103 protein-coding genes, 2 tRNA genes and 1 pseudogene (2 of these 106 only partly in view) are annotated in these 113,161 nt (G+C 57.3%); 52 read left to right on the forward strand and 54 right to left on the reverse strand.

Annotation, left to right across the window (positions count from 1 at the left end):
• Nucleotides 1–253 carry the 3' portion of an NUDIX hydrolase gene (locus ACWKWE_RS27090; protein WP_166595231.1) on the forward strand. The gene continues 149 nt to the left of window position 1, outside the view, so 253 of the gene's 402 nt are visible here — the last part of the coding sequence; the start codon falls outside the window, past its left edge; it ends in the stop codon at nucleotides 251–253.
• 28 nt (nucleotides 254–281) lie between these two features.
• On the opposite strand, the gene ACWKWE_RS27095 is transcribed toward ACWKWE_RS27090, so the two are convergent.
• The 3 genes from ACWKWE_RS27095 to ACWKWE_RS27105 form a co-directional block, all read right to left on the reverse strand.
• The gene (locus ACWKWE_RS27095) at nucleotides 282–602 is read right to left on the reverse strand and encodes a hypothetical protein (RefSeq protein ID WP_483852225.1); all 321 of its coding nucleotides are present in this window, start codon (nucleotides 600–602) and stop codon (nucleotides 282–284) included.
• Nucleotides 603–861: 259 nt separating this feature from the next.
• Nucleotides 862–1,191 carry an antibiotic biosynthesis monooxygenase gene (locus tag ACWKWE_RS27100; protein ID WP_483852226.1) on the reverse strand — a complete coding sequence of 110 codons (330 nt, stop codon included), beginning with the start codon at nucleotides 1,189–1,191 and terminating at the stop codon, nucleotides 862–864.
• A gap of 24 nt (nucleotides 1,192–1,215) precedes the next feature.
• Entirely contained in the window at nucleotides 1,216–1,956 is a 741-nt protein-coding gene (locus ACWKWE_RS27105) for an SDR family oxidoreductase (RefSeq protein ID WP_483852227.1), read from the reverse strand.
• A 122-nt stretch (nucleotides 1,957–2,078) separates the two neighbouring features.
• Here ACWKWE_RS27105 and ACWKWE_RS27110 point away from each other — a divergent pair, with 122 nt between their 5' ends.
• Nucleotides 2,079–3,008 (forward strand): LysR family transcriptional regulator, encoded by a 930-nt coding sequence (locus tag ACWKWE_RS27110; protein WP_483852228.1) that lies wholly within the window; start codon nucleotides 2,079–2,081, stop codon nucleotides 3,006–3,008.
• A gap of 84 nt (nucleotides 3,009–3,092) precedes the next feature.
• Here the strand turns inward: ACWKWE_RS27110 and ACWKWE_RS27115 are convergent, their stop codons facing one another.
• Nucleotides 3,093–3,977 carry a LysR family transcriptional regulator gene (locus tag ACWKWE_RS27115; protein WP_483852229.1) on the reverse strand — a complete coding sequence of 295 codons (885 nt, stop codon included), beginning with the start codon at nucleotides 3,975–3,977 and terminating at the stop codon, nucleotides 3,093–3,095.
• A gap of 80 nt (nucleotides 3,978–4,057) precedes the next feature.
• Here ACWKWE_RS27115 and ACWKWE_RS27120 point away from each other — a divergent pair, with 80 nt between their 5' ends.
• Both ACWKWE_RS27120 and ACWKWE_RS27125 read left to right on the forward strand, forming a co-directional pair.
• Nucleotides 4,058–4,768 carry an SDR family NAD(P)-dependent oxidoreductase gene (locus tag ACWKWE_RS27120; RefSeq protein ID WP_483852230.1) on the forward strand — a complete coding sequence of 237 codons (711 nt, stop codon included), beginning with the start codon at nucleotides 4,058–4,060 and terminating at the stop codon, nucleotides 4,766–4,768.
• 104 nt (nucleotides 4,769–4,872) lie between these two features.
• Nucleotides 4,873–5,724 carry a LysR family transcriptional regulator gene (locus ACWKWE_RS27125; RefSeq protein WP_483852231.1) on the forward strand — a complete coding sequence of 284 codons (852 nt, stop codon included), beginning with the start codon at nucleotides 4,873–4,875 and terminating at the stop codon, nucleotides 5,722–5,724.
• A 14-nt stretch (nucleotides 5,725–5,738) separates the two neighbouring features.
• On the opposite strand, the gene ACWKWE_RS27130 is transcribed toward ACWKWE_RS27125, so the two are convergent.
• Nucleotides 5,739–7,193 (reverse strand): MFS transporter, encoded by a 1,455-nt coding sequence (locus tag ACWKWE_RS27130; protein WP_483852232.1) that lies wholly within the window; start codon nucleotides 7,191–7,193, stop codon nucleotides 5,739–5,741.
• Between the two features lie 281 nt (nucleotides 7,194–7,474).
• Here ACWKWE_RS27130 and ACWKWE_RS27135 point away from each other — a divergent pair, with 281 nt between their 5' ends.
• Nucleotides 7,475–7,969, forward strand: coding sequence for a nuclear transport factor 2 family protein (locus tag ACWKWE_RS27135; protein WP_483852233.1), 495 nt, complete (start codon nucleotides 7,475–7,477; stop codon nucleotides 7,967–7,969).
• Between the two features lie 41 nt (nucleotides 7,970–8,010).
• Here the strand turns inward: ACWKWE_RS27135 and ACWKWE_RS27140 are convergent, their stop codons facing one another.
• From ACWKWE_RS27140 to ACWKWE_RS27160, 5 genes are all read right to left on the reverse strand, one after another.
• Complete coding sequence (locus ACWKWE_RS27140) at nucleotides 8,011–8,274, reverse strand: hypothetical protein (protein ID WP_166595241.1); 264 nt, start codon at nucleotides 8,272–8,274, stop codon at nucleotides 8,011–8,013.
• Nucleotides 8,275–8,422: 148 nt separating this feature from the next.
• Complete coding sequence (locus ACWKWE_RS27145) at nucleotides 8,423–8,833, reverse strand: cupin domain-containing protein (protein WP_483852234.1); 411 nt, start codon at nucleotides 8,831–8,833, stop codon at nucleotides 8,423–8,425.
• A 107-nt stretch (nucleotides 8,834–8,940) separates the two neighbouring features.
• On the reverse strand, nucleotides 8,941–10,275 hold the full coding sequence (locus ACWKWE_RS27150) for an OprD family porin (RefSeq protein WP_483852235.1): 1,335 nt from the start codon (nucleotides 10,273–10,275) through the stop codon (nucleotides 8,941–8,943).
• Nucleotides 10,276–10,501: 226 nt separating this feature from the next.
• Nucleotides 10,502–10,816, reverse strand: a complete 315-nt coding sequence (locus tag ACWKWE_RS27155; RefSeq protein WP_483852236.1) for a putative quinol monooxygenase — start codon at nucleotides 10,814–10,816, stop codon at nucleotides 10,502–10,504.
• Between the two features lie 268 nt (nucleotides 10,817–11,084).
• On the reverse strand, nucleotides 11,085–11,405 hold the full coding sequence (locus tag ACWKWE_RS27160) for a hypothetical protein (protein WP_306167752.1): 321 nt from the start codon (nucleotides 11,403–11,405) through the stop codon (nucleotides 11,085–11,087).
• Between the two features lie 463 nt (nucleotides 11,406–11,868).
• Between ACWKWE_RS27160 and pstS the strand changes: the two genes are divergently transcribed.
• From pstS to pstB, 4 genes are all read left to right on the forward strand, one after another.
• The gene (pstS, locus tag ACWKWE_RS27165; protein WP_166595247.1) at nucleotides 11,869–12,885 is read left to right on the forward strand and encodes a phosphate ABC transporter substrate-binding protein PstS; all 1,017 of its coding nucleotides are present in this window, start codon (nucleotides 11,869–11,871) and stop codon (nucleotides 12,883–12,885) included.
• A gap of 73 nt (nucleotides 12,886–12,958) precedes the next feature.
• Nucleotides 12,959–13,954, forward strand: a complete 996-nt coding sequence (gene pstC / locus ACWKWE_RS27170; RefSeq protein ID WP_166595248.1) for a phosphate ABC transporter permease subunit PstC — start codon at nucleotides 12,959–12,961, stop codon at nucleotides 13,952–13,954.
• Nucleotides 13,951–14,829, forward strand: coding sequence for a phosphate ABC transporter permease PstA (gene pstA, locus ACWKWE_RS27175; protein WP_166595249.1), 879 nt, complete (start codon nucleotides 13,951–13,953; stop codon nucleotides 14,827–14,829). Before pstC ends, pstA begins: the two co-directional genes overlap by 4 nt.
• Nucleotides 14,829–15,608 (forward strand): phosphate ABC transporter ATP-binding protein PstB, encoded by a 780-nt coding sequence (gene pstB / locus ACWKWE_RS27180; protein ID WP_166595250.1) that lies wholly within the window; start codon nucleotides 14,829–14,831, stop codon nucleotides 15,606–15,608. Before pstA ends, pstB begins: the two co-directional genes overlap by 1 nt.
• A 202-nt stretch (nucleotides 15,609–15,810) precedes the next feature.
• Here pstB and ACWKWE_RS27185 read toward each other — a convergent pair whose 3' ends face one another.
• The gene (locus tag ACWKWE_RS27185) at nucleotides 15,811–16,743 is read right to left on the reverse strand and encodes a LysR family transcriptional regulator (protein WP_341964027.1); all 933 of its coding nucleotides are present in this window, start codon (nucleotides 16,741–16,743) and stop codon (nucleotides 15,811–15,813) included.
• Between the two features lie 544 nt (nucleotides 16,744–17,287).
• Between ACWKWE_RS27185 and ACWKWE_RS27190 the strand changes: the two genes are divergently transcribed.
• The 6 genes from ACWKWE_RS27190 to ACWKWE_RS27215 all read left to right on the forward strand — a co-directional run bounded on the left by ACWKWE_RS27190 (nucleotide 17,288) and on the right by ACWKWE_RS27215 (nucleotide 22,776).
• Complete coding sequence (locus tag ACWKWE_RS27190) at nucleotides 17,288–18,088, forward strand: SDR family oxidoreductase (protein WP_483852237.1); 801 nt, start codon at nucleotides 17,288–17,290, stop codon at nucleotides 18,086–18,088.
• Nucleotides 18,081–19,928 carry a glycoside hydrolase family 15 protein gene (locus ACWKWE_RS27195; RefSeq protein WP_483852238.1) on the forward strand — a complete coding sequence of 616 codons (1,848 nt, stop codon included), beginning with the start codon at nucleotides 18,081–18,083 and terminating at the stop codon, nucleotides 19,926–19,928. Before ACWKWE_RS27190 ends, ACWKWE_RS27195 begins: the two co-directional genes overlap by 8 nt.
• A 21-nt stretch (nucleotides 19,929–19,949) precedes the next feature.
• Nucleotides 19,950–20,159, forward strand: a complete 210-nt coding sequence (locus tag ACWKWE_RS27200) for a hypervirulence associated TUDOR domain-containing protein (RefSeq protein WP_483852239.1) — start codon at nucleotides 19,950–19,952, stop codon at nucleotides 20,157–20,159.
• 243 nt (nucleotides 20,160–20,402) lie between these two features.
• The gene (locus tag ACWKWE_RS27205) at nucleotides 20,403–21,002 is read left to right on the forward strand and encodes a squalene/phytoene synthase family protein (RefSeq protein ID WP_483852361.1); all 600 of its coding nucleotides are present in this window, start codon (nucleotides 20,403–20,405) and stop codon (nucleotides 21,000–21,002) included.
• A 45-nt stretch (nucleotides 21,003–21,047) separates the two neighbouring features.
• Nucleotides 21,048–21,287, forward strand: coding sequence for a hypothetical protein (locus tag ACWKWE_RS27210; protein ID WP_483852240.1), 240 nt, complete (start codon nucleotides 21,048–21,050; stop codon nucleotides 21,285–21,287).
• A 790-nt stretch (nucleotides 21,288–22,077) separates the two neighbouring features.
• A complete protein-coding gene (locus ACWKWE_RS27215) occupies nucleotides 22,078–22,776 on the forward strand; it encodes a hypothetical protein (RefSeq protein ID WP_483852241.1) in 699 nt (232 codons plus the stop codon).
• Nucleotides 22,777–22,986: 210 nt separating this feature from the next.
• Here ACWKWE_RS27215 and ACWKWE_RS27220 read toward each other — a convergent pair whose 3' ends face one another.
• The 5 genes from ACWKWE_RS27220 to ACWKWE_RS27240 form a co-directional block, all read right to left on the reverse strand.
• A complete protein-coding gene (locus ACWKWE_RS27220) occupies nucleotides 22,987–24,411 on the reverse strand; it encodes a DUF2723 domain-containing protein (protein WP_483852242.1) in 1,425 nt (474 codons plus the stop codon).
• A gap of 61 nt (nucleotides 24,412–24,472) precedes the next feature.
• Nucleotides 24,473–25,399: a lysylphosphatidylglycerol synthase transmembrane domain-containing protein gene (locus tag ACWKWE_RS27225; RefSeq protein WP_483852362.1), complete on the reverse strand. Its 927-nt coding sequence runs from the start codon at nucleotides 25,397–25,399 to the stop codon at nucleotides 24,473–24,475.
• Between the two features lie 56 nt (nucleotides 25,400–25,455).
• Nucleotides 25,456–26,196, reverse strand: coding sequence for an SDR family oxidoreductase (locus ACWKWE_RS27230; RefSeq protein ID WP_483852363.1), 741 nt, complete (start codon nucleotides 26,194–26,196; stop codon nucleotides 25,456–25,458).
• 11 nt (nucleotides 26,197–26,207) lie between these two features.
• Nucleotides 26,208–27,524: an FAD-binding oxidoreductase gene (locus ACWKWE_RS27235; RefSeq protein WP_483852243.1), complete on the reverse strand. Its 1,317-nt coding sequence runs from the start codon at nucleotides 27,522–27,524 to the stop codon at nucleotides 26,208–26,210.
• Nucleotides 27,521–28,972, reverse strand: a complete 1,452-nt coding sequence (locus tag ACWKWE_RS27240) for a UbiA family prenyltransferase (protein ID WP_166595256.1) — start codon at nucleotides 28,970–28,972, stop codon at nucleotides 27,521–27,523. Before ACWKWE_RS27240 ends, ACWKWE_RS27235 begins: the two co-directional genes overlap by 4 nt.
• Before the next feature lie 310 nt (nucleotides 28,973–29,282).
• On the opposite strand from ACWKWE_RS27240, the gene norR reads away from it, so the two are divergent.
• Nucleotides 29,283–30,842, forward strand: a complete 1,560-nt coding sequence (gene norR, locus ACWKWE_RS27245; RefSeq protein ID WP_483852244.1) for a nitric oxide reductase transcriptional regulator NorR — start codon at nucleotides 29,283–29,285, stop codon at nucleotides 30,840–30,842.
• A 77-nt stretch (nucleotides 30,843–30,919) separates the two neighbouring features.
• Here norR and ACWKWE_RS27250 read toward each other — a convergent pair whose 3' ends face one another.
• Nucleotides 30,920–32,356 (reverse strand): MFS transporter, encoded by a 1,437-nt coding sequence (locus tag ACWKWE_RS27250; protein ID WP_483852245.1) that lies wholly within the window; start codon nucleotides 32,354–32,356, stop codon nucleotides 30,920–30,922.
• A gap of 115 nt (nucleotides 32,357–32,471) precedes the next feature.
• On the opposite strand from ACWKWE_RS27250, the gene ACWKWE_RS27255 reads away from it, so the two are divergent.
• Nucleotides 32,472–33,791 carry an Nramp family divalent metal transporter gene (locus ACWKWE_RS27255; RefSeq protein ID WP_483852246.1) on the forward strand — a complete coding sequence of 440 codons (1,320 nt, stop codon included), beginning with the start codon at nucleotides 32,472–32,474 and terminating at the stop codon, nucleotides 33,789–33,791.
• A 258-nt stretch (nucleotides 33,792–34,049) separates the two neighbouring features.
• Here the strand turns inward: ACWKWE_RS27255 and ACWKWE_RS27260 are convergent, their stop codons facing one another.
• Nucleotides 34,050–34,508: a DUF2214 family protein gene (locus ACWKWE_RS27260; RefSeq protein WP_166595260.1), complete on the reverse strand. Its 459-nt coding sequence runs from the start codon at nucleotides 34,506–34,508 to the stop codon at nucleotides 34,050–34,052.
• Between the two features lie 188 nt (nucleotides 34,509–34,696).
• Entirely contained in the window at nucleotides 34,697–35,632 is a 936-nt protein-coding gene (gene pbpG / locus ACWKWE_RS27265) for a D-alanyl-D-alanine endopeptidase (RefSeq protein ID WP_166595261.1), read from the reverse strand.
• 284 nt (nucleotides 35,633–35,916) lie between these two features.
• Between pbpG and ACWKWE_RS27270 the strand changes: the two genes are divergently transcribed.
• Nucleotides 35,917–36,477: a hypothetical protein gene (locus tag ACWKWE_RS27270; protein ID WP_166595262.1), complete on the forward strand. Its 561-nt coding sequence runs from the start codon at nucleotides 35,917–35,919 to the stop codon at nucleotides 36,475–36,477.
• A gap of 117 nt (nucleotides 36,478–36,594) precedes the next feature.
• Here ACWKWE_RS27270 and ACWKWE_RS27275 read toward each other — a convergent pair whose 3' ends face one another.
• Nucleotides 36,595–36,777 carry a hypothetical protein gene (locus tag ACWKWE_RS27275; protein WP_483852247.1) on the reverse strand — a complete coding sequence of 61 codons (183 nt, stop codon included), beginning with the start codon at nucleotides 36,775–36,777 and terminating at the stop codon, nucleotides 36,595–36,597.
• 277 nt (nucleotides 36,778–37,054) lie between these two features.
• A complete protein-coding gene (locus tag ACWKWE_RS27280) occupies nucleotides 37,055–37,399 on the reverse strand; it encodes a hypothetical protein (protein WP_166595264.1) in 345 nt (114 codons plus the stop codon).
• A 226-nt stretch (nucleotides 37,400–37,625) separates the two neighbouring features.
• Between ACWKWE_RS27280 and ACWKWE_RS27285 the strand changes: the two genes are divergently transcribed.
• Nucleotides 37,626–38,438, forward strand: coding sequence for a shikimate 5-dehydrogenase (locus ACWKWE_RS27285; RefSeq protein ID WP_483852248.1), 813 nt, complete (start codon nucleotides 37,626–37,628; stop codon nucleotides 38,436–38,438).
• A gap of 327 nt (nucleotides 38,439–38,765) precedes the next feature.
• Here ACWKWE_RS27285 and ACWKWE_RS27290 read toward each other — a convergent pair whose 3' ends face one another.
• Entirely contained in the window at nucleotides 38,766–39,434 is a 669-nt protein-coding gene (locus ACWKWE_RS27290) for a YceH family protein (protein ID WP_166595266.1), read from the reverse strand.
• 119 nt (nucleotides 39,435–39,553) lie between these two features.
• On the opposite strand from ACWKWE_RS27290, the gene ACWKWE_RS27295 reads away from it, so the two are divergent.
• A complete protein-coding gene (locus ACWKWE_RS27295) occupies nucleotides 39,554–40,063 on the forward strand; it encodes a DUF1993 domain-containing protein (protein ID WP_341964043.1) in 510 nt (169 codons plus the stop codon).
• A 189-nt stretch (nucleotides 40,064–40,252) separates the two neighbouring features.
• A complete protein-coding gene (locus ACWKWE_RS27300; RefSeq protein ID WP_166595268.1) occupies nucleotides 40,253–41,410 on the forward strand; it encodes an MFS transporter in 1,158 nt (385 codons plus the stop codon).
• Here the strand turns inward: ACWKWE_RS27300 and nhaR are convergent.
• A complete protein-coding gene (nhaR, locus tag ACWKWE_RS27305; RefSeq protein WP_166595269.1) occupies nucleotides 41,407–42,303 on the reverse strand; it encodes a transcriptional activator NhaR in 897 nt (298 codons plus the stop codon). The genes ACWKWE_RS27300 and nhaR overlap by 4 nt on opposite strands.
• Before the next feature lie 129 nt (nucleotides 42,304–42,432).
• On the opposite strand from nhaR, the gene ACWKWE_RS27310 reads away from it, so the two are divergent.
• Complete coding sequence (locus tag ACWKWE_RS27310) at nucleotides 42,433–43,197, forward strand: TerC family protein (RefSeq protein WP_483852249.1); 765 nt, start codon at nucleotides 42,433–42,435, stop codon at nucleotides 43,195–43,197.
• Between the two features lie 95 nt (nucleotides 43,198–43,292).
• Here ACWKWE_RS27310 and ACWKWE_RS27315 read toward each other — a convergent pair whose 3' ends face one another.
• Nucleotides 43,293–43,472, reverse strand: coding sequence for a hypothetical protein (locus ACWKWE_RS27315; protein ID WP_483852250.1), 180 nt, complete (start codon nucleotides 43,470–43,472; stop codon nucleotides 43,293–43,295).
• A 219-nt stretch (nucleotides 43,473–43,691) separates the two neighbouring features.
• Here ACWKWE_RS27315 and ACWKWE_RS27320 point away from each other — a divergent pair, with 219 nt between their 5' ends.
• Entirely contained in the window at nucleotides 43,692–44,387 is a 696-nt protein-coding gene (locus ACWKWE_RS27320) for a peptidase C39 family protein (RefSeq protein ID WP_371928533.1), read from the forward strand.
• A 256-nt stretch (nucleotides 44,388–44,643) separates the two neighbouring features.
• On the opposite strand, the gene ACWKWE_RS27325 is transcribed toward ACWKWE_RS27320, so the two are convergent.
• Entirely contained in the window at nucleotides 44,644–45,927 is a 1,284-nt protein-coding gene (locus ACWKWE_RS27325; RefSeq protein ID WP_483852251.1) for an NAD(P)/FAD-dependent oxidoreductase, read from the reverse strand.
• A 205-nt stretch (nucleotides 45,928–46,132) separates the two neighbouring features.
• Between ACWKWE_RS27325 and ACWKWE_RS27330 the strand changes: the two genes are divergently transcribed.
• Nucleotides 46,133–46,209, forward strand: a tRNA-Val gene (locus ACWKWE_RS27330).
• Nucleotides 46,210–46,296: 87 nt separating this feature from the next.
• Here the strand turns inward: ACWKWE_RS27330 and ACWKWE_RS27335 are convergent.
• Both ACWKWE_RS27335 and ACWKWE_RS27340 read right to left on the reverse strand, forming a co-directional pair.
• Nucleotides 46,297–46,521 carry a hypothetical protein gene (locus tag ACWKWE_RS27335; RefSeq protein WP_256665182.1) on the reverse strand — a complete coding sequence of 75 codons (225 nt, stop codon included), beginning with the start codon at nucleotides 46,519–46,521 and terminating at the stop codon, nucleotides 46,297–46,299.
• A 161-nt stretch (nucleotides 46,522–46,682) separates the two neighbouring features.
• Nucleotides 46,683–47,030: a hypothetical protein gene (locus tag ACWKWE_RS27340; RefSeq protein ID WP_341964053.1), complete on the reverse strand. Its 348-nt coding sequence runs from the start codon at nucleotides 47,028–47,030 to the stop codon at nucleotides 46,683–46,685.
• A gap of 212 nt (nucleotides 47,031–47,242) precedes the next feature.
• On the opposite strand from ACWKWE_RS27340, the gene ACWKWE_RS27345 reads away from it, so the two are divergent.
• From ACWKWE_RS27345 to ACWKWE_RS27355, 3 genes are all read left to right on the forward strand, one after another.
• Nucleotides 47,243–47,319: transfer RNA gene (locus ACWKWE_RS27345), tRNA-Val, on the forward strand.
• Between the two features lie 241 nt (nucleotides 47,320–47,560).
• Nucleotides 47,561–48,118, forward strand: a complete 558-nt coding sequence (locus ACWKWE_RS27350) for a DUF4174 domain-containing protein (protein WP_166595279.1) — start codon at nucleotides 47,561–47,563, stop codon at nucleotides 48,116–48,118.
• A gap of 94 nt (nucleotides 48,119–48,212) precedes the next feature.
• Nucleotides 48,213–48,557: a 2-oxoacid ferredoxin oxidoreductase gene (locus ACWKWE_RS27355; RefSeq protein WP_166595280.1), complete on the forward strand. Its 345-nt coding sequence runs from the start codon at nucleotides 48,213–48,215 to the stop codon at nucleotides 48,555–48,557.
• Between the two features lie 82 nt (nucleotides 48,558–48,639).
• On the opposite strand, the gene ACWKWE_RS27360 is transcribed toward ACWKWE_RS27355, so the two are convergent.
• From ACWKWE_RS27360 to ACWKWE_RS27410, 11 genes and pseudogenes are all read right to left on the reverse strand, one after another.
• A complete protein-coding gene (locus ACWKWE_RS27360; RefSeq protein WP_483852252.1) occupies nucleotides 48,640–49,272 on the reverse strand; it encodes a DUF5666 domain-containing protein in 633 nt (210 codons plus the stop codon).
• Between the two features lie 222 nt (nucleotides 49,273–49,494).
• Nucleotides 49,495–50,961 (reverse strand): D-alanyl-D-alanine carboxypeptidase/D-alanyl-D-alanine endopeptidase, encoded by a 1,467-nt coding sequence (gene dacB, locus ACWKWE_RS27365; protein WP_483852253.1) that lies wholly within the window; start codon nucleotides 50,959–50,961, stop codon nucleotides 49,495–49,497.
• Nucleotides 50,962–51,293: 332 nt separating this feature from the next.
• On the reverse strand, nucleotides 51,294–51,638 hold the full coding sequence (locus ACWKWE_RS27370) for a YggL family protein (RefSeq protein ID WP_166595283.1): 345 nt from the start codon (nucleotides 51,636–51,638) through the stop codon (nucleotides 51,294–51,296).
• Between the two features lie 103 nt (nucleotides 51,639–51,741).
• Nucleotides 51,742–52,764: a carbon-nitrogen hydrolase family protein gene (locus ACWKWE_RS27375; RefSeq protein ID WP_483852254.1), complete on the reverse strand. Its 1,023-nt coding sequence runs from the start codon at nucleotides 52,762–52,764 to the stop codon at nucleotides 51,742–51,744.
• 23 nt (nucleotides 52,765–52,787) lie between these two features.
• Nucleotides 52,788–54,620 (reverse strand): solute symporter family protein, encoded by a 1,833-nt coding sequence (locus ACWKWE_RS27380; RefSeq protein ID WP_483852255.1) that lies wholly within the window; start codon nucleotides 54,618–54,620, stop codon nucleotides 52,788–52,790.
• A gap of 82 nt (nucleotides 54,621–54,702) precedes the next feature.
• Nucleotides 54,703–55,035: a DUF485 domain-containing protein gene (locus ACWKWE_RS27385; RefSeq protein WP_483852256.1), complete on the reverse strand. Its 333-nt coding sequence runs from the start codon at nucleotides 55,033–55,035 to the stop codon at nucleotides 54,703–54,705.
• 286 nt (nucleotides 55,036–55,321) lie between these two features.
• Nucleotides 55,322–56,221, reverse strand: coding sequence for a LysR family transcriptional regulator (locus tag ACWKWE_RS27390; protein WP_166595286.1), 900 nt, complete (start codon nucleotides 56,219–56,221; stop codon nucleotides 55,322–55,324).
• Between the two features lie 91 nt (nucleotides 56,222–56,312).
• Entirely contained in the window at nucleotides 56,313–57,197 is an 885-nt protein-coding gene (locus ACWKWE_RS27395; protein ID WP_371928538.1) for a methyl-accepting chemotaxis protein, read from the reverse strand.
• Nucleotides 57,171–58,307 (reverse strand): annotated as a pseudogene (locus tag ACWKWE_RS27400) (methyl-accepting chemotaxis protein); the annotation flags it as partial. The pseudogene ACWKWE_RS27400 and the gene ACWKWE_RS27395, both read right to left, overlap by 27 nt.
• Nucleotides 58,250–58,825, reverse strand: coding sequence for a chlorite dismutase family protein (locus ACWKWE_RS27405; protein ID WP_166595288.1), 576 nt, complete (start codon nucleotides 58,823–58,825; stop codon nucleotides 58,250–58,252). The pseudogene ACWKWE_RS27400 and the gene ACWKWE_RS27405, both read right to left, overlap by 58 nt.
• Nucleotides 58,826–58,877: 52 nt before the next feature.
• Nucleotides 58,878–59,780 carry an HD-GYP domain-containing protein gene (locus ACWKWE_RS27410; RefSeq protein ID WP_483852257.1) on the reverse strand — a complete coding sequence of 301 codons (903 nt, stop codon included), beginning with the start codon at nucleotides 59,778–59,780 and terminating at the stop codon, nucleotides 58,878–58,880.
• 309 nt (nucleotides 59,781–60,089) lie between these two features.
• Between ACWKWE_RS27410 and ACWKWE_RS27415 the strand changes: the two genes are divergently transcribed.
• Nucleotides 60,090–60,803: an SDR family NAD(P)-dependent oxidoreductase gene (locus tag ACWKWE_RS27415; RefSeq protein WP_483852258.1), complete on the forward strand. Its 714-nt coding sequence runs from the start codon at nucleotides 60,090–60,092 to the stop codon at nucleotides 60,801–60,803.
• Nucleotides 60,804–61,052: 249 nt separating this feature from the next.
• On the forward strand, nucleotides 61,053–62,075 hold the full coding sequence (locus ACWKWE_RS27420; protein WP_483852259.1) for an alpha/beta fold hydrolase: 1,023 nt from the start codon (nucleotides 61,053–61,055) through the stop codon (nucleotides 62,073–62,075).
• A 75-nt stretch (nucleotides 62,076–62,150) separates the two neighbouring features.
• Here ACWKWE_RS27420 and ACWKWE_RS27425 read toward each other — a convergent pair whose 3' ends face one another.
• From ACWKWE_RS27425 to ACWKWE_RS27455, 7 genes are all read right to left on the reverse strand, one after another.
• Nucleotides 62,151–65,783, reverse strand: a complete 3,633-nt coding sequence (locus tag ACWKWE_RS27425) for a transporter substrate-binding domain-containing protein (RefSeq protein WP_483852260.1) — start codon at nucleotides 65,781–65,783, stop codon at nucleotides 62,151–62,153.
• 8 nt (nucleotides 65,784–65,791) lie between these two features.
• Nucleotides 65,792–66,415 carry a response regulator transcription factor gene (locus ACWKWE_RS27430; RefSeq protein WP_166595290.1) on the reverse strand — a complete coding sequence of 208 codons (624 nt, stop codon included), beginning with the start codon at nucleotides 66,413–66,415 and terminating at the stop codon, nucleotides 65,792–65,794.
• A gap of 383 nt (nucleotides 66,416–66,798) precedes the next feature.
• On the reverse strand, nucleotides 66,799–67,119 hold the full coding sequence (locus ACWKWE_RS27435) for a response regulator (protein ID WP_483852261.1): 321 nt from the start codon (nucleotides 67,117–67,119) through the stop codon (nucleotides 66,799–66,801).
• A gap of 350 nt (nucleotides 67,120–67,469) precedes the next feature.
• Nucleotides 67,470–68,228, reverse strand: a complete 759-nt coding sequence (locus ACWKWE_RS27440) for a hypothetical protein (protein WP_483852262.1) — start codon at nucleotides 68,226–68,228, stop codon at nucleotides 67,470–67,472.
• Between the two features lie 1,154 nt (nucleotides 68,229–69,382).
• Complete coding sequence (locus ACWKWE_RS27445; protein WP_483852263.1) at nucleotides 69,383–70,318, reverse strand: TniB family NTP-binding protein; 936 nt, start codon at nucleotides 70,316–70,318, stop codon at nucleotides 69,383–69,385.
• Nucleotides 70,315–72,240: a hypothetical protein gene (locus ACWKWE_RS27450; protein WP_483852264.1), complete on the reverse strand. Its 1,926-nt coding sequence runs from the start codon at nucleotides 72,238–72,240 to the stop codon at nucleotides 70,315–70,317. Before ACWKWE_RS27450 ends, ACWKWE_RS27445 begins: the two co-directional genes overlap by 4 nt.
• The gene (locus ACWKWE_RS27455; RefSeq protein ID WP_483852265.1) at nucleotides 72,237–72,893 is read right to left on the reverse strand and encodes a hypothetical protein; all 657 of its coding nucleotides are present in this window, start codon (nucleotides 72,891–72,893) and stop codon (nucleotides 72,237–72,239) included. Before ACWKWE_RS27455 ends, ACWKWE_RS27450 begins: the two co-directional genes overlap by 4 nt.
• Before the next feature lie 250 nt (nucleotides 72,894–73,143).
• Here ACWKWE_RS27455 and ACWKWE_RS27460 point away from each other — a divergent pair, with 250 nt between their 5' ends.
• On the forward strand, nucleotides 73,144–74,043 hold the full coding sequence (locus tag ACWKWE_RS27460; RefSeq protein WP_483852266.1) for a hypothetical protein: 900 nt from the start codon (nucleotides 73,144–73,146) through the stop codon (nucleotides 74,041–74,043).
• A 224-nt stretch (nucleotides 74,044–74,267) separates the two neighbouring features.
• Here the strand turns inward: ACWKWE_RS27460 and ACWKWE_RS27465 are convergent, their stop codons facing one another.
• Together ACWKWE_RS27465 and ACWKWE_RS27470 are read right to left on the reverse strand one after the other, a co-directional pair.
• Nucleotides 74,268–74,825, reverse strand: a complete 558-nt coding sequence (locus ACWKWE_RS27465) for a DNA-binding protein (RefSeq protein WP_483852267.1) — start codon at nucleotides 74,823–74,825, stop codon at nucleotides 74,268–74,270.
• Between the two features lie 326 nt (nucleotides 74,826–75,151).
• Entirely contained in the window at nucleotides 75,152–75,643 is a 492-nt protein-coding gene (locus ACWKWE_RS27470; RefSeq protein ID WP_483852268.1) for a hypothetical protein, read from the reverse strand.
• 862 nt (nucleotides 75,644–76,505) lie between these two features.
• Here ACWKWE_RS27470 and ACWKWE_RS27475 point away from each other — a divergent pair.
• Entirely contained in the window at nucleotides 76,506–77,510 is a 1,005-nt protein-coding gene (locus ACWKWE_RS27475) for a helix-turn-helix transcriptional regulator (protein WP_483852269.1), read from the forward strand.
• Nucleotides 77,511–77,971: 461 nt separating this feature from the next.
• Here ACWKWE_RS27475 and ACWKWE_RS27480 read toward each other — a convergent pair whose 3' ends face one another.
• On the reverse strand, nucleotides 77,972–78,943 hold the full coding sequence (locus ACWKWE_RS27480) for a DNA-binding protein (protein WP_483852270.1): 972 nt from the start codon (nucleotides 78,941–78,943) through the stop codon (nucleotides 77,972–77,974).
• A 177-nt stretch (nucleotides 78,944–79,120) separates the two neighbouring features.
• Here ACWKWE_RS27480 and ACWKWE_RS27485 point away from each other — a divergent pair, with 177 nt between their 5' ends.
• The 4 genes from ACWKWE_RS27485 (at nucleotide 79,121) to ACWKWE_RS27500 (ending at nucleotide 83,761) form a co-directional block, all read left to right on the forward strand.
• Nucleotides 79,121–80,029, forward strand: coding sequence for a tyrosine-type recombinase/integrase (locus ACWKWE_RS27485; RefSeq protein WP_483852271.1), 909 nt, complete (start codon nucleotides 79,121–79,123; stop codon nucleotides 80,027–80,029).
• Between the two features lie 378 nt (nucleotides 80,030–80,407).
• A complete protein-coding gene (locus ACWKWE_RS27490) occupies nucleotides 80,408–81,721 on the forward strand; it encodes an AAA family ATPase (RefSeq protein ID WP_483852272.1) in 1,314 nt (437 codons plus the stop codon).
• Between the two features lie 1,054 nt (nucleotides 81,722–82,775).
• The gene (locus tag ACWKWE_RS27495) at nucleotides 82,776–83,012 is read left to right on the forward strand and encodes a hypothetical protein (protein WP_483852273.1); all 237 of its coding nucleotides are present in this window, start codon (nucleotides 82,776–82,778) and stop codon (nucleotides 83,010–83,012) included.
• A complete protein-coding gene (locus tag ACWKWE_RS27500; protein ID WP_483852274.1) occupies nucleotides 83,012–83,761 on the forward strand; it encodes a hypothetical protein in 750 nt (249 codons plus the stop codon). The genes ACWKWE_RS27495 and ACWKWE_RS27500 overlap by 1 nt, the downstream gene beginning before the upstream one ends.
• A gap of 229 nt (nucleotides 83,762–83,990) precedes the next feature.
• Here the strand turns inward: ACWKWE_RS27500 and ACWKWE_RS27505 are convergent, their stop codons facing one another.
• On the reverse strand, nucleotides 83,991–84,971 hold the full coding sequence (locus ACWKWE_RS27505) for an aldo/keto reductase (RefSeq protein WP_483852275.1): 981 nt from the start codon (nucleotides 84,969–84,971) through the stop codon (nucleotides 83,991–83,993).
• 157 nt (nucleotides 84,972–85,128) lie between these two features.
• Between ACWKWE_RS27505 and ACWKWE_RS27510 the strand changes: the two genes are divergently transcribed.
• Nucleotides 85,129–86,058, forward strand: coding sequence for a LysR family transcriptional regulator (locus ACWKWE_RS27510; protein WP_483852276.1), 930 nt, complete (start codon nucleotides 85,129–85,131; stop codon nucleotides 86,056–86,058).
• A 266-nt stretch (nucleotides 86,059–86,324) separates the two neighbouring features.
• A complete protein-coding gene (locus ACWKWE_RS27515) occupies nucleotides 86,325–87,425 on the forward strand; it encodes an alkene reductase (protein WP_483852277.1) in 1,101 nt (366 codons plus the stop codon).
• A gap of 38 nt (nucleotides 87,426–87,463) precedes the next feature.
• On the opposite strand, the gene ACWKWE_RS27520 is transcribed toward ACWKWE_RS27515, so the two are convergent.
• Nucleotides 87,464–88,228, reverse strand: a complete 765-nt coding sequence (locus ACWKWE_RS27520) for an SDR family NAD(P)-dependent oxidoreductase (RefSeq protein WP_483852278.1) — start codon at nucleotides 88,226–88,228, stop codon at nucleotides 87,464–87,466.
• 130 nt (nucleotides 88,229–88,358) lie between these two features.
• On the opposite strand from ACWKWE_RS27520, the gene ACWKWE_RS27525 reads away from it, so the two are divergent.
• The 10 genes from ACWKWE_RS27525 (at nucleotide 88,359) to ACWKWE_RS27570 (ending at nucleotide 103,751) form a co-directional block, all read left to right on the forward strand.
• Nucleotides 88,359–88,724, forward strand: coding sequence for a DUF427 domain-containing protein (locus tag ACWKWE_RS27525; RefSeq protein ID WP_483852279.1), 366 nt, complete (start codon nucleotides 88,359–88,361; stop codon nucleotides 88,722–88,724).
• Nucleotides 88,725–88,792: 68 nt separating this feature from the next.
• Nucleotides 88,793–89,785 carry a zinc-dependent alcohol dehydrogenase family protein gene (locus ACWKWE_RS27530; RefSeq protein WP_483852280.1) on the forward strand — a complete coding sequence of 331 codons (993 nt, stop codon included), beginning with the start codon at nucleotides 88,793–88,795 and terminating at the stop codon, nucleotides 89,783–89,785.
• Nucleotides 89,786–90,209: 424 nt separating this feature from the next.
• Nucleotides 90,210–91,103, forward strand: coding sequence for a LysR family transcriptional regulator (locus ACWKWE_RS27535; RefSeq protein WP_483852281.1), 894 nt, complete (start codon nucleotides 90,210–90,212; stop codon nucleotides 91,101–91,103).
• A gap of 217 nt (nucleotides 91,104–91,320) precedes the next feature.
• Nucleotides 91,321–92,403: an SDR family oxidoreductase gene (locus ACWKWE_RS27540; RefSeq protein ID WP_483852282.1), complete on the forward strand. Its 1,083-nt coding sequence runs from the start codon at nucleotides 91,321–91,323 to the stop codon at nucleotides 92,401–92,403.
• Nucleotides 92,404–92,644: 241 nt separating this feature from the next.
• Nucleotides 92,645–93,970, forward strand: coding sequence for an efflux RND transporter periplasmic adaptor subunit (locus ACWKWE_RS27545; protein ID WP_483852283.1), 1,326 nt, complete (start codon nucleotides 92,645–92,647; stop codon nucleotides 93,968–93,970).
• Nucleotides 93,971–93,991: 21 nt separating this feature from the next.
• Nucleotides 93,992–97,171, forward strand: a complete 3,180-nt coding sequence (locus tag ACWKWE_RS27550; RefSeq protein ID WP_483852284.1) for an efflux RND transporter permease subunit — start codon at nucleotides 93,992–93,994, stop codon at nucleotides 97,169–97,171.
• Between the two features lie 14 nt (nucleotides 97,172–97,185).
• Nucleotides 97,186–98,250, forward strand: a complete 1,065-nt coding sequence (locus ACWKWE_RS27555; protein WP_483852285.1) for an efflux transporter outer membrane subunit — start codon at nucleotides 97,186–97,188, stop codon at nucleotides 98,248–98,250.
• Nucleotides 98,251–98,258: 8 nt separating this feature from the next.
• On the forward strand, nucleotides 98,259–98,663 hold the full coding sequence (locus ACWKWE_RS27560) for a TolC family protein (RefSeq protein WP_483852286.1): 405 nt from the start codon (nucleotides 98,259–98,261) through the stop codon (nucleotides 98,661–98,663).
• Between the two features lie 212 nt (nucleotides 98,664–98,875).
• A complete protein-coding gene (locus ACWKWE_RS27565) occupies nucleotides 98,876–99,778 on the forward strand; it encodes a LysR substrate-binding domain-containing protein (RefSeq protein WP_483852287.1) in 903 nt (300 codons plus the stop codon).
• Between the two features lie 211 nt (nucleotides 99,779–99,989).
• Nucleotides 99,990–103,751, forward strand: coding sequence for a hypothetical protein (locus tag ACWKWE_RS27570; protein ID WP_483852288.1), 3,762 nt, complete (start codon nucleotides 99,990–99,992; stop codon nucleotides 103,749–103,751).
• 264 nt (nucleotides 103,752–104,015) lie between these two features.
• Here ACWKWE_RS27570 and ACWKWE_RS27575 read toward each other — a convergent pair whose 3' ends face one another.
• Nucleotides 104,016–104,306 (reverse strand): YciI family protein, encoded by a 291-nt coding sequence (locus ACWKWE_RS27575; protein WP_483852289.1) that lies wholly within the window; start codon nucleotides 104,304–104,306, stop codon nucleotides 104,016–104,018.
• A gap of 362 nt (nucleotides 104,307–104,668) precedes the next feature.
• Nucleotides 104,669–105,370, reverse strand: a complete 702-nt coding sequence (locus ACWKWE_RS27580) for a flavodoxin family protein (protein ID WP_483852290.1) — start codon at nucleotides 105,368–105,370, stop codon at nucleotides 104,669–104,671.
• 575 nt (nucleotides 105,371–105,945) lie between these two features.
• Between ACWKWE_RS27580 and ACWKWE_RS27585 the strand changes: the two genes are divergently transcribed.
• Complete coding sequence (locus ACWKWE_RS27585) at nucleotides 105,946–106,836, forward strand: LysR family transcriptional regulator (protein ID WP_483852291.1); 891 nt, start codon at nucleotides 105,946–105,948, stop codon at nucleotides 106,834–106,836.
• 43 nt (nucleotides 106,837–106,879) lie between these two features.
• Here ACWKWE_RS27585 and ACWKWE_RS27590 read toward each other — a convergent pair whose 3' ends face one another.
• Nucleotides 106,880–107,461, reverse strand: a complete 582-nt coding sequence (locus ACWKWE_RS27590; protein ID WP_483852292.1) for a TetR/AcrR family transcriptional regulator — start codon at nucleotides 107,459–107,461, stop codon at nucleotides 106,880–106,882.
• A gap of 232 nt (nucleotides 107,462–107,693) precedes the next feature.
• Nucleotides 107,694–108,821: an alkene reductase gene (locus ACWKWE_RS27595; RefSeq protein ID WP_483852293.1), complete on the reverse strand. Its 1,128-nt coding sequence runs from the start codon at nucleotides 108,819–108,821 to the stop codon at nucleotides 107,694–107,696.
• Between the two features lie 365 nt (nucleotides 108,822–109,186).
• Between ACWKWE_RS27595 and ACWKWE_RS27600 the strand changes: the two genes are divergently transcribed.
• The 4 genes from ACWKWE_RS27600 to ACWKWE_RS27615 form a co-directional block, all read left to right on the forward strand.
• Nucleotides 109,187–110,278: an alkene reductase gene (locus ACWKWE_RS27600; protein WP_483852294.1), complete on the forward strand. Its 1,092-nt coding sequence runs from the start codon at nucleotides 109,187–109,189 to the stop codon at nucleotides 110,276–110,278.
• A 175-nt stretch (nucleotides 110,279–110,453) separates the two neighbouring features.
• A complete protein-coding gene (locus ACWKWE_RS27605) occupies nucleotides 110,454–111,035 on the forward strand; it encodes a TetR family transcriptional regulator C-terminal domain-containing protein (RefSeq protein ID WP_483852295.1) in 582 nt (193 codons plus the stop codon).
• Nucleotides 111,036–111,326: 291 nt separating this feature from the next.
• On the forward strand, nucleotides 111,327–112,316 hold the full coding sequence (locus tag ACWKWE_RS27610) for a zinc-dependent alcohol dehydrogenase family protein (protein WP_483852296.1): 990 nt from the start codon (nucleotides 111,327–111,329) through the stop codon (nucleotides 112,314–112,316).
• Between the two features lie 401 nt (nucleotides 112,317–112,717).
• Nucleotides 112,718–113,161, forward strand: the 5' portion of a protein-coding gene (locus ACWKWE_RS27615; RefSeq protein ID WP_483852297.1) for an SLATT domain-containing protein. Its footprint extends 27 nt past the window's final position; 444 of the gene's 471 nt are visible here — the first part of the coding sequence; the start codon lies at nucleotides 112,718–112,720; its stop codon lies beyond the right edge, outside the window.

Below are 113,161 nucleotides of genomic sequence, written 5' to 3' on the forward strand. Positions count from 1 at the left end.
CCCTCTGCAAGCCGCCAAGCGCGAGATGTCGGAAGAAACCGGCCTCAGCTTCGACCGCCTGACCTATGTGTCCGAATACAAGCAGGATAACGTCGTGCACTTCCTGTTCGAAGCGCGACGGACCTTGTCCAAGAAGCCCCGTCCCTGCAACGAAATAGACGACTGTCGCTGGATCAGCGCCAAGCGGCTGGCCAAACGCAATGTGCGTGAGCCTATCCGCGATTTGCTCAAGCGCTGCGCCACCGACCTGTAGACGCTGAACGCTAGTCTTCCCTCAGTGGTCAGACGCCTTTCATGACCGGGCGGCTCTGAGCCGACGGCAGCAGCCGCAATCCGGCGCTCTGCACGGGGCGCTGCCGATCCAGAATGAGTCGTTGATACTGCTGTTTCATTTCGCAGATCACAGGCCCCATAAGCGGGTGTTTCCTGAAATTCCCCAAACGCTGATCGATGATCTGTTCCACCCGGCGGAGGGCAGGGCCGGTGTCGTTCGCGGTCATGCAACCCGTCGTGACGGCCAGCAGTTCATCGTCGATCGCGGCCAGCAGGCGCTGGGCCACAGCAATGTCGTGGGTAAACGTGGTGACTTCCGGAATGTCCATTAACTCGCTCCAAAACGCGCTGAAAGAAGGCCAAAAGGCCGTGCCATCAGTGAACGAAGACCGCTGAAAGTACCATTCCAGAGCCTTCGAGGCGGTGCATGGTAACGCGACTCGAGTCATCATACGAGTGCGCCGCGATGACGATGTTTTCATTCATCGGGAGCGGCACATCGTGATGTGAGAAGGTCAGCGTAGCTTATGAATGGCATTCCGGGAGTGGATCAAGGGTGCAGCGCCTGGCAGGACGGGAGGTCGGTTTTCAGGTGCCGAGATGTCCATGGTCACAACATCTTGCTGTTGCGGAGGATGGAAACGCACGGGCCGAGACCTTGCTCACCGACTCCGCGCCCAGCAGGTTGATCAGTTCGCCGAGGGCCGGGTGGTGGAAGTGGCGTTCCATCGCCTGCGTGGATTCCCACAGGCCGGTGATGATCCAGAGACCGCTTCGCCCATGGCTGTGCAGGGCCTGATAGGTGATGCACCCCGGCGTGTCGAGCATGAGGGTCGCGAGCGACGAGAGCTGCGACGCGCACGACGAGGCGGCAAGGTGTCGGGTGTGAACCTCGATAATGCTGATCGCTTCTGTCACGGGGGCATTCCTCATGGGGTCGTCTCAGGCGAAGCCGCCGTTGGCGCGCAGCACTTGCGAATTGATCCAGCCGCCGTCGGGGCCTGCCAGAAAGGCCACCGCACTGGCGATGTCGTCCGGGGTGCCAAGGCGTTCCAGCGGGGCCAGCTGCGCGATGTGCTGAATCTGCTCCGGGGTTTTGCCCTCAAGGAACAGATCGGTGCCGACAGGGCCAGGGGCCACGGCGTTGACGGTGATGCGACGGCCGCGCAGCTCATTCGCCAGCACGTGGACCAACCCTTCGACACCGGCCTTGGAGGCAATGTACGGACCGTAGGCCGGGAACGATTTGGCGATCACGCTGGTGGACAACGCAATGATGCGGCCGCCGTCTTCGACATGGGCCGCCGCCTGCGCCAGCACCAGAAATGCGCCGCGCAAGTTGGTCGCAATCACCTTGTCAAAGTCCGCCAGGCTGGCTTCGCTGATGGTCGCCATCGGCATCACGCCAGCGCTGTTGACCACGACATCGATCCTGCCGAACGCGTCTTTGGCGGCGCGGAACAAGGCGGCGACTTCGTCCGGCTGACCGACGTCGGCTTGCACCGCGATGGCTTTTCCGCCTGCCGCTTCGATGGTCGCGACCGTTTCCTGCGCCCTGGCGGCGTTGTGGGTGAAGTTGACCACCACAGCAAACCCGTCAGCGGCCAGGCGGGTGGCGATGGCTTGGCCGATGCCGCGGGAGCCACCGGTGACGATGGCGGTGTGCACGATCTTGTCAGTCATGAAGAGCTCCGGTCATTCGAGTGGGTGGGCATGCGCGCCCTGTGATGCCCATGGTGCTTGTTTGCTGTTGCCGGATAAATACGTATAGATTGGCAACACTATTCAGCCGGGGACAACAATACATGGACCGTTTCGACTCGCTTCAGCTGTTCACCCGCATCGTCGAGCTGAGCAGTTTCAGCCGGGCGGCGGCTGTGCTGAACATCCCCCGTGCGACCGCGACCCATGCGATCAAGGCACTTGAGAACAGGCTGGGCATCCGGCTGCTGGAGCGCACCACACGACACGTGCGCCCGACCGTTGACGGACAGGCGTTCTACGAGCGCTGCGTGTTTGTGCTGAGCGAACTGGACGACGCCGAGTCATCCCTGCGCCACGTCGCTTCGAACCCGCAAGGCATGTTGCGGGTGGACATGCATGGCACCCACGCCACCAAAATCGTGCTGCCGAGAATCGACGAGTTCAGAGCGCGCTACCCCGGCATCGAACTGACCGCCAGCGGGGGAGACCGGCTGGTCGATCTGGTCCAGGAGGGAGTGGATTGCGTCGTGCGCGCTGGCACCCCTCGCGACTCTACGCTGGTCGCTCGACCGCTGGCCGTGATGCCACAAACCATTTGCGCCAGCCCGGACTACCTGAAGCGGTTCGGCACTCCCCGGACGCCGGACGACCTGGCGAGCCATCAAGTCGTCAAATTCTTCTCCAGCACCGGCTCATCGAGTTTTCCGCTGGAATTGATCATCGACGGCCAGATCCGCTCGTTCGACCTCGACGGTTGGATGGCGGTCAACGACGCGGAAAGCTACGTGGTGTGTGCACTGCGCGGATGCGGCCTGATTCAGGTGCCGCGTTACCACATTGAGGAGGCGTTGAATGATGGGCGACTGGTCGAGGTCTTGCGTGATTGCCAAAGCCCGGGCCTGTCAGTGTCCGCGATGTACCCGCACCACCGGCATCTGTCGCCGAGGGTGCGGGTGTTTATCGACTGGTTGAGCGAGGTGTATCGGGACCGGTTTGGGGCGTTGCCGGGAGATTATCGGGAGGCGACATGAGTCGCTCGGCTTTGGCGCTGGCGTCTTCGGGCCATAGCGTCCGCTGATGTTTCGTCCCTCGCACGATGGAACATGGCCGAAGGCTCAGACAAACACCTCACGTTCCTGTTCGAATATGTCCGCCACCACATCTGCCACCATGCGGATGGACGCATTTTTCCGGTCGCGGCTTCGAGTGAGGAGGTACACCTCTCGGCTCGCAGGAAGCGCACCGAGGTCGCAGATCCGCAATGCGGGGTCTTGCCTGCCAATGTAGTGCGGGATCAGCGCGAGTCCGATACCTGAGCGGGCGGCCATGGACTGCAAAAACTGGTCTTTGGCACGAAATGCCACGCGCGCGCGTGGGAAGTGCTTCGTCAGCCATGCCGCTTGCGTCAGGTAGGCATCGGCCTCGTTGAAACCGATGAACACCAAATCGCTTCCTGCCTCAGCGGCGCGGCAGGCGTGTTCAGTGCCGTAGAAACCGTAGCCAATGGTGGTCAGTGGCCGCGCAATGATGTCGCCGTCTTTTGGTGCATCCACGCGAATCGCGATGTCGGCCTCATGCCGTTCCAGGCTCACCGATCGAAGGGCTGGTGCAAGGTCGATGTTCAATCGGGGGTAACGGGCCGCCAATACCGGAAGGCGGGTGATCAGAAAGCCGTTGGAGAGGCCGGGGGAGGAGCTGATCCGGATGAGGCCCGAGGGCGTTCCATCGTGCGTGCCATTGGTGAGCGCCTGCGCTGCGTCCTCCATCTCGCTGGCCGCCTGCAACGCGTGCGTGCCTGCCAGCGTCAGGACATACCCGTCTGGCCGTCGCTCGACGAGTTTTTCTCCCAGGGCGTCCTCAAGAGAGTGAATGCGTCGGGCGATCGTGGCGTGGCTGACAGACAGCATCCGCGCGGCTGCGGAAAGGCTGCCATGCCGAGCGAGGGCCAGGAAGACGCTGACATCTTGCCAATCGAGGGCTGTTCGTTTTTGATCAGTCATTGATCGAAGATAGGGAATTTATGAACAGCTGACAACGCTTTATCGTCTGCTTACTCAACGAGCATTCAAGGAGTCAAGCCATGTCAGATTTCAAGAAAGTCGCCATCGTCACCGGCGCATCACAGGGGATGGGCGAAGCGATCGTGCAGGCGTACCGCGCAAGAGGTTACGGCGTCGTAGCCACATCCCGCACGATCCAGCCCTCCCATGACGCAGGCCTGGTGACCGTCGCAGGGGACATTGGGGATCCGGAAACGAGCAAGCGGCTGGTGGCGGCGGCCCTGGAGACATTTGGCCGCATCGATACGCTGGTGAACAACGCCGGCATCTTTATTGGCAAAGCGTTTACCGACTACACGGAAGAAGACTACCGCCTGAAATTGAAGACCAACCTGGACGGTTTCTTCTTCGCTACCCAGGCAGTCATTCCGGTGATGCTGAAACAAGGCACCGGCCACGTCGTGCAGATCACGGCCTCCACCGCCGAGTTCGCCAGCTCACTGTCTCCTGCCTTCATTGCCATGTTGACCAAAGGCGGCATGAATTCCGCCACCAAAAGCCTGGCCATCGAGTACGCCACAAAGGGCATTCGGGTCAATGCCGTTGCCCCCGGTGTGATCCGAACGCCGATGCACGACCCTGCGATGGTCGAGCAACTGGCAGCGTTCCACCCCATGAAAAAGCTGGGCGAGGTCGAGGACATCGTCCGTGCGGTGCTTTATCTGGAAGATGCCGCCTTCTCGACGGGGGAGATCCTGCACGTTGACGGCGGCCTCATCGCCGGTCGTTGATCGTGAGCGCAGGGCGGTGACAACGCCCCGCGCTTTGGCGCGGGGGATTGCTGCCGGAGTGCCGTTGCTGCAACCTCGTCGTTCATTTATGTACGAGGTGGAGCATGGACTGGAGCGACATGCGGATATTCCTGGCGATTGCCCGCAGCGGCTCGCTGGGTGGCGCTGCCCGGCAGTTGGGGGTGAGTCATCCGACGGTCGGGCGTCGGTTGCAGGTGCTTGAGCAAACCAGTGGGCAGCCATTTTTTCTGCGGACTGCGCAAGGGCTGGTCCTGACCGACAGTGGTGAGCGGATTCTCGGTCTGGCGCAGGACATGGAACACAGCGCCCTGGCCATCGAACGTCGTCTGGCAGGAGACAGCGATCAGCCGGAAGGGCTGTTGCGCATTTCATCGGCCGACTGGTTCGCCTGTCATGTGTTGTCACCGGTACTGAGCGAACTGGTGCGTCGGTATCCATTGATCGTTCCCGAAGTCATTGCCGGGCATCGACTGTTCGACCTTGCCCGGCGGGATGCCGACATCGCATTCCGCATCGTGCCTTTCACCGAACCCGACGTCGTGCACCGCAAGCTGACAACCTTGCCATACGGACTCTATGCCGCTGTGCATGCGCCGGCGCCCCACCCGGAGGGCGAAGGTGTGGGCCTGATCCTCATGAGCGTCGCCCAGGCTCACTACCCCGACGTGCTCTGGCTTCAGCAGCGCTATCCGCAGGCGCGCACCGTGTTCACCAGCAGCAGCCGGACCGTCCAGGCGCAGATGTGCGCGATGGGCCATGGGATTGCCGTATTGCCACGGGTCCTGGGCGATTCGGTGCCGGGACTGCGACTGCTGGATGAGCATGAGCCCCCACCGGGTCGGGACATCTGGATGGGGTATCACCAGGACATGCGCCAGATGGACCGCCTGCGAGCGCTGGCCGACCTTGCGTCGAGCATGATCGGCTCGGGTTAGAGCGTTTATGCCCTTCAGGACGTGCGAGCCGCTGACACCTCCGATGCCAGGGTCGACTCCCGCGCCAGGGTCAGGCTCACCACGGCACCGACCGCCAGGCAAACCGCGATGCACAGCACGGAAATCGTAAACGCGTGAGTGATGCTGGTCGGGGTTGTCTGGTCTCCCAGCAAGGTATAAAAAACGCCGCCGATCAGTGCGACGCTCAGCGATGTGCTGATCTGCAACGTGGCGCTGGTGATGCCCGCAATCATCCCGGAATACGCCGGTGCGACTCGGCCGGTCACCATGCGCATCAACGTCGGCAAGGCCAGCCCTTGTCCAAAGCCGATCAGGAAAAGAATGACGACCAGTGACGTGAGCGGCGGGGCGAGGGCAGGCGGCGTTACTGAGACGAGCCAGCCAAGCCATAGAAACCCCGCCACTTCCAGTGCCATGCCTACGGGATTCACGTAGCCGCCAAGGACGCGTCTGAGTTGAGGGACCGACAGGGGGCCGAGGAGGAACCCTGCGCCAAATGGCAGGAAAATCAGGCCGGCCTGCAGCGCGGTCATTCGCAGCGCACCTTGCATGTACATCGAGAACAGCAGGAAAAATACCCCGATGGCATAGAAACACAGCGCGACCAGTAACGCTCGGCCCAGGCCGGGTGCTTTCAGGGCGGCGGGCGCGAGGATGGGGGTTCCGCCAGCACGGTGCAGCCGGCTTTCGTAACGCCAGAACACGACTGCCAGCACGGCGGCGGCCGCGAGCGACAACCACGCCCACAGGGGCCATCCCGCCTCACGGCCTTCAATCAACGGCACGACCAGGGCGGTCAGGCTCAACATCGATAATGCTGTGCCCACCAGGTCCAGCTTGCTGGCGTGCCGGGCGCGGGTTTCCTTGAGCAGAGGGATACCGAACGCAATGACCAGCAAAGCGATCGGCAGGTTGACCAGAAAAATCGCCCGCCACCCCATGCCCAACACGTCGACCGCAATCAAAACGCCGCCCAGCGCTTGACCGATCACAGACGCCAGTCCAAACACCGCTCCGTACAGGCTCAGTGCCAATGGCCTTTCCGACGCCGGGAAAATGGCCTGTACCGAAGCAAGCGCCTGAGGCGCCATCACGGCAGCAGTGACGCCTTGCAAGGCGCGTCCGAGGATGAGGACCCAGGGCGACGCCGCCAGGCCGCACATCAGGGATGCGGCAGCGAAGCCCAGCAGGCCAAGAAAGAACATCCGACCGCGACCGTACAGATCGCCGAGTCGACCGCCGGTAATCAGCGTCACGGCGTAGAGCGTTGCGTAGGAAGAGATCACGAGTTGCTCGGCGGAGGACCCGGTACCCAGATCCCCCTGTATCGAGGGCAGCGCGACATTCACGATGAAGAAGTCCAGGGGAGGCAGAAATGCGCCGACGAGCAAAATGGCGAACATCACCCAGCGCCGTGGCTCGGACACTTCGGTTTCAATTTGAGACATGACAGGCATCCTGTGTGGCCACTCAGGTTTCACGGCGAACGAGAGACGTCGATTGAAAAACAGGCTCGGTCGAGCAGGTTTTTTCGCCGACTCGGGTCAAGCCGATTGCGGCCGATTTTGAGGGTCACTCGCCGTTTTTGCGCCTTACAAAACTGCACGGCCGTCGTTCATTCGTGGCAGTGCCGCTCCGCTCCAAGGATGTTCACCATGGGCGTGTCGCTCCAAACGACGGTTTATTCATGTGGATCAATCTGGGGCATTCAGCCCCACAGGAGAACACCATGGGCATCGAAACCCTGAGCGCTCGACTCGACGCGCTGGAAAGCCGCGCCGCGATCGATCGACTCATCAGCGCTTACTCGAACGCATTCGACCGCATCGATGCGAGGCTCTTGAAGGACATCTGGCACCTCGACGCCAGCCTCGATCTACCGGGGTTCGGCGCCGCGACGGGCCGTGACGGCATCCTCGCCATGGCTGAAAACAGCTGGCGCCAGATGCCCCATATGCATCACTGGATGGCCAATCCTCTGATCGAGATCGCAGGTGACAGAGCGACAGGAACCGTCGCCGCGGACTGCCTGTTTCATGACATCGACAAAGGCCCGGTACAAGTCAGCGGGCTCTATCACGACCGGTTCGAACGCCGGGCAGGGAAATGGGCGTTCGTGTCCAGGCGGTTCGAGCTTCATTTTTTGACCCCATTGAACGACTGGCAGCCCATTGCAGGCGTCGAGTCATTTACAACGCTGCCGCTAGAGCCGCGGCAGGGCTGAGCGCGGCATGCGGTCCAGTGCCGTGTCATTCAAGCGCGAGCTCAATGCACCGCCCAGGACCGTGGCGCAGGCGTATGGGAAAACTTCGAAATCCCTTTCACCCAGAATCGCCGGTGGGAGGTCTGGTCCGGTGGCAGCAGCGGCTGGCTGGACCATTGATGCTGACGTTTCGATTCTTCGCGGTAGGCCTTCCATTCCATCGCTTCTGCCGTGTCTTTGGCCGCTCGCTCGTCATCGAACCAGCCCAAAACGGAAACTTCGCCCTGATCGCGGCCGTGTTCTACCAGCAGATAAATGTCGTACATGCCTGTGCCTTTCGTTCATCAAGTCCGGCCCGGTGTTCGGGCTCTACTGATGGCTTATCGACAGTTGACCGAAAAAATTGAGTGCTGCGTGATGGGGCGCTGACCGGCGGCGCCGTGTGCCAGAGCGCCGCGAGGGTCGACGTCGAGGTCACTTCGGCAGTGGCGTCAGCACCTCGCCGTTGTCGTCCAGCAGGATGAACACCAGCAATTTCGCCCGTTGTGTGGCACTGGCGTTGCGCGATTCGTAATGTTTCGATCCAGCGGGTTCGTACCAGGTTTGCCCTGCCTTATAGGTGATCGCCTTGCCGTCGTTGACCCGTGAAACGACTTCGCCTTCGAGCACATAGGCCATGGCGCTGCCGGTGTGGCTATGGGGAATGGAAGCCTGGCCGGGCGTGTAATCGACGGTCAGGACCATGGCCTTTTTGCCCGGCGCGTTGAGCATCGGGTGATTTTCCAGGATCGTGATTTTTTCGTGTGTGTCGTCGTGGGCTTGGGCGTTGAAGGACAGCGGCAGGGAAAGCGCGAGGCAGGAGAGGGTGGCGGCCAGCAGTTTCATGAAGGGTGCTCCGAAAAGGGGTGACAGGTGACACGCTAAGCCTCGCGTGCCACCGGTCACACTGCCAATCCGGGGAAAGATCAGGGGGCCAATTGCAGCGCCCCGTTTTAGAGGACAGAAATGGGGTAGTCGACGATCAGGCGAAATTCGTTCTGATCCCCCTCGGCCTGATCGGCATTGCCGCGATGCCATGCCTGGCGGATGCGGAACGACAGATCCTTCGCCGGGCCGTCCTGAATCACGTATTTGGCTTCCAGGTTGGTTTCGTGGTGTTTGCCGTCCTCACCATAGCCATAGGCGCGATAGGGGCTGTCGGCGGCCATTTTGGTGCCGTCGATGTCGCGGCCGTTGATGTAACGCGCCATGAAACTCAAGCCGGGCACGCCATACGTCGCCATCGATAAGTCATACCGGGCTTGCCACGATTTCTCGCCCGGGCCGTTGAAGTCCGAGTACTGCACGGAGTTGGCGAGGAAGATCGAGTCGCCAGTGGTACCCGGGCCGTTGTCGCCGAAAGACACGTAGTCGAACGGCTCGTCGCCATGGACTTTCTGGTAGGCGAGGGTGAAGGTGTGCCCCGCCAGAAAACTGTAGGCGGCCGCCAGCGACCAGGTGGTGTTATTGATTTCACCGGCCTTGGCCTGACCTTCGTCGTTGGTGCGGTAGAGGTTGAAGTCAAAGGTCACCGACTGATCGCTGGGCATCGCCAGCACATAGTTGGCGTTGGCGTAGTACTGACGCCAGACGTCTTCGAATTCGGAACCGTATAACTGAACGGACAGGCTGTCGTTGATCGCGTACTTGCCACCGACGAAATCGACGCTGCTCGTGGTCACCCCGGCATAACTGGCGTACAGCTCGCCACTGGAGCTGGTGTGCTGCGGCCCGTTGCCTGCGGTGAAGTGACCACCTTCAAGGTCAAGCCCTTGTATCTCGCTGCTTTGCAGGCTGAAACCGGTGGCGGTCTGCGGGAACAGCCGGGTGCCGCCTGCGGCGAACACCGGCGCGGTGAGCTGCATCGTGCCCCACTTGAGTTCGGTCTTGGAGATGCGCGCTTTGATTGCACCGCCAGCGGTGGCGAATTCGTCTTCTGGGTTGCCGCTGCTGTCGACCGGAATATTGCCCGTGCCGGAGTGGCCCGCGCCGCCGTCGAGTTTCAGGCCGTACCAGCCGTAGGCATCGACGCCGAAACCGACCGTGCCGGGCGTGAAACCGGAGCTGAAGTTGGCCATGGCCGCCTGGGACCAGTCCCGACGATCCCCGGCACCGCTCTTGCCATCCCGGTTGAAGTAATAGTTGCGCAACAGCACGTTGAGTTTGGCGTCCTCGACGAAGCCTTTTGCATCGGCCTGGTCACTGACAAACGCCTCGGCGGCTTCCACCGATTGGACATATCCCGCTGAAACCGCCAGTGCGATCAAACTCAGACTTAGCATTCTCATAATGGCATGACCTCTGAAGTTCCTGAGGCAACGTGCTATCACGGTGTGCGTGCGATAGCGCCCACTTGCCTGCAAGAGCAGAAGCGTAATCCGGCTTTTTGAGTTCGCCACTTTCCGCGCGCAATCAGCCCCTCCGCAGGCCGTTTTTCTGACGATTGGTTTAGTTAACAGGCAATTAAGCGGGGTCGTTAAAGTGTTTGTTCAAGGGGAATTGCTGCCCGGACGCTCAACGGCTTGTGGGAAAGTTGCAATGTTCAGCGTCGCTCTCAAACGCCACCTGACGCACGAAACAATTGCTCAGCAAGCCGTTCAAGCCTTCATTGCTCGGTTTGGCGAAATGGGCGGCCATGACGTCGCAGGACGGCCAGCGCACGTCAATGATCCACAGATCCTGGTCTGCTTCGTCGCGGTTGAGAGTGCTGCTCAGGCAGCCGGACACGGAAGGGAGGTCTTTGACGACACCGGCCAGGTACTCGCCCAGTTCTTGTGAGCGGCCATGAGCGGCGTGAATCCGAACGGTGTTGCAGGTTTCCAGGGTCATGCGAATGTCTCCGTCACAAACGATATCGTCTTTCAACGGAGCCATATTAGTGGGGGACGGCGCAAATGCCAGTGGCCAATCGGAGGAATGAGCGGGAGGCCAATGCTGTGGGGGGGAGGTAAGGTCCTGAGCGGCCGTCAGAAACGGCGGGGGAGCGAATCATCTCGCTCCCCCTCACTGCGATTCAAGACTGCTCATAGACAGTCGCAACAGCGCGCACAGCTTGGGGCTTACAGCTCGCCACTCAAGGCTGGCAGCTCGCTGCCCATTATTTGCTACCGCTGGACCCGCCAGTGCCGCCCGCGCCACCGCCGCTGCCGCCCATGCCGCTGCCATTGCTCATGCCGCCACCCTGGCCAGCGGCGCCATTACCGTCCGAGCTGCCCATGCCTTTGGTGCCTGGGGTGGAACTGTTTCCGGCTTTCGGCGTGCCGTCTGTGTTCGGGCCAGCGCTGCCATTACGTGGGCCAGTGGTGTTGGAGTTGGTATCAACCGGATTGGTCGGGCCGGTGGACCCTGCAAACGCAGAACCTGTTGCAATAGCCATCAGGCTGGCAAGGGTCAGAGCCGTCAGTTTTTTCATGATCATGATGTGAATCCCTTTCTGTTGTGGATACACATTGGTCTGGTAGCCGATCGTAGACGTGCCGTGGTTCCGACGAACGGTCAGTTCGGACGGTCTGAAAAACCCGGAAACACCTTTATGACCCCATTGCAGGGTTTTGTTGACCCATCACACGCAAGACCGACATCAACACCGGTCATCCTGACACCGTTTTGTCATATTCACGCCGAAAACACGAGCTTTCAGCGCCGTTATCGAGCCGATTGTGGCGCATTGATATTAATTTCTAAAAACGTGGACAACCCGGTTGGGAGCCAATGAATTCGGGGGTTTTGTTTTTACAGGGTGTAGGAAATTACCTACAAAATCGCCTCGATTCCAAGGTGTGTCCCAAGACTGTCATCAAACAGAAATGTTTCGGGTTTTAAATCTGCATCGGGTCTTCAACTGCGACCACACATACACATTCTCTTGCTGAGGTATTGCCGTGAATCTGCTGACAAAAACACGCCTGTCACTCCTGCTGGCTTCGATGGCCTTGTCCGGAATGGCACACGCTACGGACGTCACTGGTGCTGGTTCGAGCTTCGTGTTCCCAGTCATCTCGAAATGGGCGACCGAGTACAGCGCAAAGTCCGGCAACAAAGTTAACTACCAGTCGATCGGTTCCGGCGGCGGTATCGCACAAATCAAGGCAGCCACCGTTGACTTCGGTGCTTCCGATGCCCCTCTGAAAGCCGAAGACCTGCAGGCTGCTGGCCTGGGTCAGTTCCCAAGCGTGATCGGCGGTATCGTTCCAGTCATCAACGTTGAAGGCATCGAAACCGGCAAGCTGGAACTGAGCGGCAAAGTTTTGGCTGATATCTTCCAGGGCAAAATCACCAAGTGGAACGATCCAGCGATCGTTGCGCTGAACAAAGGCGTGAAACTGCCAGAAACCGCGATCACCGTGGTTCACCGTTCGGACGGTTCGGGTACTTCGTTCAACTTCACCAACTACCTGAGCAAAGTCAGCCCGGACTGGAAAGCCGGTCCTGGCGAAGGTTCGGCTGTTCAGTGGCCAGTCGGTGTGGGTGGCAAGGGTAACGAAGGTGTGGCTGCTTACGTGAAGCAGATCAAGGGTTCGATCGGCTACGTGGAATTCGCCTACGCCAAGACCAACAACATTTCCTACGTCAAGCTGGAAAACGCTGCTGGCAAAACGGTCGAGCCTAGCGCCAAAGCGTTCGCCGCTGCCGCTGCTACTGCTGACTGGGCAAGCGCCAAGGACTTCAACCTGATCATGACCAACGCCCCGGGCGCTGAGGCATGGCCAATCACTGCCACCACCTGGATCATCATGTACAAGCAGCCGAAGAAGGCTGAAGAAAGCAAGGCCGCTTTCGACTTCTTCAAGTGGTCGCTGGAAAGCGGTCAGGCTCAAGCCGAGTCGCTGGACTACGTTCCACTGCCTAAAGAGCTGGTCAGCAAGATCGAAACCTACTGGAAAGCCGAGTTCAAGTAAGAACTCGACGTTATCCGGCTAACCCCTGTCACCGAGCGCTCGGTGACAGGGTTTCCTTGCGAGTGGACCCACCATGACTGAGAACACCCAATATATGTCCGCTGTGATTCCGGATGCTGAATCCGAGAGCGAAAAACGCGCGGCCCGCGATCACCGACACGACGCCTGGTTCCGGCGCACGATGCTGGGAGCGGCTCTGTTGGTGCTGCTGTTGCTGGCGAGCATCGCTGGCTCGACGCTCTGGGGCGGTGCCCTGGCGTTCAAAACCTTTGGCTTCGAATTTCTTACCAGTACCGAATGGGACCCTGTCGCCGGTCATTTCGGCGCATTGGTGCCGATCTACGGCACGCTGGTCACCTCTTTCCTTGCGCTGCTGATTGCCGTTCCGGTGAGTTTCGGCATCGCGATTTTTCTGACTGAAGTGGCGCCGCCCTGGCTGCGCACACCGATTGCTTCCGCTGTCGAGTTGCTGGCGGGCATCCCCTCCATCATCTACGGCATGTGGGGCCTGTTCGTCTTCGGCCCCTTCATGGCGGCCTACCTGGCGCCCTGGATCAACGACAACCTCGGCGCATTGCCGCTGATCGGTCCGGTCTTCCAAGGCCCGCCGCTCGGCATCGGCATGCTCACCGCCGGTATCGTGCTGGCGATCATGATCACGCCGTTCATTACCTCCGTCATGACGGAAGTGTTCCGCAGCGTGCCAGTGGCCCTAAAAGAATCGGCCTACGCACTGGGCGGCACGACTTGGGAAGTGGTCTGGGACATCGTCCTGCCCTACACCCGCTCGGCGGTGGTCGGCGGCGTCTTCCTGGGACTGGGTCGCGCACTGGGTGAAACCATGGCCGTGACGTTCGTACTGGGTAACGCTCACCAGTTCTCCGCATCGCTGATGATGCCAAGCAGTTCGATTGCGTCTGTGATCGCCAACGAATTCAGTGAGGCGTACACCGACCTGCATCGCTCGTCGCTGATCGCTCTGGGCTTCTTGCTGTTCGTTGTTACGTTCATTGTGCTGGCCATTGCCCGCCTGATGCTGTCCCGTCTGTCGCGCAAGGAGGGCCTATGAGTAAGGTCGACAACGAAAACCTGTATCGGATGCGGGCTTTCAAAAATAAGCTGGCGATGGTCCTGAGTTGCGGCGCGACCGTTTTCGGTCTGCTGTGGCTGGTGTGGATTCTGATCACCACCCTGGTCAACGGTTTCCAGGCGCTGAACCTGCGCCTGTTCACCGAAATGACTCCGCCGCCAGGCGCTGAGGGCGGTCTGGCCAACGCGTTCTACGGCAGCTTCCTGATGTCCGGCATCGGTCTGTTGATTGGCACCCCTATCGGCCTGATGGCCGGTATCTGGCTGGCGGAATTCGCGCGCCACACCAAGCTGGGCAACGCCGTTCGCTTCATCAACGACATCCTGCTGTCAGCACCGTCGATCGTGCTCGGCCTGTTTGTCTACACCGCCGTGATCCTGCCGATCAGTGCCGTGACCGACCATCGCATAGGCTTTTCGGCCTTCGCCGGTGCGCTCGCCCTGGCGTTGCTGGTGATTCCGGTCGTGGTGCGTACCACCGACGAAATGCTCCAACTGCAACCGGCGACCATGCGTGAAGCGGCGCTGGCTCTGGGCGTGCCACAGTGGAAACTGACCCTGCAGATTGTCCTGCGTGCCGCCCGTGCCGGTGTCATCACCGGTATCTTGCTGGCCTTGGCGCGCATCACCGGCGAAACCGCGCCGTTGCTGTTCACTGCATTTGGTAACCAGTTCTGGAGCGGTAACCTGCTCAAGCCGATCGCCAGCATTCCCGTCGTGATTTTCCAGTACGCCATGAGCCCGTTCGATGACTGGCACTCACTGGCCTGGGCCGGTGCCCTGATCATGACCCTGTTCGTACTGTTGCTGAGCCTCAGCTCCCGTCTCCTTCTTCTGCGCAATAAGGCATCCTGATGAATAACCTTTCGCTTGCCGACGAAAAAACCAAGATCCAGGTTCGCAACCTCGACTTCTACTACAACGGCCACCAGTCGTTGAAGTCCATCAACATGACCATTCCCGAGAAGCGCATCACGGCGATCATCGGCCCGTCGGGTTGCGGCAAGTCGACCATGCTGCGTGTGTTCAACCGCATCTACTCGATGTACCCGAAGCTGGAAGCCAAGGGCGAAGTGCTGCTCAACGGCGAAAACATCCTGGCGCCGGGCTATTCGATGAACCGTTTGCGCAGCCACGTAGGCATGGTGTTCCAGAAGCCGGTGCCGTTCCCGATGTCGATCTACGACAACATTTCGTATGCCGTGAAGCACCACGAAAAGCTGTCGCGTCGTGAGATGGAAGAGCGTGTCGAAGAAGCCCTGCGCGGGGCCGCGCTGTGGGATGAAGTGAAAGACAAGCTCAAGCAAAGCGCTCAGAGCCTGTCCGGTGGTCAGCAGCAGCGTCTGTGCATCGCCCGCACCATCGCACTGCGCCCGCAAGTGCTGTTGCTGGACGAACCGACCTCGGCACTCGACCCGATCTCCACCGGTCGCATCGAGCAACTGATCACGGAGCTGAAGGAACAGTTCACGGTGGTTATCGTGACCCACAACATGCAACAGGCCGCGCGTTGCTCGGACTACACCGCGTTCATGTTCCTGGGCGAACTGATCGAACACGGCGACACCGACACCATCTTCACCAAGCCGACCAAGACTCAGACCGAAGATTACATCACCGGTCGTTTCGGCTGATCCACGCTCCACGCCGTTGCCTGTGGCCGCTCAACCGGGTGGCCACAGGCACGACCCCGAACACCCTGTAGACCTGCAGCACCACGAAACCCCTGTAGGAGCGAATTCATTCGCCAAGAGCCGGTACATCCGACACTTCTCTGTCGGATGTTCGAACGCCTCGCGAATGAATTCGCTCCGACAGTTGGGCTTGCGTCACAGCTCAGCCTTTGGGCAGCGGCGGAATCGGGCTGTAATCCCCCATGAACTGCTCCAGCCGCTTGCGCAGCCAGCGCTCTGCCGGATCAGTGTCCATCACGCTCAGCCAGACCATCGACAGCTCCAGGTTCGGGGTAATGAACGGCAGCGGCTCCCCCCTCAACAGTCCCGAATTGCCCATCGCCAACGTTAGATGATCCGGCAAGTTGCACAACAGGTCGGTCCCGGCCATCAGAGCGGGCAGGGTGCTGTATTGCGGCACCGACAGGACGGCCTTGCGCTTGCGCCCGATGGCCGCCAGCCACTCATCCGCGAAGCTTGAAATATTCGCCACGTGAGAGACCACCACATGCGGCCGTGAGCAGTATTCGTCCAGGGTCAAGGGTTCGGGCGAATCGTCTGCCCGCACCACCATTGGCTGCACGCTGCGCAGCAACTTGCGCTTGGCATTGGCGGGGAGTTCGCGGGTCAGGCACACACCGACCGTGATCTCACCGGACATGAGCAGTTCGGAGACATTCCAGTAGCTGACCTGCTGAATGACGATCACGACCCCCGGTGCTTCCTGGCGAATGGCGCGCAACAGGGGCGGCAACAGGCTGTATTCGACATCGTCGGACAGACCGATGCGGAAGGTCATGTCGCTGCTGGCGGGGTCGAAATCGCGGGTCAGGCTCAGCGCCACGGACATCGCGTCCAGGGCCGGCGACAGGTGGTGGATGATCTCGTTGGCCCGCGCCGTGGGTTCCATGCGGTGGCCTACGCGGATGAACAAGGGGTCGTTGAACAACGCTCGAAGCCGGTTCAGGGCGGCGCTGATGGTGGGCTGGCCAAGGAACAGCTTCTCGGCGGCACGGGTCACGTTGCGCTCTTGCATCAAGGTCTCGAACACCACCATCAGGTTGATGTCGGCCTTGCGCAGCTCGTTGCGATTCATACCTGATCCCCGTTACGCGACATTCGTCACCCTGCTCGTTGAAAGCCTGCGAAATGATGACCGGCAGTTTATGAAGCACCGTCGTCCGCCGTCCAGCGTAACCGTATGTTTCGCGGACCGGTTGGTTAACGGAAGGGCTTTGCGCCCTGTGCCTGTCGACCGACGCACAGACCTGTGGGAGCGAATTCATTCGCGAAAACGGTATTCCAACCGAAGGAGATGCGGCGCCTGCGCCGACGATTCGCGAATGAATTCGCTCCCACAAGGGTTCAACTGCGCTGCGGCGTCTGAGCCAGACACAAACCTTAACGTGTGGGAGCGAATTTATTCGCGAAAACGGTACTCCAGGCGAAGGAGATGCGGCGCCTGGGCCGACGATTCGCGAATGATTCGCTCCCACAGCGGTTCACCTGCGCTGCGGAGTCTGAGCCAGACACAAACCTCCCAAAGGTTTGGATCGTGTCCAGCCTGGCGACATCCGCAATGAACTTCCATCCAAGGCCATCAGTCAGCATTTAAACGCTCATCTGAGGCTCGACATTCCATGCAGATTTCCTTGAAAGGCCAGGTCGCGCTGGTAACCGGTGCCAGCTCTGGCTTGGGCCTGGGCGCGGCCCGAGGGCTGGCGGCTTCCGGCGCCGCGGTCGTGGTCAATTACCACTCCCAACCCGAACCCGCAGAAAAACTGGTGAACGAGATATTGAAAGCGGGCGGCCAGGCCATTGCCGTTCGCGCCGACGTGTCGAAGGAGGAGGAGGTCGAGGCCCTGTTCGCCGAAACCCTCAAGGCGTTCGGTCGGCTGGACATCCTGCTCGCCAACTCGGGCCTGCAAAAAGATGCCCCTATTGCCGAACTCAGCCTCGACGACTGGAACACCGTGATCAGCGTCAACCTCACCGGCCAGTTCCTCTGCGCCCGTGCGGCGTTGCGCCAGTTCGCCAAACAGGAGATCCGCCCCGAGATTTCCCGCGCACTGGGCAAGATCATTCACATGAGTTCCGTGCACCAGGTGATTCCTTGGGCCGGGCATGTCAACTACGCGGCTTCCAAAGGTGGGGTGGACTTGCTGATGCGCAGCATCGCTCAGGAAGTCGGCGAGCAGCGCATCCGCGTCAACAGCATCGCGCCGGGGGCGATTCGCACGGCGATCAACACCAAGGCCACCACCGGCGATGCTGAGAAAGCACTGCTGAAACTGATCCCCTACGGCCGCGTGGGCGAAGCCGAAGACGTCGCCAACGCCGTGGTCTGGCTCGCCTCCGACGCCTCTGATTACGTGCACGGCACCACGCTGTTCATCGACGGCGGCATGAGCCTGTATCCGGAGTTTCGCAACAATGGTTGAGCCTTCCCGCACGCAACACGACCCGCGCGACGAGCCGCAGAATGCCATCGAGAACCACGGCATCATCGGCGACATGCGCAGCGCCGCATTGGTGGCCGATACCGGCAGCATCGACTTCTGCTGCTGGCCGGATTTTGACAGCCCGAGCATCTTCACGGCGCTGCTCGACACCCCGGACGCCGGGATCTTCCAGCTGTCGCCCCTCCTTCCCGACGCACGCCGTCAGCAGTTGTACCTGCCTGAAACCAACGTGCTGATGACCCGCTGGATCGCCAAGGATGCCGTGGTCGAAGTCACCGATCTGATGCCCATCGCCGACGAAGTCGAGGACCTGCCACGGCTGGTGCGGCGCATTCACGTGCGCCATGGCACGACGAAAGTGCGGATGCTGTGCCGCGTCCGCCACGATTACAGCCGCGCCGAAACCACCGCGCAGATGGAGGGCAAGGACGTGCGCTTCGAAGCCCAGGGCCAACCGGCCATACGCCTCTGTGCCACGGTGGACCTGTCGCTGGACGGACACGCCGCCATTGCCGAATTCGAGATGAAGCAGGGCGATATCGTCGAGTTCATGCTCGGCGGCGCCGACGATGAAAACGTCCGCGCCACGCAATGCGATTGCGACCTCAAAAGCACCGTCGATTACTGGCAGCACTGGAGCCGCCACTCCAATTACCGGGGTCGTTGGCGCGAGACCGTCAACCGCTCCGCGCTGGCCCTCAAGCTCCTGACCTCGCGCAAGCATGGCGGCATCGTCGCGGCGGCCACGTTCGGGCTGCCGGAAGAAGAGGGCGGCGAGCGCAACTGGGATTACCGCTACACCTGGATTCGTGATGCGTCGTTTACCGTCTACGCCTTCATGCGCCTGGGCTACACCGACGAAGCCAACGCGTTCATGCACTGGGTCCGCGAGCGCATGGGCGACTGCTGCGACGACTCGACCAAGCTCGGCATCCTGTATTCCCTCGCGGGCCAAGAAGAATTGCCCGAAGAAAACCTGACGCACCTGTCCGGCTACGGCGGCGCAACCCCGGTGCGCATCGGCAACGAAGCCTATAAACAGACGCAACTCGACATTTATGGCGAACTACTGGACGCGGTCTATCTGGCCAACAAATACGGCGAGGCCATCTCCCACGAAGGCTGGAAGCACACGACCCGACTGGTCAACGAACTCTGCGAAAACTGGCGCAGCAAGGACGTTGGCATCTGGGAAATGCGCGGCGACGATCAGCACTTCCTGCACTCGCGACTGATGTGCTGGGTGGCGCTGGATCGCGCGCTGCGTCTGTCGTTCAAGCGTTCGCTGCCCGCGCCGTTCGAGCGCTGGACCAAAGAACGCCAAGCGATCCATGACGACATCTGGGAAAACTTCTGGGACCACGACCTCGGCCATTTCGTCCAGCACAAAGGCAGCAAAAACCTCGACGCCTCAATGCTGCTCATGCCGCTGGTGCGGTTCGTCGGCGCCAGCGATCCGAAATGGCTATCGACCCTTGATGCCATCGAACGCACCCTGGTGCGCGACGGCATGGTCTACCGCTACCGCAACGACGATGACTACGGCGACGGCCTCGACGGCGAAGAAGGCGCGTTCGTCGCCTGCTCCTTCTGGTACGTCGAATGCCTCGCGCGGGCAGGACGCGTGGAACAGGCGCATTTGGAGTTCGAACAGTTGCTGCGCTACGCCAATCCTTTGGGCCTCTACGCCGAAGAGTTCGACACCCATGGCCATCACCTCGGCAACACCCCGCAGGCCCTGAGCCACTTGGCACTGATCAGCGCCGCCACCTTCCTCGACCGCAAACTCGAAGGCAGCCAGACCCTCTGGCAGCCCTGAGCGTTAATAAGGAGCAACCCTATGACCCATAAATTTAAAAAAGGCGATCACGTGCGCTGGAACTCAGACGTGGGGCATGTGGTGGGGGTGGTCACCAAGGTGCACACCAAGGATGTTGAGTTCATGGGCAAACATCGGCCTGCGTCGGAAGATGAGCCGCAATATGAGGTGAAGAGCGACAAGACCGGGCATCTGGCGATGCATAAGGAAGGGGCCCTAGAGAAGATATGAAGATGCGCTTTCGCGTATGAGCAGGGCTGGCCGGAGCGTAAAAAAGAGCCGTCCCAGCTACCCTGAGGTGCTTTCTTGAGGCAATGCAGGTATGTTCCCGTCTGACGCTGGCGCGTGATGCCAGATTGAGTCAGGACCTCGGGCGTGGCGATCAGGATGGCACAATGGATGACGCTTTGATTCTGGCGGATCGCACTGATCTGCACGCCGGAACCACCCCCCATCGAGTACCAGCACCACCTCCTGCCCCAGGTTTCCCGCACCTCCGCCCTGACCATCCCGCAGCTGCCAGCCGAGTTGCAGACCGCAGTGGCCAATGCCTATCTACTGTGCCGAATGGCACACACCATCGAGGACGAGCCGGGCTTTGCACCTAAGCAAAAACAGCTGTACCACAGCGCGTTTCTCGACGTCGTGATGGGCAAGGCGGCCGCCGGGAGATTGAGTGATGAACAGGTTCGTCATTTGACGCAACATACCCTCGCCGCCGAGCGCGATCTGATCCGGCACATGCCGCAGGTGCTGGCTGTCACAGCCACCCTCAATGCGGCACGGCGAAACGCCACGCTGGCCTGCCTGAGTGTCATCACCCGCCGCATGGCCGAGTTCCAGAGCAAGGTTTGCCTGTCGGGGCTGGCTGATTGGCAGGAGCTGGATCGCTACTGCTACTGCGTTGCGGGATGCGTGGGGGAGACCCTGACTGAATTTTTCATCGACTTTGAGCCAGTGCTTGCGCCTCAACGCCTGACTTTGCGGCATCTGGCGCGTTCATTTAGCGCGGGCTTGCAGTTGACTAACATTCTCAAGGATCAGCGCGCCGACGCCGAGCGAGGCGTGTGCTAGCTGCCACGCGATCTGCTGGGTGCGCATCATGTCGAGCCTGGGCAGATGCAGGCAGGCCCTCGTCACCTCGGCCATGCCAGGGTCATTGCGCAGCCGGTCGGTACGGCCAACGCGCACCTCTTGCAGGCATCGGAATTCACCTTGCTGATCCCGGCGCGGCATACCGGGATACGGCGGTTTCTGGCGTGCACTATCGGCTTGGCGTTGCTGACGTTGCGCAATGTACAGGCTTCCCGAGGCACCTGTGAAGGTCAGTTGCCCAAGTCGCCTGGATCATGCGCCTGACGCGTCTCTCGCAGCGTTCCGATAAGAGCTTGCGAATGCTGTACAAACTGGCTTCGCGCACGTTGCCGATGACCCTTATGGATGCTGACTAAAGCGCTTGAGACTCTATGCTCAGCGCTAATCGGCGCCTATGCCGGATCCCAATCTGGGGATCGATTTTATTCGCGAAAAATGGTGCAGCCGATAAATCTTTATCGGCCGTACTGCCTCCTCGTGAATGATTCGGGCCTACATTAGGACGGTGGCAGCCTCAAGGCGGGCAATATCCCACAGCGTTGCGCAGATTGCTTGAATACGACGAAGGTCGGTGATCTGTCATGTGAACAATTCACGCGCATGTAACATGCGCTTAGATTAAATTGAAGTGACGGTAATCGCTAATTCGTTTTAAGATTTGGTAACTCATTGTTAATATGGAAGAATATCGTTTGCGCGCTCAGCTTTTTTTTATCCTAATAACAATTCAGTTGAAGAACCTCCATATTATATTCATTTTCCATTATAGTTTTCCTTAGCAAGGAGGTTACCATGGGAACTTCAGTTGCCCAAGAACGTATGGGATGTTTGGATGACTGGAATGCTCGGTAATGAGCAGTCATTCAAGGGTGTCAGCGTCAAGGAGGATGAGTTTAAAGGTTTGGTTTGATACCAATGGGCAATAAATTATTGAAGTATTACTCCACATTGATCGATTGATCGATCGGTGCCTTTACGTGGCTGCGGATCAAAATGACTTGAACGGCTGCTGCGTCGGCGACACCAACTTTATCTACTGGCGGGAGAGATAACCATGGGTGCATTCACAGCGGATGATGATCGTGTAGAAATTCTGAATATGGGCGCTCATCTGGGGTGGGCCCCGGTGACGGCGCAGAAATTTGTTTATTCCGCAGCGACACTGACTCCGGGAGTCTATCGCCTGACAGCGCGTTATAAGGGGATAGAAAGCAAAGAATGGGTGGTCAATGTGAAAGCAAATCCGGATGTCGATGATTTTGAAGATGCACAGCCCGGTGTTTTTCCAAACTTTGATCGTCCATATTACCAATGCAGGACGCAGTACACAGGCCAGCTAGGAGCTGCGGGGGGCAAACCGTCCGGTGTTGTCGATAATTCCAACGGACCAGGAACCGGCAAGTGGCTGGATATAAACTCTACGTACAGTGGCAATCCGGAGGGCGCCAATTACGACACCGTACTCACAATGAGTTTCAATAAGCTTTATTCGGTGGTGTCTTTCGATAGTGCATCTGTAACGGGTTGGAGCGGTAATGCATCGGCGTCGGTGCAGGCTCTTGATGTTCATGGGGGCGTCATTTCGGGTCCAGCCTATATTCATATATTTCCTAAAGCCGGGTTCGAGCGGATCACACTAGGCGTTGAAAATTCAGTGCAAATCGCCTCTTTGAGATTCAATACCCGATCCAGTGGCGGCGGGCAAATGGTGTGGCATTCGATTCGTGTCGATAATCTGAACATGCAGGTGTGATCGTGATGGTGACCCCCAATGGCTCTGGCCGACTCCTCGCGATTGGGGCGGGTATTTCCCGATATGAATGGCGGCGAACATGGCAGGGCCATGTCATTACCTGATCACTCGCTGAGATTACCAGCATGAGGGGGAATTCGTCGGTCGTGACGAAGTTCACGTGGGCCACCGGATGGAATGAACGTTCCCGTCTGCAGACATGGTTGACCGCTACTTCACCCGCAACTCATACCCCACCGGTAATGTCTCCAATGTAAACCGATCCGCAATCATCCCGCAGTAACTGGTCCGTGCCAGATACGCCCCCGGCCCTTTCAAATACGCGTCGATATTCGCGACTTCCTCACACAACTCAAACGTCCGCCCCTTAAGCAAGCCGCTGGCCTGGGCCGAGCGCAGCGCGCCGTTGGGCGTCCAGTCGGCGATGATGAGGGCGCCTTCGGGGGCGGATTTTTCGTAGCTGCGCACGAACGCTTCGGCAGAGCGGTCGGTCAGGTACGGCACCATGAAGTAGTGAATGTCGTCGCGGAACGGCAGGGTTTCCTTGTGCACGGGCAACTGAATGGCGCCACTGGCGTAAACGGCGAACACCGCGAGGATGACGACAGGCGCGGCGAGGGGCGAGGCGGTGGCAAGGCCCGCAGCGTTGCGCGGCAGCAGGGCGTACAGCTGAATCACGCCGATGATGCTCAGCAGCACGGCCCCTGGCAGGAAGAACGTGAAGCGGTCGGTGACGTTATAAGAGACCGCGAAGATGAAGTTCATCATTGCCGCCGCCCACAACACCCGCAGCGCCGGACGCTTGGGGAACAGCAGCAGGCCGACGAGTTGCGGGCCGATCAGCGACAGCATCAGCAGCACCACCGAGTTTTTCTCGTGCCACATGTCGTCGAAGCGGAACAGCGAGCCTTGCCAGCTTTGCTCCGTGGTGCGGTCGGGGATGCCGATCAGGTAGCGATGACCGATGTCGTAGAGGCTGAGCCCGTTGTGCATTTCGTTGATGACGCCGGGAATCGCCACCCCGAAACCCACCACGAAGCCGGGCAGAGTGACGAGAACACGCGCCTTGTGCTGCCAAAGCATCTGTACGTAGAGCGGGAACAGCACGATGAAGGTCAGTTGGTGAATCGCAGCGGCGAGGCCGGTCAAGACGCCGATCAGGAACAGCGCGGGCATCACGCCCAGACGCGGTTTGTCTCTGAACTGGATCATGTAGGCGAAGATCACCAGCACCGTGTGCAGGATGTAGACCTCGGCCTTGGTCGAGACCCAGAACACGCAGTGACACAGCACGGCGGCGGCCACGGCGACCAGCGCCTGCTGGGTCGTCGCGCCGACGCCTTTGGCGAGACGGTAGATGGCCCAGCCCAGCGGGATCAGCAACAGCGAATTCATGAAGCTCAACACCAGCGGCCCGAAGCCTGCAAACAGCGCGGTGCTTACGAACAGATAAAGCGGGTGGTCCAGCGGGCCGAGGGTCTGACTGAAGAAATGGCCTTGGGACGCGTCGGCGAGGAACATGCCGTTGTCCATCCACTGAATGGGCCCGCTTGACGCGAGAAAGCTGGCGAAAATCGCCCCGATCATCAACAGCGCGGAAATCAGCATTGATCGATTGCGTACGGCTGCCACCATGAGTTGCACTCCTGTCCCTGTTTTTCCATGACGCGCAGCCGAACGGCGGTGCGCGTGAACCTTACTGAACCGCTTCGCGCCGAGGCGCCGCTTCACCCTTGAGCTTGAACAACATGACTGCGCCGATGGCCACGGCGAACCACAAGGTCGCCAGGCGAATCAGCACTGTGGCGGCCACGGCGTCGGCGCTGTTCATGCCTTTCCACACCAGCAGCCCGACCATCACCGCTTCCGCGCCACCCAGGCCGCCCGGCATGAAGCTCACGGCCCCCGCGAGCATCGCCAAGGCGTAGACGAACACCGCGAAGGTCAGCGGAATGTCCGCGCCCATCCAGTGCAGAATCCAGTCGAAAGCCAGCGCTTCCGCACTCCAGGCCACGACGCTCAAGGCGGTGAGGCCCAGCATCAAGCGCAGGCGGTGACATTGCTGGGCATGCACCAGCACTTGCAGCAGATGCCGTAACAGACCGATCACTTTGCCGCCTTCGGTGGGCACCAACAGGGTCAGGCGTTCCAGCAAGCGCCGCTGCGACAGCACCAACAGACCCACCAGCACCAGGCTGACGCCGACCACGATCATCGGCATCGCCTCGGGGTACAGCGACAGGCCGAAGAGGGTCAGCAGCACCACGGCGAACAGATCCGACAGCCGCTCGCTGAAGAACGCCGCAAAACTCTGCGGATAGGGCACGCCCCAGCGTTTCAGCAGCACGCCGCGCAACGCTTCTCCGGCTTTGCCCGGCGTGGTGGTCAGGGCGAACCCGGCCAGGTAAATGTTCAGGCTCGGGCGCCACGGCATGGGGTGGCCGAGCACCTTGAGGTAGGCCTGCCAGCGCGCAAACCGCAGGCCGTAATTGACCGACGACATGAGCAGCGCAATGACGATGCCTACCAGCCCGACCTCGCTCACGGCCGCGCCCACGGCATGCCAGCCGCCCCACAGCGAGAACGCCAGATAGCCCAGCGCCGAACCGACCACCGACAGCATCACCGCGCGGTAACGCCAGCCGGACAGGTGCACGGCCTCGGGGGAGGTCGCGCCGCTCACAGGTTCAGCCTCTTGAACACGGGCTGCGGGATCGAGCGGATGATCAGCATGATGAAGGCCCAGAACCCCGGCGCGTACAGGGTCGGCACCTTGTTGGCGATGCCTTTGACGATCCGTTGCGCAACCTGCGCCGGTTGCGCCAACAACGCGGCAGGCAGCGACAGGCCTTGGGTCATCGGGGTATCGACGAAGCCCGGCTTGATCGTGGTGACGTGCACGCCCAGCTTGAACAGCCGCGCCTGCAGCCCTTCGCAATAGGTCGAAACCGCCGCTTTGGCGCTGCCGTACAGGTAATTCGAAGGCCGCCCGCGATCCGCCGCCACCGACGAAATGATCGCCAGACTGCCGCAGCGCTGGGTCTCGAATTGCGTTGCCAGCACCGTCAACAAGGCAATCACCGACGTGCAATTGTTGGCGAATTCACGCAGGGCTAGATGCACGTCGCGTTCGCAGGCTTTCTGGTCGGGGAGGGTGCCGTGGGCGATCAGCGCGATGTCGATCTGGCCCAGTGCGGTCAGGCAGCGACCCATCATCAGCGGGTGGGCGTCGATGTCGTTGGCGTCCATTTCGTGCAGCGTGACGTTCTTCGCGCCCCGGGCCTTGAGATCCGCGGCGGTCTGTTGAAGTTTGTCGACGTTGCGCGCGACGAGAAAGAAATCACTGCCCTCGGTCGCCCACAAACGGGCGCAGGCAGTGGCGATGGCCGATGTCGCGCCAATGATCAGCACTTTTTTCAGGTGGGGTGTGTTCATAGCAGCACGCGGCTCCAGAAACGGGACATCAGAGAGGGATCGCGCAGCGCTTCCAGTCGCTCCCAGGCGGGGTACGCCCGACGAAAGTCCGCGCCGCTCATATGGGCATCCTTGGCCGGATACAAGCGGCCTCCCGCAGCCCGAACGATGTCGTCCAGGCGCGGGAATACAACGTCCTCCAGGTGTTCGCTCTGGGGGAAGTCCAGTGCCAGCGAGGTCCCCGGCATCGGAAATGACAGCAAGCCTGGCGAGCGCACGTCGCCGCAGCGCTTGAGCACCGCGAGAAACGAGCCTTGCCCCGCATCGGCAATGGCCCGCAACAGCTCGCCCATTGCCGCTTCGGCGTTGGCGGTGGGAATCGCGCATTGATACTGCTGAAACCCCCGGCGACCGTAGATGCGGTTCCAGTGCAGGATGCGATCCAGTGGGTAGAAAAATGGCTCGTAGGCACTGCGGCCCGGCGTGCGCCGACTCGGGTGCACGCGCCAGTACAGGTTGTTGAAGGCGCTCAGGGACAGCTTGTTGATCAGCGACACCGGTGGCGTGACCGGGATGCTCAATTTGGCGCGAGACTCGGTAGCCAGCGAGCCGTACTGCGCGTGATCGCCGACGATGAACACCCCGCGCCCGGTGTCGGCGCCTTTGGCCAGGCAGTCGACCCAGGCGACGCTGTACTCGTGCTTGTCGTCCAGTTCATCCGAGAGCGCGAAGAATTCGGCGAGGTTGGCGAAGCGCACGGTGGTGGTGTCGATCTGACTGGCGCGGATCGGCATCAATTGGATTTGCGCCCAATGAATGATCCCGGTCAGCCCCAAACCGCCAATACTCGCCGCGAACAGCGACGCGTTGACGCTGGGAGAACAGACCATCTCGGGCTGACCGTGGCGCAGCAGACCAAAGCTGCGCACATGACGGCCAAAGGTGCCGCGCACGTGGTGGTTCTTGCCGTGCACGTCATTGGCGATGGCGCCGCCGACGGTGGCGAATTGGGTGCCGGGGGTGACCGGGAGAAACCAGCCATGGGGAATCGCGACGCTCAGGACTTCGGCGAGGGTGATGCCCGTTTCGACCTTGAGCACGCCGGTGTCCCAGTCGGCCTCGATCAGCCGGTCCAGCGAGCGCATGTGCAGCACCTGATCGCTGGTCGCGAGGCAACTGTCGCCGTAGCTTCGTCCATTGCCATAAGGCAGGCTGCTGCGGTGATCATCGATCACCCGGTCGAGGTGCGCGGGCAGGTCGTCGAGCCAGACACAGCTGTGACCCCGTTGCGGACTCTGGGGGAAACGGCCCCAGGAATACAGGGGTGTGCTCATGCGGCGATCCAGAACATCAACAGGAAAATCGCGCCGATCAGCTGGCTGGTGCGGTCGCGGATGGCGAACACCACCGGGTCTTCGTTCATCTGCCCGCGATGGGTCAGCATCCACACGCGGGTGACCCAGAACAGCAGCAGCGGGCACGCCAGCCAGATCACGTGGGGCGTGACGTACAGCGCGGTGGTCTTGGCGTCCTGGATGTACAGCGCCAGGACCATCACCGCCAGATACCCGGACGACGCACCGAGGGAGGCGATCATGTCCAGGTCACCGGGGTAATAGCCGCGCCCTCGGGCGAAGGTGTTCACTTCCCGAGCGCGAGCGTCGCGCAACTCGGCGTAGCGCTTGACCATCGCCAGACTCAAGAAGATGAACATCGAGAACGCGAGAATCCAGAAGGTCAGCGTGAGGTTGAACGCGGCGACCCCGGCAATGATGCGCGCGGTGTAGAGCATCGCCAGCGCGATCACGTCCCAGGCCATCAGCCGTTTCAGCTTGAGCGAGTAGGCCAGCGTGAGGCCGTAATACGCGGCCATGACCGCCGAGAACTGCCAAGGTAACAACAGCAACGCGGCGCCGAAGGCGGTGAGCAGCAGGGTGGGCACCAGTATCAACCCGGCCTTGATCGACAGCCGTCCACTGGCAAACGGGCGGTTGCATTTGCTCTTGTGGTGGCGGTCGTCGCACAGGTCCAGCAGGTCGTTGAGGATGTAGACGCTGGAGGCGCACAGGCCGAAGCAGAAGAAGGCGAATATGCCGTCGCGCATCAGGTCGAATTGCGCCAGGCGGTGGGACGCCAGCAGTGGCACAAAAATCAGGGCGTTTTTCAGCCACTGGTGCATGCGCAGCGCCTTGCGCCAATCCCGCAGGCTGGCGGTGTGGGTGCGGATCGTCGGTTCGACTTGGGTCATGGCCTCTACGCGGGACTCAACCCCTGAATCCGGGTTGACCACGTAGGCCTGGCGGGAGACTTTCCAGATCGGCAAATCATCTTTCGAGTTGCCGATGTAATCGAAGCCGCCTTCACCGTAGTGCGCAACTAATAGGTCACGTTTGTTATTGCCGGACAAGTTGCGATTGGCATTGGACGCTAATACCAGGTCAAACAGTTGAAGGTGTTCGGCAATCTTCTCCGCCAGACTGACATGGCTCGCCGTGGCCAATACGATCATCCGTCCCGTGGCTCTTTCAGCCTGGATCATTTCAATGATCTGGGGATCGTACGGTAATACGGATACATCGATTTCCGTCCCCAGCGCCAAGCCTTCCTTGAGCGCCGCCTTGCCTTTGAGTAGCCACCTGAGAAGGCTGAACGCCTTGAGTGGCGTGCCTCTGACAAAGGCCATGGCTGTTTCCATCAGCAGATCGGAACGTAACAATGTGCCGTCCAGATCAACCACTAGCGGGGGAAACGTTTCCTGAACTCTTCCCTGAATTCTTGCCATGTTCGGGTGCTCCTTTGGGGATCAGTCCGACTATAAACAAAAATGTTTTTTCGAAACTTCATTTAAATTAAAGGGTCTTGCGCGGTGCGACGAGTGTCTGACGTCAGAATTAAATAACGCGTTATACCGGCACTATGAAGTGCAAATGTCTCAAGGGTGAAACAGCGCGAGGCGATTAATTGGCGACCAACTAATGGCGTATGTCTATGCCGTTGCGTGGGTGAAATCGTGCGGATTGGCCCTGGCGGCGCTTCGGGCCGGTGTCATAATGACAACGTTTTTTCGGCGCTTAACCGTGTTCTGGAGTTCTATGACCCACCCCTTGCTGCTGGCCCTCGTGCCCCTTGTGGCCGACTTGTCCCGTGATTTGCCAGACCAGGAACGTTATCGGCGGCTGTTACGCTCGCTGCGGCAGTTGCTGCCCTGTGATGCCGTCGCGTTGCTCCGGCTTGAGGAGGACGTGCTGGTGCCGTTGTCGGTCGAGGGATTGAGCCCTGACACTTTGGGGAGGCGCTTTCGACTGGGCGAGCACCCGCGGCTGGACATCATCGTACAAAACCGCGAGCCCACGCGCTTTTCCACCGACTGTGACTTGCCGGACCCCTACGACGGTCTGGTAGACGGGGTACACGGCGACCTTGAAGTGCACGATTGCCTCGGCTGTCCGCTGTACGTGCAGGACACGTTATGGGGCGTCATCACGCTGGACTCGCTGGACCCGGCGCGTTTCGGCAGCGCCGATCTGCGGGATCTGCAAGCGTTTGCCAGTCTGGCGGCAGCCACGGTCATGGCCAGCGAACGTATGAGCCTGCTGGCCCGCAGCGTCGAAGATCAGCGGCAACTGGCTGAAGTCTACAAGCGCGCTGCGGGAGGGCGCGGGCCCCGAGAGTTGATTGGGCAAAGCGCGGTGCATCGCCGCTTGCAGCAGGAAATCCAGCTGGTGGGCAACAGCCCGCTGACGGTGTTGATCACTGGTGAAACCGGGGTCGGCAAGGAGCTGGTGGCCGAAGCCATTCACCTGCAATCGCCTCGTGCCCAGAAGCCGCTGATCAGCCTCAATTGCGCCGCGCTCCCTGAATTACTGGTGGAAAGCGAACTGTTTGGTCACGTCAAAGGCGCGTTTTCGGGGGCCGTCAGTGGGCGCAGCGGCAAGTTCGAACTGGCCGACGGGGGCTCGATCTTCCTCGACGAAGTAGGGGAGTTGCCGCTGCCGGTGCAATCCAAGTTGCTGCGGGTGTTGCAGAGCGGGCAATTGCAGCGGGTGGGGTCCGATCAGGAGCATCGCGTGGACGTGCGCATCATCGCCGCCACTAATCGTGATCTCGCGGAGGAGGTGCGCGCCGGGCGTTTCCGGGCTGACCTCTATCACCGTCTGAGCGTGTACCCGTTGGTGGTGCCGCCCTTGCGTGAGCGAGGCCGGGATGTGTTGCTGCTCGCCGGGTATTTTCTGGAAGAGAACCGCGCACGGATGGGCTTGCGCAGCCTACGGATGAGTCCCGAGGCGCAAGGGGTGTTGCTGGGTTATTCATGGCCGGGCAACGTGCGCGAACTGGAGCACCTGATCAGCCGCGCTGTGCTGAAAGCCCTGTCGGCCCACAGCGAAAGGCCGCGCATTCTGACCATCGAGGCGCCCGCGCTGGGGCTGGAGGATGAATCGCCCGTCGGCCTCGGTACGCCATCGCTGCTCGCGGACGTGCACCCGGTGGTCAAACCCGGCGAGGGGCTGAAAGAGGCGGTCGACGGGTTTCAGACGCTGCTGATCAACGAGGCGTTGAGTCGGCACAACGGCAAATGGGCCGAGGTGGCACGAGAGCTGAACCTGGACCGCGCCAACCTCAGTCGGTTGGCGAAGCGGTTGGGGATCAGGTGAGCGCCAGGCTCCGCTTTTGATTCTGGCCGGACTCCCACGGCCTCCGGCCAGAATCAAAAGCCCTTGCCCTGCGCCCCTCACCGATGCGCAATATCCTCCAGCGCCAGGTTCCGCGTCTTCGGCCCGAACGCGCCGATGGTGATGATCACGATCAGCATGCTGACGACGATGAAGGTCAACACCCCCGGCGTGCCGAAATGGTCGAGGAACAGGCCGATCAACAGGCTGCTGAACACCGTCGACAACCGACTGAACGAATAGCAAAACCCCACGGCGCGGGCGCGGATGTTGGTGGGGAACAGTTCGCTCTGGTACGAGTGATAGGCGAAGCTCAGCCACGCGTTACAGAACGTGATCATCACCCCGCAGACGATCAGCCCCACCGCCGTACTCTGTTGCGCGAACAGCGTGCCGAAGATCATGGCCCCCAGCGCCGAGCCGACGATCTGCCATTTGTTCTCGAAACGGTTGGCGAACTTCACGAACAGCAGCGGCCCCAGCGGGTAGGCGAGGGTGATGATGAAGGCGTATGCCAGGCTGTGGGTGACGCTGACGCCTTGACCCGAGAGCAAGGCCGGCAGCCAGTTGCCGAAGCCGAAAAAGGCGATGGCCTGGAACACATGAAACACAATGAGCATCAGCGCGCGACGGCGATAGGGCGGCTGCCAGATGTCAGCGAAACGGCCTTTGCCTTCGACGGCCACGTTGTGGGTTTCCGGAGCGTCCAGCGCCTGGCCATGGTCCTTCACGCAGCGTGCTTCGAGGTCGTCCATGATCTTCTCGGCCTCGGCAAACCGTCCGTGCTGCGCCAGCCAGCGTGGCGACTCCGGCAACCGTGAACGCAACCACCAGATGAACAGCGCGAACACCGCACTGGCAATCACCACCCAACGCCAGCCCGCAATGCCCAACGGGTCCTGTGGCACCAGCCACCAAGACATCAACGCCACCGACGGCACCGACAGAAACTGCACAAAGAATGCAAAGGCGAACGCCGAACTGCGCATGCGCTTGGGCACCAGCTCCGAGAGGTAGGCGTCGATGGTCACCAGCTCGATGCCCAGGCCGATGCCCACCAGAAAACGCATGCCGATGATGCCCAGCGCTGAGGTCTGGATGCCCATCAGCACCGTGGCGACGGTGTACCAGATCAGCGCGAAGGTGAAGATCGCACGGCGGCCAAAGCGATCGGCAATCGGGCTCAGCAGGCTGGCGCCGAGAAACAGGCCGAGAAAGGTCGCCGAGGCGAATGCGGCCTGGTCGGAAAAGCCAAACACGCCCTGTGCGCCCGTGGCGAAGAGGCCGTCGCGAATCAGGCCGGGGCTGATGTAGGCGGTCTGGAACAGGTCGTAGAGTTCGAAGAAGCCGCCGATGGACAGCAACGCCACCAGTTTCCAGATCGTTGAAACGGCAGGGAGGCGATCGATGCGCGCAGAAATCCGGGCGGCGCGAACGGGATCGATGCCATCCGTTGGGGTTTGGGCAGGGTCGGAGGAGGGCGAAAGTGAAGACATTATTGTTTTCCAGTTCCGTGGGACGACGCATGTTAGAGCTTTTGCAGAGATTCAAGACAAAATATTTCCCGGCGTTTAAGCTTCATGGCTGATCGCAATCACCCGCCGGACTCCCGTGAAATACAAACTCCCCACCACCGCCACCGCGCCGTTTTGCCCCTCTGCCGTGACCGACACCGTCGCGATTCCGGCCAATGCTTCGTTCCTGCGCAAGTTGATGCTGTTCGTCGGGCCAGGCCTGCTGATCTCCATTGGCTACATGGACCCCGGCAACTGGGCGACGGCCATCGAAGCGGGGTCGCGTTTTGGTTACGCGCTGCTGTTCGTGGTGGTGCTGGCGAGCCTGTCCGGGATGGTGTTGCAGAACTTGTGTTCGCGTCTGGGGATCGCCACCGGCCGAGACCTGGCGCAGTTGTCGGCTGAACGCTACAGCCGTCGTGTGGGCATGGGGCAGTGGATTCTGGCCGAGCTGTCGATCCTCGCGACGGACCTGGCGGAAGTGCTCGGCGCGGCGCTGGCCTTTCACCTGCTGCTGGGTGTGTCGATCACCACCGGCGTGGCGTTGACGGCGTTCGACACCGTGATCGTGCTCGCCCTGCAGGGCGCCAATTTTCGTCGTCTGGAAGCGATCATTCTGGGCCTGATCGCAACCATCGCGACCTGCTTCTTTATTGAATTGGTGCTGATCAAACCGTTCTGGCCGGATGTGGTTGCCGGGTTGAAACCGTCGTGGAACGTGTTGAGTCAGCAAGAACCGCTGTACATCGCCATCGGCATTCTGGGTGCGACCGTGATGCCCCATAACCTCTATTTGCATTCGTCAGTGGTGCAGACCCGGGTCAATGGCAGCTCTGTCGAGAGCAAGGCCAGTGCGATTCGTTATGCGCGTGTCGACACCATCGCCTCCCTGAGCCTGGCGCTGGTGATCAACGCGGCGATCCTGATCCTTGCGGCGGCGGCCTTTCATGGCAACGGCCATTCCGACGTGGTGGAAATTCAGGACGCCTACCACCTGCTCGATCCGCTGGTGGGCGGCGCCTTGGCCAGCGTGCTGTTCGGGATTGCGCTGCTGGCGGCGGGGCAAAGCTCGACGTTCACCGGGACCATCGCCGGTCAGGTGGTGCTGGAAGGTTTCCTCAACGCCAAGATCCCGTGCTGGCAACGCCGCCTGATCACGCGGGCGCTAGCGCTGATTCCGGCACTGGCCGGTGTGATCTGGTTCGGCGACGGGGCGGTGGGCAAGATGCTGGTGCTGAGCCAGGTCGTCCTCAGCCTGCAACTGCCGTTCGCCTTGTGGCCGCTGATCCGCTTCACCAGCGACAAACAGCTCATGGGACCGTTTGCCAATAACACCGTGACCAAGGTGCTGGCGTGGGGGCTGTTCGGCCTGATCTCGCTGGCGAACGTGATGTTGATGGTGTTTTGGGTGAATTGAGTTTGGTGGCGCTTGCGGCGTTCGATCCGGTGCCACGTTTTTTTGATTCTGGCCCGAGATGATGGCTATACCTCGATCCGCTTCTGGCCGCAGGCCGTGGGAGTTGGCTTGCCTACGATCTACTGCGCAGCAGTAGCAAAACCGGGCACCTCGGTTTCGTCAGACAAACCGCGTACGCGGGATATACGGCTGCTGCGCAGCCGATCGTAGGCAAGCCAACTCCCACGGCCTTCGGCCAGAAGCCCGCCCGCGGCGCTTTTAACTTAGAAGAATCCCGCGTGCCATCCCCGTCGCGGCAATCACGATAATCACCATCAACGCCGCTTCCATGTGGCTGATGCGGGCGAAACGTCGTGAGCGGGAGGTGTCGATGGGTTGCTGTTTTTTGAACGCGATGCGCCATTTGATCAGGGCGAACATCGGCACGACTTCCAGCGCCAGAATCGCCACGAAGGCCGTGATCTTCAGGTGAAACAACGGTTGGTGCAGGTAGTAGAACGAGCCTTTCTCCAGCCCGCCGAACGCACGAAAGGCGCCGGTGATCAGTAGAATCCCCGCTGACACCGCCCAGATGTTGTCGACCACGAACACGTCGCGAAAGGAACGGGGATCGTCCGTGCGCAATCTGCGCAGTGCCCGCCCCCTTGCCAGAACCGCCGCCAGCGCGAAACCAAACGCCAACAGATGCAACGCAGCCACTATCCACTTGACGACCATGGTGCTACTCCCCCGAGCGGTATCCGAAACAAGCCGATACACCTCAAGCGTAGCGGGTCGCGGCCATTATGCGCGGCAGGATTGATGAAACTGTTGTCAGTTCCGCGGCTTAGCGCTGTCCGGGGGCGGGGAAGATGGCGCCTTGACGGGCGCCAACGAGGGCAAATCCGATGAAGCGAAGCGTCGAATCAATCCGAGGCTTGCAGGCCTTTCTGCTTCATGACCAGATTCTTTTCCTTCTTGTACTGCAACGCGACTTCCGGCGCCGGACCGCTCTTACCGGTCTCCATCCACAGGCGCATACGGCTGGCGTCCGCGAAGTGAGTGAACTTGCCGAAGGCGTCCAGAATCACCACCGAAACTTGACGGTTGGCCATGCTGGTCAGCAGCACCAGACAATGCCCGGCCTGGTTGGTGAAGCCGGTTTTGGTCAGCTTGATGTCCCAGTTGGACTTGCGCACCAAGTGGTCCGTGTTGCTGAAACCCAAGGTGTAGTTGGGTTTGCGGAAGCTCACGGTTTTCTCTTGGGTGGTGCTCAGCTCACGCAGTAATGGGTAGTTGCGCGCCGCCAGGGCCAGTTTGGTCAGGTCGCGGGCGGTGGACACGTTGAACACCGACAGGCCCGTTGGCTCCATGTACACGGTGTGGCTCATGCCCAGTGCCTTGGCCTTGGCGTTCATGGCTTTGATGAACGCCGGATAGCCGCCCGGGTAGCTGTGCGCGAGGCTCGCCGCTGCGCGGTTTTCCGACGACATCAGGGTAATCAGCAGCATGTCGCGGCGGTTGAGTTCGCTGCCCAGTTTCACGCGGGAAAACACGCCTTTCATTTCGGCGGTCTGGGAGATGTCGACCTTGACCATCTCGTCCATCGGCAACTTGGCGTCGAGGGTGACCATGGCGGTCATCAGTTTGGTCACCGAAGCAATCGGCACGATGACGTCGGGATTGCTGGAGTACAGGACCTGGCCGGTTTGCAGATCGGTGATCATGGCGCTGCCGGAAGCCAGATGAAGATTGGCCGGGTCACGATTGAAAGCAGCGGGTTCGTTCGCAAGGGCACCGGTGGAAAGTGCCGAGCCTGTGAGCGCAAAAAACAGGCCGATGAGGGTTGTGCGAATGTTCAAGAGCGAAGCTCACTTAAAAAGAATGGAGAGGGCGTGGACAGTCGGACTTTTTTCAAGAGCGACAACAAGATGGGCGCATTTTAGGAGCATGTTTCTAACTATGTCGATGGCCGGCATAGGACGTTTTGGTATTAAAAACCGCTTGTATGGCATCCGTTCAGGTTAAGGGCGAAAAAAACCTGTATTTGCGCTGGGCATGTCGATATTCATGGCACTGCGGCCAGTCACGAATTAGCATTCGACGCCATCGGTGTTTATCCCTCAAATGACCTAGGAGTTGTGCAATGCCCAAAGGGTTTATCAGCAAGGATTACGCGTCTCTGGTGTTCGGTGCGGCAATCGTTGCGGTGCTCTTGCTCGTCGCGGGCTTGTTCGTGCGGCCGTCGGACTGGGCGGGCTGGATTCAGGCCATCGGCCTGATCGTCGGTCTGATGATGGCGATTGCGGTGCCTGCGATTCAGAAACGTCAGGACTTGGCGTTGCAGCGCAAGCAATTGCGGGATCGCGAAACCGGCTATGCGCGGCGGATGCAGTACCTGTGTGGCGAGCTCAATGAGCTGCTGGCGAAAATTACGGTGAACCTGGTGCATTTGCGGGCGGCGGATCGGCACCGCTTGCAGCGCACGCTTGAGGATTACCTGCACCGGCTGTTCGAGTCGCACAAGCTGGACCAGAACGACGACCGTGTCGTAATCGCTCATGAACTGCGGTTAGTGGCGAATGAGATGATCGAAGAACTGGAAAGCGGCCGTTCGGACCGGGTTGTCCTCGGGGCGTTGGAAAAACGGTTGCAGAAATTGGCACATCGCTGCCAGGTGAATGCGACGCAGGCTGAGCGGGTTTGATTCTGTCAGGCAGATGCAAGCCTCCGGCGTCTCCGACGCAAAAAAAAGCCCGCATCTGGGATGCGGGCCAAAGGGAAGTGCGGAGCAACGCACGATTCAGGGAATAACGAATTCAGTTCAGCTGTTGAGCTTGGGGGCTTCAAATTGCTGGGACAGGGCTTGGGCCGCAGGCAACGACGGCAGAGGACCGCTGACCGGTTCGCCGTTCTGGACCAGGTACCAGCAGGCCAGCAAGCCACGTTCGCGAAGCGATGCGGGAACTGCGCTGCCAACTACCGACATGATCTGAACCTTGGTCATAAGTGCCTCCATCAATCTATGGCGCTACTTTACGGCGCGATCCCGATCAGCAGAAATCACCGCGCTCGATAGTCGTCATTGATGTGTGACAGGTCAGTTTTTTTGCTGCCGTGGCACAGGAATTGTGCATCCGTTCTCATCCGAAGCCTGTGACCCCTTCAGAGTCGAGCGCCACGGTCGACACTCAGCAGAAACGAAAACCCCGCCGGTTGGGCGGGGTCTGGTATTCGGGAGGCTGCCGATCGATAACCGACAGTCTCAGGTCGGTGCGTCACTGTTACCAGCGACCGCCACCGTGGTAGTAGCCCGGTGGTGGGCCGTAGTAGCGTGGCGGACCGTAGTAGCGTGGGCCGTAGACGACGGGACGCTCAACCACGTAGGCCGGTTGATAGTAAACAGGCGGTGGCGGCGGTGCGTAGTACACCGGCGCTGGCGCTGCATACACCGGAGCCGGTGCCGCGTAGACAGGGCCGGAAGCCACGGCCGCACCCACCACGCCGCCGACGACTGCGCCGATCACTGCCGCTCCACCCCAGCCTGGGCCGCCGCCATGGGCTTCAGCCTGACCTGCGAGGGCGAGGGCACCTAACAACAAGGCAACCTTGGGGATGTGACGAATCATGACTGTTCCTCGGTGTTCAGTCCCGTTGTCGCGAGCCTGCGTTACGCTCAGGCACTGCCACGGGATAACTGATCAGACAGCGACTTTCGGGAAATCTGCGAAGCCGCTGCGTAAATTTTGTGTAAGGTATTCGGTGACTTTGATGACAATTGCTGCGGTTAATGCCGCAAGCAACTGAATTCTACGCCTTTCTCAGGGCGTTAACGCATACCGTTCGGGAGATTTCATGTTAGTGACTGCAAGCAAGGAAACGCTGTTATGTATGTCCCTCGCCGGGCGTCCCGGCAACTTTGGGGTGCGGTTTCATAACTATCTGTATCAACTGTTGGGCCTCAACTTTTATTACAAGGCCTTTTCCCCGACTGACTTGCCAGCCGCCATCGCGGGCATGCGCTCCCTGGGCATTCGCGGGTGTGGTGTGTCGATGCCGTTCAAGGAGGCCAGCATTGCGTTGATCGATGAGATGGACCCGTCGGCGGCGGCGATTCAGTCGATCAACACCATCGTCAATACCGACGGGCATCTGAAGGCGTACAACACCGATTACATTGCCGTCGCTCAGTTGGTGGATACCCATGCCGTGCCACGTACCCGGTTTGCTTTGCGAGGCAGCGGTGGCATGGCGAAAGCCGTAGCCTGCGCGATGCGGGATGCCGGTTTTACCGATGGCCTGATCGTGGCGCGCAATGAACGGGCGGGCAGGGCGCTGGCGAAGACCTGCGGGTTTGAATGGCAAGCGGACCTGGGCAGCGAGCGGCCGCCCTTGTTGGTCAATGTGACGCCCTTGGGGATGGCCGGGGATCAGGCGGATGCCTTGGCCTTCGAGAAAGCGGCCATTGAAGCCGCCGACACGGCGTTCGACGTCGTCGCCACCCCGGCCCGTACGCCTTTTATCGTCGCGGCGGAAAAAGCGGGCAAGCGTTTGATCACAGGGGATGAAGTCGCTGCGATTCAAGCGCTGGAGCAGTTCGTGCTCTACACCGGCGTCCGCCCCACCGATGAGCAATATCAAGCCGCAGCGACGTTTGCTCGCGGCTGACGCGTACGGCCAACACATGGGTGTCGCCTGATAAGCCTTTCGCGAATAAATTCGCTCCCACAGGAATCCGATGCGCAGCGAGATAATGGGCCTGACGCAGCTCAACTGTGGGAGCGAATTCATTCGCGATTGAGGCCAGTAGATTCACCGCATGGGTGTCGCCTGAAAAACCTTTCGCGAATAGATTCACTCCCACAGGAATCCGACGCGTCGAAATCTTGGGCCTGAAACGGCCACAACCGTGGGAGCGAATTCATTCGCGAGGCGGCGGACCAGGCGACAGGGATAGATCGGTCAGACAATCAAGTCGCGGCTGTCTGTAGCCGTTCAACCCTCCAGCTTCGCCAGTCGCTCTTCCAGCTCGTTAATCCGCGCTTCCAGCGCTTCAACCCGTTCCGCCAGCCCCGAGCTGCCGCCACTGGAACGCTCCACCGGAGTCTGCCGCGCCGCAAGAATGGCTTCCATGTCTGCCGGATCCCCCAGCGCGTGCATGTAACGGTCTTCCCGTTGCCCGGCCTGTTTCGGGATCAGCACCGCCAGCCCGCGACCGATCAGGCGCTCCAGTTGATGGACCACCGCGTCGGTGTCTTCAAAATCGTGCATGCGGTTGCTGCGAGTCAGCAGTTCGTTGACGGTTTGCGGGCCGCGCAGCAGCAACAAGCCGGTGAGGATGACCTGCGCCGGGACTAGCTCCAGCGTCTTGTCAGCCCGGTGTTCCCAGCGGTCGGCGCGGCTGCCCATCACCAGACGTGTCAATTGCAGGCTTTCCAGCGCCCGCAGGCTTTGGCCGACCTGACCGGGCGTCAGGTTCATCACCGGCTCGCGGCTGGTCTTCTGGTTGCAGGCCAGGACCAGTGCGTTGAGGGTCAAGGGGTAGGTTTCAGGGTTGGTGGCCTGCTTCTCGATCAGGCAGCCCAAAATACGCACTTCGGTGCTGTTCAACTGCAGCGTGTCTGCGTCGTCGCGACCGTTATCGGAATCCAGCTCGGTGGACATAGCCCGTTCCCTGTGTGTTGAAAAGGCTATGAGGGTAGGGGCTGGATGAGGTAAAAGACAAGCCGCGTTCGCATGTCACTCATGCCTCCCCAATGCGACTCACTCCATCAGGAACTGTCATGACCATTTCTCTGTACGCCGCTTCGATTCCTGTCTTCAAGCAAATGCTCACCGCGCTGAGCGCCGTGCTGGCCAAGGGTGAAGCCCACGCCACCGCGAAAAACATCCAGCCAGACGCACTGCTGCAGGCGCGTCTGTTCCCGGACATGTTCCAGCTGGTCCGCCAGGTGCAGATCGCCGTCGATTTCGCCAAGGGCGCGAGCGCGCGTTTGTCGGGCATCGAGCCGCCGAAGTACGAAGACACCGAAGTCACCTTCGCCGACCTGCAAGCCCTGTTGACCAAAGTGCTGGCCTTCATCGACACCGTCACCCCTGAACAGGTCGACGGTCACGAAGAGCGCGAAATCGTGTTGCGCCCAGGCACCGACAAAGAAAAACGCATGAGCACTCAGAAATACCTGCTGCACTACTCGCTGCCACAGTTCTTCTTCCACGTCACCACCGCCTACGACCTGCTGCGTCACAACGGTGTGGAAGTGGGCAAGCGCGACTACATGGGCACCTACTGATACGGCCCGTCAGCCTGCGCTGAACCTCTGAATCCGGCCGCCGTCCGATCTGTTCGGGCGGCGGTTTTGTTTTTGTGCGCCGGTCGACCGACTCTGGCGCCGATGTCTGGTACTCTCCGCGCTTCGCACTACGTCATTCCGATTGGCCGCTCCGCAAGGACTGGTCTCTTCGTCGTTTTTGGAGATTTCATGTTTTTCCCCATTTACCTGTTGTCGGCCGCTGGCTTTACCGTGCTGACCACAGAGTTCGTCATCGTCGGCCTGTTGCCTGCCATCGCCCGCGACCTGGCCGTGACGATCCCGCAAGCTGGTCTGCTGGTGACCCTGTTCGCCTTCACCGTGGCCTGCTTTGGTCCGTTCCTGACCGCGTACTTTTCGCGCTTCGAGCGCAAGCGTCTGTTCATTTCGGTGCTGATCATGTTCGGCGTCGCCAACGTGGTCGCGGCGTTCGCGCCCAATATCTGGGTGATGGCCGTGGCCCGGCTGATTCCCGCGCTCGGGTTGCCGGTGTTCTGGGCGCTGGCCAGTGAAACGGCGGTCGATATCGTCGGACCCGATCACGCAGGACGAGCGATCGCAAAGATCGGCTTCGGTATCGTCTGCGCCACGGTGTTCGGGATTCCCGTGGGCACGCTGATTTCCGACGGGTTCGGCTGGCGCACCGCGTTCATGGTGCTGGCGGTGATGGCCTTCGCCAAGGCGCTGTTGCTGTTTATCTATCTGCCGAAGAGCATGCACAAGGATCAGGCGTCGTTCAGCAGTCAGTTTCGCATCCTGCGCAGCCCCATCATGCAGGGCCACGTGCTGCTCTCGGTGCTGGTGTTCAGCGGCATGTTCACGGCCTACACGTACCTGGCCGACATGCTCGAACGCCTGGCCGGGTTCAACGGCACCGTGGTGGGCTGGTGCCTGATGGGCTTCGGCGCCGTGGGCCTGCTGGGCAATTCGCTGGGTGGGCGCTTGGTGGACCGGCATCCGCTGATCGCCAGCCTGACGTTCTGCACGTTCATGATTGGCGGCATGGTGATGGTGGCGCCGAGCATGCATTCGCTGCCTGCCCTGGCGTTGGCCCTCGCAGTCTGGGGCGTGACGCAAGCGGCGTTGTTCCTGGTCAGCCATGTCCGCTTGATGAAAGCCGCCCCGGAAGCCCCGGCATTTGCCGCGTCGCTGAACATTGCCGGGGCGAACCTGGGGATCGGTATCGGTGCCATCGTCGGTGGACGGGTAATCGACCATCTCGGCCTGGCCAACTTGGGTTTCGCGGCGGCCGGGATCATCCTGCTGTCGATTCTGCTGGCCCTGCTGCTGATGACCTTCAAGCCGCGCCCCGTCGGCTGCAACGCTTAGTCGGTGAACAACTGGCGTCGCGCGCCTTCGGTGATGGCGACGATGCCGGGGTGCTTGACCTTGCGCTCGACCGAGATCGCGTAAAACGACTCGGTCACCGCATCGGTCTGGCCGATCAGTTCGACGTCGTACTGAGCCATCACTTCATCGGCGATCACGCTCGGTGCTATGAAGATGCCACTGCCGGACTTGCCAAACGCCTTCATGAGCGCGCTGTCATCGAACTCGCCGACGATCCTCGGCTGCACGTTCTGTTGGGCGAACCAGCGCATCAACCGGCTTCGCACCACGGTCTGCTGGCCGGGAATCAACAGCGGCGCGCCCTGCATGCCGTGAGGGAAATCCTGGCCGTAGGTGCGCGCCAAGGCGGCCGTGGCGAAGAAGCTCACCCCGCATTCCCCCAGTTTCTGGCTATAGCCCTTGATGTCCAGATGCGAAGGCATGGGGCTGTCGGAAATCACCAGATCCAGGCGCTGAATGGCGAGGTCGGCCAGCAGGCGTTCCAGTTGATCTTCGCGGCAGGTGATGCGAATCGGCTCGCTCAATTCCATCGTCGGAGCGATCAGCCGGTAAACGATGGATTTGGGCACCACGTCCGCGACACCGACCCGGAACAGGATTTGTTGTTCATCTGGCTGCGCCCGCAGCAACGCTTCCAGCTCGCCGCCAAGCTGAAACATCTGTTCGGCATAGGGCAGGGCGATGCGGCCCATCTCCGTCAGCTCCAACTGGCGTCCTACCCGCTTGAACAGCTCCACCCCGTAGGTTTGCTCCAACAGGCTAAGCTGACCACTGATGGTTTGCGGCGTAAGGTTCAGCTGCTCGCAGGCACGCACGATGCTGCCAGTCTTGGCCACCACCCAGAAATAGTGCAATTGACGGTAGTTGAGCATGAATTCGCCTCGGCACAGATACTTCGTAAAAAACGAAGTATACGCCTGATAAATACGAATTTTACTGAAGTGTTTCAGTCCCTAGAATGCCGCCTTGTCTCATCAACGCGACCCAATGGATACCGGCACATGGAATACCTTTTAGAACTGGCTGCAAGCCCCACCGCGTGGATCGCCCTGGCCACGCTGGTGGTCATGGAAATTGTCCTCGGCATCGACAACCTGATTTTCATCTCGATCCTGACCAACAAGCTGCCGGTTCATCAGCGCACGAAGGCGCGCCGCATCGGCATCAGCATGGCGCTGATTCTGCGGCTGGGCCTGCTCAGCACGGTGGCGTGGATCGTCCAGTTGACCGAGCCGGTCATCGACGTGTTCGGTCAGGTGTTCTCGTGGAAAGACATGATCCTCATCGCCGGTGGCCTGTTCCTGGTGTGGAAGGCGACCACCGAAATTCATCACAGCATGGACATCAAGACCGAGGAAGAGGCCGCGATTTCCAAAACCGTCGTGATGAGCATGGCCGCCGCCATCGGGCAGATCCTGATGCTGGACCTGGTGTTCTCCATCGACAGCATCGTCACCGCCGTCGGCATGACCGAGCATTTGCCGATCATGGTCATCGCTGTGATTGCCGCTGTGATCGTGATGCTGGTGGCGTCCGAGCCCTTGGCGAAGTTCATTAACGAAAACCCGACGGTGGTCATGCTGGCGCTGGGCTTCCTGATCATGATCGGCATGACGCTGATTGCCGAAGGTTTCGGCGCTCACGTACCGAAGGGCTATGTCTACACAGCGATGGCGTTCTCGGCGCTGATCGAAGTGTTGAACATGCTGGCCCGCCGTTCGAGGCAGCGTAAGCTCGACGCTGAAACGACGGCTACGAAAGGCTGACAGGCTGGGAATGAAAAACGGTCGGGGATGGGAATACCATCACCGACCGTTTTTTTTGGCTTAAGGTTTACTGATCCGACGAGGTCGGGTGGGCGTCAGTGCGCCGTAGCATGACGGGGTTTACGCGCATTCAAGGGCGCGGATGTGCGGGTGGTTTCAGGGGTTCGATAATGCGGGTGATGACGGCGGGAAATCCGCATCACCCCCCACAGCATGGCGCCGGCCACAGCCAGCCAGGCAGCGATCAACATCACAATGGTCATTCCGAGGCTCATGTCTTCCTCCGGCTCTGCGCTCTTCGTTCTCTCAGTAACCGACAGTCTAGTACGTGGGTTGTTGCTGAAAATTGACCGATGGTAGGAATTCTGTGACCGATTTGTTCTATCCAGTTTCACCGACTGTGCAGAGAGGCTATACCCGGACCCTCGGCGGCTCTATGATCGGCGTCCAGGCCGGGTTGCAGGTTGCCCCGGCACCTGACAAGTGAGTGAAAAATGTCTCGAATGGAAGTCTCTGGAAGCAAACGGATGTGGTGGGGCCTGGCCTTGACGTTGATGCTGACGGGGTGTGCCGACCCTCACGCGTACAAGCCGGGTTATCCGCCGGTCTATAAAAGCCTGCCGGACCGGGTCGAGCTCAACTCGGTGCCGTTCTTCCGGGGCAAGTCTTACCAGAGCGGACCGTTCGCGTTGGCGAGCATGCTGAGCGTGCGCGGCGTGCAGACCACGCCTGGCTTGCTGGAAAAGCCGCTGAAGCTGCCGGCGTCGGAGAAAACCCTCGAACTGAGCATGACGAACGTGGCGCGCGAATACGGTTTCGTGGTGTACCCGGTCGATCATCAACTGCCTGATCTGCTGGCGCAGGTGTCCGCCGGTTATCCGGTCATGGTGCGGTTCAGCGAGGGCTCGTTCTGGTGGAAAGAGCAACGCTATGGCGTGCTTGTCGGGTTCAACCAGAACAAACGCAACATGCTGATCTACACCGGGCTGGGCCGCTTGACCGTGAGTTTCGACGAGTTCACTTCGGACTGGGACAACGCGGGCAACTGGGCGATTTTGGTGCAGGGGCCTCGTCAGTTGCCGTCCCCGGTGGATCGCGAACGTTGGCTCAAGGCTGCGAATGATCTCGCGCAGGCGGGGCAGGAGCAGGCGGCGGGTGAGGCGGTGAAGGCGTTGAATGCCGCGCATTGAGAATGCGGCCTACGCCAGCACGTCGATGATGGGCATTTTGGCTACAGGGTTCAGGTCGGGCGCAAGAAGCCCTGCACACCGCAGAACACCTGTGGGAGCGAATTCATTCGCGAAGAGGCCGGTGCAGGCCACGCACCTCCAGCGCCTGAAGATCTTTCGTCGGATTGCCGCCCAGAATGACTTCGCTTTCACAGTGGAAAACGCGTCATAAAGGGGGCATCTCATCGGCCCGGAGACATTTTGCCGCGTGGGTTGATCAGACCCCCAACTTGTCCCGCAAACTGTAATACCAGGCACCCAGCGCCGTCAGCGGCGTGCGCAACAGCTGTCCGCCGGGGAAAGGGTAGTGCGGCAGTCCGGCGAACGCATCGAAGCGTTCCGCCTGTCCGCGCAGCGCTTCGGCCAGCACTTTGCCCGCCAAGTGGGTGTACGTCACCCCATGGCCGCTGCAACCCTGCGAGTAATAGATGTTGTCGCCCAGACGGCCGACTTGTGGCAGGCGCGACAGGGTCAGCAGGAAATTGCCGGTCCACGCGTAATCGATTTTCACGTCCTTTAGTTGCGGAAACGCCTTGAGCATTTTGGGACGGATGATGGATTCGATGTTCGCCGGGTCGCGCGCGCCATATACCACGCCGCCGCCGAAGATCAGGCGCTTGTCAGCGGAAAGACGGTAATAATCCAGCAGGTAATTGCAGTCTTCGACGCAGTAGTCTTGTGGCAACAGCGTGCTCGCGAGCTCCTCGCTCAGCGGCTCGGTCGTGATGACCTGCGTGCCGCACGGCATCGATTTCGCGGCCAGTTCCGGTACCAGATTCCCCAGATAAGCATTGCCCGCAACGATGATGAACTTCGCCCGCACCTTGCCTTGGGCGGTGTGCACCACCGGGCTGGCACCACGGTCGATCCTGATGGCCGCCGATTGCTCGTAAATCACGCCGCCCAGCGACTCCACGGCCGCCGCTTCACCGAGTGCCAGGTTCAGCGGATGGATGTGGCCGCCGCTCATGTCCAGCATGCCGCCGATGTATTCATCGCAGGCCACCACTTCGCGGATGCGGCGTTGGTCCATCAGCTCCAGCTGGGTATGGCCATAGCGCTCCCAGAGTTTTTTTTGCGCTTCGAGATGGCCCATCTGCTTAGGGGTAATGGCAGCGAACACACCGCCGTCTTTCAGGTCGCACTGAATCTGGTATTTGGCCACGCGTTCACGGATGATACGTCCGCCTTCAAACGCCATCTCGCCCATCAACTGCGCCTGTCTTGCACCGACCGTGCGCTCGATGACGTCGATGTCGCGGCTGTAACTGTTGACGATCTGGCCACCGTTCCGGCCCGACGCGCCGAAGCCTACCTTGGCCGCTTCCAGCACCGTGACCTTGAAGCCGTTCTCCAACAGGAACAGCGCGCTCGACAGCCCGGTATAACCGGCGCCGATCACGCACACATCCGTTTCCACCTCACCTTGCAGCAACGGACGTTCAGGGGCGTGACTGGCGGACGCGGCGTAATAAGACTGAGGGTAAGCGGTGTTCGTCATCGAGTGGCCCCTGTTTAATATTTTTTACGAATGGGGCGATCCTACCTGAGATAAATGGCGGTCACCAGCGGGAAAGAGGCCGTTTGGTGTCTTATATATGTGCCACCCCGCATGGGATTTCTGCAAAAGACGATAGTTATCAGCCGGTTAGAAAAAATACTCCGTTGACAGGCTGTTGAATATCCGTAGAATGCCGCTCCACAGCAGGCACGTAGCTCAGTTGGTTAGAGCACCACCTTGACATGGTGGGGGTCGTTGGTTCGAGTCCAATCGCGCCTACCAAACAAATCCGCTCTGCTGGGCGGTGTTGAAAAGGGCGATCCGAGAGGGTCGCCCTTTTTGTCGTCGAAGGTGTCGGGCCTGAACACGCTAGGTCTCGGCCTTGCCCCGCGTAATACGTCCCGCCTTGATTTCATCCACATACGCCCGTAACCGATCCGCGTCCTTGTACTGCTGGTTCATCAGGTGCAGCACCGCCACGACGTCTACATCGTTGATACGCTCGGCCAAACGGCTGATTTCCCCGGCTGTGCGTTCAAGATTACCGGCGATGGCGTTGAGGTCGCGCTTGAGTTCCAGCGCTGATTTTTTCATTCCCACGATCATGTTCCCCAGCTATCGACAGGGCAGGGCGAGAGGTTCTGCCTTTAATACCCCTGCGATGTAACAGGGATGTGATGATACGTCAGTTCCGGCTTTTTTCCGGCTATGAAAAAGGCGCCGCTCGGGCGCCATTTCATGAGAGGGGGTGTTGGTCAGCCACCAGCACCGCCTGCGCTGGAGGAGCCGCCTGACGAGCCTTTGGAACCGCTGCCAGACGAACCGCTGCCGGTGGTTGAGCCGCCTGGCAAATCGACGTCATTGCTGCCGCCGGTGCCGTTGCTCATCGCGCCGGTGTTCATGCCTCGACGAATGCCGTTGGCTGGATTCGCTGGGTCCATGTCAGTACCTTGTCGTTCGATGTCCGCGCCTTGTGTCCGTGGATCCTGGCCCGTCTGCGAGGGCGGTGGTCCCACGGAGGGAGACGCCGCGCCAGCCAACGCTGCCATCGAGCCACACGCCAGCGCACAACCCAGCGCCAGTGCCGCAAATGATTTGTTCATCGGGAGATCTCCATGTCTAGGGTCCTGTCTTGACTTGGGCTCTCGGGAATCGAACGGAGTGCCGTCATGGCGACCAACGGTCATGGGACGGATCAGAGCGCGATGGAAACGCGTCCGCGAGGCCTCTGCAAAAAATTCGCATATTCATAGGGTTAACGTGAAAAAAAGACGTTGACACACATTTGAATATCCGTAGAATGCCGACCCACAGCAGGCACGTAGCTCAGTTGGTTAGAGCACCACCTTGACATGGTGGGGGTCGTTGGTTCGAGTCCAATCGCGCCTACCAAACAAAATCCGCTCTGCTGGGCGGTCGCGAAAAGGGTGAGTCGAAAGACTCACCCTTTTTTGTTGTCGGTGGTTTTACGTTCCTCGAAAAGCTCCGGCTCAGGTGTGCCGGTGGCTTCAGGCATTTCTCGTCTATTTCTCAAACCCTTACGCAGAAAAAAATCCTGATTTTTCAGTCTCTCGGCTGGACCTTTTGCCACGATGCGCGATCATCAGTGCATGGAAATCGAAAGGAGGTGCGTATGTTTACTCGGTCGCTGACCCTTGCCGTTCTGTTGGCTGTTGCCGGTCCCCTATTGGCAGCGGATGCAGACACCCCACTGGCGCAGGAGCGTGGCAAGTCGCGTCCGCTGATCATCATCGCCTCCAGCTCCGTGGACCCGACGCTGGTGACGCTGAAGAAAAGCCTCGATGAGCCTGCCAATAAAGAAGCCTTCGCCAAGCGCAACATGGTGCTCTACACCATCGTCTCTCTGGCCGGGCAGCGGAACGGCAAGGACATGGACGCGCAGTCGACCATGGCGCTGATCCGGGAATTGAAGCTGGGCGTCCTGGACAAGAACCAGGCGCAAGTGATTCTGGTGGGTAAGGACGGCGAGAAGAAGATCGATCACAAAGGCGCCATCGATCCCAAGGAGATTTTCAGCACCATCGACCAGATGCCGATGGCTGAGAAAGAGGCCGCAGCCGCTGCACCGGTCGCGCCCGCGGCAGAGCCCAAAGCCGCGACGCAGGGGGGCAAACCGGGCAAGGCAGGTAAAGCGGCCCCTGCCGCGCCCCCCGCCGGGCTGGATGACTGATCAGGCGCAGTCAACGCAGGCAATGCGCATCATGTCAGTAGGGCATGGGTACGCTTGCTGGTAAGATCGCTCCTTTTTTATCGAAGGGACTGTCATGAAACATTGGGCGGGAGCTGTGGCGTTGGCGCTGCTGACGGGGTGCATGGGCTTGAATCAAACGCGTTCGGCCGGGCCTGCGCAGGTGTATGCGAGCCAGAAACCCGCCGCTGCGGTGGCCGAATGCATCAAGGTCAGCTGGGGCAATGTGCAGCTGTTCGGTGATGTCGCCGATGTCTTCATGGAGCAGGGCAAGCCTGGGGAGTTCACGGTGTACACCACCGAAGGCGAGTACTTCGCGGACGTGAGTGCGAAGGGCGGCTCCACCGCAATCAGCTTCTACGCCAAGCCGGGCGGCAAGGCGGTAGACCAGCGTGGAGCAATGGTGGCGACGTGCTTGTGAGGCATGCCCTCTAATTACTGAAACGCTGTTTAAGCGCTCTTGATTCTGGCCACCCGGCCAGAATCAAAGCGGCGTAAGTGCGTCACATCGGCGGTGTCACGCCATTCTCACCCGCAGAAATCGACAGCGCGCTCAACGAGCCGTCCGCTGCCGGTTGTGCTTGCACGATGACCTTCACGCCCGGCTTGAGCAGGCTGCGGTCGCCGGGCACCAGGTTGACGATGGGCACGTCGTCCGGGATCACGATCTTCTTCTGACCGCCCTTGTAGTTGACGGTGATGGTCCGCCCGTTGCTGTTCACCAGATCGCCCACCGAGCCATTGGTCATCGTGCTGTCCTTGCCCAGGTCGAACGCCCGATGGCCGTCGCCCGTGCCGGCCATTTCCGGCGGGAACACGTGCACTTCCAGCGCTTTCAGGGTGCCGTCCGCTTGGGGCACGGCGGCTGAACCCACGTAACTGCCCGGTTTGATATCGGCGACCTGTGCCAGCGTCACGCCGCGCACTTGTGTGTCTTTGGTCAGCTTGACCTGCAGGTCTTCGTTGCGGTTGCTGTGAACCTTCAGTACATCGCCGTCAATCGCGGTGATTGCGCCGCGGACGCGGGTCGGCTTCGCATCTTCTGCCTGCGAGGGTCCGGCCATCAGCATGGCGGATGCCAACAGACTGGAAATCAGCAGGGTGTCACGCAGTCGCTTGCCTGTTGTGATCTTCATGGTGTCGCAATCCTGTGTGGTGAATCAGAACGCCGAGCTTAGCGTTCCCCGCACAGGAAGTGGATGACATCACTGTCAGAATTGGCAGCCTGCGCTTGAAGTGTTTCAGGCATGGCGCGGGAACATGCACAGACGCCCATGGGCGCGCGAGGCCGTGCAAAGCAGAGAGGGGAGTCAGGCGCGCCGTCGTGAGACACGACAGCGCGCCGCTCGAAGGGCGTATTACTGTTGCAGCGAGATGGATGTGTTGGCCAGTTTTGGCTGATTGAACATGCTCACCAGCACTTCATCGAGAATCGACGAGGCACCCCATGGGCGAGCGTCGTTGAGGATCGCGACCACGACCCAGGTGTTGCCGTTGCTGTCCCGACTGAACCCGGCGATGGCGCGAACGGTATTCAGGGTGCCGGTCTTGATGTGCGCTTCCCCGCGCAGCGCGGTGCGTTTCAGGCGTTTGCGCATGGTGCCGTCCATGCCCGCCAGCGGCAGCGAACTCATGAACTCGGCCTGGTACGGGCTGTTCCACGCGGCCTGGAGCATTTGCGCCATTTCACGAGCGCTCACCCGTTCAGCCCGGGACAGGCCAGAACCGTTCTCCATCACCAAATGCGGCGCGGTGATGCCTTTCTTCGCCAGCCACTGACGGATCACCCGTTGCGCGGCCTTGGCGTCATCGCCATCCGCCTCGTTGCGAAACTCGGAACCCAGGCTCAGGAACAGTTGCTGGGCCATCGTGTTGTTACTGAATTTGTTGATGTCGCGAATGATTTCCGCGAGGTCCGGGGAGTAGGCCTTGGCCAGCAGCTTGGCGCTGCCGGGCACGACGTCCAGACGGTCCTTGCCGAGAATGGTGCCGCCCAGTTCTTGCCAGATGGCGCGCACGGCACCGGCGGTATAGGTCGGGTGGTCGAGCAGCGACAGGTAAGTCTGCGAGTTGCAGCCGTCGCCTAACTGACCGGACACCGTGACGGTGATGCCGCCATCGGCCTCAGGGACCGGGTTGTACAGCACGTCGCCGGTGCATTTGTTCGACGACAGCGCCTTGACCTGATTGTTGATGTGAATGGCTGCGATAGGCGGTTCGACCGAGACCAGAATCTTGCCACCATCGTTGCGGGTCACGAAGCGCAGGGCCTTGAGGTTGACCATCAGCGAATCGGGGCGGACCAGGAACGGTTTGTTCTTGTCATTGCCGTCGTCATCGAACACCGGCAGTTGCGGCTGGATGAAATGGCTGCGGTCCAGCACCAGATCGCCCGTCACTTGCTGCACGCCATTGGCGCGCAGGTCACGCATCAACAGCCAGAGTTTTTCCATGTTCAGCTTCGGATCACCGCCGCCCTTGAGGAACAGATTGCCGCGCAGAACGCCGTTGCTCAGGGTGCCGTCGGTGTAGAACTCGGTTTTCCACTGATGGGTCGGGCCAAGCATTTCCAGCGACGCGTAGGTGGTGATCAGCTTCATGGTCGACGCCGGGTTCACCGAGACGTCAGCGTTGAACACGGTCGGAGTGCCCGGACCGGTCAGCGGAAGCATGACCAGGGAGAGGGCATCGTTGTTCAGTTTGGCGACCTTGAGGGCCTCTTGAACCTTGGGGGGCAATGCGGTGTTGATCGGGGCAGCGGCAACAGACAGCGAAATCGGTAGAAGCAGGGTGGCAAAAAACAACGGACGCAAAGACTTGATCATTCAATAAACCCTACTGCAATGAAGAGGGACAACCGGAGGGGATGGATTCCCTCGTGACATGAAAACGGCCGCGACTGAAAAGTGTCCCGGCCCAACAGGCAAAAAATAGCGCCTGGTGACAGTGCGGCATTATGCCCCAAGCTTTCGTGACTTGCGCCGGGGGACAGCCGTCAAACCGCGCTATTTTTTCAAATCTTGTCGAATTGTCATGTGAAACGACAGGCTTCTGTCTGTTTTCGATAAACCACCGCCCATAAAAAAACCACCCATGAAGGGTGGTTTTTAGTCATGACCGATGCCAAGCGACATTCAGTCATGTCAACGCAGCGCGATTACTTCGCAGCGTTGATCGGCTTTTCCGGGTACCAGGCATCCAGCAGTGCGCTGACTTCGACCTTGGTCACTTCACTGCGACCTTTCAGCCAGGCTTCAACGGTGGCGCGTTGCTCTTCGGTGACCGAGCCGCGCTCTGCCAGGCAAACCAGGCCGTAGTCGTCACCGCCAACATAGTCGAGGCCGTTGGCGTCCATGGCTTCGGTCAGGAAAGCGTCGAGGAACGCGTCCACTGCCGCTTCGTCCAGATCCTCTTTGAACTCCAGATTGAGCTCAAAACCCAATTCCTGAAACTCGTCAACACACAGCTTCTTGCGCAGACGACGGGAACGGTTAGTAGCCATGAAAAAATCCTCTAAGTAATTACGGTGCGCAGTCTATCAGCTAAGGCCGCGGGATGCCTGTTCTGTTCGAATGCCCCTCCGGTCGCGATTTCATGGCCTCAAATCAATCCAGCGCTGGCAATGCCTCCAGGTTCGGCCGACTTGCCGGATCGGTGTCCTTGAACGTCGCGGGGCTGATGCGGCGGCGGTCGATGGTCAGGTCGAACACGTCGAAGCGGTTGTAATAGCCGGTGATGTCGTGAAACTGCTTCGGCTCGATGCAATCGTTGAGGTTGAACGTGGCGTAGGCCAGGCCCTCTTCGTTTTGCAGCGTGTCGCCGAGGGTTGCGCCAGTCGGGTCAAGAAACTGCGTCGCGGCGCGGGGGCTGTTGTCGAGCACGTCGATGGCCACCGGGTCGCCGCTCTTTTTCAGCAGGTCGAGCATCGAATCATCGACGAAACCGGCGTTGAGGATGCCAAACACTTTCGCTTCGAACGAGTGAGCGCCCGCACGAATGCGGTTTGCCGCCAGGTTATCGAAGTTCTGGCCTCCGGGTTTGCGCGTCGGCCAGATCGCCGGCCATGCGGAAATGTGAATGTGCTCGCCTTGCGCCGCCAGTGAATAGCGGGCGAGGGGGTTGGTGTTTTCGCCGCAGATGAGCGCGCCGATGTTGCCGATACGCGTATTCGAGACCTGCAGGCCGTGGCCGTCGCCAGGTGCCCAAACCATCTTTTCGTAGAAGGTCGGGACGAGCTTGCGGTGGTGATTGAGGACCGTGCCTTCCTCGTCGATCAGGACGTTCGAGTTCCATATGCAACCCACGCTCGCCCGTGTCGATTCGCTGAAACCCAACGACACGATGATCTTGTGGCGACGGGCTGCGGAACGGATCGCGGTGATTTCCGGGCCGTCGATCATCACGCTGTTTTCCACCATCAGACGAAACCAGTCGTGGTTGTAGATGGGGGCCCAGAGTGCCGCCCAGACCGGGAAACCGGGGATGAACGATTCCGGAAACACGACGAGCTCCGCGCCATTGGCGGCGGCCTCTGCGATGAACGAACAGGCTTTGTCGACGCAGGCGGCCTTGTTCATGTAAACCGACGCGGCGTGCGCGGCGGCGACTTTGACAGTGGGGAGTGCCATAACCTTTACCTTATTCAAACGATTTAGTGATGTGCCGCTTCGGCGACGCCCAGCCCGGTCTCGCGCCGGACGGAAAATTCAACCCAGCGCGACTGAGAGAGCTGGCTCGGGAACACCAGCGAAAACAGCACCACCAGCAAGAAGCCCAACGGGATGGAAATCAGGCCGGGGTTGCGAAGCTGGATCAACGGCTCGCTCAGGCCGACGAGGCTGGTGGCCGAGGCCGGAATTCCGTTCGCGATGGCCGTTTGCGCGGCGGCATCGCTGACCCATTTGGCGCGCTCTTCCGGTGTCGCTTGCAGGGTGCCGTTGTCGGTCTTCTCGACCTTGGTGCTGGCGGCCGTCGCCGCGCTGATCGCCGCCTGTTTTTGCATCAGCGGGTAGGTCATGTTCGGCGACACCAGTACCAGTCCGATGGACAGGATTGTCCCGCCCAGCAACCCGGCCACCACGCCGGCGGTGCTGCAGCGTTTCCAGTACAGCGTCAGCAGGAGGGCAGGCAGGTTCGCCGACGCCGCCACCGCATAACCAAGGCCGACGAGCTGCGCGACGTTCTGACCCTTGGCGGAGATGCCCGCCAGAATGGCGACGGCGGCGATGGCCAGGGTCGCGATGCGTGCGGCGTTGGTCTGCTCCCGTTCGGTGGCCTTGCCTTGGCGAACCGCCCCGACGTACACGTCATGGGCCAGAGTGGACGCGGCGGCGAGCGTGAGACCTGCAACTACGGCGACGATGGTGGCGAAGGACACCGCCGCCACGAAAGCCAGCATCAGGTTGCCCGCGAGGCTGTCAGGGCCGCCCCCGAGGAATTGCGCGAGCATCGGCGCTGCGAGGTTGCCGCCTTTGTCCATGGACGCCACCGCAAACGGCCCGAGGTGCAGCGCGGCGGAGAACCCGATCACCACGATGAACAGGTGGCAGAGGCCGATGAGCAGCATCGCGGTGAGCGCCGAGGTTCGGGCCTGCTGGGCGTCACGCACGGTGAAGAAGCGCATCAGAATGTGTGGCATGGCGGCCGTGCCCAGCACCAGCGCCAGGCTCAGCGAGATCTGCTCAACCGGGTTTTTCAGGTACAGGCCAGGCTCCATGAAGCGTTGACCGGCCTGTTCCAGTGACAGATTCGACACCCCGTTCAGCAGCGTTCCGAGCACATGTTTCTGTACGGCGGCGCTGCCAACAAGGTCGCTGAAAAACGCGCTGATGTTGAAGCCATAGGGTGCCCAACTCAGCACCACCAGCAAGAAGCAGAACGAGATCAGCAGGGTGGCTTTGAGAATCTGCACCGAAGTAGTCGCCCGCATGCCGCCAAACAGCACGTAAATCAACATCAGACCGCCCACCGACACCACCGATATCTCGAACGGAATGCCAATCAACGCGGCGATGATGACGGCGCCGCCGACGATTTGCGGGACCATGTAAAACAGCGCCACCAGCACGCTTGATATGGCCACGGCAGATTTCGAGGCACGGAAACTGTTGCGGAAAGCGAGCACGTCGCCGAGGGTGAACTTGCCCAGATTGCGGCAAGGTTCTGCCACCAATAAAAGGACGGGAATGAAAGAGATGAAGAAGCCAATGACGTAGGTGATGCCGTCCAGCCCATAAATGGCAATCAGACCGGAAACGCCCAGGAATGCGGCAGCAGACAGGTAATCCCCCGCAATCGCCAACCCATTCATTTTCCCGGAGAGCGCGCCGCCGGCGGTGTAGAAATCCTTGACGGAATTGTTCTTTCGCGCAGCCCAGTAAGTAATCGCCAGGGTGATAAAGAACAACAGTGCGAACACACTAAAGGTCATGGCCCGATTGCCGTCCGACACTAAGGTCGCGGCCTGGCTGTGAGTGGCAACCATGGAAAGTAGGGCCGCCGCCAAGAGTTTCGCCTTGCCTGAAACATGAGCGGATGCGTGAGGGGAGCCGAGGAGGCGTGCGGGATTAATGTTTGACATGTTCATCCTGGAATCTCACGGAAACTTCAGTCACGAGGGAGACGGCCATGCGATCAATGCCTTTCAGGCGATAGGCGTAGAGCACGGCAATGGCGGCGCCGAAAAAGTATTGACCCACGAGATAAATCAATCCGACGTTAATCGCGCCGATGACCTTGTAAGCCAGAAACTCGGGGAAGTAGGCGGACAGGACCGGGATCGCGAAGTACACGGCCATGCTGACAAACATCAAAAGAGACACCAGCCTTCTTCGGCGTCTAATTAATACGGCGAAATCGGGGTGCGCATAAATGGCGTTCCAGATGTTTTCAGGTTTCATGAACAGGCCTCGCAAGTGTGCAGTACGTTGGCGAGTCTAAATCAATGAAAGGCTTCGCCAATCAGCAATGCCACAAGGCCTGTTGCATTCCTGCATCCCTATCTCGGTGCCCTGAAACAGGATGTGCGACGCTTTGGTGCGATTTGAAAATGCGAGGTGCTGACGGCGGCTCGATGGGCTGCCAGTGCACGGCTTCAAGGCGGGTTGAGAATATGGGCTGCACGTGGGCGGGGCGGCGTGTTTGAATGCGCTGGGTTTAAAACACTAAGAATGGGGAGGACCTGTACTAAGCGTTTCGGAAATGCTCGTCGTTTTTAAACAGCCGGGTCAAATAAGCGGTCATGGTTTTGATGCGGGCAATGTAACGCAGGTCCTGATGAACGCTCAGCCAGAGTTCTCGGGTAATGGCTGGGGTCGTCAGTTCGATTTTCCGAAGGCCGAAGCGCTCGGCTTCAGAAAACGAGGGCAACATGACCAGGCCCACGCCCGCCGCTGCGGCGAACATCTGCGACAGCATGCTATTGGAGTAAAACACGATGTTCGGCTTTTGGATCAGGTCATCCAGCCAGCGCACGGCGCTGATCTCGATCAGCTCTTCGACGTAACCAACGAAATCGTGTTCGGCCAGATTCTGCGCATCTGGCAAGCCTTTCTGGGCGATGTAATCGTCTGAGGCGTAGAGGTTCAGTTCAAAGCTGGCCAGCCGTTCGGAATGGAAGCCATGACCCTTGGGTTCGAAGAAGCCGAGGAAGACGTCAGCCTCGCGCCGGGTGACCTGCAATTGATGGGTCGACGTCACCAGCTCCAGGGTCACGTTCGGGTGCAGCGCTTGAAGCCTGGGAATCTGCCGGGTGAGGTACAGCGAAGCGAGCCCTTCCATCGTGCCGACTCTGACGCGGCCCGCGATTTCGTTGGTGCCTGTGTACAGCTCGTCCAGCAGCCCGGAAAACCCGGCGCCCATCAGCTCGACCTGCGCCAGCAACCGGGTCCCCTGATCATTCAGCTGCAACCCGGTGTTGCCGCGTTCGAACAGGCTGAAGCCGAGGCTGTATTCCAGATGATTGAGCCGACGGCTCACCGTCGATTGATCGACCTTGAGCTGCTTGCCGGCCTTGGACAGGTTTTCGCAGCGGGCCACGTGCATGAAAATCCGGAGGTCGTCCCAGCTTAGATTTTCAGCTCTCATCGATACGTCCTGGCGGGAGAAAGGCGAGGCTCATTATCGAGTGGCCCTTGCTCAAGCTCAAGGGCGTTTATCACCGGGGCGTCTGGCCTGATCAGGTCACCTTGAAACGCTGCACCAGCGCCGTGAGTTCGATGCTCAGGCGCGACAGCTCGGCACTCGCCTCCGTGGTCCTCAAGCTGTTTTCCACCGACTCGTCCGCGATGTCGCGCACCTGCACCAGACGGCTGCTGATCTGTTTCGAGGCTTCGGTTTGCTGGTCCGCCGCGGCTGCAATGTTCAGGTTCATGCTGTGAATCGACGCCACCGAGCCACGGATTTCGCTCAGCACCTGTCCGGCGGCCCGGGCCAGTTCCACGCTGGAGTGGCTCATGCTTTCGCTTTGCGCCATCAGCGCCGTGGCGTCCCGTGCCCCGTTCTGCAATGACAGGATGAGTTGCTCGATCTCTTGAGTGGATTGCTGCGTGCGCTGTGCGAGGCTGCGAACTTCATCGGCCACGACCGCAAACCCTCGTCCACTTTCGCCTGCACGTGCGGCTTCGATGGCCGCATTGAGGGCGAGCAGGTTGGTCTGGTCGGCGACTTCGCGAATGACGCCCAACACCCCGTCGATCTGTTCGCTGTCATGGCGCAAGCGAGTCATGGCCGTGCTGCATTGCGTCACGTGGGTCAGCAACTGATCGAAGTGAAGCAAGGCCTGGGCGATGATCTGGTCGCCCTCGACAGTGCGCTGCTCCGTCACCTCGGTGGCGTGGGAGGTGTCTCGGGCGTTTTGCGCAACGTGCTGCGCGCTGGCGACCATGTCTGCGACCGCCACGGCCACTTGCGAGGTCTGCTCCCGTTGCTGTCCGGCGCCCACGTCGTTTTGCGTGGTGATGACGGACAGCGCTTTAGCGGCCGAGGTCAGGCGCTCGGCACCGCCGCCAATACGGCCGATGATTTGCCGAAGCTGTTCGGCCATGTCCTGCATGGCCGTCATCATCTGGCCGATCTCGTCTCGGTTGTCGGTGCTGAATTCGCTCGACCTGAACTGGCCGGTCTTGCGCTCGCCGGTCACATCCCCCGACGCGATCTGACGGGCGAGCAGCAGGGCGCGGTTCAACGGCGGGATGATTTGTCGCGTGATGAGCCACGCGGCGCCCAGCCCCAACATCAGTGTCAGCGTGGCGGTGGTGAAGAGGAACCCTTGCGCGAAACGCACATCCGCCTGACGCCCCTCGACATGCTGGCGATAAAGGGTGTCGCCCAGGGTTTGCAATTCCTTCGCCTGTGCAAGCATCTGCCCCTTGGCTTCCAGGCTGGTTTGAATGTCCTGACGGAATTGCGCCACCTGATCCTGATACACCAGCACGGTGCTGAGGGCTTCTTCCAACAGTTGCTGGAGGTTTTCGTTCGGCAACTGCTCCCACAAGTCGTTGCCCTGCTGGCGAATGCTGTCAGCACTGGAGGACAGCATGCGGTGCGCGTCGTCTGTCGGGTTCTGCACGTAACTGTCGACTTGATCCTGCAACGTGGCAGTCAGTGATCGCAGTGTCACGGCGGACTGAAGGGCGGCGCCAATGCGCACAGGGTCACCCGCCAGCGCGTCGAACAGTCCGCCGGTGACGTGCTCCAGTCGGCTTTTGATCTTGCCGATCACCGGCGTCATCAGGTGTTGGGCGTCCTGAGCGTGACGACGGGCCGCGACGAATTGGTTGAACGTGTCCTGATAGTGACCGCGCACGGCCTTGATGCGCTGGACGGACGCCAGAGCGCGGTCACCGGAATCGCTCTGGACGCTGGCGACGATCTGGTCGAACCGTTCGATTTCCTGGTGAAAGGCTTCAACCGCCGACGCCTCCATGGCACGGTCGAAGTCATGCTCCTGAAGGCGAATCTTCGCGATCTGGCTGTCCAGGGAAATGCTGTCCACCAGCGACTGGCTGCGGGTCGCGAGTTGGTTGACGTTGTACAGCGCGCTCCAGGTCAGCAGCGCGGTCAACAGCAGTACCGCACCAAACCCGGCGATCAATTTGCCCCTGACCGACGTCATCATGCCGGGCCTGCCTGCACCAGACGGATGTCCACTTCCCGGTCGACGAATTGCCATTCCACGGATTCGCGCAGGCGCGCCAGCAGATCGTCGAACGCGGCACTGTCCGCAGGGGCAAACTCGAACCAGGTGACGAAATCAAAGGGCTGAGCCATGGCAAGATCGCGGCAGTGGTACAGCCGGCGGGCGATGGCGGGGAGGTAGCGCATGCCGATGGCAATGTGGTTGGACTGCGTTTCGATGATCGCTCGGCGCTCGTCCTGGGTCAGCGCCCACCACGCAGGATTCTTGCGCAGCGCGATCAGGGCCGCGCAGGTGGCGGCGGGGCGCCCGAGATCGGGCTGGCGGGCAGCGAGCGCGGTTTTCTCATCGCGGGTCACGTAGCGCTCGTTGCTGGTAATGCCTTGCAGGTGCCAGACGGACACGCGTGGGGCCTCACCTGCGACGCCCGGCAGAACCGACACGCGCGCGGCATCTGGCAACGGCGCCCCCGTAAGGTTTGTCTGACGCTGAATCGGCCAGGACCCTTGTTCCCCGCCGATAAAACTGAACAGCCGTTGTGACGGTGCGCTCATCGCGAATACTCGAAAAAGACTGCACGGCTCGGGTGCAGCGTGTGGATGAACATCAGGCGGCCACCGACGGTGTGAGCCGTTGGGCGAGGTGTTGGATCAACGCCTGATCGGGGACCGGTTTCAACTGGTCAGCCGTGCCTTTTTTGCCGGTGCCACGCACCCTGAGCAGGTTCCCCTGATCGGGCCGGTAGAGTTCGTAACCCATTTCGCAGGCCGGGCAGAACACCAGATCGCCTGCGCCATGGGTGCGCGACACGACGACCGTGGGTCCGCAGTTCTCGCAGCGCCTGAGCGGAATGCCGGCATCGGTATGGCCCAAAATGTGCTGCAACCCGCCTTCACGCCCCAGGCTGACGAATAAATGCGCATAGGCCTCGTGAAACTGGCTGCCTGCGCTGTCCTCGACGATCTTCAATGCGTCATCGAGCGGCATGCCCTTGCGATAGGGCCGGTCGCTGGTCATTGCGTCGAAGGCATCGCAAATGCCGGTGATGGCGGCCATTCGCGGAATCTGGTCGCCGCTCAGTCCTCGCGGATAGCCCCGTCCGTTGGGCATTTCGTGGTGGGACCAGACCGCATCCATTACCAGCCCGGCCAGCGGGTGGGTGTCCAGTAAACGTTTGCCGATCTCGGGATGGGTCTTGATGACGTCGTATTCGTTCTCCTCAAGCCGACCCGCCTTGCGCAGCACCGCATCGGGAATGCCGATCTTGCCCAGGTCATGAACAAAACCTCCCAGCGCGATCAATTGCACCTCGGTCGCGGACAGACCGGCTTTATCTGCCAGCAGCGCGCAATACTGAGAAACCCGCCACAAATGCCCGCTGGTGTAGGGGTCCCGTGCTTCCACCAACCAGGCCATCGACAACAGGCTCGCCAACAATGGCGTGTCGGCGGAGGGCGATGGGGGCACTGGCGTTCCCAGCCAGTCGTTCAACCTTTGCATCAGTTTCATGGGGTATCGGCTTCCGAAGGAGGAGTGAGCACGGCTGGCTTTGTGCCGCTATGCCACCCATTTCGTTGGCGAACAGCGTTTGGTTACAGGCCTTTGAAATATTTTTTTGGGGGCGGCGTGGAGGTGGCAATTTTGGTGAGTCGGCTGTGGCACAGGCTAAGCAAGCTCATCGGAGCCTGTGCATTTTTTATCAGCCGTTGAGACCAGATGGTGAATTTTTAAGTGCCTTCGGCGAACCTAAGATCGACTCCCCTGTTTGAATACGGCTGTTCTGCAATGACCCGCCGATCTTTTTTGGAGAGTAGAACCATGAGCAATTCGCAAAAAGTCGCCATCGTCACCGGCGCATCCCAAGGTCTTGGCGCGGCAATCGTCGCGGGCTATCGCAATGCCGGTTTTGCCGTGATCGCGAATTCCCGGAACATCAAGCCATCGTCGGACACCGGCGTTATCGCCGTGCCGGGTGACATCGCCAGCCGCGAAACGGCGCAGAAGCTGATCGACACCGCCATTGAGCGTTTCGGTCGCGTCGACACGCTGATCAACAATGCCGGCATCTTTATCGGTAAGCCGTTCACGGAATACACCGCCGATGACCTGGCCCGCATGCTGCAAACCAATATTCACGGCTTCTTCAACATTACCCAGCTGGCCATCCCGGAAATGCTGAAGCACAAGAACGGCCACATCGTTCAAATCACGACCACCTTGGTCAACCAGGCGTTGACCGATATTCCAGCGGGCCTGGCACTGATCACAAAAGGGGGCCTGGACGCGGTCACTCGCGGTCTGGCCATCGAATACGCGACCCGGGGCATCCGCGTGAATTCCGTGGCACCCGGCATCATCAGGACGCCAATGCACGGTCCGGAAAATCATGAGTTCCTGGGCAAGCTGCACCCAATGGGCCGTATGGGCGAAGAGCAGGAAATCGTTGACGCCGTGATGTACCTGGAGAACGGCGCGTTCGTCACCGGCGAGCGCCTGAACGTCGACGGCGGCCAGCACGCCGGTCGCTGGTAATCGACGGCTTGTCGACGCGGGTCGTGGATCACGCGGCGCCGCTCTGAATGCGCGGCTCGTAGCACGGCGTTTGGTGTCGCACTTGAGAGCGAGTCGGGGGTGGTTTCGGAATGAAGGGCGGGGCGGGAACTCGCGGCCTCGCCTGATTTCGAAAGGGCCACACCCGGTTGTCATTCCGGGCCCAGGCCTCACGTCTTAACGCTGTCTTAACCAGCGAGTGGAAGCCTGCCTTTTTTCAGAGGGCTTTTCATGTTGCGATCAGAACTCTCGCGCCTGGTGCTCGCCTGTGCGTTCATTTTCACGGCGTCCACCGCCGCTGCGGCCGATGCTTCCACGTCCCGCTACGGGGAAAATCTGGAAGGCTTCAAATACCCTTATCCGTTGCATTATTTCGCCTTCGAATCCCAAGGCACCCAGCTGCAAATGGGCTACATGGACGTGCCGCCCACAGCGAACGCCAACGGTCGAACGGCGGTGTTGATGCACGGCAAGAATTTTTGCGGCGCCACCTGGGAAGACAGCATCAAATCCCTGAGCGCTGCCGGATACCGCGTGGTCGTGCCCGACCAGATCGGCTTTTGCACCTCGACCAAACCGGATCACTATCAATACAGTTTCCATCAGCTGGCGGACAACACCCATGGGTTGATGGCCAGCCTCGGCATCAAGAACGCTGACATCATCGGTCACTCTACGGGCGGCATGCTTGCCGCTCGCTACGCGCTGAGCTACCCCGAGCAGACCGCTAAACTCGTCATGGTCAACCCTATCGGCCTGGAAGACTGGAAAGCGAAAGGGGTGCCGTGGCGCAGCGTCGATCAGTGGTATCAGCGTGAACTGAAGCTTAATGCCGACGGCATTCGCAAATACGAGCAGGCGACCTATTACGCTGGCCACTGGAAGCCGGAATACGAGCGTTGGGTGGACATGCTCGCGGGGCTGAACGCGGGGGCCGGGCATCAGAAAGTGGCGTGGAACTCCGCGCTGATCTACGACATGATTTTCACCCAGCCGGTCGTTTACGAATTGCCCAGCCTCAAGGTGCCCACGGTATTGCTGATCGGCGATGCCGACACCACGGCGATTGGCAGCGACATTGCGCCACCCGAGGTGAAAGCCCGGATCGGGCATTACAACGTCCTGGGCAAAGAAACCGCCAAGCTCATCCCGGGCGCCAGGCTGGTGGAGTTCCCTGGGAAAGGACACGCGCCACAAATGGAAGATCCGGTGCTGTTCAGCAAGACGTTGCTCACCGAGCTGGACCGCAACTGATAGCGTGAGGTGCGTAAAGGGAAGCCGCTGTCTGGGGTGCTTCCCTCTTTTGTATTCGGTTCTCAGCGCTCACCGCTAGGATTGGCGATGCTGAAGCAATGCGCGTTCGAGCCTCATCAGTGCGCCTCTCAATGCCTGTGCGTGATCCTTCAGCGTGATCGGCGGGCTTTCATCGTCACAGGCGTGTTCAAGCTGGTCACAGAGAGCAATGACCTCACTGGCGCTGATGATCCGCGCGGCGCCTTTGATCTTGTGTGCGATGTCGCGCATCTCCTGGCGATTGCCCCGTGTGCTCACGTCGTTCAGCTCTTGGGCATCGTCACGACAGCTGCTGATCAACTGTTTGATCAGGTGTTCGATCATCGTCGGACGATCGCCGGTCAGCGCCAGGATACTGCCCATGTCGAACGGTGGATTTTCGGTCTTGAGCCCCCGGTAGCGCTGCCCGACCCCGATTCGTGACAGCCGATCATTGAGCGCGGTGAGGCTGATCGGCTTGAACAGGCAATCGTCCATGCCGGCCTCGCGGCAGCGCAGGATTTCCTCGGGTTGTGCATTGGCGGTGAAGCCGAGAATGGTGCACGGTTGCTGACCACCCTCACGTTCGTGGGTGCGGATTGCCCGTGTCAGGTCGTACCCATTCATGACGGGCATGTTGCAATCGACGATCACCAGATCGAAGTGTCGGGCCAACCAATGCTCCAACCCTTGGGCCCCCTGTTCGGCCACCTCGCAACGATGCCCCAGGAACTCCAGTTGCTGGCAGAGCAACAGGCGGTTGGCGGGATGATCGTCGACCACCAGAATGTCCAGCGTCGCGGTGTCATGCTCGCTGTTCTCCTTGACCAAGGGAAGGTTGGCCAGCGGGTCGAGAGGCGTCAGGTCGAACATCATGTGCACGCGGGTGCCCTGGCCGGGCTCACTGTCGAGGGTCAGGGTGCCGCCCATCATTTCGCACAGACTGCGACAGATGACCAGTCCCAGCCCGGCGCCGGTTCGGGCCAGTTGCCCGCTGTTGTCGGCCTGAGCGAGGGGCGCGAACAGCCGGGCCTGATCCTCCCGTGTAATGCCGATGCCGCTGTCCTGGATGACCACGTGCAGGCGAACCTGTTGCTCGGTGGCGGAGTCCTCGGCTTGCAGGCTGATGCGGACCTGACCCTGCTGGGTGAACTTGATCGCGTTGCTGATGAGGTTGGAAAGAATCTGCTTGAAGCGCAGGGGATCGATGAGCACATCGATGTTGATGCGGCTGTCCAGGTCCAGTTGCAGCGACAGGCTTTTTTGCCGCGCAAGGCCGTCGAAAACCCGGACCACCGATTCTACCAACTGCCGAAGATTCGCCCGCTCAGGGCTGAGGGTCAGGCGGCCCGATTCAATGCGCGCAATGTCGAGAATGTCGCCGATCAGTTCCAGCAGGTCCTTGGCGGAGCTGTACGCCACTTCAATGGCAGGACGGTCGAGCTGACCCTGGTCCGCACGTTTGAGGGCCAGTTCGAGCATGCCAATGACAGCGTTCATCGGTGTCCGGATTTCATGGCTCATGGTCGCCAGAAAAGTACTCTTGGCGCGGTTCGCGTCGTCAGCCTGTTGTTTGGCGGTTTGCAGTTCCTCGATCAATTGGCGGCGTTCGCTGATGTCGATCCAGCCACCGATAATGCCTTGTACCTTGCCGAGGGAATCCCGGAACGGAAGAATCCAGTGGTAGATGGTTAATGAGCGATCACCGATGTGCAGCGAACGGTCGAGGATCAGCGGCGTGTCGTTCTGCATGACCTGTTGATAGTCGGCAACGTACTGCCGGGCTTCCTGGGCATCGCTCAGCACCCCGTCGAGGATGCTCTTGCCGATCACGTCTTCGCGGTTAGCCGAAAAGGCGGTCAGGTAGCTGTCGTTGCACAGTTGCAGCAACCCGGCACTGTCGCGCACGTAGATGGGGTGGGGCGTGCCGTTGACCAGCGCGCTCATGAATTCGAACTGGTCACCCAGCGCACGTTCGGCACGTACGCGCTGCTTGATCTGACGCCGCATCCAGGCGTTCCAGGCCAGCAAGCCGAGCAGCAACAGGCCCGCACCGATGACGATCTGGTAAATCAGCAGTTGATAGTCCTGCCAGGCGCCACCCCCTGAAGGGACATACGTGCGCCAGCGGTTGTTTATCACCGCCAGGTCTTCCGGCGCAATGCTCGACAGCGCCTTGTCGATGATGCCGCTCAGTTCCGGGGCGTTGCGCGACGTTGCCATGGCGATGCGCGCCGGGTCACGGCCCACCGTCACCCGCATTTGCAAGGCATCGCTCAGCCCCCGCGATGAGATGAAATAATTGGCGCTGAACAACGACGTGATAGCCCCTTCCACGCGACCATGGGCCAGCATGTCGAGCGCCTGGGCGGGATTGTCGACTTCCACGGGATAAATGCGCGGGTACGCTTGCTGGAGGTATTCCATCACCGGGCTGCCGAGGGTGAGGGCAATGCGTTTGTCTTCCAGTTGATCGAGATTGGAAGGACTGGACGTTTCCTTGCGGGTCACCAGCACAAAGGCGTTGTCCATGTAGGGGCGACTGAAGTTGAAGCGGTTTTCGCGTTCGTCGCTGGGCACCATGGCGCCGATAAGGTCGGCCTGCCCTTGGGTCAGCCGGTTCATCATGTCGCGCATGCTCGGCGCGTGACTGACTTCGAAGCGCAGCCCGGTGCGCAGCTTGACAAGGTCCAGCAGGTCCGCCGTCAGGCCGCGAAAGTTACCGTTGACGTCGAAAAAAGTCAGCGGCGCGTAAGCATCGTTGATCACCACCCGAACCGTTGGATGCTGGGCGATCCAGCGTTCCTCGCGTTGGGTCAGTTGCAGTTTCTGGTCAGTGAGCAGCAGGTCGGCGCCTGCACCCCAGCGTTTGGAAATGGCGATGCGCTCCTCGATGGGAATGCCCTTGAGGACCAGGTTGACGATCTCCAGCAGCGCTGTGTTGTCGCCCTTGACGGCAAAGCTGAACCCGTTGGGCTCGTGCTTGCCAAAGTTGGCCATCTGAACGTTGTTGAGGTAACCCTTGTTGATGACGTAGTGGGTTGAAATGGCGTCGCCCAGAAAGACGTCGGCCTGATTGAACGCGACCGCATTGATCGCGCTCTGGAATGAAGGGAAAGTCTGTAAGCTCGCCTTGGGGTAAAGCGCGCTGATTTCGTCCGGGGGCAAGTAGTGATAGACCATGCTCAGGCGCAGGCCATTGAGACCATCGGTCAGACTCCGGTTCTCACCCGTACGCGTCACCAGTACCGGCTGGTCAACGGCGTACGGAGACGAAAGTTTGAGTTCGGACCCTGCGGCCTCGTAACCGTTGGCGCTGCCCAGCAGGTCGATTTCCCCGCTGAGCAGTGCGTCGATGGCCGCGTTCCTTGAGTCATAGCGCAGGACCCTGATGGGCAGGTCCAATGCCCGCCCCAGAATACCCGCGTAGTCGGCGGTGAAACCTTCGTAGTCACGGCCGGTGAGGGTCATGTCGAAAGGGGGGTAGTCCGGAGCGGAAGTGCCCAGGACCAGCTCGCGCTTGTTGCGCACCCACTGCCACTGCGTCCGGTCCAGCGTCACATCCATGTGCGCCGGGTTGGCACGGCTGAGCAGGGTATAGCGTTCGGCCGCAGCCGATCCGGCATGAATACCCATGCTCAGGCATGCCAACACGCATGCTATCCAATAGTCCTTCAACCCCTTAGACATCCTATCTCTCACACTAGCGAATTGCGTTTTGCCATCTCGATAAGTTCGACGAGCGTCTTGACTTTCAATTTTTGCATCAGACGGGTTTTATAAGTGCTCACCGTCTTGTTGCTGAGAAACATGCCCTTGGCGATTTCCTTGTTTGTCCGCCCTTGGGCAAATAGCTGAAGGACCATCAGTTCTCGGTCATTGACTATTTTGAAGCGCTCCAGTTCTTCGGGAACTCCGTCTGTCTGCGACATGCCGAGCGCCTGACTTGGAAAATAATTGTAGCCAGAGAGTACCGCTTTCACCGAGCTGACAAGTTCGCTGAGGTCTTCTTGCTTGCATACATAGCCCGCGGCGCCGTTTTGCATGCAACGGATGGCGAACAAACTGGGTGCTTGTCCGGTCAGTACCAGAATCTTTGCTGGCAGATTCATGGAATTGAAGCGCGTCAGGACCTCAAGGCCGTCGAGTTTGGGAATGCTGATGTCCAGGATGATCAGGTCCGGCATGCATTCGCGGACCATCTGCATGGCGTCCACCCCGTTGTCGGTCTCGCCCACGATCTCGTAATTCTCATTCTCAAGCAGCATCCGGATGGCGAGACGAATCACAGGATGATCATCGATGATAAAAACTGTTTTCATAATTCAATCCATAACGAGCAACGAAGAAAGCGCGCACCTTATCTCAGAAACTAGAGGGCGCGCATGAGCTGAAAGGGCTGATGGCTGTATATAGGAAATGTCCTACAAAAAATGGCGTATTGCCGTACGTCATTACTCAAGCGGCTCAAAAAAGTTTAAAAAACGAGCGTTATAGTCGTCGAAAAAAAGTTATCAGTCGCATGACGTTTATTGCGAATCGGAATGATCCTACATTGAAGTCAGGCGCTGACTACATATCTAAACCACTCAAAAAGGTGATGCAGCAACGCCTACCCTCAAAATGGGGTATTCATTAACGACTGGGCAGCGTGATGTTATTAACTTGCCAGCGATGCAAGTGCCAATGAGATGCCGCGATAGCGTCAGCAGTCACCGGGAATGGAAGAAATAAGTCGGAACAGTTCCAGCGTGTTCAACGGCTTGATCAGGCAACCGAGTAATGGGATGCCGTTTCTGATGGCCTGAGTTTCGATATCCTGCAACTGTGACGGTTCCAGACCACTCAGCAAGACGGCCTCTCTTATCAGGCACCGTCGGCTTGCCCGTTCGATCAATTCGATGCCGCTCATGTCCGGCAGGCGTTGATCGCAGAGCAGGAGGTCGTAAGGGATGTCGCTGCGCTCCATTGCCGCCAGCGCTTCACTGGCGGTCAGGGCGGGGGTCACGCAGTAGAAGCCGTGCATCATTTGTCATCAGAGTTTGTAACGCGCGCACGTAGTATCAATAGGTTAGGGGTGAGAGTGTCACCTAAAAACGTACTGATTGGACATTAGAAATTGGTTTTGCATCTCAGATGCCATTGATTGATGGAACGAAGAGGGCCCGGTGATCTTTACGTGGCAGCTACCACGCTAAGAGAGTCTTGACGCGTAAATGAGAAGGGCTCGGAAATGAGAATATGTCGAATCACTAAAAATTACTTTAGTGAGACGAATCAAGGAACGGAAATCCAGGCAAGGAGGGATAATCTAGATGGTTTTTGAAATGGAATAGTTGGCGGAGAATTGACGCCTACAAATGAGTATGCGCGTAGTTATTTTGTTTTGATAGCTTTCATGACTGCGCTTCTATCGAGAAGACGCTGAAATCTTCCATTGGCAAGCGTTATAGTGGTGGCCACAGTAAGTAGTCCGCGATCTATCATCCGATGAATCTGCTGAGGTCTTACGCGCAAAAGTGCGGCTGTCTCTCTGCATGTTATGTAGGTTTTAAAGAGTTTTCTAATGATAGGGATGGATTTTTTGGAAAAAAAATGTCTGCCCCAAAATTCTGGTTCTATCAGTCCCCCTTGTATCAGTATTAGTTGTAAGTCTGTCACTGGGATGTGAAGGATTTTTGAAGCTTCACCCATCGAGATGTAACGAGCTCTCCAGCAATTCAACCTTTCTACTAAATCTGCGGGAATGATATCTGTTAGTCGATATTTATTTGGTGAGGATGCTTCGGGTAAGATCGATGTGACAAGTTTTTTTAGCCAGCGGCCAGGTATTTCTAACTCTCTTGCGACAGCTCTGTAGGTGACTCCTGTGGTGTTTGCTTGCTTTTGTATCGTTTTCTTTGTTTTCTTTGTTTTCTTTTGGTCAATATGCTCGAGTGCTGAGAAATCTTCGTCTCTTGAATATATTTGTATTGAATTGGAATTTATATGTTTGATGTTGAGACGTTTGAGTGTGCGCGTTACTTTGCTCGTCGAGATATTATAGGTGAGGGCTAGTTCGGTTGCTAAGATGTATCTCTGCTTGAAATTATTCAGTGCGTCTAGCGAGAGGAGAGTAGTGCGTCGTGTACTCATCGAGTCTTCGAGGAAGTCGCTCCTGGCAAGTAACCTAGTGTTTGTAATTGTTGTCTTTAGGAGTGATGCAGACTCCTCGATAGTTTTATATTGCGAGGAGCTGCAAGCAGTTTGATCATTCAATGGTGAGGATGACCCGAGTTGGAGCTTAAGCACGTCACACAAGTTGTCACTGTGGTACCATAACTTCCCTGAGCGATTATCTCTGCGCACCGAGAACACGTTATCCCCGATTAAGGCACGGGTGTGCTGCTTTCGGCACTTGAGCGCACTGGTTAGCTCTGAAAGAGAAAGCTCTACATTCTTGCAGCAATTGTCATGCGTGCATAAGTTACGTAGAGAACTCAGGTTGCTGTTTATCGAGTCCAGTATCATTGGTGATAATATTGGGTGTTTTAGCGTTTTCCACGGCGCTTCAAATGCGCTAAGCGGCATGTTCGAATAGTAGTGCATTTCATCTGAGATAAATGATTTAAGTGCAAGTTCTACTTGTGGGTTTAGAGTAAAGTATTCAGATGATGAAAGCCCGCTCAAGCTCCTAAAAGACGGAGTGGCAGGGTTATATGTGTGAATTGTTTCTACGTAATCAATAACGCTTTGAACGTTGAAACAGCTCGGTGTCGGGTAATACGATTGTGCCGATACGTATTGGCACGGTGCCAGCGTATACTCCTGCCCACATTTACATTTGAGCAGCGAAACCTCCCACCAATTATACATTGTGTCGCATTTTGGGCACCTCTCGACGTATTTTATGCCGTGCACCTTGCAAGAATATTGGTCATGCGAATCTTGATAGCGCAAAAAATACCCTTTTTTTAAACATTCTGGGCAGTACCTAAAGTTGAACGGGATTCTAAAGCCATAGGTGCTTTTTTCGTTCAGATAAACTGGTGTCGCTCTGGACAAATCGCGATGGTATTGATAGTAGAACGCCCTTCGGATATTAGACGCCTGATCGGGCGCTTCTTCAATGAGTAGCTGGCATAATTCACCATCAGCTAGCAATAGCGGGATGGGACGATTGATATTGTCGAGTTTCAGCCGTCCAGCCATTTGCAAAATCGAGTCGAAGCCATTATGGAACGCTGTCCGCATTAGAAGACTGATAGGGCTCTCTTTGGGGAATGCCAGCCCAATATATGACAGGCGCTTCATTTCTTACCTGATATAATTTTATCAAGTTGCTGTTCGCTGGAGTGGAATACGTTATGATTTCCGTTCAAGTGTGTATCACTCCTCAGACGGCTAGCTTCAGTTTTCAGGTGGTCAAATAGAAAGCGATTGCTGCCGCTCTCAAGTGCCGATAACAACGTCGTTGAAAGTAGAACTGAAAGGGGAGACATGTTCCCCGCAGTGTGCACGTAAAGTGCTTTCAGGCAGTAAGGGTCAACTAATGAATCACAGTATTGAAAATTGCCGATTCGTTCAAGCTCTTTGTTGAATGCAGTCAAAATCTTTACCCAATTTGAATTTTTTTCATCCGAATATTCGATATTGCTCAGCCTTGCGCGATAAGGGTATCGCCTGGGCAACTGATCATTGCCGTCAACTATCTCTTCACTGGCGGTGATGCCTGATAAACAGACTGGGATTCGGGATTCGTCCATCAAATCTTTGATCCAATTGCAAAGGCTGATCTTACTTTTCTCTTGTCCTTTCAACGCAATATTATTGAACTCGTCAAGAATAATGAGCCGCGTCCGGCATGTTATTATGAGGCGATGGATACGTCTTTCAGTTGATCCTGTTCTCGCGTTCGCGTCCGGACTACCCAGCGCTTCTAGGATTGTTGCGGCCAGACTCTTTATGGTCGCACGCGGTGGAATACGCACATACAGACAGGGGATGACTTTACGAATGTTTCCCGGTTCTAGTTGTTCGTTAGATTCTCCCAAGATCTGAGTCACCGCTTCGCAAACGCTGGTTTTTCCGGTCCCTGAGTCACCTAATAACATCGCAGATACCGCTTCTCCCCCCGCTTCGCTGTTGCGAACACTGAGTTTGATTGTTTGAACGGCGTCGTGATAGCTGGGGTGTAGGATCTTGAAGGATTTGAATGCTCGGACGATCTGCTCTACGTGGTTCATAGTCGAGTATTTTTGCTATAGATAATTTCAAAGGGCTGGGTATTGTCTTCGCTTTCAGCTGAATTATCTGTGAACATTGATGTAAATTGAGCAGAAAGTGATCTGGTGTTTTCAGATAGAACGTCTTCGGTTTTCGATCCCTGCTTAGACTGCGCGTTTTTCTTCATCCTGACCTGGTATGCCTTTTTGATTCTTTCGATGTCCTTGCGAATCGAAAGTAGCTCGTCCGCAGCGGTATGATCAGAAAAAATAGAATTGTTATCAATCTGCTGCTTTCTGAGCAATTTGTGTTCGAACAATGTCAGATCGGTTTGATAGCGGGGATTGCTAGCATAACCGTGAAAGCGTTCATTCGGACGGTCTGGGTGAGCCACCTCAACCTGTCCAAGATTGGTAGAATCGTAATAGAGGATGGCTTTTTGTCCTTTTCTCAGTTTGTTGTATAGCTCGGGCAACGCAGGACCCCACCAGCTCAAACAAAATGCTTTGGCTACCCCGCCGTTAAGAGAGACGTATTTTATGGAGGTAAACAACCCATTGAGTTCCTCCGTGGCTACCTTTTGCGGTGGGAGTTGCTTTTCTAGCGCCCGACGCCAAGCTTCGTTGGGAGGCATATTCAGGCCACTGTGGGTTGATACGTGGTAATACTTGTTCAACCAATCGCCAAAGACACCGGCTAGCCCATCAGGTGTTATGCACGCTTGCTCTGCAGGGACGTAGTCTCCCAGCTGGTCAGGGTTCGACAGGGTGGTGCCTGGTATCATGTGAATTAACGAAGTGTTCAGCGTGCCAAAAAAGCGCTCGATATGCGGTTTTGAGTCGGGGTTGCCCAAGGGAACGAAGCGAATGGTGATACCAAGTGCTCGACAGATGTGATGTACCCGTTCGTTCGCAAACTCGACTCCACTGTCGACCACCAATTCGATCATTAGACCACGTTCAGATTCCTCCCCATGCACTGCTTCGATTGCCATGCGCAACGCCCGCAGGAATTTTTCTGCGCATGGGGGAATCAGTGACAAATCATAGCCAATCACCTTGCGCGTGCTGACCTCGATAAGAACCAGCAGATGGACGACACGCCCTAGAAGTGTCCCTTCATCATCCACCACCATGAGGTCGACGCTATAGCTATCCGCTTGAACCTGCTCCAGAAGATTCAGAGTCGGCTTGACCACCCCTCCCATGCGGTACAATGGGCGTGTTGCTTCTTCACCCAACGTGCGGTTGTCACGCCTTTGAGCGTTGACGCGGCAAAGCGTCCGATAAAGCGTGCGCAGAGACGGAAGCTTCAGAGGGGCCTTGTGATTCGATATGCGCTGCAGATTCTCGTGGGCCAGCTCACCCTTGAGCGTGGCGAACACGACTTTCATGGTGATCTTAGGTCCGAGCTTTAGATAGTGTGCGTCCAGCACCTGTTCCATCAGAACTTGAACTTCTGAGTAGAGTATTTTTCCGCGTTTTTTACGGCTCAGATGTTTGACGAGCGACAAAGGAAACCATCCTCGCTCGTTGCATTTCCGGGTCCAGTTCACTATCGACGTGTAGCTTGGCGCTTTTTTCTCGTTGCGTTCTACCGCGATTTTTTCAATTTCTTCTTGACATTTTTTGCGGGGTAGCATGCCCCCAAACAACTCTTTCAACCGCTTAACATAATAGAACTTTCGATGTGCGGCCTTGGCCGCTGGTGAATCTGGATCGGAAAGTATCAAACCGGCTGAATGCAGGGATGGCGCATTCACTTTCTTGGTGAACTTTCCAGTCGCTACAAAAAGCGCAAAATCATCTGGACAGTAATGACACAGAAGCTGCGTCATCGTCCCGCGAAGTGAAACGAGACCTGGCGTCACTGTGACGACTTCATATTCCTCTTTGCCGATCTCATAGATAGCGCCTGGAAGAATCTCGGCAGGGTTGTTCAAGACGCGCACCTTTTGAGTTTAGTGTCCAGATTGAAAGGTTTATTAAGGTCGGCGAACAGTTCGTTAAAAAAAATCGCGCGTGCGATGGCACGAATCGAGATCAACGGACTGTGCGTGAGCAACTCTCGCAAAGTGAAGGTGTCGCGCAGATCTCTGATTTGCTCTCGTAAGTAGCTCAATTGACGGTCGGTCGCCAAAAAGCCATGGCTGTACAACAGCTTCAGATTATCCGCCACGGGAGGCAGCTGAATTTGGTGAGCTTCGATCACCAAGTGATGCAAACCTTGTTCACGGCACCAGTCTTGGACCTCATTGAATCGGTCGAGCTGCCGCGATGACACTTTAGCCAAGCTTGGCACGATCTTAACCAGGATCTGTTCTGCAGAAGCAGTGATGACGCGAAAGTCGGGTGTATAGGACCAACTGCGTGCTCGTGTTACCAGGATGATCGGATCAGGGAGAACGGTATAGTCGAGGATGCGGGCATCATGCTCCAGCCAGAGGCAGTACTGAGCCTCCAGGCGCCCGTGGCATCTCACCTGTCGCCCTAGCTTGAGAGAGGAAAAAAATACCGTGTGTCGGCCGTGGCGTCCGCCGAAGGCGTTTTGCTGTCGAAGCGTGCCGTCCGAATTGCGAGTTTGTTTCCTTCGCATAGCGTGCAACTCCCGTCATAAAAGCTTGAAAGTTCAGTGCAGGACGAGCCGATTATGCAGCGCTAATGGCTGCGGTACACCCTCAGGAAATTGTGTAGTTAAAAAAATATTTGTTGAATTAAATCAAGGAATTATCGAGCTTTCCTACTTCCGCATGCGTTAAATTTAACGCGCAGATGTGTACCCCTCCTTGCGAGGATACAGGTGTCGTCTAAGCTCTCGGCACAGTCGGTACATATCGAGCTCGAAGATGGCGCAAAGCATCAATCCAGTACGAAATCGTCTCTTGGCGGGCATTCTGTTTCAAATCTCAGGCGCGGACAGTCCCAATAACTATGCGGTCTGGTGCAGCCACTGGTGGCTAACCCTTCACCCGTATATGGAGGCCGAAGATAAGCCGAACGGCAAGTGGATCAATTTTCTGAAAGGAAGCACGCCGCATTGCCTGGATTTACTCGCTTCCCGATTTCCACCTTTGCGCCGGGCGATGGAGGATTCACTGTGGGATGTATTGGCGTGGGATGGAAAAAATCAAACGCAGATTAATGAGTTCATCATGGGCCTTCTTGGAAAGGGCGATATGTTCCCCCCGCGAGCTTCTCGGACAGCGGTCAACTCACGAATGTTCTCATTGATGGGTGTACCAAACTGGAATGGGTTGGCGCTGGCGTTATCGCTATTAATGAGTCGGTCGCGCGCTTTCTACCGGCATCGTGCGTGGCTGCACAAGCATTTTACAGTCTATTTCGCACTGGCGTGCGCCCAAGATTCTGTGGGGGGGGCAATGTACGGCTTGTATAGACTGGTAGACGAGCTTGTTCAAAATGACATTGTGAAACGGCCTAAAGACTGGCCGCTGCACCTGCAGCATTTCGATGCGTACATGGACGATTGGGAAGAAGCTTATGCAATCTTACCAACCATCCAATGGTTTGCTGACGGTATACCTCAATGGGAGTTGTACGGGACCCTGTGGTGCCTGCATCTTAAAGGTAGCTCTCTGCTGGGCGATCTGATGAGGCGACTAGACCCTGCAGAGATCAAGTACCCACGAAGACTCAGGCAGAACCTGAATAGCATCACACCGCCAGACCTGTCTGTTTACGAACCACACTTGGGAATGGACTTCAAGGCGGCGTACCGTCCGTAAACTACGTCTGACCGAGACACGGCGTCGGCATTTGTTGCGTAACCCTCAGTGGGGGAGCGCGCTCCAACTAGATTGTTCAGCAATACACCGGTGAATGAACCGATGAGGTTTGAATTGGCAAGCTATTACGGATGGCCTGCAAACAAAACCTGTCACCACTTGAGGAAAACATCAGCCCTTCTAAATCCGCATTTTCCGAGCTTTAAATGATAGATTCCCTCCGTTCAGGCCGTAGCGCTCTCGCCACTTCGATGTAGGGTAGCCAACTCAGCTTTCAGTTGTCGCAATGCAGCCTGTGCCTCGACCAGCGTGGCTTGGAGCCGATCGCCCTGCTGTCCTCGATCGCGCACCAGTTGCTGCAGCGCCTCTGCTTCGCTACGCATCTGCAGGTACTTGAACTCCGCGTTGAGGGTGCGATCGTTCAACTGCTGATTCATGTTTGCCAGAAATGCCAGATGCCCCGCCTGTTGATTGACGAGACCTTTCAACTGGTTGACTAAGGCGTGCTGTTCATCCGCGACTGCGACGGCAGTCCGAGCCAGAACCGTCATGCGCTCTGTCAGGTCGTCTTCCTCTCGTGCGGGAGATGCTTCATGTGCCGAGGGCGCATGCTGAAGCGCATCCTGACGATTCAGCTCCTGAAGGTAACGAAGGATCGTGGTGCGTGACCCGGTGTTTCCGAGCTCCGCTCTTATCGCATTGATCGTGATGCGCTCACCTCGTTTCAAGAGAGCATCTCGTGCCAATTGCACCCTTGCCTTATCAATACCACCATTCACCATGGCGTGATCTCCTACCGCTGTTGAGCAATTATGGGCCTGAGTAAGGTACCTGTGGGACCGACTTTTTTCACAATGCTGCAGAACGTCGATGAACTGCTTCGAGGACTGCTCGATCGCCCGGGTTGCAGGCTATTGGTTCGCTGTCTCGGCACATCATTAATCCTGATCGGTCCACTGGTCATGTGAGTTGTGGTGCCTAGCGTGGAACGCACGCAATATGCGCTGATCTTGACGGTGCCTAAGCAGTGGCAGTCTGGCGGGCTCTCTGAGTGTGGCTCGCTTTTCCAATAGGGCCAGCTGCCGCAGAGCCTGGCCATGCAAGCCGCCTAGGATGCCTGCAGCGTATCTTTCACACAGTGTAACGCGCGTTCAAGCCGTTGGCATTTCTGGCTCTGTTGCAATCGGTCGCCGTTCATAGGTTCCGAATCCCGATACAGCTGCGTCATTTCCTGCTGCTTAGGCAGGTGCTTCTCTGGACAGTCATGGGCTTTACGCCGTAGCAATTGCAGCCGCTGGTCGTGGCTTTTGACTTCTTGGTCACGCTGAAGCATCTGCTGCGATCGGTCAGGTTCCGGAGTGCTCTGAGCGAAGCGATGCTTATGTTGTCGAGATTTAGTCAGAGCGTAGTGCTCTTCAAGCTGAGGGTGCTGCTTATGTTGCGCTTCTCGTACTGAAGCCTGATCCATCTCACGCTGCTGTCTGGCTTTCGCTTGATCTTTCTCAAATCGGACCCGTTTTCCAGCAGGCTTCTCCTGAGCCTGAAGCTTCAGATATTCGGTTAATCTCTCAATACAGCGACTGAGTTCATCATCAAGCATACTCCCGGGGGGTGGTGCCTAGACGTCATTCAGCCCTTTCTGATAGCACGGAACGGTGATCTTTGCACCCGTGTTACCGAGTTCAAAGCGAACGATATAAATGGCGTCTCTGTAGTCGCTGCATCGCTGTTGTCGGGGAGATTGCATTGTGTCCGCGCCTAACGAAATTACGCAGTGAGAACCAATCAGCTAGTACCTGGGCCGCCGTTTTGGTTGTTTGCCAGTGATCGTTCGGGGCTTTCCGTGATTGCTGTTCTAGGCGTTGCTACCTGGAATGGGATTTGGAGCTAATCTGCTCGGATGTTGTGGTTCTCTGAGGTGGCTGGTCAGAGCGGACGAACGCGTAGAACTTTTACTAGCTTTCTATACCTTGGGTTGATCTGCGTTGCAGCCTATCGGCAGTACTGGCAGGCTTTCTCGTCGAATCTCGGGGTTACGCAGTGGTCGCCGTGGTAGTAGTAAATCTGTCGGCCTAGTGGTCATCCGACGGACACAGAACCAGATCGCAATGGCGCAGTGAGTTGAGCGCTGAGTGCTGAACTTATTTCAGAAACACCGTGATTAGGATGCCGGCATGATGATGACAGCTTGGGAGGCTATATCCCGGAAAAACCACGGCTGTTGATCGTAGATCTCAAGATCTACCTTTGTAAGCAATGATCTCCTCGTGCCCATCATGGCACGCCTGTGGTGAGAGATTCCGGCATCAGCAGCGCTTGAGGCCCAGACGCAGGCTGTTCTTCCCCTACCTTGTCAGCGAGGCTATGAAATGAAGAAAGTCGTTTCTAGAGAAGTGGACCCTGGTCATCGTGATAGTCGTAGACTCGAGATTCGCAAGATTCTGACGCGTAGGGGCGGACGCATGTCCACTGATGACGTGAACAATTTGTTGGCTGTAGAGGGGGCAAGTTGGGTGAATCAGAGGACCACCCGCCGAGATCTAGACGATCTTATGAAGGTGGGATATATCGTACGCCATGCCGGCGAGACCGGCGACAATCACCGTTCGTGGTACTGGTCAATAAGAAGGCAAAGCTTGGATGTGGCTTTCACGCCTGAGGAGTCATTGACCGTTGCTGCTGCGCTTCAACATGCTGAGCAGTTTGGTTTTTGGCTCTGTACCGATGAAATTGGCATCCTGCGGGACCACCTCACTGGCGCGTTGCATCGCCATTCTGTAGGCAGGCTGACAGTCGAAGATAGGGTATTTACAGGTTCCCGCTTTAATATCCTAAAGCCTGGTCGATACAAACCAGAACACCTGACCGCCATTCAAACTGCGATGATCGAAGATTACAGCCTGCAGATTCGTTATCGCCCGAGGCAGGCCGACAATATCGAGTGCTCATACACGCTGTGCCCACTGGCATTCGCCTATCAAGATTGCGACGTTTACTTGGTGGCGTTTGTGAGCAAGGAAAAATGGCACGGTAAAGAGCCTGACCCAGATAAACCTCGCGGCAAATACAGTAGCGGCGGCCCCGGCACGGTATGTGTGCTGATGCTCAATAGAATGGTCAGTGTCACGCAGGCGAGAGAATTCGTACCAGAGCCTGAGGGTTTTGATCTCCGATCGCCAAGCATCCAGAAGGAGTTAGGAATGATGCACGACGACAAGAAAATCGACCTTGAACTAGCGCTATCGGAAGATATGCTCGACATGTTCAGTGAAAATGAGATCGGATCAGATCAAAGGCTCGAACGTTCGCGCGAAGGGTGGAAGTTTATCTGCAAAACGATGGACACTGAAGGGTTGAGGTCGTTTCTGCTCGGATATGCAAAAAGTGTCCAAGTAGTCGCCCCGTTATATTTGCGAGAGCACATCTGTGCTCAGTTGGAGGCGGCAGTGACAAGGTATAGACGATAGTTTTTCGGGCGTTAGTGCAGCTTGGTTCATTCGGTGGCTTGAGGCGGAAGAATGGCCGTTTTTGTTCGGGGGAGGGCAATGGGCTTTATCGCGATACTCGGCGACTGGTTTACACCCTATGCGCGTTGCTAGGAGCGTCGAGTTGGAGGAAGAAAGTCAGCTTTTCAATACGGCCGATGATCAGATTGGGCGCCGGGCTTTGTACGCGCATGAGGCCGGGTTCCGAACCGTCCGTATTGATGGTGGAGCGCTCGTCACGGGGCAAAACGCTATCCCGTGCGCTTGTACTGCCTTATCAATCATCTCGCGATGCGCCATGGTCTGTTCGCATTCTGATGCGGTGCAATTGTGAGTCTAGGGGGACAAGATTGCGAATAGCTCGTCACATAAAAATTAAGATAGCGCCGTCCGTCTTACATCAACGTTGAATGTTACCGCGGTTAAAGTGATGGGTGTTCCGCCTAGTTTCCCTTATGAGGTTCCTGGCCGAGCTGTAATTCTGAAGAGTTCTCAAGCTTGCTGCGCAGCGACCTGAGCAGTCGAGCGTCGTGACGTTGCCTGATCAGCGACTGCCTGACCGCTTCTTTGAGAGCTGCCCGTTCTTCAAAGACCGCTTGCAGCTCTTGGCTCTGGACATCTCGCGCCTGTTCCGCTGTTTGAAGCCGATCCTGAGATGAGTTGAAGGCGCGTTCGAGCCGTTGGTTCTCCTGGCGATGGTGCATTTGTTCGCCGTTCAGGCGCTCCAGATCACGATATAACTGACTCAGTTCTTGCTGCGATCCAAGCCAACGATCTCGGATTACTTGCATGTCGCGTTGCAGCTGTTGGACCTGTAAGTCGTGTCGTTGAGTTTCTTGTTCACGCTGCAGTAGATGCTGCGCACGGTAGTGTTCGAGCGCCTCTTGGGCTTGGCGGTATTTGTCCTCCAGGGAATGGATCTGCGCCGCACGTTCCTCAAGCAGGCGCAATTGCTGTTGATGCGCCTCCCGCAGTCGTTCCCGTTCCAGCTCCGACTTTTGCAGCTGGCTGACAAGGGTCTCTTCGTGAGCCAACCCTGCCTGTCGTGCCTCTACCAATGCTGCATGCACTTGCTGCAACTGCTCCTGGCGGGCCTGTTCCACTTCCCGTTGCTGTCGAGCCGCTGCCTGCTCATGTTCGAATGATGCTCGTTCGGCGGCGAGCGCCTGGTGGGCTTGGAGCCTAACTCGTTCGACTAGACTGCTGATGTAATGCGTCAGTTCTTCATTCAACGGCATCACGGGCTCCGGAGTTTCCGGGCCTCCGAGCTCCCTGAGGTACCGCTGGATGGTGGTTTTGGACCCTGTATTGCCCAATTCCACACGTACAGCATCAATGCTCGGGCGTACCCCGCGGGCGAGGAGCGCACTGCGTGCGATTTGGACGAGCGCCTTGTTGATGCCACCGCGGGCCATGGACATAACTCCGACGATTTCGTGGTGTTTTATGCAGTATGTAAGTACACGTGTACAAATGCATGAGAGACGGAAGCGCCGCCGACGAGATGACGTTTGAGAATCCTGAATTCTCAAACGTCACCCTCTTTTTCTTCATATTCGAGCTGTTTTGCGGTACGCGGGGAGCTGTGTGGCATGACCGACCCAGTTGATCGTTACCTGAAGTCAGCACGGCGCGAGAGCACAACGCGCCGTTATCGCCAGGCGCTGGACCATTTCGAAGCGGGGTGGGGTGGTCTGCTGCCTGCCTCAAGCGAGACCGTGACGCGATACTTGGCGGATAACGCAGAACGTTTATCCTCGTCCACTTTACGCACGCATTTGGCGGCACTGGCGCAGTGGCACAAACGTCATGGGTTCAGTGATCCGACCAAAGCATCTCGAGTTCGCGATGTGCTTCGCGGTATTCAGGCTGAACACCCGCGACCAGTGAAACAGGCGCAAGCGATACGATTGCATAGCCTCGAGGAATGTTCCGCAGGGCTACAGCGACAAATGACGTCGTCCGACAACGCAGTGCGGCTGCGCGCCTATAGAGATAACGCGTTGATCCTCCTGGGCTTCTGGCGGGCATTCCGTGGAGACGATCTGTGCCGGCTGAAGGTGGAGAACATTCAGGTTCGATCAGGGGAAGGGCTGAACATCTCTATCGCGAGCGGTAAGACGGATCGCGATAACAGAGGGCAACACTTTAGCGTCCCGGCCTTAAAGCGTTTGTGCCCTGTGGATGCCTATGAGGCTTGGCTCGGGGTCAGCGGTTTAGAGGGGGGAGCGGTATTTAGATCAATTGACCGCTGGGGGCACGTTGGTGTCAAGGCATTGAACCCTAACAGTGTGTCTCGATTGCTGCGGCTCGCGTTTGCCCGTAATGGATTGAATGGTGAGGCCTACAGTGGGCATTCACTGAGGCGGGGGTTTGCAACCTGGGCTGATAGCGATGCTTGGAGTACGAAGGATTTGATGGAGTATGTGGGTTGGCGTGATGTGCAGTCGGCTATGGGGTATGTCGACGCGAGTGTTTCGTTCGGAGAATGGCGCCGTTGAAAGCGGAAAGTACTCCCCAAAGATCCATTTGAGGAGAGCTGCAACTCATTTGTCCTGCGATTTTTAGTGATGGCAAAAGGCTATTTGATGTACAGTGTTGTGGCCAACTCATTGCTACACAGCTTGGAGGGATAGCCGATGTACCTCAAGCATGTGCTCCGTGGTGAATCGGGTGTTGCGTCGCTACCGGACCCACAGGCCAAAGTTATGAACGCCTACCTCATCCACGGTTATTGTAAACAGCTGCAGGCATTAAGATATTGGGGTGTGGGCTCGTCGAGAGTGAAACCCCATCGATAAAGATACAGTTGATCATACGGCTTTGCTACTACTCTAGAGAAAAGGAATTCCTAAGAAATGGTAACCAGACTAACTAGCTTGGATTTCGACCAGTCTTTGATTAGGCTTGTTCCAGACGACGACATATCTGACGACGATAATATCTATACCGTAATTGTCGGAAAGAATGGTGTTGGGAAAAGCAGATTACTATCGGAAATCGCCAAGGTCAGTGTCGCAGCGGACTATCATCCGAGAGTTATCGCCGTTTCTACCAGCCCATTCGATAAATTCCCAAGTCCTCGCAAACGAGGGGGCTCCGACGCCAGTACCTATCGGTACGTAGGAATGCGTAGTGAAGGCATGTTTCAAGCCTCTTCGGCTGTCTCGCTAATTTCATCTGCCTCCAAAGGGCTACTGGAGAAACTGGTAATAGGTATCGGCGGACATGACCTTCAAGCCGTTTTTGAATCATTAAACTTCCATCCCGTGGCAGAGTTCGTGTTTAAGCCGGGTTATCTAAAGCTGGGTACTGATGAGTACTACGATACGGCGAGAATTGAAGGGACCAGTCTGGCGATCGAGCTCAGGCGCCTGGATCGGGAATATGGGATTCAGGTTGATGAAAGATATTTCGAGCTTTTGGAGAGTTTTCATTTAGGGAGGCGACTGGAGGTGTTTAACTCCATGGTCAAGATAAATGAGATCATTACTCGGCGGCGGGCAATCGAGCTGAAGGTCGACTTCATCGACTCCACGTCCACCTTGGCTGGGATAGTGGCTGATAATTCTTACATTCATGCTTTATTGGTCCTGATGGGGGCTGGACTCATGAGGCTTATGGATCTGAGGCTAATAAAAATAGGGTATGGGGAGCTATCCCTAAAGAAAGCGAGTTCGGGGGAGCAGTGCTTGCTGGTTCTAATTCTCGGTGTGGCTGGCCATATTGTTGATGGGGCATTGGTTTTGATTGATGAGCCTGAGATCAGCCTCCACCCTAGATGGCAAGAAGAATTTATGTTGCTACTGACTTCGACTTTCTCCGGCTATAAAGGATGTCAGTTTGTAGTGGCCACCCACTCCCCGCAGGTGGTGGCTAGGTTAAAAGGCGCCGGTTGTTATATCGCGTCTCTCTCCCGGCGCGCGCTATACAGGGCGGAAGAGTTTTATGAAAAATCTGCCGATTTCCAGCTGGCGGAATTGTTTGATGCTCCCGGGATAATGAATGAATATATTTCAAGGGTTGCGTTCAATTTGCTGGCTAAGGTAAAGGCCGCCAAACACCTAGATGCTGCATCAGCCAATGAGCTGAGTCGGTTAATGGCGTTCAACCAACAGTTAGATTCCTCCGACCCGGTCAGGGAATTAATACAATCAGTAGAACGGTTGTGTCAAAACTATGCCAATGATTAATGAAGCTGTCACATTAAGTGGTGTAGCGCTGGCGCTGATTCGTGCGAAGGTAGCATCACCCGAATATTCGCATTTGAGTTGGGGGGATGATGACTTGCTTCCCGTGCGGCGAGAGATAAGAGAATTTTATCGGGACTCTCAACGACTAGTGTGCGCCTATTGCTTGGGGCCTGTCTCCGAGAGATCTGCCGCGGGAGCCCCTATCGAACACATAGTCCCAAAGTCTCAGTATTTGGCGTTTATGTTTGAGCCCAAGAACCTTTGCGTAATCTGCGCGGATTGTAATGAGTATAAATCCAGTCGTGAGACTTTAACGGATCCTGTGTTGGTCGCGCATCGCGTGAACTACCCGGCCAACCCTGTCCTTTTTAGAATCGTTCATCCGCATTTTGATGTCTATGAAGAGCATATAGCTAGGTTCAACAGGTTGTATGTTGAATGCTCTGATAAAGGTGGTTATACAATATATGCTTGTAATCTGAATAGGTTTTTCAGGCGTTTCGGTCGCAGTGACGAGTTGGTGAATGATGTCGAGTTGCTTCACCAGTCTGAGCGTTTTTATGACAGAGGAGTAGTGGATCTTGGTCGATGATTGTTGAGCGCATGTTGCATGTCCGTGCAAGTGGGGTAAACTCACTCGCACGCCATTAAAATGTCTCAATGGGGTAATGCCGATTGGCGAGATGTCAGCACCAGGTTTTAGGCGGCTCATCCCTGGGGGCGCGTAGTACTCACGGCTAGAAAGTTGGAAAATGACAAGTCCGATGAATAGATACATGGATAAGATAAGTATCTTTTTTGCCTGGGCGCTGGTGAACGGATGAGCTGACGCCGCTTGGAGGTGCTGATCGTGCTATTGCCTTGTTCTGTAGAGAGGGCTGGCAAGCTATATCTACTTGCCGCAGCGATGCAGGTAAAACCTTGCTACGTTGAAGGAGGTCGAGTTGATTTAGATCGTTCGGTTTTAATTTGGATTTAATCACGTGGCTATCGAATATTTTACATTCTGACCGCGCACTCGTGCATCGGAATAATCTGGTTTTTGGGGTTTTGTATGGGTTTGGCTCTCGCTCTTGTGTTCCATATTCTAGGGACTTGCTTCGCCGCTGTAGTTATCTATATTGTCTCGCCGATGATTTCTGAACTGATCGGCGAGGACTTGCGTTTCGTCTATACCGTTCTTTATGCCCTTCTTGCCATCTGGAGCGTCCGTACCGCAAAAAAAATAGAGACCGGCAAACATGAAGTTGCAAATGAGCTCGAAAGTATCGTATCGAAGGAGGACAAATAGTGTTAACAGTCATCTTTGGGGTAATGGCGGCCGCGCTGGGGATTCTGGTCTGCATGATCCGCGTAATTGGCGTGTTGAATGATGAAGTGCAGCAAGTGGATACTCATGCCGAATCACGCTTGAGGTATCGTTGGTTGTATCGTATTTCGGAAAAGTTGGAAACTGTATGGCCTCTCGTGAAGCCATTAAATGAGTCTGTATGGGCTGAGAAAGTCGCCAATGGCTCAATCGTTGCGGTCGCTGGTTTATTAGTTTTTGCAGGCTTGTTTGAACAGTTCTTAAAAAATCATGCTGTGTTTTTTTTAATTGCTATTTTTATATTTATGTCACTTTCCAACGGGCCTCGCGGATTGGAGGTTTATCGAAGGCTTAAGCCATATTTGCCGGTCATTTTTCCAGCAATTGCCTATCACGGGATGACGATGCTGGAGAACGGGCATCCGGAAATTGTTCAGAAACTGGTGTTTCCCGGTCGAGATTTCGAGGAGACTAAACTGTTAGCGGCACTGGTTGGTTTAGCTATGGCCTTTATCATCCCCTATCCACTGGCAAAGTTTGATTTCTGGTTTTCTAAATTAATTTCAGCAAGCACCTTGTATTTCGTGAAGGATTTTTTACGGCTCGGAGTGAAGCCGTCAGGCGCTCTCGAGATCTCGCTCAAGAAAGTGGCAAAGGACTCGATCATGCTAACGACGAAGGTTGCCCTCGTTATTTTGGGTGCCCTGACTTTCATGGCTCAATTTCTGTAGGGTTTACGAATTCGTTTCATCAGCGCACGTTCTTCGTGCGCTGGTAATCGGCAGCCTGTAGCAGCCCCTCATCAGTAGCCAGCAGTCATAGCGCTCTGTGGAGGTGGAGTGTGCTGGGCAGGGCGGTCTCTGAGGCGTTGTCTGTCAGCGGATGACTTTGAAGGCACAATGGAACAATGCTGCTGGCTGGTAACCAGACAGCAGCGGGTCGACATTCATCCGCCGTTGGTTAAGAAAATCCTACAACGGCATGCGGGACGTATGGTGCTTCTAGCTGGGTTAGCTCTTCCTCTGTGAGACTGATCTCAAGCGCCGCGAGGGCGTCAACCAGGTGTCCGGGGCGCGATGCGCCGATAATTGGAGCTGTAATTGCTGACTGAGAGCCGACCCATGCGAGCGCGATTTGAGCAGGTGGCACCCTGCGGGCTTTCGCCACTGCTGCTACTGCCTCGATCACCTTACGGTCTGCTTCGGCTGTGTGTTCGTAGAGCTTTTTACCAAACTCGTCTGCTTGGCTACGTTCAGTTGTTTCGTTCCAAGGGCGGGTAAGCCGGCCGCGTGCCAATGGGCTCCAGGGGATAACGCCAATTCCTTCTGCCTGGCACAAGGGCATCATTTCTCTCTCTTCTTCACGGTAGAGCAGATTCACGTAGTTTTGCATGCTCGCAAAGCGCGTCCAGCCATTGGCCCTGGACACGTTAAGCATCGTCGCGAATTGCCAAGCATACATCGATGAGGCACCGATATAACGAACCTTGCCTGCTTTGACCAGATCGTGGAGAGCCTCAAGGGTCTCCTCTACAGGCACCTCATAGTCGAAGCGGTGAATCTGATAAAGGTCGATGTAATCGGTCCCTAACCGGCGCAATGAGTTATCTGCTTCCTGCATGATGGATTTGCGACTCAGACCTGCGCCGTTCGGGCCCTGATGCATGCGCTGATGAACCTTTGTTGCAATAACAACCTCATCGCGGCGAGTGAAGTCTTTCAGCGCGCGGCCAACGATTTCCTCTGAGGTCCCGTCCGAATACACGTTAGCAGTGTCGAAGAAGTTGATGCCTGCCTCCACCGCTTGGCGAATGAGGGGCCTGCTTTGCTCTTCGCCCAATGTCCATGCATGTGCTCCACGATCCGAGGCGCCATAGGTCATGCATCCCAAACACAGCTGCGACACTTCCAATCCTGTGCGCCCAAGTTTTGAGTATTTCATACAGAGTCTCCGTAAGCGTGAGCTGGCGATTCGGTTTAACCGGCAGCGATTGCCAACCGCAATCAGCCCTGTAAAGGGCCGGCGCTAGGATATTTTTCTTATGAGATTCAAATAATCCGGTATTTTTGAGAATGATATTTTCACTGGGTGAGAGAGAATGGACAAACTGGAGGCTATTCAAATTTTCGTCGAAGTCGTTGAGCGTGGAACGCTCTCCGCAGCTGCGGCGCAGTTGAACATCCCCCTCCCAACGCTGAGCCGCAAGCTAGCCGAACTCGAACGCCACCTAGGCACAAGGCTTTTGGCGCGCACCACTCGTAAGCTTGAGCTGACAGACGCTGGCAGGAGTTATCTGCAATCATCTCGCCAAATTCTGGAGCTTGTGACCGCCGCTGAGCGAGGTGCGATGGGTGAGTACATGACACCTAAAGGTGAGCTGCTGATCACCGCCCCGTTAACATTCGGTCGAGTTCAACTGCTGCCAATTGTGAACGAGTTTCTCGCGATGCATCCTCAGGTGAACGTGAAGCTCGCCTTATCTGACAGCCGCTTGGATCTGGTCTCCGATCACCTGGATATTGCACTGCGAATTGGGATTCTGCCGAACAGCAATATGATTGCGAGACGCGTTGGGAACATGCGTTGGGTAGTGGTCGCCAGTCCAGAGTTTCTGGCTGGGAATGGGTCACCAGAGACCCCGGACGATTTAGCAAACCGGCCATGTGTCGGCGTCGACCACGTCCATCTTTCGACGGTATGGCGTTTCCGTGATCCTTCCAGCGGAGCTGCTCGCAATACGCCGATTCGTGCGAGGCTCACAGTAACGACTGCAGAGGCGGCTGTGGATGCTGCAATTGCCGGCGTCGGCCTGACCCAGGTGCTGCATTATCAGGCCGCAGGAGCCCTTGCTGCTGGACAGTTACAAGTGGTGCTTAAAGAGTACGAGGCCGAGTCGCTTCCCGTTTCGCTTGTGTTCCAAGAGCAGACGCTGTTGCCTCTGAAGGTTAGGAGTTTTCTTGACTTTGCTGCTCCGCGTCTTAGACAGGCAATCTCTTTTCAAGGCGAAGGTGCTGTGGGTAACCACTGACGCCGAGATGACCAATCTCGCTATAAGCATATGCTCGATGGAACGCCGGCAGGCTCCCCCCGATACTGCCTTGGCACGTTTATACATTTGTCTATTTGTCTATTTGTCTATCTATCTATTTGGATCAAACAATCATTCGTTGTATCAAACAATCACAATATAGCCGATTGACCCTATAAGTCCCCGCCTTCTATTGACGCTCCTACCGACCTCTCGTAGATATCGTGAACACTGTTTCCTTCACACGCTAAAGAGAGATAACTCCCATGCCTGCGTTGTTTCAGCCCGCCAAAATAGGCAGCCTTGATCTACAACATCGAGTGGTAATGGCTCCTCTAACGCGAATGCGTGCAGGTCCCGATGATGTGCCTACCGACCTGATGGCAGCCTACTACGCCCAACGCGCGTCAAAAGGGGGCTTGATCATCACGGAGGCGACGGTGGTTGCTGCCAATGGTCGCGGTTATCTTGGTGCCCCAGGCATATACACGGATGCGCAGGCAGATAGCTGGCGTAAAATCGTTGACGCCGTTCACCAGAAAGGCAGTCGAATTGTGCTGCAGCTTTGGCACGTTGGGAGGACCTCCCACAGTGATTTACAGCCTGGAGGTGGACCGCCAGTCGCGCCATCCAGCGTGCCCTACGACGGGGTCGCTTACACGCACAACGGCTGGGTACCGGTAAGCCCCGCGAAGGAACTCTCGATCGCAGAAATTGCTGAGCTTGTAGATGAGTATCAAGTTGCAGCGAGTCGCGCCAAAGCAGCCGGTTTCGATGCCGTGGAAGTGCACGCAGCCAATGGTTACCTTATTGACCAGTTTCTTCAGGACAATACCAACCTGCGTGAAGACAGGTACGGGGGCACGCTGGCCAATCGGGTAAGGCTACTACAGGAAGTGCTAGAAGCAGTGATCGAGGTCTGGGGCAACGATCGTGTAGGCGTAAGGCTGTCGCCCAGCAGCGATTTCAATGGCATGTCCGACAGCACTCCGCAGGCTACATTCTCGTTTATCGCCAAGACGCTGAATGATTACTCGCTCGCCTATCTGCATGTAGTCGAGCCGCGTGTCAGAGGTAACGAAATCATCCCAGAACGGGATCAAGCGCCTGTTGCAACACGGCAGCTTCGCAAGGTGTTTGAGGGGCCCATCATTAGCGCTGGCGGTTTTGATGCCATCAGTGCGGAGGAGATCATTGCTCAAGGGGATGCTGACCTTGTCGCCTTCGGTCGTGATTTCATTGCCAATCCTGACCTCCCTGATCGCCTGCTTAAGGGGTATCCATTAAACCTGTACGACCGGGATACCTTTTACGGCGGGGACGAAAAAGGCTATGTCGACTATCCCTTTTTCATATCCGAACCTTAGCGGTAAATGTGCGCCACGCGTACAGCGTGGCGCCGTCATCATGAAGCCGTCTTGCCACCGTTCACCTGGATGATTTGTCCCATGATGAATGAGGCTTTCTCAGAGGCAACGAACACAATTGCTTCGGCAATCTCCTCCGGTGTCCCAAGTCTGCCAGCGGGGAGTGCAGAAGCCATTGCGGCTTTACGATCTTCCGTTCCGGCAAGCCGGCCTAGCATCGCGGTCTCTACTGGACCAGGTGCAATGGCATTAACACGTATCCCATGCGGCGCGGCCTCCAGCGCGGCAGATTTGGTCAGACCCTCGACCGCATGTTTGGTCGCCACATATAACGAGGCTCCTGCTGCACCACGACTTCCCATCGTCGAAGACAGATTCACGATCGCGCCGCTTTTTTGCGGAATCATCACCCTAAGCCCGTGCTTGATCCCGAGTAAGGTACCTAGAACGTTGGTATCAAACATGGAGTGGTAAGCCTCCACCGTCTGGTCGATCAGCGGGCCCCATTGGCCCTCAGTGCCGGCATTATTGACGAGGACATCAAGGTGGCCGAACAGGGCGATCGTCTGGTCAACAAGATTGATTACTTGCTGCTCGTCACGGACATCTGCCAGCAAGAAATGGACGGTGTTGCCTAGAACAGAGATTTCTCGGACGAGCTCTGCTCCAGCGGCCGCGTTTCGGCCAGAGATCACCAAATTCGCACCCTGGTGCGCGAAGGCCAAGGCAGTGGCCCGGCCAATCCCGGCCAGTGCTCCGGTAATAAGCACGACTGGGGGATTTGAAAAGCTGTTGTTGGACATGGAATAAACCTTGATATGAGGTAAGGTAGAGATACCAATATGTACGTCCGTATTGGTTGGCCGTCAACCTAAGATTCTGAGTTCCGCCACATTTGCCATTTCTCATGAGCCTAAGCACAGGAGCCATACCGTGAAACTACCTGGACCGGACCATCCGATTACGATCACCCCAAGTGCCAGCGTGGTGACCGTATTGTTCAAAGGGATCGAAGTCGCGCACACGACCCGCGCGCTGGCACTGGACGAGTCAAATTACCCAACCGTGTTCTACATCCCTCGAGAAGATGCCCGGATGGATCTGATGACAAGTTCAGAGCATCAGACCTACTGCCCGTACAAAGGAGCAGCCACTTACTTCACGCTTGGGCCCGAGCCCGGGAACGGCTTGAACGCGGTCTGGAGTTATCAAGATCCATACCCTGCAATGGAGCTGATACGTGAACACGTGGCGTTTTATACGGACCAGGTAGAGCTGGTAGTGGCCCCGCTTCCATAGGCTGCAGAAAAAACGGCGACTTGTAGTACTGCCGGGTAATCCACTCATTCCTTTCAATGGTGACCTGCATGACTCGTGTAATTGGTTTTACTCAATACGGCGGCCCGGAAGTCCTTCAGTACCTGACTATTCCCACCCCGGAGCCCGGCGTCGGAGAAGTGCTTATCCGGGTGTATGCGATAGGCCTGAATCGCGCCGAATCCATGTGGCGCAACGGCGAATACGTCGAGCCCGTTAAGCTGCCAGCTCGCTTGGGTTATGAGTCGGCTGGAGTGGTAGAGGCGATTGGGAGAGAGGTTCAGCATGTAGCAGTGGGAGACCGTGTGAGTACGGTGCCATCGTTCTCACTGAATGATTACGGCATGTACGGTGAACAGGTTCTGGCGCCAGCTCATGCGGTGGTCAAATTGCCGGATTCAGTCTCCTTTGCTCAGGCCACTGCGATTTGGAATGTATTCATAACGTCCTATGGAGCCCTAATCGAAACCGGTCTGCTGAAAAAGGGCGATGTTGTCTTGATTCCTGCAGCATCCAGTTCCGTTGGGGTCGGTACGCTGCAAGTTGTGAAAGCAGGAGGCGGTATAGCGGTGGCGCTCACACGCACCCGGGCTAAAAGCGATGAGCTACTGAAGGCAGGAGCCGATCATGTGATCGTGACGGGGGAAGAGGACCTCGTGACAGCAGTCAATAACATTACAAACGGCAAAGGCGCCGACATCATTTTCGAGTCAGTGGGCGGCGCTAACTTTCCCAAGCTCGTTGATGCGATTACACCGGGCGGCACCATTTTCATCTACGGTGCGCTCAGCGAAGAGATCACCCCATTACCGCTTCTGTCGCTGATAGCCAAAACTCCTATTATTCGTGGATACAACCTGTTTGGAACGACAACCGATCCTGTTCGTCAGCGCAAGGCTACCGATTTTGTTTTTGACGGATTAGCGAATGGCTCGCTGAAGACAACGATCGCGCAAACCTTCGGATTTGATCAAATGGTCGAGGCCCACCGCGAACTGGAGAAAAACGAGCATCTGGGCCGGATCGTTGTCACCGTTGACTGACGCCATGGTTAGGATCGTGATGTTGAGAATATGGGTCTCAGCCAGCGGCGGGCTGAGGCCAAATCTGACTTAATCGCTGCGATATAACGATGCAAGTGCCTATATTTCAGCGAGGAAATCTCAAATGGGGCTGTCGCAGAAATATTTCCCGCCATTGAGGAATAATGCCCACGGCGAGGCTTGATCGGATTTGAAGAATAGGACCCTATTTCAGACCTCCAGGAATAGCAGCTCGGACTCAACGGATTAACAACTCGCAGTTCTTGCTCGTACCATTTTGCGCCCCACGGTGACCAGCACGGTGTAAGCATGATGAATTCACCGCTCTGAGGGAGAGGCCATCCTGACGGCTGCTCCGGGGCTGCCTCACGGCAGCATTCCTTGAGGCTTTTCGCTTCTCTATAGATTTCTGAGGAAGGGTAGCTTGACCACAATTCTGGAAAAAACCACAGGACTCGTGGCGTTTGTACGCACGGCAGAGGAGGGGTCGTTCAGTGCCGCAAGCCGGGTGATCGGCTCGAGCCAATCGGCCGTGTCAAAAAGCGTTGCACGCCTGGAGCAGCGACTGGGTGTCCGATTGTTCCAGCGCTCCACACGCACGTTGAATCTCACCGCCGAGGGGCAGACCTACTACGATCGCGTGGCGCCCCTGCTCAGGGCCATCGACGAAGCTGACGACGTTGCGGCAGGTGCGACCACTGTAAAGGGTCTGCTGCGTATCACAGCTCCACAGGAGTTCGGGAGGATGCTGATCGCGCGCTGGTCCGCAGAGTTTCTTGAGCAGTATCCGGAAGTCAAAATTGAGCTGAACGTCACCGATCGTTTTGTTGATCTGATCCGCGAAGGCTACGACGTTGCCATTCGTATGGGCACATTGACCGACAGCGAACTGCTCAGCAGAAAAATCACAGATCTTCACTGGGTGATGGTTGCATCACCGGCTTACATTCAGCGACACGGTCTACCACGGACGGTTGAAGATCTGGACTCCCATCAGGGGCTGCGGTATGCGGCCGCAGGAAAACCTTGGCCAGTGTCGCTGGCAAACGGGCAAACGATCCTGCTCAACAGTCGCTTCGACACGGATGATGCTGGATCAATCAGGCGTGCATCAATGTCTGGGGCCGGTGTCGCCTACCTCCTCAGAGTTACGGTCTCGGACGACCTCGCGTCTGGCGATCTTGTGCAGATATTGCCGCAACTGGATTTAGTGCAGTTGCCTGTGTATGCCCTACATGCCTTTGGCAAGCAGGTGCCTGCACGCGTTCGCCTTTTCATCGAGTTTTTGATGAAGCAAGCGGCTTGGTCGGACATATGAGCGATAGGCATATCAAGACGGTAACGCGAAGGGGTGGTCGTGCTCTGTGCCGTGAGGCTGGAGTGGAAAGCAGGTAACGACTCAGCGTTTCTTAGACATCATTTAGGACTCTCAGGCATAGGTTCTCTTCCCAATGCCCGCTAACTGGAAGAGATACCGAAGCATACGCTTACACCATGTTCACAACGAACTGTGTTATCCACCTGGAGAAATCGAAATGACCACTCAAGATAACTCGCCACGCAACCTGCTGATCACCGGAGCCTACGGCGTACTCGGCACCGGCATTACGGACGCAGCTCTGGCTGATCCAAACCGCCGCGTCATCACCGCCGCACGTCGCGCTCCACCTGCTCACCACTTCGCAGGTGGCAAGGCGCCTACCAGTCTGTCGGTGGATCTCCTGAATGCTGAGGCGACTCGCAAAGCGCTGGCAGGAATCGACGGCAAGATCGACCTCGCGTTCGCTGCCTATGTGGACGGTGGCAGCATGGAGAAATCCATCAACGACAACATCGCCATCCTGCAGAATACCCTTGATGCTCTTTCCGCTCGCGACGTGCCAGTCGGTAATGTCGTCCTGATGGGCGGTGCGAAATCCTACGGTTTCCACTTGGGGTCGATGAAAACCCCGGCCCGCGAAAGCGATCCTCGCCTAGCGGCACCGATTTTCTACCATCAGCAAGAAGATCTGTTGGCTGAATGGGCGCAGCGCCATGGTGCAACCTGGACGGTTTTGCGTCCGCACATGGTGTTCGGCCCAAGCATCGCATCGCCAATGAACCTGGTGACCGGCCTGGCGACCTTTGCCGCTATCAGTCGTGAACTCGGCGCACCTTTGCGCTTCCCAGGCAGCTGGGGCACCTGGTCTGCACTGCACCAAACAATGGATGCTCAACTTTTTGGTCGCGCAGCATTGTGGTCCCTGGACGCAGAAGGCGCCCGTAATCAAGTTTTCAACATCACCAACGGCGACTCCTTCCGGTGGCGTCACATGTGGAAAGTGCTGGCTGAAGTCTACGGCATCGAAGCTGGTGAACCTCAACCGATGCACCTGGCCAGCCAAATGGAAAGCATGAAACCAGTGTGGGATAAGCTGGTTGAGAAGCACGGCCTGGTGGCCACCCCTTACGATCAAATCGCTAACTGGGGCTTCCTCGATGCTTGTCTGAATTGGGATGAAGACGTTGTGCTCAGCACTGTCAAATTGGCCCAAGCAGGTTTTACCGAAGTCATCGACACCCACGACAGCTTCCGTCAGCAACTGCTGCGTTTGCGTGAAATGAAGTTGGTCCCATAAGACCGCTGATTTCTTGAAGTTCTAACGCCACAGTAATTCGCGGGTTAGTGATAGACGCAGCGCTTTCGCTCACCCGCGATTTGGATTTGAAGTTGCAGTCGAAAGTTTGCGTTATTCATAGTTATAAGATCTAACTCAACGTAAGTGTTTCGAGTGTTCCGTCGAGTGCCATGTGGTCGATGGAGAAAAGTTTATTAAACGTTCTTTCTTTTAATACCTAATTTGCTCGGAGATTTTGATCATGACTATTCATAAAGATTCTCAACATAAAGCGCCAATTGGTGACTTCGCCCCGCTGTTTATTCCTGCGCCGGTCGGTCTGGGGGCGGGCATTGGTGCTCAAGGCACCGTTGTGAAATCCGCAAGTGGTCGCAAGCTGCGGCTCAAGTTTGCAATGACTGCGTTGGCGTTGATTGTCGGTGGCGGCGGTTTTCTCGGTTTCAACGGACATAGCATTCCGGCTGCGGCTCATGCCGAAACCGCTGCAGCGCTCCCCGAAGTAGACGTCACCAAGGTTTTGAGCCGCTCGATCGTAGATTGGCAGTCGTATTCCGGCCGTCTGCAAGCCGTCGAGCACATCGAAATCCGTCCGCAGGTCTCGGGCAAGCTCGTTCAGGTCAACTTTAAAGACGGCAGTTTTGTGAAGAAGGGGGATGTGCTTTTCACCATCGACCCCCGGCCATTCCAGGCGGAGGTTCAGCGTGCGGAAGCTCAGTTGGCAGCCGCCAAAGCTCGTGCTGGATACACGGCAACCGAGCTTGGTCGTGCGGAGCGCTTGATCAGTGCGAACGCTGTATCAAAGAGCGTGTATGACGATCGTCAAAATGACGCTCGCGAGGCGGCTGCGTCGGTTCAAGCGGCACAAGCCCAACTCGCCACAGCCCGTCTCGACCTTGAGTATTCGACTGTAACAGCGCCTATTTCAGGGCGCATGTCTCGCGCTGAAATCACCGTGGGTAACATCGTATCGTCCGCGCCTGACTCACCGGCATTGACCACATTGGTGTCCACCGATCACCTGTACGCCTCGTTCGATGTGGATGAGCAAAGTTTCCTCAAGTACGTGAACCCTACCCAACTGGTGAAGCAGCCGGTCGCGGTGCACATGGGACTTGCCAACGAAACCGGTTTCCCTCGCGAAGGGCTGCTGAACTCGGTTGACAACGTCATGGACACTTCCTCCGGCACCATCCGTGTTCGTGCGATTTTTGACAACTCCAAAGGCGAACTCGTGCCAGGTCTTTACGCCAACATCCGCTTCGGCGGTGCTCCGCACCAGGCCATTCTGGTTGACGATAAATCCATCGGTACTGATCAAAACAAGCGTTATGTCTTGGTGGTGGATAGCAGCAACCGGGCGAGCTATCGGGAGGTCAAAACGGGCTCGCTTTACGACGGTAAACGTGTGATTGAGAGCGGTCTGTCTGCCGATGAGCGAATCATCGTTACCGGCCTTCAGTTGGTCCGTCCGGGGGACGCTGTGCGCTCCAAAGAAGTGGCGCTGGACGGTAGCGCTTTGCTTCAGTCCGACCTCGCTCGGGCTGATACCGCAGTTAAGCAGCGCTGAGTCGGGAGACCGGAGAACGCCATGAATATCTCAAAATTCTTTATTGACCGGCCGATCTTCGCCGGGGTGCTGTCGATGTTGATCCTGCTTGCAGGGCTGATCTCGATGTCGCTGCTCCCGGTGTCGGAATACCCGGAAGTAATTCCACCCACGGTTACGGTTCAAGCGCAGTTCCCTGGCGCAAACCCCAAGGTCATCGCCGCAACGGTGGCCTCGCCGCTGGAGGAGAAAATCAACGGTGTCGAGAACATGCTGTACATGCAGTCTCAGGCGAACACCGACGGCAACATGACTTTGACGGTCACATTCAAGCTGGGTACTGACCCTAACCTTGCCCAGCAGTTGGTGCAGAATCGTGTTTCACAGGCACTGCCGAAACTGCCTACCGATGTGCAGCGTTTGGGTGTGACAACGGTCAAAGGCTCGCCAGCTATGACCATGACTGTGCATCTGATCTCGCCGAACGACCGTTACGACATGACCTATCTGCGCAACTATGCGCTGATTAACGTGAAGAACCGGATCGAACGTATCTCGGGCGTCTCTGAGGTGCAGATCAAAGGTTCTGGTGACTATTCGATGCGGGTGTGGTTAGACCCGAAGAAGGTCGCTGCTAGGGATCTCACCGCGACTGACGTCATCAAATCGATTCAGGACCAAAACGTCCAGGTCGCTGCGGGGTTGATCGGTGCCTCTCCATCGCTTCCCGACGCTCCACTGCAATTGAGCGTGAACGCCAAGGGCCGCCTGCAGACGGTTGAGGAGTTCGAGAATATTGTGCTCAAAGCGCCCAACGGTGCAGTGACGCATTTGCGTGACGTGGCTCGCATCGAGCTTGGCGCCGCGGACTATGGCTTCCGTGCCCGTATCGACAATAAACCCGCCGTGGCGCTGTGGATCTATCAGTTGCCTGGCGCGAACTCTCTGGACATCTCTGATGCTGTTCACCAGACCATGGCTGAGCTGCAAAAAGATATGCCAGAGGGCGTCGAATACCTGATTACCTACGATCCACCGAAGTTCGTGCGTGACAGTATCCGCGCGGTCGTCCATACCCTGATCGAAGCGATTCTGCTGGTCGTTCTGGTGGTGGTGGTATTCCTGCAGACTTGGCGGGCATCCCTGATCCCGCTGTTGGCCGTGCCTGTTTCGATCATTGGTACGTTTGCTTTGTTGGAAGTGTTCGGCTTCTCAATCAATGCGCTCTCGCTCTTTGGTCTGGTACTCGCGATCGGCATTGTGGTCGACGACGCGATCGTCGTCGTGGAAAACGTGGAGCGTAATATCGAGGCTGGATTATCGCCTAAAGACGCCACGTATAAAGCCATGCAGGAGGTTAGCGGACCGATCATTGCAATTGCTTTGACGCTGGTAGCTGTGTTCGTCCCACTGGCGTTCATGTCCGGCATCAGTGGTCAGTTCTACAAACAGTTTGCGATGACCATTGCGATCTCCACTGTCATTTCTGCTTTCAACTCGCTGACCCTTTCTCCGGCGCTGGCAGCGTTGCTTTTGCGTGGACACGACCATCCGAAAGATTGGTTGACACGCGTGATGGATCGCTTGTTTGGTGGCTTCTTTCGCGTCTTCAACAACGTCTTTCATCGTGGCGCCAATCGTTATGCGGTAGGGGTCAAGGCTGTTGTTGGACGCAAGACCATCATGCTGATCATTTATGCGGTGCTGCTCGGCTGTACGGTGTTGGTCGGCAAGACCGTACCGTCCGGGTTTATCCCGCAGCAGGACAAGGATTACCTGATCAGTTTTGCCCAACTGCCAAGCGGGGCGACATTGGATCGTACTGACGAAGTAATTCGTCAGATGTCTGAGATCGCCATGAAACAACCTGGCGTATGGTCAGCCGCTGCCTTCCCAGGGCTATCCATCAATGGCTTCACCAACTCATCGAGTGCGGGCGTACTTTTCGTCGTACTGGACCCATCAGAAGAGCGTCAGGAAAAAGGTAAGTCCGCTGCTGAGATCACCGCCGCGCTGAAGGAGAAATTCGCCGCACTGAAGGGTGCCTACATCGGCGTATTCCCTCCGCCACCTGTCTTGGGTCTTGGCACCTTGGGCGGCTTCAAATTGCAGCTGGAGGATCAAGCGGATCTGGGTTTCACCGCGCTGGATGTGGCCACGCAGGCTTTTGTTAAACGTGCAATGGAGTCGCCCGAACTGGCTTCGACGTTCAGTAGCTATCAAATAAACGTTCCCCAGCTGGACGTGGATCTTGATCGGGTCAAAGCGATGCAGCTCGGTGTGCCGGTAACCGATGTGTTCAACACCATGCAGGTATATCTGGGCTCGCTGTACGTGAATGACTTCAACCTGTTCGGTCGGGTTTACCAGGTCCGTGCGCAGGCGGACGCTCCATTCCGTGCCACCAGCGATGATATCGGCAACCTCAAAACTCGTAACGACAAGGGCGAGATGGTCCCACTGTCGTCGCTGGTCAAAGTGACCCCGACATTCGGTCCAGAGATGGTGGTTCGTTACAACGGCTACAGTGCCGCCGATATCAGCGCAAGCCCGGCGCCAGGGTATTCGACTGGTCAGGCTCAGGCTGCTATCCAGCGCATTGCTGCAGAGACGCTGCCGCGTGGCGTGAAGTGGGAATGGACCGATCTGGCCTATCAACAAAAACTGGCTGGTAGCGCAGGTGTTTGGATCTTTCCAATCAGCGTGTTGCTCGTGTTCATGGTGCTCGCTGCACTGTACGAAAGCCTGGCGTTGCCAATGGCGGTCATCATGATCGTACCAATGAGCATCCTCTCTGCGCTGACGGGCGTCTGGTTACTGGGTGGTGACAACAACATCTTTACCCAGATCGGTCTGATGGTGCTGGTGGGGCTCTCTGCGAAAAACGCAATCCTCATTGTCGAGTTTGCTCGGGAGCTAGAAATGCAAGGTATGGCCACCGTCAAGGCTGCCATCGAGTCGAGTCGTCTGCGCCTGCGTCCAATCCTGATGACATCGTTCGCTTTCATCATGGGTGTTGTGCCACTGGTCGTATCCACCGGCCCAGGGTCGGAGATGCGTTATGCAATGGGGATCGCAGTGTTCTTTGGCATGCTCGGTGTGACCTTCTTCGGATTGTTCCTCACCCCGGTGTTCTACGTGCTGCTGCGCAAAATCAGTGGTAACAAACCGCTGCATTCGGCCAGTGTTCATGCCGCAATTGAACCGGCTCATGAAGCCTGAGTGGAGAAAACAGCATGAAACGTCTAACAGCAACATTTGCGTTCTCTCTGCTCAGCGTGGCTCTTGCTGCTTGCTCCGTAGGCCCGACCTACGAACGCCCTGAGATGGCTACTCCTCAGGCGTTTAAAGAGGCGAGCAGGGATGCGGATCAAACTGATAAATGGAAACAAGCGCAGCCGTCGGAACAGCTGGAAAGAGGGGAGTGGTGGGTTGTTTTCGGTGACTCTACGCTCAACCGCCTAGAGAGTCAGGCTGTTGGTGCAAACCAAAACCTCAAGGCAGCCGCTGCGCGTCTTAAGCAGGCTCGAGCCCTGCAGCAGAATGTGCATGCCGACAAGTATCCGGACATCAATGCCGGGCTTGGACCGACCCGCCAGCGCCAGTCACCTGCGGCACAGGGCAAGTCGGACGGCGATTCGAATTCAGCGCAGACCCTGTACCGCGCGCAGATCGATTTCTCCTATGAGGTAGATCTGTTCGGCCGCGTATCATCTGCCGTAGAGGCCGGTGACGCTGAGTTTCAACGCAACGAGGCACTGTTTCGCTCCGTGCAGTTAATGCTTCAGGCAGATGTGGCGTTGGCTTACTTCCAGCTTCGGGAACTCGATGCCGACGTTGCCCTTTATGCGGACACGGTGAGCCTGCGCGAACGTACGCTCAAAGTCATCCAAGCACGGGTGGATGAAGGGACCAGCGAGGACCTGGATCTGTCTCGCTCAAGGTCTGAACTGTCCTCGGCACGTGCTGACTTGCTCGGCTTCCAGCGTCAGCGCGCGGTCGCGGAGCACGCGTTGGCGATTCTGCTCGGCGAGAACCCTTCGCAGTTCAGCTTTAGCGCGCAGCCAATTGAGCGTGTGGCGGTCGACATACCCGCCGGCTTGCCGTCCTCGCTGCTTGAGCGCCGGCCGGACATTGCGGCTGCTGAGCGAGCCATGGCAGCAGCCAATGCTGACATTGGGGTGGCCAAAGCCGCGTTTTTCCCTCGGCTCAACCTGACTGGCGGATTCGGATTCGAATCTGATGATCTGGGTGACTTGGGTAACTGGTCGAGCCGGACGTTCCTGCTCGCCCGCTCGTAGGGACGATGATGAGCTTGCCGATTTTTGATGGTGGGCGGCGCCAGGCGAATCTCGACAAAGAGCGAGCTCATTACGAGGAGCAGGTGGCGAACTACCGCGAGACGGTACTCAAGGCTTTCGGTGAAGTTGAGGACAACCTTGCCAATCTCAGATTGCTGGGCGATCAAACCAAGCAGCAGGATGACTCTGTAGCCTCAGCCTCCAAAGCAGCGCAGTTGGCGTTGATGCAATACACCGAGGGCACCACTGACCAATTGCAGGTCATTGACGCTGATCGCAGCGTGCTCTTGCAAAAACGTACCTCGGTGCAACTGGACGGTGACCGCGCACGCTCCGCTGTTGGATTGATCAAAGCGCTGGGAGGTGGCTGGGCCAATCCAGTCGCGGTTGCCTCCTCCAAGAAGGAGCCGTAGCCGTGACCTGAAGCCTCCGCCTTTGGTGGCCTCGATTCAATGCCAAAGGTGGGGCGGTTTCTTGTTGGCTTGGCGCGCAGGTGCCCCTTGATGGGGAGTGCGTAGAGCGTTTCCGGCTGATTACCGTCGGCCCGCAGTTTTCAAATAAGCAGAATCTCGCACACGGTTTTTCCCAGGTAATGACTTACGTTGTGGCGAGAGGGAGCAGATCAATGAACCGGGAAAATCTACGTCGCTTGGACATGAACCTTCTTATCGTGTTCGAGATGGTTCTGCGTGAGCGAAACGTCACCCGGGCGTCCAAAAATCTGTTTACGAGCCAGTCGGCAGTCAGTTCCTCCCTGGCGAAGTTGAGAGATCTTTTCGGTGACCCACTCTTCATTCGATCAGGTGAGTTCATGGAGCCGACCTCGCGAGCCTTAGATATCGCTCAGCTTCTGACTCCGGCCCTCGACGGGATGATGTCTGCTTTGTCCAGCAAGCAGATTTTCGATCCCGCCTCCAGTAGGCAGGTGTTCCGAATCGGCATGTCTGATGACGTCGAGTTTGGGCTGATGCCACAACTTCTGGCGTATATGGGAGCTCATGCTCCCAACGTTTCTTTGGTAATCCGGCGGGCGGATTTCCGAGAGATGCCCCGTATGCTGCTTTCCAATGAAGTAAGTCTCGGTGTCAGCCACACGGACGAACTCCCTGCGAACTCCAAACGGCGCAGGCTCAGAGCCACTCGGCCTGTGGTCCTCAGTGCCATGCGAGCCTCCACTCCGCTTTCCTTAAAAGAGTACTGCGCGCGCCCCCACGTCCTCGTCTCGTTTAACGGAGATCTCAATGGGTATATGGACACTGAACTGGCGAAACTTGGCTTGACCAGAAATGTGATGCTGGCGCTTCCGCAGTTCAGCTCGATGGCGTCGATATTGACTGGAACGAACATGCTGGCCACCGTACCTGACTATGTCGCCTCGCGCATGGTGGAGGTCTGCGATCTGCATGCAGAACCACTGCCCTTGGAGGTGGCGGGCCATGATGTCTCTCTCACTTGGAGTGGCGCGAGCGACAGCAGTCCCGCAGAGCAGTGGCTCAGGGGGGCCATTCTTGAAGTAATGTCGGAATAGGTTTGCGTAATCCGATGATGAGGGTGACGTTCAGGCGGTCGATTCCAATGTGCGGAATCTGCCGCTTACTCACTAGGGGACATGGTTGTGAAAACTGAGGAACGGACACGCATGATGGATTTTAAGATAGCTTAATCGAGTATCGGCAGCGTTAGGGTGCTAAAACTGCGGCCGGTGTGCTTAGCTGGACCAACACTCAAGGAGCGGGATTGTGGGGAAGAAGAAACGCAAGAAGCAGCGCGTAAAGCCATTGGATATGCCGGGTCTCACGCCAGAGATCCAACGAGCCATGGATGAGCGCCGGAAGATGTCCGATCAAGCATTTCTTGCATCCTGCGCCCAGGTTCGCGCCGTCATCACACGCTTTCATCCCGGTGACGTCGTCACCGCCCTTAACATCTCTGATCTGTGGCTGCCGAATCGGGCGTCTCAGGTAAAACATATGCTTGCGTTCAGCCTGCTAGTAGCTACCCCGGCTGAATGTTTCCTGCCCGCCCGCATGAACACCTACGACGTTTTCGCCGAGTTTTGCACCTCCTTGTTCGACGCTCTTCCTGCATTAGGTATGTTGGAGGATTACGTGCCCGATGCTGATTGGGGAGCGGTCAAGATTCTGCTGGGAGACCTGCCCGTCGGGATCCTTCATGGCGGACCTGTTCAACGTATCGTTGACTATGTAGAGGCATTCCGGATTTGCTATGGACACGACCCGCAGGCCGAGTTGGATCTAGAGTGCGCAGCCAGAATTCAGAGCGAACTCTTGCGCCAGGTGCCAGGCAACGGCGGCGAAGATGTTGGAGAAGAGGATCCAGGACACATTGAGGTACCGCCCGTGTTTTTCTGGAACGCAATGCTGTCAGCCTTAACGCAATTGCCTGCGGTAGAGGATGCGCGGGATCAATATATTGTGGAGCTAGGTCATCCTTCAGCGTGGAGCAACGAAAGCGAGTTTGCAGATGCGGTGATGACCGGTACGGTGTTGCCGTGGTTGGCGATACGGGTAGATGGGGTTCTGCGTTCAATTGGCCTGCGTAACACCATGACTGTCGTTGTAGAGGCCTGGGCCAAGACTCGGCAGGTGTTTTCAGCTCACCTTGCCACGCGGCTTGGAGGGTACCTGGAAAAACGGATAGATCATCGCACCTGCAAGTCAGGGCCGCTGTTTTTGGAGTCACGCCACGAACGCGTGCCGGTGGCAATCGCTGCAATCCTTCGCGACGATGATCGCTTTTTTGTGGTCGTGCCGGTGACATCTGGGCAACTGGAAACGGCAGGAAAAACTGTTACTGCCATGCGCAGGGTGATGCGGGCAGTGGACTGGGGATTTCGAGTTGAGGGTTCTCGTCACGGGTTTCAAATTCTTGACGCGGATGGAGTGCTCCCAAAGCCAGCCGACATTGAAATAGTCTTAGTAAAAGCCCAGTTCTCAAATAAATTCTCAGTGCTCAAGCTGCCGGGTGAGGGCACGCGAGTAATGACTCTGCTGGACGCCTGCACCATCTTCGATTCGGTTGAGTCAGTGGGAGAGCTGGTAAAATTCTGGAGCTACGTTGATGGTCTGAAGCAATTTCGCGGCCCGATGTTCGGTGACTTGGGGGACCTGTTCGGGTCTTTCCGTGATGCCCATGCTCAATTAGTTGAAGGCGCAGTGAACCCTGACTTTCTTGGATTGGACCCGCACTGGGGGGCGTCCTGGCGCTATCGTAATTTGCAGCAACATTGGGCACAGGCACCGTTGAATTTTCCGGACGAGGGGAGTGTATGGCAGACGCATATTCGTGAGCGGGAAAGTTCGTTGACACGGGTCGTTGCGAAAAATGCCCCCAAACAAGCCTGGTCGTCAGTACTGAGTAACACCACGGTACACTTTGTTCTTGATGTCGATGCGGTGGGCCTGACACGGGAAGATGGTCCACACCTGGAGCTTTTTACACAAATCGCCGCGGACAGCCTTGCTGAAAGAGCCTCGATCATCTCTCCGTTCTTGAATCTTCCGTTTCGCAGGGTGACCTTGGATTGTTTCAGTGCTCCCCATTTGCTGGCATCGGTGCCGGAGGAACAAATCCAGCAAGCGATTGCGATGCCTTTGGTGACTTCAAGGCGCGGGGGCTCTCAGAGTGATGCTGATAACTACCGCGCTGGACTGACGGTTAACCTGGCGAGATTAGTGCAGGGGCTGGAGAACACCGAGGATGCTGGTTTCGAAGTGGCGTGCGCGTTGGCCATCCTTGAACAACTCTTTTCTGTGTTGGGTTCCACAATACCGCCTGAGTTGCGGCAGGCCATGGAGCGGACGTCCAGTCGACAGCGGCGCTTTACACTGAATCGCTTGGAGCGCTCAGTGGATGTCCCCGACTACACCAGCCCAGAAGTGCCAAAACCCGAAGACTACAAGGTGGCAAGGCGGAACCTTGCCATTCTGCTGAAAGATCAAGGTGTGTCTCCTGGCGAGTATTTGCTTGAGGCCGCTAAGGCTCTGATCAACCCAGCACGCGCAGCATTCCGGGACGCTGTGCACCAGCGTATCGGCGTGTTGGACCGCGAGAGCCTTCTGCGATATTGCGTCGAGCAGCACGATGCTCTGATCGCTGAAGATAACCGGAAGGAGCTGCGGGTCAAGCAGAGTTTAAGGCATGAAGTTGACTACGATCGCGAACAGCACCTGGCAGAAGGCCGGAGAAATTTTGTCAATGAAAGCAAAAACTATCGGTACCTGTTAGAAAGCGCGCTGGTTTTGACATCCCCCCAGAACTCGCCAGTTCGCGCCGAAGCCGTTCTCTCGATTCTGGCGATGATCGACTGGTTGTACGTGCTGTACGATGCCAGCGACGTTCTTCACAACGGCATCGATGTGGGTGGTCTGAGAGTAAGCGATCAATATGTCCCCGAGGTGTTTTACTCGGTAGGGCGTAAGCATCAGGAAGAGGTATTTGGGCGCGAAATGGCAGCCTTGCGTCTAGGTACCAATGTCATGGAGGAAGACAAAGTCACTACGGCGCTGTCCATGGAGGATTACACCGCAGTATTGGATAATGCTTTCGTCAAGGATCTCAAATTCAGCTACTCGCACTTGTTGCAGGTACTCTCCATCCTAATCCTATGGGTGTCTGCCGACGGTGCCGAGGAGCTTGCTTGCGGATATGTAAGTGACCGCAGAACGATCGCAGAGCGAGCTGTGGAAGCCTACCCGAGTCTGCCGCTTGAGAGAGCATTGGACGTAGTAGAGTTTTTGCTGCTTGCGCCTGAGGATGCCTGGCGGCTGATTGGCAAGGATGTGGTAGAAAGCGACGTTCCCGTCTGGGAGCACTCGAAACGCGGGAGTCGTCATACTATTCGCCCGCTCATCAGCCTTTCGGGAGGGCGGGTACTGTGGGGGGCTGCTGCAGTTGATCGAGCTAAGCGCATCTGGACCAATTCCATCTCAGCTGGTTATCTGCCGGCAGACTATCCTTGGCCTGCAGTGCGCGACGTAGTCGGAAGGCTGAAAAAGGAGTTGGAAGACCGTTTGGAGGACCGCGCGTATGAGATTGTCACCCGGGATATGGCATATGTCGCGAAGGGCATCGACTTCAAGTATCGGTTTCCCAAGCAGCAATTTCCGGACGTGGGGGACTTCGATGTGCTTGCGTATCGGCCGGAGGAAAATCAGTGGCTGACCGTGGAGTGCAAATATAACCAGCCTGCATTTTGCCTCAAAGATGCGCGACGATTGCGGGATCGGATTTTTGGTCGCGGTAACGACCGAGGTCAGCTCGAAAAAATAGAACGCCGTCGAGTTTTTTTGACAAACAATGTAGACGCATTGCGATCATTGCTAGGATGGCCGGAGCCGTCCCATAAGCCATTAACGGTGACGGAGCTGTACGTCTCTCGTGATACGCACTTTTGGTTGCGTTTTCCACCGTACGAAGTGCCAACGCATTTTGTACAGATTGATATGTTAGATTCATGGCTTAAATCAGCCAGCTCATAACGCCTCGGATGGCCGAGCCGGCAAATAGTGCGTCAGATTTTCGCCTGCTCGCCATCCCCCCAATAAGAAAATACTGAGTACGCAGGCCCCTGCTTGAGTCAGAGCTTACCGCCCGGTAAATGACTGGGAGTAGCCATAGCTCTCTATGCCAGCGTCAGGGTCGATGGCAATCGCTTAACTTGCGAGCCAAAAAAACTGGCTCGTTTATAGTATTGTTGAAGAGAGGATTAGCCTACCCTGAGGAAGAGTAGGCGATCTGAGATGTCAGACGTTTTTGAGATCATTCAGCCACGGTTGGGTCAGTTTAACCGAAATAGGCGTTATTTCGTAAGTGCCGACATTTGCTATAACGTACGAGTCTTCAGCCAATGCCTGGTTTAAGGCGTCCAGCGTTACGTTGTTTACCAGGATCACGCCACCGCGTCCTTCCGATTTTACAGCGCCGAATAAGATGAGGCCGTCTTCAATATAGCGACGGACCCATTCGCCGTGGGCTTTGTTATGCGGTTCAACGGCTTCAGAGGGTTGGGTCAAAGTAAGGTCGACGATGTACATGATAATTATCTCGTTAAGTTAGATGATGGAAGCGAGGCGAGTTTCACGGGAGTTTCGCTCGAATGGCTCCTTCCATGTTTCTGGTGCTGCACCCGTAGCGAAATCCTCATGGGAATACTTTGGCGCAGCAGGTGGCAAGCCCTGCGGTAATAGTCCGCAGTTCACATGAAGTGAACCGGAGGTTGTCGTCTGTAAGCCGAAAAGGGGCGCACAGAAAAGGATATAGCCTCTGTGCGCCAGGTGTTGCTACGGGTCTTATTATTTGGGAGTAATACATGCGGCGCAGTGGTGGCTATTCTCCCCGGCGCAGCGAACAAGCTATTGCACGAAACTCGCGTCGTTGTTACAAAACAATCATGTTCTCAGGATGCGGTCAGGCTCGTAAGAACTTTCGGGGCGGCCGTCTTGTCGACACCACGACGCTCCGGATCCTGTTGGTCGGAACCTCCGCTGACCCCGGGAGACAGAAAGCGGCCCAGTGTCAGTCTGCCTACCACAAGCTCTTGTGTGACCTCGGCAACGCGAGCACCGAGGAATTGGGCAGTTCTCAGGTCGGATGACGGGGGCGCGACATCGCCGCCTTGGTCCATGTTAGCCTGAGCGGCCATACCCAATGTGTAGCTGTCGCGATTGAGAATGTCTTCATTGGTGTAGGAGCGGTTATTACCGTAGTTCAACCCCAAATTAACCCAGTGCATTTGGTGCTGGGCTGCGAAGGTCATAAGTTGTACCAGCGAGTTTTGTTTATCTCCACCACGCGACGCGCCAGTCGTGAAACCTGCTGCTACCTTGTTTGCCCACCGTTTTTCAACGTATTGCAGGTGTGACGTCGCGTCCATAAATGCTTTGAAGGGGGCCGAGAGGCTGCCCATGTAAGTGGGGGCGCCCATAATGATAGCGTCAGCACTGTCGAGCAAATTCCATTCTTCATGGGCCTCTTCTGCTTTGATGATGCGCACTACAACGCCTTTAACGCTTGAGGCACCAGCGGCAACTGCTTCTGCGACTTTTAATGTATGGCCGTAGCCACTGTGATAAACGACTGCGACTTTGATGGTGGTCATTGGAGTCTCCGCGATCAAACGGCGGCTACGTTGTGTGCCGCATCGGTTTTGATGGTAGAGAGAATTATTTTTCCCAGTTACCCCACTTAGTGATCAGCACCTATGCCTAGAATTCTTGATTCTGTGCTCTACAGCAATTTTCGATAGTGCAGACGCTGATCGTCGGGTGAAGTTGGGTGCCAGCATAAGTCCATGATGACCTTTGGAAAATATCATTGCCAATAATTCAGAATTACAAAAATACCAACGTGTCTCGGAACGTAAGCTGGTCAGAGATGTGGTTTCGTACTCTATTACATACCCAGTCTGACGCGCAGAAAGTTTAATAAGATGTCCTACAGCAACGGGTGCCCTGCCAAATAGACGTCTTGCCCCTGCGAAATATACAAACCAGTCGGCTACATGCTCACTGCTAAAAATGCAAGGACTGGACGAGCGAGCACTCGGGTATATTTGGTTTCGATGCTCCAGGCACTGAGCATGAGATGCAACGTGACCTGAAACAACTTGCTGGTCTTCTGTTCGCTACGTAGCCTGACCACCAATACCTCATTACAGTTAGTCGGTACCGTGACATGGAACTCCAGCATCTTCGCTCCTTTATCGAAGCGGCCGAGCAGGGGCGCGTTAGCGTTACTGTGCAGCGACAGCTGCGCGTCGCCAAATCGTCCTTGAGCCGCCATATTCTGGAGCTGGAGAAAGAGGTAGGGACTGTTCTTCTATCCCGCACCAACGGCGGTGTTGAGCTAACGGATGCAGGGACGACGTTTCTGAGTTTCGCGCGCTCAGCACTGCTCCAAGCGGACGCGGCCATTGGCATCGCGCGTCGAGCGACCAGCTCAGGTAACAAAAAATTTGCTTTGGGGTTGCTTGATGGATATCGAGACGAGTGGTTGAGAGAAATCATAAAGCGCCTTCAAGACCAGTTGCCGACTCTGGAGTTGGCCATTACCAGTCAAGCATCCTCAGCAATGGCTCAAGACCTCAGGAGAGGCATGTTGCACGCGGCTCTGATGTACAGGGAGGAGGGATGCGACGATCTGGAGTACATCGCCCTTCAACAGGAGCCCCTAGTTGCCGTCATGACCAAGGACCATCGACTTGCGAGAAGAGCTACGCTTGATCTGAAGGAACTGGCTCCTGAACTTTCAAGCTTAGCCTCCATTACAGCCCAGGCACTGCAGGCTGCTATCGAGCGCGGAGGGGAGCTTTCCGGATATCAACCTAACTCAATTAACTGGGTCGTGGACTTTGCAATGGCCTTGGCCAAAGCTGAATCGGGCAAGGCCGTTACACTCTTACCTGCCCACATGGCTGAGTCGCTGGGCGACGAGTGGGTAAGTCGCACGGTGGAAGGGGCTGCGTTAATGTTTGATGTGGTGATAGGGTACAAGGGTGCGGACGCATCGAGCACGTGGTCCACGGCACTTGCGCGCTTGCAGGAAGACAGCGGTCTGTTGAGCTGACGTCCCTTCGACTTTAATAGGGTTTGCCCTTGGGTGCCGTCTTTCAACGCAGAACGTGTGTGAAAAGAACATTGATGAATGACTGCATTGCGACCGGGGTCCTCTCTGCTTTTCCGACTAGCATTGCGCCTTGCAGCGATAGCACGATGTGAGAGGCTACGTCCTTCGCGGGGTACTTTTCTCCCAGTTCTCCCTGGGCTACGGCCGCGGCGATGGCGAGCTCTATGCACTGCTTGATCCAGGCATAAATCTCCACTAAACGAAGCCGAATTGATTCGCTGCTCTCACTGGCTTCTGCGGTGAAATTCCCATACAGGCATCCCTTTTCCATGAAACCAGTGCTCAGCATTTCTTTGTGCGCTTCGACATAGCCGCGCAGTCGGTCCAGTGGTTTCAAAGAGTTATTCAGCAAGGTTTCGTTGATGAGCTCTTGGCTGTTCTCAAAATATAGGTTGAGGATCTCCATTCCAAAGGCTTCCTTGGATGTGAAGTGGTTGGTGAACGAGCCTTGCGGAACGCCGGCAGCTTGCACGATGTCACGGACACTCGTGGCGCAGAAACCTTTCTCATGCACCACGCGCAAGCCCTCATGGAGGATTTTTTCTTTCAGAGAAGCTCTAGCCATAAAATCAACACCGTTTGCACAATCGTATTGGCCTATCTCCGCATGCGGGAGCAGTAGCGACCGGTTTATAAGTAGAGGGATTATTGTGCACGAATTTCGATCCAAGCACGCGCTTGGCGGAATCACTGATCGTAATCTGAGCACCCGTCATCAGCATTGGCTTTAGCGCCAGTCGCTGGGTGTAGCAAACACCCAGCGATGTATATTTGAAGCGTGACGGTGCGACGGTATCTCAGCGATGATCGGCGTCGGCGTCGGCGTCGGCGTCGGCGTGGGCGGGATAATCGATGTAGTCCCGGTGATCGCCGCCCCAGAAGGCTTCTCGGTTGTACTTTTTCAACGGAAGGTTCCTTCTCAGCCGCACTGGCAAATCGGGGTTAGAGGAGAACCATCGGCCGAATGCCACCAGATCAGCGTCCCCGCGTTGCAATATTGCCTCGGCGCCTTCGCGATCAAAGCCACCGGCGGCGATAATTTTGCCGTTAAAGATTGGCCGCAGGAAACTGGCGGCAACGGGCGGTTGACCTTCCTCCAATGTTTCCGTCCCCATGACACGAGGCTCGATGACGTGGAGATAGGCGAGATCAAACTCATTGAGCCGGCGGGCAAAATAACCAAAGGTAGCCTCGGGATCGCTGTCAGAGATCGAGCCCCACTTGCCGCTAGGCGATACACGAACTCCTACACGGCCAGGCCCCCACACCGAGACTAAAGCTTCAACAAGCTCAAGTGGCAGGCGTGCGCGCTTCTCAATTGTTCCACCGTAGGCATCGGTACGCTTGTTGGTTCCATCCTGAAGGAATGTATCCACCAGATACCCATTAGCGCTGTGCAGTTCCACGCCGTCAAATCCTGCAGCCAAGGCGCGCTCAGCGCTTTCTTTGAACGATAGGATGAGGTCGGGGATTTCTTCAATATCAATGGCGCGGTGCATGGAGACCGGCACCCAACCATCTTGGGTGAAGACGATGGTCTCGAAGGGCACTTCGGATGGGGCAATTGGAGCGCGGCCCTCGCTCAGGTCAACATGTGATTGGCGGCCGTCATGCCCGATCTGCATGTAAATCACCCCCCCTTCGGCATGAACGGCATCAGTGACTTTTCGCCAACTCTCGACGTGCCGGTCGGTGTAGATGCCTGGCGCTCCCAAGTACCCGCGGCTATCCAGCGATGGGTGTGTTGATTCCACGATAATCAAGCCGCCCTTTGAGGCGCGCTGGCGGTAGTACTCCACCATCATATCGCTAGGGCTGTCGTCTTTCTCTGACCGCAGCCGTGTCATTGGAGCGTGGACTACCCGGTGCTCAAGCTCGTCTTGCCCTAGCGTGATGGGTGAGAAAAGCATCTTTGTATCAGACATAAGGGCCTCATCTGGCGGTGGTAATCGACGATATCAAATCAATACGTACATACGTATTAGGTTGATCACGCCTTTCTTTTGTCAAGAGGGTGGGCTGGTGGACCGATCGACGTCCCCATGGACTCTCGCTGGAGCCCATGAATAATGCGGCCTCTGTCGGTAGAAGGCTTGTGGTGCTGACAAAATCACTTGACGACCAATACGTACGACCGTATTAATTGCCTTCCGCTAAACGGGCCTGGTGAGACGAACACTGGACCGCACAAGCGAAGCCGGTTGTTAGGTTTGGCTGCACTGGGCCCGGCCCATGTTCGTATGTCTCTTGCGGGGTTATTCCCGATTGAATTCCATTTTATGAGGCTTGTATGTCGTCACTTTTTTCAGCAATCAAATTGGGCTCTCAGCCACTGAACCATCGAGTAGTGATGGCGCCACTTACCCGTATGCGGGCAGGCCAGGGTGACTCCCCGACTGACCTTATGGCCACTTACTACGGCCAACGTGCCTCCAAGGGTGGGTTGATCATCGCTGAAGCCACCGTAGTTTCTCCAAACGGGCGGGGCTACCTGGGTGCTCCAGGGCTTTATCTGGACAGCCAGATCGATGGTTGGAAAGCAGTTGTAGATTCCGTGCATGCCAAAGGCGGCAAAATCTTCCTGCAGCTGTGGCACGTCGGCCGGGTATCGCATCGAGATCTTCAGCCCGGTGGCGTTGATCCGGTCGCACCATCTGCTGTGCCGTTTGAGGGGATGGTTTTCACGGGGACGGATTGGGTCGTTGCGTCGCCCGCGCGTGCTCTTGAAATTCCGGAGATCACCAAGCTGGTTCTCGATTATCGGGACGCAGCCACGCGTGCAAAATTTGCGGGCTTTGATGGAGTCGAGGTCCATGCTGCTAACGGCTACCTCATCGATCAATTCTTGCAGGATGGCAGCAATCATCGTTCGGACGAGTACGGCGGCTCCATCGAGAACAGAGCGCGATTCCTCATGGACGTTTTGGAAGCAGTGACTTCCGTGTGGGGGGCTGGCCAAGTCGGCGTGCGGCTGTCGCCGAATGGCGACTTTGGCGGTATGTCAGACAGTGATCCAGAAGCGACCTTCACCTACCTGGCGGATAGATTGAATCAATTTGGTTTGGCTTACCTGCACGTTGTTGAGCCCCGCGTCAGGGGCTCTGAATTGGTAGAAGACAGGGATCAAGCTCCGGTAGCGACTCGCCAACTGCGCAAGGTGTTCAATGGGACCATAATCGCCGCTGGCGGTTTTACCCCAGAATCAGCGGAGGAGATTGTCGCAGCAGGGGATGCCGATTGCGTTGCGTTTGGGCGGGATTTCATTTCCAACCCAGATCTACCACTGCGTATTGAAAAACGGCTCCCGCTCAACGAGTACGACCGAAATACTTTCTACGGTGGCGACGAGCGCGGGTATCTGGATTACGCGTTCTACGAATAACAGGTTGTCGCCAGTCCAAGCTTGGCAGGTTGAACCTGCCAGGCTTCACACAGCTCAGTATTTATTGCTTTTCGTCAGAGAAGGGCGATGAGCTACGGTGCTGCCAGGCGAGAGGTGGCCTGACCACGATGAGGTGATATTGACAATCTCAATGCGTACGTCCATATTAAATCGTATGAGCAGACCATCCCACAAGGAAACTATCCTTACCCACGGCCTAGCCTTGATCCACAAGCGCGGCTTCTCGCACGCGAGTGTTCGAGACATCACTGCTGCGGCGAATGTCCCCAACGGTTCCTTTACGAACCACTTTGCCTCCAAGGAAGAGTTTGGCCTCGCCGTACTTGATATCTACGTGGGCAATGGCGCTGAGCTCATGGCGCGAACGGTGCTGGATACCTCGCGGCCTCCCCTGGAAAGATTGATTGCCTATGTCGACGAGAGCATTGCAGGGCTCGAACAGGTGGGTGTCGAAAATGGCTGCCTGATCGGCAATTTCAGCGCAGAGTCTGATTTTGCCAGTCCGGCCATCCGTCAAAGAGTTGCCGAAATTTTCAAGTACCGTTGCGCATCTGTCGCAGCGTGCATTCGCGAGGCGGTGAGTCGTGGCGAAGTGCGAGCTGACATAAATTGTGACGATGTTGGAGTGTTCATCATTGGCTCGCTCCAAGGCGCCACGCTGTTGGCTCGATCTCAGCACAGCATGGAGCCGATGCGTCAGGTGCGACGCACGCTGGTGGATGTCGTCCTCCGATAAGTCATATCTGCAAGACGGGCTGAGCTGCCTGTTCATGCCGTGAATCCCAGCACCGCGCTCTGTCGGCTTTCGCAGTCTTCTTTCTCTACCGTTCTGAACCTATCTGCAGTCCTGGCCGGTTTTATACCGGGAAGGGCTGTGGGGAATCCTGCTGCAAACCGTTTGGGTGCCAGGCACCGCCACCGCCGTGCAAATTGACTTGACCAAACCAATGCGGTCGTACATATTTGACCAATACGGTCGTCCGTATTGGTTTTTTGCGAACCGCATCATTTGTTTAACGGAGTTGCTATGTCCCGCATTGTTGGCTTTTCAGAATATGGTGGTCCTGAGGTTCTCAAGTTTCTGGAGGTCGATGTACCGGCTCCAGCGGCGAATGAGGTGCGGATTGCAGTGAAGGCGATTGGTTTGAACCGTGCCGAGTCGATGTGGCGCACGGGCAAATACGTAGAGCCGGTGAATTTGCCCGGTCGCTTGGGTTATGAGTCCGCCGGGGTTGTGGATGCAGTAGGCAGCGGTGTGACGCATGTCGCCGTTGGTGATCGGGTGAGTACTGTTCCGTCGTTTTCTCTTAACGATTACGGTATGTACGGGGAGGTGGTATTGGCTCCCGCGCACGCTGTGGTGAAGCTCCCTGACTTCGTGTCTTTCGAGGATGCCACCGCGATCTGGAATCCTCTGATCACTCCATATGGTGCCTTCATCGAGTCTGGGTTGTTAAAGGCAAACGATGTCGTCTTGATTCCTGCGGCATCCAGTGCAGTTGGCCTGGGAGCGATTCAAATCGTCAACTCGGCTGGCGGTGTAGCTGTCGCGCTGACTCGTACCGGCGCGAAACGTAAGGAGCTACTTGAGGCTGGCGCTGCGTTCGTGATCGCCACTGAGGAGCAGGACCTGGTTGCTGAGGTCAATTTGATTACCCAGAACAAAGGCGCGGATATCGTATTTGAGCCAGTGGGCGGCCCGACTTTTGCCAAACTGATTGAGGCACTTAAGCCCGGTGGGACCATTTTGATCTATGGGGCTCTGAGTGAGGAACCTACTGTGCTTCCGCTGCTGACCGTGATTGGCAAAACCCCAATCATTCGCGGCTATAACCTCTTCGGGACCACGACTGACGCTGCTCGTCAGAAGGCTGCGACAGATCATATCTTCGCCGGTTTGAAATCTGGCGTGTTCAAAACGCGGATCACCAAGACCTTTAGATTCGACGACATCGTCGAGGCTCATCGAGAGCTGGAAAAGAACCAGCACCTGGGTCGTCTGGTTGTGAAGGTATAACTGGATAGGTTGCGGGTGCTTATCTCAAGTACCCGCCTTTTGTTGCTCATCCTGGAAGTCCGCGTGCCTATTGGCTGCCGTTGCGCTCTACGCATGGTGTGGCGGACGTTTTGGGCGATGCGTGGGGGATCCTTCACGTTGCCAAACTCGGCCCACTTTGACTGCAGCGCCGCGGCAATCTCAGATTTGTGAATTTTGCTGTACGGATGTACAGTTTAATTTGCGGCGGGTAGCTGACTGGCTGAGCGGACTGCTCCGGGGTTTGCTAACGAAGAAAGCAGGTGGGGGTTGCAATATCAAAAGGCCATGCCTTGTGATAAATTTGATTTCCACGCTTGGCAGGGACGTCTAAGTTATATTCGTACATCCCTTACTAGCATTTTTTATAATAAGGGACGTCCATGAGTTCGGAACAAGAATTTCAAAGCAGTGCTGACGTATTGCAGCGCTGGTTCAAGCGATCCAGAGAATCACAGCTGTCGCACCAGTTGATGGCGGAAAATCTAAGTGCTACCCACGGTACGCTGGGAGTGTTGACCATCAGCATCACTGCAATTGCAGGGGCTACGACATTGCTGGCCACGCTTGGTGAAGTTTCGAAAGTGTTGCTTGGTCTCTTAACTTTGGTGGCCGCAATTCTTGCCTCGCTGCAAACTTTTTTGAAACTCGAAGACCGTGCAAACCAGCACCGGATTGCTGGGGCTCGATATGGCCATGTGCGTCGCAAACTGGAGTTGGCAATGGTGCTCGAGGCTTCTGAGAAAGAGTCCCGGTTGAAGGAGGCTGAGAACGAGTTGAATAGCTTGGCAAGTGAGAGCCCAAGTGTATCCAAACGAGTGCTTGAC

This window comes from Pseudomonas salicis, from assembly GCF_057128705.1.

What these genes read in the sequence shown, in the direction of transcription:
- ACWKWE_RS27095 (WP_483852225.1), bottom strand. Translation starts at nt 602, where the DNA reads ATGGACATTCCGGAAGTCACCACGTTTACCCACGACATTGCTGTGGCC.
- ACWKWE_RS27105 (WP_483852227.1), bottom strand. Translation starts at nt 1,956, where the DNA reads ATGACTGACAAGATCGTGCACACCGCCATCGTCACCGGTGGCTCCCGC.
- ACWKWE_RS27110 (WP_483852228.1), top strand. Translation starts at nt 2,079, where the DNA reads ATGGACCGTTTCGACTCGCTTCAGCTGTTCACCCGCATCGTCGAGCTG.
- ACWKWE_RS27115 (WP_483852229.1), bottom strand. Translation starts at nt 3,977, where the DNA reads ATGACTGATCAAAAACGAACAGCCCTCGATTGGCAAGATGTCAGCGTC.
- ACWKWE_RS27120 (WP_483852230.1), top strand. Translation starts at nt 4,058, where the DNA reads ATGTCAGATTTCAAGAAAGTCGCCATCGTCACCGGCGCATCACAGGGG.
- ACWKWE_RS27125 (WP_483852231.1), top strand. Translation starts at nt 4,873, where the DNA reads ATGGACTGGAGCGACATGCGGATATTCCTGGCGATTGCCCGCAGCGGC.
- ACWKWE_RS27130 (WP_483852232.1), bottom strand. Translation starts at nt 7,193, where the DNA reads ATGTCTCAAATTGAAACCGAAGTGTCCGAGCCACGGCGCTGGGTGATG.
- ACWKWE_RS27135 (WP_483852233.1), top strand. Translation starts at nt 7,475, where the DNA reads ATGGGCATCGAAACCCTGAGCGCTCGACTCGACGCGCTGGAAAGCCGC.
- ACWKWE_RS27140 (WP_166595241.1), bottom strand. Translation starts at nt 8,274, where the DNA reads ATGTACGACATTTATCTGCTGGTAGAACACGGCCGCGATCAGGGCGAA.
- ACWKWE_RS27145 (WP_483852234.1), bottom strand. Translation starts at nt 8,833, where the DNA reads ATGAAACTGCTGGCCGCCACCCTCTCCTGCCTCGCGCTTTCCCTGCCG.
- ACWKWE_RS27150 (WP_483852235.1), bottom strand. Translation starts at nt 10,275, where the DNA reads ATGAGAATGCTAAGTCTGAGTTTGATCGCACTGGCGGTTTCAGCGGGA.
- ACWKWE_RS27155 (WP_483852236.1), bottom strand. Translation starts at nt 10,816, where the DNA reads ATGACCCTGGAAACCTGCAACACCGTTCGGATTCACGCCGCTCATGGC.
- ACWKWE_RS27160 (WP_306167752.1), bottom strand. Translation starts at nt 11,405, where the DNA reads ATGATCATGAAAAAACTGACGGCTCTGACCCTTGCCAGCCTGATGGCT.
- pstC (WP_166595248.1), top strand. Translation starts at nt 12,959, where the DNA reads ATGACTGAGAACACCCAATATATGTCCGCTGTGATTCCGGATGCTGAA.
- pstA (WP_166595249.1), top strand. Translation starts at nt 13,951, where the DNA reads ATGAGTAAGGTCGACAACGAAAACCTGTATCGGATGCGGGCTTTCAAA.
- pstB (WP_166595250.1), top strand. Translation starts at nt 14,829, where the DNA reads ATGAATAACCTTTCGCTTGCCGACGAAAAAACCAAGATCCAGGTTCGC.
- ACWKWE_RS27185 (WP_341964027.1), bottom strand. Translation starts at nt 16,743, where the DNA reads ATGAATCGCAACGAGCTGCGCAAGGCCGACATCAACCTGATGGTGGTG.
- ACWKWE_RS27190 (WP_483852237.1), top strand. Translation starts at nt 17,288, where the DNA reads ATGCAGATTTCCTTGAAAGGCCAGGTCGCGCTGGTAACCGGTGCCAGC.
- ACWKWE_RS27195 (WP_483852238.1), top strand. Translation starts at nt 18,081, where the DNA reads ATGGTTGAGCCTTCCCGCACGCAACACGACCCGCGCGACGAGCCGCAG.
- ACWKWE_RS27200 (WP_483852239.1), top strand. Translation starts at nt 19,950, where the DNA reads ATGACCCATAAATTTAAAAAAGGCGATCACGTGCGCTGGAACTCAGAC.
- ACWKWE_RS27210 (WP_483852240.1), top strand. Translation starts at nt 21,048, where the DNA reads ATGCAGGCAGGCCCTCGTCACCTCGGCCATGCCAGGGTCATTGCGCAG.
- ACWKWE_RS27215 (WP_483852241.1), top strand. Translation starts at nt 22,078, where the DNA reads ATGGGTGCATTCACAGCGGATGATGATCGTGTAGAAATTCTGAATATG.
- ACWKWE_RS27220 (WP_483852242.1), bottom strand. Translation starts at nt 24,411, where the DNA reads ATGGTGGCAGCCGTACGCAATCGATCAATGCTGATTTCCGCGCTGTTG.
- ACWKWE_RS27225 (WP_483852362.1), bottom strand. Translation starts at nt 25,399, where the DNA reads ATGCTGTCGGTGGTCGGTTCGGCGCTGGGCTATCTGGCGTTCTCGCTG.
- ACWKWE_RS27235 (WP_483852243.1), bottom strand. Translation starts at nt 27,524, where the DNA reads ATGAGCACACCCCTGTATTCCTGGGGCCGTTTCCCCCAGAGTCCGCAA.
- ACWKWE_RS27240 (WP_166595256.1), bottom strand. Translation starts at nt 28,972, where the DNA reads ATGGCAAGAATTCAGGGAAGAGTTCAGGAAACGTTTCCCCCGCTAGTG.
- norR (WP_483852244.1), top strand. Translation starts at nt 29,283, where the DNA reads ATGACCCACCCCTTGCTGCTGGCCCTCGTGCCCCTTGTGGCCGACTTG.
- ACWKWE_RS27250 (WP_483852245.1), bottom strand. Translation starts at nt 32,356, where the DNA reads ATGTCTTCACTTTCGCCCTCCTCCGACCCTGCCCAAACCCCAACGGAT.
- ACWKWE_RS27260 (WP_166595260.1), bottom strand. Translation starts at nt 34,508, where the DNA reads ATGGTCGTCAAGTGGATAGTGGCTGCGTTGCATCTGTTGGCGTTTGGT.
- ACWKWE_RS27270 (WP_166595262.1), top strand. Translation starts at nt 35,917, where the DNA reads ATGCCCAAAGGGTTTATCAGCAAGGATTACGCGTCTCTGGTGTTCGGT.
- ACWKWE_RS27275 (WP_483852247.1), bottom strand. Translation starts at nt 36,777, where the DNA reads ATGACCAAGGTTCAGATCATGTCGGTAGTTGGCAGCGCAGTTCCCGCA.
- ACWKWE_RS27280 (WP_166595264.1), bottom strand. Translation starts at nt 37,399, where the DNA reads ATGATTCGTCACATCCCCAAGGTTGCCTTGTTGTTAGGTGCCCTCGCC.
- ACWKWE_RS27285 (WP_483852248.1), top strand. Translation starts at nt 37,626, where the DNA reads ATGTTAGTGACTGCAAGCAAGGAAACGCTGTTATGTATGTCCCTCGCC.
- ACWKWE_RS27290 (WP_166595266.1), bottom strand. Translation starts at nt 39,434, where the DNA reads ATGTCCACCGAGCTGGATTCCGATAACGGTCGCGACGACGCAGACACG.
- ACWKWE_RS27295 (WP_341964043.1), top strand. Translation starts at nt 39,554, where the DNA reads ATGACCATTTCTCTGTACGCCGCTTCGATTCCTGTCTTCAAGCAAATG.
- ACWKWE_RS27300 (WP_166595268.1), top strand. Translation starts at nt 40,253, where the DNA reads ATGTTTTTCCCCATTTACCTGTTGTCGGCCGCTGGCTTTACCGTGCTG.
- nhaR (WP_166595269.1), bottom strand. Translation starts at nt 42,303, where the DNA reads ATGCTCAACTACCGTCAATTGCACTATTTCTGGGTGGTGGCCAAGACT.
- ACWKWE_RS27310 (WP_483852249.1), top strand. Translation starts at nt 42,433, where the DNA reads ATGGAATACCTTTTAGAACTGGCTGCAAGCCCCACCGCGTGGATCGCC.
- ACWKWE_RS27315 (WP_483852250.1), bottom strand. Translation starts at nt 43,472, where the DNA reads ATGAGCCTCGGAATGACCATTGTGATGTTGATCGCTGCCTGGCTGGCT.
- ACWKWE_RS27320 (WP_371928533.1), top strand. Translation starts at nt 43,692, where the DNA reads ATGTCTCGAATGGAAGTCTCTGGAAGCAAACGGATGTGGTGGGGCCTG.
- ACWKWE_RS27325 (WP_483852251.1), bottom strand. Translation starts at nt 45,927, where the DNA reads ATGACGAACACCGCTTACCCTCAGTCTTATTACGCCGCGTCCGCCAGT.
- ACWKWE_RS27335 (WP_256665182.1), bottom strand. Translation starts at nt 46,521, where the DNA reads ATGAAAAAATCAGCGCTGGAACTCAAGCGCGACCTCAACGCCATCGCC.
- ACWKWE_RS27340 (WP_341964053.1), bottom strand. Translation starts at nt 47,030, where the DNA reads ATGAACAAATCATTTGCGGCACTGGCGCTGGGTTGTGCGCTGGCGTGT.
- ACWKWE_RS27350 (WP_166595279.1), top strand. Translation starts at nt 47,561, where the DNA reads ATGTTTACTCGGTCGCTGACCCTTGCCGTTCTGTTGGCTGTTGCCGGT.
- ACWKWE_RS27355 (WP_166595280.1), top strand. Translation starts at nt 48,213, where the DNA reads ATGAAACATTGGGCGGGAGCTGTGGCGTTGGCGCTGCTGACGGGGTGC.
- ACWKWE_RS27360 (WP_483852252.1), bottom strand. Translation starts at nt 49,272, where the DNA reads ATGAAGATCACAACAGGCAAGCGACTGCGTGACACCCTGCTGATTTCC.
- dacB (WP_483852253.1), bottom strand. Translation starts at nt 50,961, where the DNA reads ATGATCAAGTCTTTGCGTCCGTTGTTTTTTGCCACCCTGCTTCTACCG.
- ACWKWE_RS27370 (WP_166595283.1), bottom strand. Translation starts at nt 51,638, where the DNA reads ATGGCTACTAACCGTTCCCGTCGTCTGCGCAAGAAGCTGTGTGTTGAC.
- ACWKWE_RS27375 (WP_483852254.1), bottom strand. Translation starts at nt 52,764, where the DNA reads ATGGCACTCCCCACTGTCAAAGTCGCCGCCGCGCACGCCGCGTCGGTT.
- ACWKWE_RS27380 (WP_483852255.1), bottom strand. Translation starts at nt 54,620, where the DNA reads ATGGTTGCCACTCACAGCCAGGCCGCGACCTTAGTGTCGGACGGCAAT.
- ACWKWE_RS27385 (WP_483852256.1), bottom strand. Translation starts at nt 55,035, where the DNA reads ATGAAACCTGAAAACATCTGGAACGCCATTTATGCGCACCCCGATTTC.
- ACWKWE_RS27390 (WP_166595286.1), bottom strand. Translation starts at nt 56,221, where the DNA reads ATGAGAGCTGAAAATCTAAGCTGGGACGACCTCCGGATTTTCATGCAC.
- ACWKWE_RS27395 (WP_371928538.1), bottom strand. Translation starts at nt 57,197, where the DNA reads ATGACGGCCATGCAGGACATGGCCGAACAGCTTCGGCAAATCATCGGC.
- ACWKWE_RS27405 (WP_166595288.1), bottom strand. Translation starts at nt 58,825, where the DNA reads ATGAGCGCACCGTCACAACGGCTGTTCAGTTTTATCGGCGGGGAACAA.
- ACWKWE_RS27410 (WP_483852257.1), bottom strand. Translation starts at nt 59,780, where the DNA reads ATGAAACTGATGCAAAGGTTGAACGACTGGCTGGGAACGCCAGTGCCC.
- ACWKWE_RS27415 (WP_483852258.1), top strand. Translation starts at nt 60,090, where the DNA reads ATGAGCAATTCGCAAAAAGTCGCCATCGTCACCGGCGCATCCCAAGGT.
- ACWKWE_RS27420 (WP_483852259.1), top strand. Translation starts at nt 61,053, where the DNA reads ATGTTGCGATCAGAACTCTCGCGCCTGGTGCTCGCCTGTGCGTTCATT.
- ACWKWE_RS27425 (WP_483852260.1), bottom strand. Translation starts at nt 65,783, where the DNA reads ATGTCTAAGGGGTTGAAGGACTATTGGATAGCATGCGTGTTGGCATGC.
- ACWKWE_RS27430 (WP_166595290.1), bottom strand. Translation starts at nt 66,415, where the DNA reads ATGAAAACAGTTTTTATCATCGATGATCATCCTGTGATTCGTCTCGCC.
- ACWKWE_RS27435 (WP_483852261.1), bottom strand. Translation starts at nt 67,119, where the DNA reads ATGCACGGCTTCTACTGCGTGACCCCCGCCCTGACCGCCAGTGAAGCG.
- ACWKWE_RS27440 (WP_483852262.1), bottom strand. Translation starts at nt 68,228, where the DNA reads ATGAGTACACGACGCACTACTCTCCTCTCGCTAGACGCACTGAATAAT.
- ACWKWE_RS27445 (WP_483852263.1), bottom strand. Translation starts at nt 70,318, where the DNA reads ATGAACCACGTAGAGCAGATCGTCCGAGCATTCAAATCCTTCAAGATC.
- ACWKWE_RS27455 (WP_483852265.1), bottom strand. Translation starts at nt 72,893, where the DNA reads ATGCGAAGGAAACAAACTCGCAATTCGGACGGCACGCTTCGACAGCAA.
- ACWKWE_RS27460 (WP_483852266.1), top strand. Translation starts at nt 73,144, where the DNA reads ATGGCGCAAAGCATCAATCCAGTACGAAATCGTCTCTTGGCGGGCATT.
- ACWKWE_RS27465 (WP_483852267.1), bottom strand. Translation starts at nt 74,825, where the DNA reads ATGGTGAATGGTGGTATTGATAAGGCAAGGGTGCAATTGGCACGAGAT.
- ACWKWE_RS27470 (WP_483852268.1), bottom strand. Translation starts at nt 75,643, where the DNA reads ATGCTTGATGATGAACTCAGTCGCTGTATTGAGAGATTAACCGAATAT.
- ACWKWE_RS27475 (WP_483852269.1), top strand. Translation starts at nt 76,506, where the DNA reads ATGTCCACTGATGACGTGAACAATTTGTTGGCTGTAGAGGGGGCAAGT.
- ACWKWE_RS27480 (WP_483852270.1), bottom strand. Translation starts at nt 78,943, where the DNA reads ATGGCCCGCGGTGGCATCAACAAGGCGCTCGTCCAAATCGCACGCAGT.
- ACWKWE_RS27485 (WP_483852271.1), top strand. Translation starts at nt 79,121, where the DNA reads ATGACCGACCCAGTTGATCGTTACCTGAAGTCAGCACGGCGCGAGAGC.
- ACWKWE_RS27495 (WP_483852273.1), top strand. Translation starts at nt 82,776, where the DNA reads ATGGGTTTGGCTCTCGCTCTTGTGTTCCATATTCTAGGGACTTGCTTC.
- ACWKWE_RS27505 (WP_483852275.1), bottom strand. Translation starts at nt 84,971, where the DNA reads ATGAAATACTCAAAACTTGGGCGCACAGGATTGGAAGTGTCGCAGCTG.
- ACWKWE_RS27510 (WP_483852276.1), top strand. Translation starts at nt 85,129, where the DNA reads ATGGACAAACTGGAGGCTATTCAAATTTTCGTCGAAGTCGTTGAGCGT.
- ACWKWE_RS27515 (WP_483852277.1), top strand. Translation starts at nt 86,325, where the DNA reads ATGCCTGCGTTGTTTCAGCCCGCCAAAATAGGCAGCCTTGATCTACAA.
- ACWKWE_RS27520 (WP_483852278.1), bottom strand. Translation starts at nt 88,228, where the DNA reads ATGTCCAACAACAGCTTTTCAAATCCCCCAGTCGTGCTTATTACCGGA.
- ACWKWE_RS27530 (WP_483852280.1), top strand. Translation starts at nt 88,793, where the DNA reads ATGACTCGTGTAATTGGTTTTACTCAATACGGCGGCCCGGAAGTCCTT.
- ACWKWE_RS27540 (WP_483852282.1), top strand. Translation starts at nt 91,321, where the DNA reads ATGACCACTCAAGATAACTCGCCACGCAACCTGCTGATCACCGGAGCC.
- ACWKWE_RS27545 (WP_483852283.1), top strand. Translation starts at nt 92,645, where the DNA reads ATGACTATTCATAAAGATTCTCAACATAAAGCGCCAATTGGTGACTTC.
- ACWKWE_RS27550 (WP_483852284.1), top strand. Translation starts at nt 93,992, where the DNA reads ATGAATATCTCAAAATTCTTTATTGACCGGCCGATCTTCGCCGGGGTG.
- ACWKWE_RS27555 (WP_483852285.1), top strand. Translation starts at nt 97,186, where the DNA reads ATGAAACGTCTAACAGCAACATTTGCGTTCTCTCTGCTCAGCGTGGCT.
- ACWKWE_RS27560 (WP_483852286.1), top strand. Translation starts at nt 98,259, where the DNA reads ATGAGCTTGCCGATTTTTGATGGTGGGCGGCGCCAGGCGAATCTCGAC.
- ACWKWE_RS27565 (WP_483852287.1), top strand. Translation starts at nt 98,876, where the DNA reads ATGAACCGGGAAAATCTACGTCGCTTGGACATGAACCTTCTTATCGTG.
- ACWKWE_RS27575 (WP_483852289.1), bottom strand. Translation starts at nt 104,306, where the DNA reads ATGTACATCGTCGACCTTACTTTGACCCAACCCTCTGAAGCCGTTGAA.
- ACWKWE_RS27580 (WP_483852290.1), bottom strand. Translation starts at nt 105,370, where the DNA reads ATGACCACCATCAAAGTCGCAGTCGTTTATCACAGTGGCTACGGCCAT.
- ACWKWE_RS27585 (WP_483852291.1), top strand. Translation starts at nt 105,946, where the DNA reads ATGGAACTCCAGCATCTTCGCTCCTTTATCGAAGCGGCCGAGCAGGGG.
- ACWKWE_RS27590 (WP_483852292.1), bottom strand. Translation starts at nt 107,461, where the DNA reads ATGGCTAGAGCTTCTCTGAAAGAAAAAATCCTCCATGAGGGCTTGCGC.
- ACWKWE_RS27595 (WP_483852293.1), bottom strand. Translation starts at nt 108,821, where the DNA reads ATGTCTGATACAAAGATGCTTTTCTCACCCATCACGCTAGGGCAAGAC.
- ACWKWE_RS27600 (WP_483852294.1), top strand. Translation starts at nt 109,187, where the DNA reads ATGTCGTCACTTTTTTCAGCAATCAAATTGGGCTCTCAGCCACTGAAC.
- ACWKWE_RS27605 (WP_483852295.1), top strand. Translation starts at nt 110,454, where the DNA reads ATGAGCAGACCATCCCACAAGGAAACTATCCTTACCCACGGCCTAGCC.
- ACWKWE_RS27610 (WP_483852296.1), top strand. Translation starts at nt 111,327, where the DNA reads ATGTCCCGCATTGTTGGCTTTTCAGAATATGGTGGTCCTGAGGTTCTC.